This window comes from Photobacterium sp. HL06 (assembly GCF_059552575.1).
Map to the genome: position 1 here is coordinate 3980687 of NZ_CM183914.1, position 115343 is coordinate 4096029.

104 protein-coding genes, 5 tRNA genes, 6 rRNA genes, 2 pseudogenes and 2 riboswitches (2 of these 119 running past the window's edge) are annotated in these 115343 nt (G+C 49.1%); of the genes and pseudogenes, 34 read left to right on the plus strand and 83 right to left on the minus strand.

Going from position 1 to position 115343, the window contains the following annotated elements:
* The 6 genes in view from yigB to lptM are tightly spaced (at most 50 nt apart) and all read right to left on the minus strand, a layout consistent with a single transcriptional unit that may run on beyond the window.
* On the minus strand, positions 1-496 hold the 5' portion of the coding sequence (gene yigB / locus AC51G0_RS17980) for a 5-amino-6-(5-phospho-D-ribitylamino)uracil phosphatase YigB (RefSeq protein WP_496300055.1). Its footprint begins 221 nt before the window's first position; 496 of the gene's 717 nt are visible here — the first part of the coding sequence; its start codon is at positions 494-496; its stop codon lies off the left edge, out of view.
* A 50-nt stretch (positions 497-546) separates the two neighbouring features.
* On the minus strand, positions 547-1461 hold the full coding sequence (xerC, locus tag AC51G0_RS17985; protein WP_496300056.1) for a tyrosine recombinase XerC: 915 nt from the start codon (positions 1459-1461) through the stop codon (positions 547-549).
* Positions 1458-2159: a DUF484 family protein gene (locus AC51G0_RS17990; RefSeq protein WP_496300057.1), complete on the minus strand. Its 702-nt coding sequence runs from the start codon at positions 2157-2159 to the stop codon at positions 1458-1460. The genes xerC and AC51G0_RS17990 overlap by 4 nt, the downstream gene beginning before the upstream one ends.
* Positions 2156-2986 (minus strand): diaminopimelate epimerase, encoded by an 831-nt coding sequence (gene dapF / locus AC51G0_RS17995; protein ID WP_496300058.1) that lies wholly within the window; start codon positions 2984-2986, stop codon positions 2156-2158. The genes AC51G0_RS17990 and dapF overlap by 4 nt, the downstream gene beginning before the upstream one ends.
* Before the next feature lie 14 nt (positions 2987-3000).
* A complete protein-coding gene (gene lysA / locus AC51G0_RS18000; protein ID WP_496300059.1) occupies positions 3001-4254 on the minus strand; it encodes a diaminopimelate decarboxylase in 1254 nt (417 codons plus the stop codon).
* A 30-nt stretch (positions 4255-4284) separates the two neighbouring features.
* Entirely contained in the window at positions 4285-4401 is a 117-nt protein-coding gene (lptM, locus tag AC51G0_RS18005; RefSeq protein WP_496300060.1) for an LPS translocon maturation chaperone LptM, read from the minus strand.
* A 78-nt stretch (positions 4402-4479) separates the two neighbouring features.
* Here lptM and cyaY point away from each other — a divergent pair, with 78 nt between their 5' ends.
* The gene (cyaY, locus tag AC51G0_RS18010) at positions 4480-4794 is read left to right on the plus strand and encodes an iron donor protein CyaY (RefSeq protein ID WP_496300061.1); all 315 of its coding nucleotides are present in this window, start codon (positions 4480-4482) and stop codon (positions 4792-4794) included.
* A 126-nt stretch (positions 4795-4920) separates the two neighbouring features.
* Here the strand turns inward: cyaY and AC51G0_RS18015 are convergent, their stop codons facing one another.
* Positions 4921-7485: a class I adenylate cyclase gene (locus AC51G0_RS18015; RefSeq protein WP_496300062.1), complete on the minus strand. Its 2565-nt coding sequence runs from the start codon at positions 7483-7485 to the stop codon at positions 4921-4923.
* A gap of 414 nt (positions 7486-7899) precedes the next feature.
* On the opposite strand from AC51G0_RS18015, the gene hemC reads away from it, so the two are divergent.
* From hemC to AC51G0_RS18035, 4 genes are read left to right on the plus strand one after another with little or no spacing between them, the layout of a single operon-like run.
* The gene (gene hemC, locus AC51G0_RS18020) at positions 7900-8832 is read left to right on the plus strand and encodes a hydroxymethylbilane synthase (RefSeq protein WP_496300063.1); all 933 of its coding nucleotides are present in this window, start codon (positions 7900-7902) and stop codon (positions 8830-8832) included.
* Positions 8832-9593: a uroporphyrinogen-III synthase gene (locus AC51G0_RS18025; protein ID WP_496300064.1), complete on the plus strand. Its 762-nt coding sequence runs from the start codon at positions 8832-8834 to the stop codon at positions 9591-9593. Before hemC ends, AC51G0_RS18025 begins: the two co-directional genes overlap by 1 nt.
* Before the next feature lie 4 nt (positions 9594-9597).
* Positions 9598-10821 (plus strand): uroporphyrinogen-III C-methyltransferase, encoded by a 1224-nt coding sequence (gene hemX / locus AC51G0_RS18030; RefSeq protein ID WP_496300065.1) that lies wholly within the window; start codon positions 9598-9600, stop codon positions 10819-10821.
* Positions 10818-12002: a heme biosynthesis HemY N-terminal domain-containing protein gene (locus AC51G0_RS18035; protein WP_496300066.1), complete on the plus strand. Its 1185-nt coding sequence runs from the start codon at positions 10818-10820 to the stop codon at positions 12000-12002. Before hemX ends, AC51G0_RS18035 begins: the two co-directional genes overlap by 4 nt.
* Before the next feature lie 366 nt (positions 12003-12368).
* Here AC51G0_RS18035 and AC51G0_RS18040 read toward each other — a convergent pair whose 3' ends face one another.
* From AC51G0_RS18040 to AC51G0_RS18050, 3 genes are all read right to left on the minus strand, one after another.
* Positions 12369-12806 carry a hypothetical protein gene (locus tag AC51G0_RS18040; RefSeq protein ID WP_496300067.1) on the minus strand — a complete coding sequence of 146 codons (438 nt, stop codon included), beginning with the start codon at positions 12804-12806 and terminating at the stop codon, positions 12369-12371.
* Between the two features lie 103 nt (positions 12807-12909).
* The gene (locus AC51G0_RS18045; protein ID WP_496300068.1) at positions 12910-13680 is read right to left on the minus strand and encodes a class I SAM-dependent methyltransferase; all 771 of its coding nucleotides are present in this window, start codon (positions 13678-13680) and stop codon (positions 12910-12912) included.
* A gap of 77 nt (positions 13681-13757) precedes the next feature.
* Positions 13758-16931 (minus strand): ABC transporter substrate binding protein, encoded by a 3174-nt coding sequence (locus AC51G0_RS18050; RefSeq protein ID WP_496300069.1) that lies wholly within the window; start codon positions 16929-16931, stop codon positions 13758-13760.
* 139 nt (positions 16932-17070) lie between these two features.
* On the opposite strand from AC51G0_RS18050, the gene asnC reads away from it, so the two are divergent.
* The gene (asnC, locus tag AC51G0_RS18055; RefSeq protein WP_496300070.1) at positions 17071-17532 is read left to right on the plus strand and encodes a transcriptional regulator AsnC; all 462 of its coding nucleotides are present in this window, start codon (positions 17071-17073) and stop codon (positions 17530-17532) included.
* 283 nt (positions 17533-17815) lie between these two features.
* Here asnC and hemB read toward each other — a convergent pair whose 3' ends face one another.
* The 10 genes from hemB to AC51G0_RS18105 form a co-directional block, all read right to left on the minus strand.
* The gene (gene hemB, locus AC51G0_RS18060; protein ID WP_496300071.1) at positions 17816-18865 is read right to left on the minus strand and encodes a porphobilinogen synthase; all 1050 of its coding nucleotides are present in this window, start codon (positions 18863-18865) and stop codon (positions 17816-17818) included.
* A 52-nt stretch (positions 18866-18917) separates the two neighbouring features.
* On the minus strand, positions 18918-19712 hold the full coding sequence (gene tatD, locus AC51G0_RS18065) for a 3'-5' ssDNA/RNA exonuclease TatD (RefSeq protein WP_496302013.1): 795 nt from the start codon (positions 19710-19712) through the stop codon (positions 18918-18920).
* Between the two features lie 75 nt (positions 19713-19787).
* Positions 19788-20543: a Sec-independent protein translocase subunit TatC gene (gene tatC / locus AC51G0_RS18070; protein ID WP_496300072.1), complete on the minus strand. Its 756-nt coding sequence runs from the start codon at positions 20541-20543 to the stop codon at positions 19788-19790.
* An 11-nt stretch (positions 20544-20554) separates the two neighbouring features.
* Positions 20555-20893 (minus strand): Sec-independent protein translocase protein TatB, encoded by a 339-nt coding sequence (gene tatB / locus AC51G0_RS18075; protein WP_496300073.1) that lies wholly within the window; start codon positions 20891-20893, stop codon positions 20555-20557.
* A 3-nt stretch (positions 20894-20896) separates the two neighbouring features.
* Complete coding sequence (tatA, locus tag AC51G0_RS18080; RefSeq protein ID WP_496300074.1) at positions 20897-21145, minus strand: Sec-independent protein translocase subunit TatA; 249 nt, start codon at positions 21143-21145, stop codon at positions 20897-20899.
* Between the two features lie 68 nt (positions 21146-21213).
* A complete protein-coding gene (gene ubiB / locus AC51G0_RS18085) occupies positions 21214-22851 on the minus strand; it encodes a ubiquinone biosynthesis regulatory protein kinase UbiB (RefSeq protein ID WP_496300075.1) in 1638 nt (545 codons plus the stop codon).
* Positions 22852-22854: 3 nt separating this feature from the next.
* Positions 22855-23460, minus strand: coding sequence for a ubiquinone biosynthesis accessory factor UbiJ (locus AC51G0_RS18090; protein WP_496300076.1), 606 nt, complete (start codon positions 23458-23460; stop codon positions 22855-22857).
* A gap of 7 nt (positions 23461-23467) precedes the next feature.
* Positions 23468-24223, minus strand: a complete 756-nt coding sequence (gene ubiE / locus AC51G0_RS18095) for a bifunctional demethylmenaquinone methyltransferase/2-methoxy-6-polyprenyl-1,4-benzoquinol methylase UbiE (RefSeq protein WP_496300077.1) — start codon at positions 24221-24223, stop codon at positions 23468-23470.
* Positions 24224-24296: 73 nt separating this feature from the next.
* A complete protein-coding gene (gene rmuC / locus AC51G0_RS18100) occupies positions 24297-25847 on the minus strand; it encodes a DNA recombination protein RmuC (protein ID WP_496300078.1) in 1551 nt (516 codons plus the stop codon).
* 117 nt (positions 25848-25964) lie between these two features.
* Complete coding sequence (locus tag AC51G0_RS18105) at positions 25965-26099, minus strand: hypothetical protein (protein ID WP_496300079.1); 135 nt, start codon at positions 26097-26099, stop codon at positions 25965-25967.
* Between the two features lie 309 nt (positions 26100-26408).
* On the opposite strand from AC51G0_RS18105, the gene AC51G0_RS18110 reads away from it, so the two are divergent.
* The gene (locus AC51G0_RS18110; RefSeq protein ID WP_496302015.1) at positions 26409-27311 is read left to right on the plus strand and encodes a DMT family transporter; all 903 of its coding nucleotides are present in this window, start codon (positions 26409-26411) and stop codon (positions 27309-27311) included.
* A 148-nt stretch (positions 27312-27459) separates the two neighbouring features.
* On the opposite strand, the gene AC51G0_RS18115 is transcribed toward AC51G0_RS18110, so the two are convergent.
* Complete coding sequence (locus tag AC51G0_RS18115) at positions 27460-28662, minus strand: multidrug effflux MFS transporter (RefSeq protein WP_496300080.1); 1203 nt, start codon at positions 28660-28662, stop codon at positions 27460-27462.
* Positions 28663-28779: 117 nt separating this feature from the next.
* On the opposite strand from AC51G0_RS18115, the gene AC51G0_RS18120 reads away from it, so the two are divergent.
* On the plus strand, positions 28780-29736 hold the full coding sequence (locus AC51G0_RS18120) for a LysR substrate-binding domain-containing protein (protein ID WP_496300081.1): 957 nt from the start codon (positions 28780-28782) through the stop codon (positions 29734-29736).
* 156 nt (positions 29737-29892) lie between these two features.
* Complete coding sequence (locus tag AC51G0_RS18125; RefSeq protein ID WP_496300082.1) at positions 29893-31680, plus strand: aminopeptidase P family protein; 1788 nt, start codon at positions 29893-29895, stop codon at positions 31678-31680.
* Positions 31681-31855: 175 nt separating this feature from the next.
* On the opposite strand, the gene thiH is transcribed toward AC51G0_RS18125, so the two are convergent.
* The 18 genes from thiH to AC51G0_RS18215 form a co-directional block, all read right to left on the minus strand.
* Entirely contained in the window at positions 31856-32968 is a 1113-nt protein-coding gene (gene thiH / locus AC51G0_RS18130) for a 2-iminoacetate synthase ThiH (RefSeq protein ID WP_496300083.1), read from the minus strand.
* Between the two features lie 10 nt (positions 32969-32978).
* Positions 32979-33749: a thiazole synthase gene (locus tag AC51G0_RS18135; protein ID WP_496300084.1), complete on the minus strand. Its 771-nt coding sequence runs from the start codon at positions 33747-33749 to the stop codon at positions 32979-32981.
* A complete protein-coding gene (gene thiS / locus AC51G0_RS18140) occupies positions 33750-33971 on the minus strand; it encodes a sulfur carrier protein ThiS (protein WP_496300085.1) in 222 nt (73 codons plus the stop codon).
* Between the two features lie 5 nt (positions 33972-33976).
* Complete coding sequence (locus tag AC51G0_RS18145; RefSeq protein ID WP_496302017.1) at positions 33977-34738, minus strand: HesA/MoeB/ThiF family protein; 762 nt, start codon at positions 34736-34738, stop codon at positions 33977-33979.
* Complete coding sequence (locus tag AC51G0_RS18150) at positions 34728-35975, minus strand: thiamine phosphate synthase (protein WP_496300086.1); 1248 nt, start codon at positions 35973-35975, stop codon at positions 34728-34730. The genes AC51G0_RS18145 and AC51G0_RS18150 overlap by 11 nt, the downstream gene beginning before the upstream one ends.
* The gene (thiC, locus tag AC51G0_RS18155; RefSeq protein WP_496300087.1) at positions 35975-37897 is read right to left on the minus strand and encodes a phosphomethylpyrimidine synthase ThiC; all 1923 of its coding nucleotides are present in this window, start codon (positions 37895-37897) and stop codon (positions 35975-35977) included. Before thiC ends, AC51G0_RS18150 begins: the two co-directional genes overlap by 1 nt.
* A gap of 136 nt (positions 37898-38033) precedes the next feature.
* A riboswitch (TPP riboswitch) is annotated at positions 38034-38131 on the minus strand.
* Between the two features lie 103 nt (positions 38132-38234).
* On the minus strand, positions 38235-39605 hold the full coding sequence (locus tag AC51G0_RS18160) for a voltage-gated chloride channel family protein (RefSeq protein ID WP_496300088.1): 1371 nt from the start codon (positions 39603-39605) through the stop codon (positions 38235-38237).
* 84 nt (positions 39606-39689) lie between these two features.
* Positions 39690-39753: riboswitch (Fluoride riboswitch) on the minus strand.
* A gap of 261 nt (positions 39754-40014) precedes the next feature.
* Positions 40015-40091 (minus strand) — tRNA-Trp (locus AC51G0_RS18165).
* A gap of 244 nt (positions 40092-40335) precedes the next feature.
* Positions 40336-40412: transfer RNA gene (locus tag AC51G0_RS18170), tRNA-Trp, on the minus strand.
* A 36-nt stretch (positions 40413-40448) separates the two neighbouring features.
* Positions 40449-40525, minus strand: a tRNA-Asp gene (locus AC51G0_RS18175).
* Positions 40526-40568: 43 nt separating this feature from the next.
* Positions 40569-40684 (minus strand): 5S ribosomal RNA (gene rrf, locus AC51G0_RS18180).
* A 183-nt stretch (positions 40685-40867) separates the two neighbouring features.
* A 23S ribosomal RNA gene (locus AC51G0_RS18185) occupies positions 40868-43759 on the minus strand.
* 292 nt (positions 43760-44051) lie between these two features.
* Positions 44052-44127: transfer RNA gene (locus AC51G0_RS18190), tRNA-Ala, on the minus strand.
* Between the two features lie 43 nt (positions 44128-44170).
* A tRNA-Ile gene (locus AC51G0_RS18195) sits at positions 44171-44247 on the minus strand.
* Positions 44248-44322: 75 nt separating this feature from the next.
* Positions 44323-45875 (minus strand): 16S ribosomal RNA (locus AC51G0_RS18200).
* A 485-nt stretch (positions 45876-46360) separates the two neighbouring features.
* A 5S ribosomal RNA gene (rrf, locus tag AC51G0_RS18205) occupies positions 46361-46476 on the minus strand.
* Positions 46477-46659: 183 nt separating this feature from the next.
* Positions 46660-49551: ribosomal RNA gene (locus tag AC51G0_RS18210) — 23S ribosomal RNA — on the minus strand.
* 347 nt (positions 49552-49898) lie between these two features.
* Positions 49899-51451: ribosomal RNA gene (locus tag AC51G0_RS18215) — 16S ribosomal RNA — on the minus strand.
* The 16S, 23S and 5S rRNA genes sit together here with 5 tRNA genes alongside, the layout of an rRNA operon.
* A 453-nt stretch (positions 51452-51904) precedes the next feature.
* Between AC51G0_RS18215 and AC51G0_RS18220 the strand changes: the two genes are divergently transcribed.
* A complete protein-coding gene (locus AC51G0_RS18220; RefSeq protein WP_496300089.1) occupies positions 51905-52444 on the plus strand; it encodes a gamma carbonic anhydrase family protein in 540 nt (179 codons plus the stop codon).
* A gap of 7 nt (positions 52445-52451) precedes the next feature.
* Here AC51G0_RS18220 and AC51G0_RS18225 read toward each other — a convergent pair whose 3' ends face one another.
* From AC51G0_RS18225 to tsaC, 4 genes are all read right to left on the minus strand, one after another.
* Positions 52452-52715: a DUF1488 family protein gene (locus AC51G0_RS18225; protein WP_496300090.1), complete on the minus strand. Its 264-nt coding sequence runs from the start codon at positions 52713-52715 to the stop codon at positions 52452-52454.
* A gap of 2 nt (positions 52716-52717) precedes the next feature.
* A complete protein-coding gene (gene aroE, locus AC51G0_RS18230) occupies positions 52718-53539 on the minus strand; it encodes a shikimate dehydrogenase (RefSeq protein WP_496300091.1) in 822 nt (273 codons plus the stop codon).
* An 85-nt stretch (positions 53540-53624) separates the two neighbouring features.
* Positions 53625-54530 carry an oxygen-dependent coproporphyrinogen oxidase gene (gene hemF, locus AC51G0_RS18235; RefSeq protein WP_496300092.1) on the minus strand — a complete coding sequence of 302 codons (906 nt, stop codon included), beginning with the start codon at positions 54528-54530 and terminating at the stop codon, positions 53625-53627.
* A gap of 7 nt (positions 54531-54537) precedes the next feature.
* Positions 54538-55095 (minus strand): L-threonylcarbamoyladenylate synthase type 1 TsaC, encoded by a 558-nt coding sequence (gene tsaC, locus AC51G0_RS18240; RefSeq protein WP_496300093.1) that lies wholly within the window; start codon positions 55093-55095, stop codon positions 54538-54540.
* A gap of 207 nt (positions 55096-55302) precedes the next feature.
* On the opposite strand from tsaC, the gene purE reads away from it, so the two are divergent.
* Together purE and AC51G0_RS18250 are read left to right on the plus strand one after the other, a co-directional pair.
* The gene (purE, locus tag AC51G0_RS18245; protein ID WP_496300094.1) at positions 55303-55791 is read left to right on the plus strand and encodes a 5-(carboxyamino)imidazole ribonucleotide mutase; all 489 of its coding nucleotides are present in this window, start codon (positions 55303-55305) and stop codon (positions 55789-55791) included.
* Positions 55791-56906, plus strand: a complete 1116-nt coding sequence (locus AC51G0_RS18250) for a 5-(carboxyamino)imidazole ribonucleotide synthase (RefSeq protein ID WP_496300095.1) — start codon at positions 55791-55793, stop codon at positions 56904-56906. The genes purE and AC51G0_RS18250 overlap by 1 nt, the downstream gene beginning before the upstream one ends.
* A 75-nt stretch (positions 56907-56981) precedes the next feature.
* Here AC51G0_RS18250 and AC51G0_RS18255 read toward each other — a convergent pair whose 3' ends face one another.
* The 4 genes from AC51G0_RS18255 to AC51G0_RS18270 are packed head-to-tail and all read right to left on the minus strand — an operon-like array spanning position 56982 to position 60229.
* The gene (locus AC51G0_RS18255) at positions 56982-57539 is read right to left on the minus strand and encodes a DNA topoisomerase family protein (RefSeq protein ID WP_496300096.1); all 558 of its coding nucleotides are present in this window, start codon (positions 57537-57539) and stop codon (positions 56982-56984) included.
* Positions 57540-57573: 34 nt separating this feature from the next.
* Positions 57574-58047: a DUF494 family protein gene (locus AC51G0_RS18260; protein WP_496300097.1), complete on the minus strand. Its 474-nt coding sequence runs from the start codon at positions 58045-58047 to the stop codon at positions 57574-57576.
* Between the two features lie 2 nt (positions 58048-58049).
* Positions 58050-59144 carry a DNA-processing protein DprA gene (gene dprA, locus AC51G0_RS18265; protein WP_496300098.1) on the minus strand — a complete coding sequence of 365 codons (1095 nt, stop codon included), beginning with the start codon at positions 59142-59144 and terminating at the stop codon, positions 58050-58052.
* Positions 59141-60229 (minus strand): LysM peptidoglycan-binding domain-containing protein, encoded by a 1089-nt coding sequence (locus tag AC51G0_RS18270; protein WP_496300099.1) that lies wholly within the window; start codon positions 60227-60229, stop codon positions 59141-59143. The genes dprA and AC51G0_RS18270 overlap by 4 nt, the downstream gene beginning before the upstream one ends.
* Positions 60230-60624: 395 nt before the next feature.
* Here AC51G0_RS18270 and def point away from each other — a divergent pair, with 395 nt between their 5' ends.
* From def to AC51G0_RS18295, 5 genes are all read left to right on the plus strand, one after another.
* Entirely contained in the window at positions 60625-61134 is a 510-nt protein-coding gene (def, locus tag AC51G0_RS18275) for a peptide deformylase (protein ID WP_496300100.1), read from the plus strand.
* 14 nt (positions 61135-61148) lie between these two features.
* On the plus strand, positions 61149-62093 hold the full coding sequence (gene fmt, locus AC51G0_RS18280) for a methionyl-tRNA formyltransferase (RefSeq protein ID WP_496300101.1): 945 nt from the start codon (positions 61149-61151) through the stop codon (positions 62091-62093).
* A gap of 120 nt (positions 62094-62213) precedes the next feature.
* Positions 62214-63494: a 16S rRNA (cytosine(967)-C(5))-methyltransferase RsmB gene (rsmB, locus tag AC51G0_RS18285; RefSeq protein WP_496300102.1), complete on the plus strand. Its 1281-nt coding sequence runs from the start codon at positions 62214-62216 to the stop codon at positions 63492-63494.
* Between the two features lie 93 nt (positions 63495-63587).
* Complete coding sequence (trkA, locus tag AC51G0_RS18290; RefSeq protein ID WP_496300103.1) at positions 63588-64964, plus strand: Trk system potassium transporter TrkA; 1377 nt, start codon at positions 63588-63590, stop codon at positions 64962-64964.
* A gap of 6 nt (positions 64965-64970) precedes the next feature.
* Positions 64971-66416 (plus strand): TrkH family potassium uptake protein, encoded by a 1446-nt coding sequence (locus AC51G0_RS18295; RefSeq protein WP_496300104.1) that lies wholly within the window; start codon positions 64971-64973, stop codon positions 66414-66416.
* Positions 66417-66479: 63 nt separating this feature from the next.
* Here the strand turns inward: AC51G0_RS18295 and trhA are convergent, their stop codons facing one another.
* The 3 genes from trhA to AC51G0_RS18310 form a co-directional block, all read right to left on the minus strand.
* A complete protein-coding gene (gene trhA / locus AC51G0_RS18300; protein ID WP_496300105.1) occupies positions 66480-67139 on the minus strand; it encodes a PAQR family membrane homeostasis protein TrhA in 660 nt (219 codons plus the stop codon).
* Positions 67140-67275: 136 nt separating this feature from the next.
* Positions 67276-68064, minus strand: a complete 789-nt coding sequence (locus AC51G0_RS18305; protein ID WP_496300106.1) for a sporulation protein — start codon at positions 68062-68064, stop codon at positions 67276-67278.
* Positions 68065-68201: 137 nt separating this feature from the next.
* A complete protein-coding gene (locus AC51G0_RS18310) occupies positions 68202-68879 on the minus strand; it encodes a FadR/GntR family transcriptional regulator (RefSeq protein WP_496300107.1) in 678 nt (225 codons plus the stop codon).
* Positions 68880-69199: 320 nt separating this feature from the next.
* On the opposite strand from AC51G0_RS18310, the gene AC51G0_RS18315 reads away from it, so the two are divergent.
* From AC51G0_RS18315 to AC51G0_RS18340, 6 genes are all read left to right on the plus strand, one after another.
* A complete protein-coding gene (locus AC51G0_RS18315) occupies positions 69200-69385 on the plus strand; it encodes a hypothetical protein (protein ID WP_496300108.1) in 186 nt (61 codons plus the stop codon).
* A gap of 168 nt (positions 69386-69553) precedes the next feature.
* Positions 69554-69820, plus strand: coding sequence for a YihD family protein (locus AC51G0_RS18320; protein ID WP_496300109.1), 267 nt, complete (start codon positions 69554-69556; stop codon positions 69818-69820).
* A gap of 254 nt (positions 69821-70074) precedes the next feature.
* Positions 70075-71505 (plus strand): cytochrome c oxidase accessory protein CcoG, encoded by a 1431-nt coding sequence (gene ccoG, locus AC51G0_RS18325; RefSeq protein ID WP_496300110.1) that lies wholly within the window; start codon positions 70075-70077, stop codon positions 71503-71505.
* A 372-nt stretch (positions 71506-71877) separates the two neighbouring features.
* Positions 71878-72867, plus strand: a complete 990-nt coding sequence (locus AC51G0_RS18330) for a serine/threonine protein kinase (protein WP_496300111.1) — start codon at positions 71878-71880, stop codon at positions 72865-72867.
* A 71-nt stretch (positions 72868-72938) separates the two neighbouring features.
* Positions 72939-73541: a thiol:disulfide interchange protein DsbA/DsbL gene (locus AC51G0_RS18335; RefSeq protein WP_496300112.1), complete on the plus strand. Its 603-nt coding sequence runs from the start codon at positions 72939-72941 to the stop codon at positions 73539-73541.
* Between the two features lie 84 nt (positions 73542-73625).
* Positions 73626-74090, plus strand: coding sequence for a 2-thiouracil desulfurase family protein (locus AC51G0_RS18340; protein ID WP_496300113.1), 465 nt, complete (start codon positions 73626-73628; stop codon positions 74088-74090).
* A gap of 46 nt (positions 74091-74136) precedes the next feature.
* On the opposite strand, the pseudogene AC51G0_RS18345 reads toward AC51G0_RS18340, so the two are convergent.
* A pseudogene (locus AC51G0_RS18345) lies at positions 74137-75480 on the minus strand (YifB family Mg chelatase-like AAA ATPase); the annotation flags it as partial.
* 59 nt (positions 75481-75539) lie between these two features.
* Here AC51G0_RS18345 and AC51G0_RS18350 point away from each other — a divergent pair.
* A complete protein-coding gene (locus tag AC51G0_RS18350; protein ID WP_496300114.1) occupies positions 75540-77231 on the plus strand; it encodes a recombinase family protein in 1692 nt (563 codons plus the stop codon).
* A 67-nt stretch (positions 77232-77298) separates the two neighbouring features.
* On the opposite strand, the gene AC51G0_RS18355 is transcribed toward AC51G0_RS18350, so the two are convergent.
* A complete protein-coding gene (locus AC51G0_RS18355; protein ID WP_496300115.1) occupies positions 77299-77730 on the minus strand; it encodes a hypothetical protein in 432 nt (143 codons plus the stop codon).
* Positions 77731-77745: 15 nt separating this feature from the next.
* Positions 77746-78039, minus strand: coding sequence for a MarR family transcriptional regulator (locus AC51G0_RS18360; protein ID WP_496300116.1), 294 nt, complete (start codon positions 78037-78039; stop codon positions 77746-77748).
* Positions 78040-78375: 336 nt separating this feature from the next.
* On the opposite strand from AC51G0_RS18360, the gene AC51G0_RS18365 reads away from it, so the two are divergent.
* From AC51G0_RS18365 to AC51G0_RS18375, 3 genes are read left to right on the plus strand one after another with little or no spacing between them, the layout of a single operon-like run.
* The gene (locus AC51G0_RS18365) at positions 78376-78540 is read left to right on the plus strand and encodes a hypothetical protein (protein WP_496300117.1); all 165 of its coding nucleotides are present in this window, start codon (positions 78376-78378) and stop codon (positions 78538-78540) included.
* Positions 78512-78901: a plasmid mobilization relaxosome protein MobC gene (mobC, locus tag AC51G0_RS18370; RefSeq protein WP_496300118.1), complete on the plus strand. Its 390-nt coding sequence runs from the start codon at positions 78512-78514 to the stop codon at positions 78899-78901. Before AC51G0_RS18365 ends, mobC begins: the two co-directional genes overlap by 29 nt.
* Positions 78901-80919: a relaxase/mobilization nuclease domain-containing protein gene (locus AC51G0_RS18375; protein WP_496300119.1), complete on the plus strand. Its 2019-nt coding sequence runs from the start codon at positions 78901-78903 to the stop codon at positions 80917-80919. Before mobC ends, AC51G0_RS18375 begins: the two co-directional genes overlap by 1 nt.
* 15 nt (positions 80920-80934) lie before the next feature.
* Here the strand turns inward: AC51G0_RS18375 and AC51G0_RS18380 are convergent, their stop codons facing one another.
* The 3 genes from AC51G0_RS18380 to AC51G0_RS18390 form a co-directional block, all read right to left on the minus strand.
* Positions 80935-81675: a hypothetical protein gene (locus AC51G0_RS18380; RefSeq protein WP_496300120.1), complete on the minus strand. Its 741-nt coding sequence runs from the start codon at positions 81673-81675 to the stop codon at positions 80935-80937.
* Positions 81676-82247: 572 nt separating this feature from the next.
* Positions 82248-82484 carry a hypothetical protein gene (locus AC51G0_RS18385; protein WP_496300121.1) on the minus strand — a complete coding sequence of 79 codons (237 nt, stop codon included), beginning with the start codon at positions 82482-82484 and terminating at the stop codon, positions 82248-82250.
* Positions 82481-83233: an ion transporter gene (locus tag AC51G0_RS18390; protein ID WP_496300122.1), complete on the minus strand. Its 753-nt coding sequence runs from the start codon at positions 83231-83233 to the stop codon at positions 82481-82483. The genes AC51G0_RS18385 and AC51G0_RS18390 overlap by 4 nt, the downstream gene beginning before the upstream one ends.
* A gap of 147 nt (positions 83234-83380) precedes the next feature.
* Between AC51G0_RS18390 and AC51G0_RS18395 the strand changes: the two genes are divergently transcribed.
* Both AC51G0_RS18395 and AC51G0_RS18400 read left to right on the plus strand, forming a co-directional pair.
* Positions 83381-83785 carry a hypothetical protein gene (locus tag AC51G0_RS18395; protein WP_496300123.1) on the plus strand — a complete coding sequence of 135 codons (405 nt, stop codon included), beginning with the start codon at positions 83381-83383 and terminating at the stop codon, positions 83783-83785.
* A 21-nt stretch (positions 83786-83806) separates the two neighbouring features.
* Positions 83807-83998 carry a hypothetical protein gene (locus AC51G0_RS18400; protein ID WP_496300124.1) on the plus strand — a complete coding sequence of 64 codons (192 nt, stop codon included), beginning with the start codon at positions 83807-83809 and terminating at the stop codon, positions 83996-83998.
* 40 nt (positions 83999-84038) lie between these two features.
* On the opposite strand, the gene AC51G0_RS18405 is transcribed toward AC51G0_RS18400, so the two are convergent.
* Positions 84039-85136 (minus strand): type I restriction endonuclease, encoded by a 1098-nt coding sequence (locus tag AC51G0_RS18405; RefSeq protein ID WP_496300125.1) that lies wholly within the window; start codon positions 85134-85136, stop codon positions 84039-84041.
* Positions 85137-85309: 173 nt separating this feature from the next.
* A pseudogene (locus AC51G0_RS18410) lies at positions 85310-85510 on the minus strand (magnesium chelatase domain-containing protein); the annotation flags it as partial.
* A 414-nt stretch (positions 85511-85924) separates the two neighbouring features.
* Here AC51G0_RS18410 and ilvG point away from each other — a divergent pair.
* The 5 genes from ilvG to ilvA are packed head-to-tail and all read left to right on the plus strand — an operon-like array spanning position 85925 to position 92242.
* Positions 85925-87571: an acetolactate synthase 2 catalytic subunit gene (ilvG, locus tag AC51G0_RS18415; RefSeq protein WP_496300126.1), complete on the plus strand. Its 1647-nt coding sequence runs from the start codon at positions 85925-85927 to the stop codon at positions 87569-87571.
* Positions 87571-87819 (plus strand): acetolactate synthase 2 small subunit, encoded by a 249-nt coding sequence (gene ilvM / locus AC51G0_RS18420; RefSeq protein ID WP_496300127.1) that lies wholly within the window; start codon positions 87571-87573, stop codon positions 87817-87819. Before ilvG ends, ilvM begins: the two co-directional genes overlap by 1 nt.
* A gap of 21 nt (positions 87820-87840) precedes the next feature.
* Positions 87841-88782, plus strand: a complete 942-nt coding sequence (locus AC51G0_RS18425) for a branched-chain amino acid transaminase (RefSeq protein WP_496300128.1) — start codon at positions 87841-87843, stop codon at positions 88780-88782.
* A 60-nt stretch (positions 88783-88842) separates the two neighbouring features.
* Positions 88843-90684 (plus strand): dihydroxy-acid dehydratase, encoded by a 1842-nt coding sequence (gene ilvD / locus AC51G0_RS18430; RefSeq protein ID WP_496300129.1) that lies wholly within the window; start codon positions 88843-88845, stop codon positions 90682-90684.
* 4 nt (positions 90685-90688) lie between these two features.
* Positions 90689-92242 (plus strand): threonine ammonia-lyase, biosynthetic, encoded by a 1554-nt coding sequence (gene ilvA, locus AC51G0_RS18435; protein ID WP_496302019.1) that lies wholly within the window; start codon positions 90689-90691, stop codon positions 92240-92242.
* A 53-nt stretch (positions 92243-92295) separates the two neighbouring features.
* Here ilvA and AC51G0_RS18440 read toward each other — a convergent pair whose 3' ends face one another.
* The 25 genes from AC51G0_RS18440 to AC51G0_RS18560 form a co-directional block, all read right to left on the minus strand.
* A complete protein-coding gene (locus AC51G0_RS18440; RefSeq protein WP_496300130.1) occupies positions 92296-92667 on the minus strand; it encodes a helix-turn-helix transcriptional regulator in 372 nt (123 codons plus the stop codon).
* A 252-nt stretch (positions 92668-92919) separates the two neighbouring features.
* Positions 92920-93297: a helix-turn-helix transcriptional regulator gene (locus tag AC51G0_RS18445; RefSeq protein ID WP_496300131.1), complete on the minus strand. Its 378-nt coding sequence runs from the start codon at positions 93295-93297 to the stop codon at positions 92920-92922.
* A 295-nt stretch (positions 93298-93592) separates the two neighbouring features.
* Positions 93593-95428: a glutamine--fructose-6-phosphate transaminase (isomerizing) gene (gene glmS / locus AC51G0_RS18450; protein WP_496300132.1), complete on the minus strand. Its 1836-nt coding sequence runs from the start codon at positions 95426-95428 to the stop codon at positions 93593-93595.
* A gap of 20 nt (positions 95429-95448) precedes the next feature.
* Positions 95449-96216, minus strand: a complete 768-nt coding sequence (locus AC51G0_RS18455; protein ID WP_496300133.1) for a DeoR/GlpR family DNA-binding transcription regulator — start codon at positions 96214-96216, stop codon at positions 95449-95451.
* Positions 96217-96395: 179 nt separating this feature from the next.
* The gene (glmU, locus tag AC51G0_RS18460; protein WP_496300134.1) at positions 96396-97757 is read right to left on the minus strand and encodes a bifunctional UDP-N-acetylglucosamine diphosphorylase/glucosamine-1-phosphate N-acetyltransferase GlmU; all 1362 of its coding nucleotides are present in this window, start codon (positions 97755-97757) and stop codon (positions 96396-96398) included.
* Positions 97758-97966: 209 nt separating this feature from the next.
* Positions 97967-98389 carry a F0F1 ATP synthase subunit epsilon gene (locus tag AC51G0_RS18465; protein WP_496300135.1) on the minus strand — a complete coding sequence of 141 codons (423 nt, stop codon included), beginning with the start codon at positions 98387-98389 and terminating at the stop codon, positions 97967-97969.
* A gap of 17 nt (positions 98390-98406) precedes the next feature.
* The gene (atpD, locus tag AC51G0_RS18470) at positions 98407-99813 is read right to left on the minus strand and encodes a F0F1 ATP synthase subunit beta (protein WP_496300136.1); all 1407 of its coding nucleotides are present in this window, start codon (positions 99811-99813) and stop codon (positions 98407-98409) included.
* Between the two features lie 32 nt (positions 99814-99845).
* Complete coding sequence (gene atpG, locus AC51G0_RS18475) at positions 99846-100712, minus strand: F0F1 ATP synthase subunit gamma (protein ID WP_496300137.1); 867 nt, start codon at positions 100710-100712, stop codon at positions 99846-99848.
* Between the two features lie 44 nt (positions 100713-100756).
* Complete coding sequence (gene atpA, locus AC51G0_RS18480) at positions 100757-102298, minus strand: F0F1 ATP synthase subunit alpha (RefSeq protein WP_496300138.1); 1542 nt, start codon at positions 102296-102298, stop codon at positions 100757-100759.
* 16 nt (positions 102299-102314) lie between these two features.
* Positions 102315-102848 (minus strand): F0F1 ATP synthase subunit delta, encoded by a 534-nt coding sequence (gene atpH, locus AC51G0_RS18485; protein WP_496300139.1) that lies wholly within the window; start codon positions 102846-102848, stop codon positions 102315-102317.
* A gap of 16 nt (positions 102849-102864) precedes the next feature.
* On the minus strand, positions 102865-103335 hold the full coding sequence (gene atpF, locus AC51G0_RS18490) for a F0F1 ATP synthase subunit B (RefSeq protein WP_496300140.1): 471 nt from the start codon (positions 103333-103335) through the stop codon (positions 102865-102867).
* Positions 103336-103403: 68 nt separating this feature from the next.
* A complete protein-coding gene (atpE, locus tag AC51G0_RS18495) occupies positions 103404-103661 on the minus strand; it encodes a F0F1 ATP synthase subunit C (protein WP_496300141.1) in 258 nt (85 codons plus the stop codon).
* A gap of 66 nt (positions 103662-103727) precedes the next feature.
* Positions 103728-104516 carry a F0F1 ATP synthase subunit A gene (gene atpB / locus AC51G0_RS18500; protein ID WP_496300142.1) on the minus strand — a complete coding sequence of 263 codons (789 nt, stop codon included), beginning with the start codon at positions 104514-104516 and terminating at the stop codon, positions 103728-103730.
* An 8-nt stretch (positions 104517-104524) separates the two neighbouring features.
* Positions 104525-104914: a F0F1 ATP synthase subunit I gene (locus AC51G0_RS18505; protein WP_496300143.1), complete on the minus strand. Its 390-nt coding sequence runs from the start codon at positions 104912-104914 to the stop codon at positions 104525-104527.
* A gap of 187 nt (positions 104915-105101) precedes the next feature.
* The gene (locus AC51G0_RS18510; protein ID WP_496302021.1) at positions 105102-105980 is read right to left on the minus strand and encodes a ParB/RepB/Spo0J family partition protein; all 879 of its coding nucleotides are present in this window, start codon (positions 105978-105980) and stop codon (positions 105102-105104) included.
* 15 nt (positions 105981-105995) lie between these two features.
* Entirely contained in the window at positions 105996-106790 is a 795-nt protein-coding gene (locus AC51G0_RS18515) for a ParA family protein (RefSeq protein ID WP_496300144.1), read from the minus strand.
* A 16-nt stretch (positions 106791-106806) separates the two neighbouring features.
* The gene (rsmG, locus tag AC51G0_RS18520) at positions 106807-107427 is read right to left on the minus strand and encodes a 16S rRNA (guanine(527)-N(7))-methyltransferase RsmG (RefSeq protein ID WP_496300145.1); all 621 of its coding nucleotides are present in this window, start codon (positions 107425-107427) and stop codon (positions 106807-106809) included.
* A 9-nt stretch (positions 107428-107436) separates the two neighbouring features.
* The gene (gene mnmG / locus AC51G0_RS18525; protein ID WP_496300146.1) at positions 107437-109326 is read right to left on the minus strand and encodes a tRNA uridine-5-carboxymethylaminomethyl(34) synthesis enzyme MnmG; all 1890 of its coding nucleotides are present in this window, start codon (positions 109324-109326) and stop codon (positions 107437-107439) included.
* Positions 109327-109754: 428 nt separating this feature from the next.
* Positions 109755-110201 carry an FMN-binding protein MioC gene (mioC, locus tag AC51G0_RS18530; protein ID WP_496300147.1) on the minus strand — a complete coding sequence of 149 codons (447 nt, stop codon included), beginning with the start codon at positions 110199-110201 and terminating at the stop codon, positions 109755-109757.
* 325 nt (positions 110202-110526) lie between these two features.
* The gene (gene mnmE, locus AC51G0_RS18535) at positions 110527-111894 is read right to left on the minus strand and encodes a tRNA uridine-5-carboxymethylaminomethyl(34) synthesis GTPase MnmE (RefSeq protein WP_496300148.1); all 1368 of its coding nucleotides are present in this window, start codon (positions 111892-111894) and stop codon (positions 110527-110529) included.
* Between the two features lie 183 nt (positions 111895-112077).
* Positions 112078-113697 (minus strand): membrane protein insertase YidC, encoded by a 1620-nt coding sequence (yidC, locus tag AC51G0_RS18540; protein ID WP_496300149.1) that lies wholly within the window; start codon positions 113695-113697, stop codon positions 112078-112080.
* A gap of 2 nt (positions 113698-113699) precedes the next feature.
* Positions 113700-113957, minus strand: coding sequence for a membrane protein insertion efficiency factor YidD (yidD, locus tag AC51G0_RS18545; protein WP_496300150.1), 258 nt, complete (start codon positions 113955-113957; stop codon positions 113700-113702).
* Positions 113924-114280 (minus strand): ribonuclease P protein component, encoded by a 357-nt coding sequence (rnpA, locus tag AC51G0_RS18550; protein ID WP_496300151.1) that lies wholly within the window; start codon positions 114278-114280, stop codon positions 113924-113926. The genes yidD and rnpA overlap by 34 nt, the downstream gene beginning before the upstream one ends.
* Positions 114281-114292: 12 nt before the next feature.
* On the minus strand, positions 114293-114427 hold the full coding sequence (gene rpmH, locus AC51G0_RS18555) for a 50S ribosomal protein L34 (protein WP_006233350.1): 135 nt from the start codon (positions 114425-114427) through the stop codon (positions 114293-114295).
* A 151-nt stretch (positions 114428-114578) separates the two neighbouring features.
* A protein-coding gene (locus AC51G0_RS18560; RefSeq protein ID WP_496300152.1) for an amino acid ABC transporter ATP-binding protein crosses the window boundary here: on the minus strand, positions 114579-115343 show its 3' portion. 6 nt of this gene lie beyond the right edge of the window; 765 of the gene's 771 nt are visible here — the last part of the coding sequence; its start codon lies off the right edge, out of view — the gene reads right to left on this strand; it ends in the stop codon at positions 114579-114581.

The window sequence follows — 115343 nt, forward strand, 5'->3', positions numbered from 1 at the left end:
GCTCAGGTTTTGCTAGGCCATCTCGGCCGGCAACCAGCACCCGCGAAAAATACTGACCGAGGCCAATCTTATCGGCATCGACATTGCCATTGGTGATCGCCAGCAAAGGCATTTTCTTACCGAGCTCGGCCAACACCCGATGCGTTTCTTCCGGAATATCAACTTGGTTACGAACTACCAGCACCCGCTCCAGCCCTTCTTGTGCTGCTTGCTCAGCCCTTGGCTGTGAGTACCCTAGCTGCATCAAGCCAATTTTCAACACCTCATAACGCCATAGGCTCACATCATGGCGCAGGTAAGGATCTTGCGTAACCAAACGCATTTTCAATCGTAGCCAGTCTTCCCGCGCCACGTTGTGGCTGCACGGGTGGTGCTCTGCCAGCCAGTCATGCATCGCCTGCTCAGCCCGCCGGATCACCGGTCGGTTATCATACAAGGTGTCGTCTAAATCAAAAGTCAGCGCCTTCGGCGGCTGGAGGTTGCGATAAAACTGCATGGCTACCCTCTGTAGAGCATCAACGGGAGAGTGATATATGGTATCACGAGTTAGCGTTTGCCTCGTTTAGCCCTTGGATGGGCCTCATCATACACCTGTGCCAGGTGCTGAAAGTCGAGGTGGGTATAAATTTGGGTTGTCGATAAATTGGCATGGCCCAATAATTCCTGCACAGCCCGCAAATCACCGCTGGATTCGAGCATATGGGTCGCAAAGCTATGGCGCAGCTTATGCGGATTAATATGGCTCGAGACCGCCTGCTTCTGGCCCCACTCCGCCATCCGCTTCTGGACATTGCGGTTGGAAATCCGCTGCCCCAGTTTAGAGACAAACAGGCCGGGTTCACCACTGGCAGCCAACTGGCCCCTGACCTTAAGCCAATGACCAACCCACTCCCGGGCCAAGCCGGCAAAAGGGACAATACGCTCCTTGTCCCCTTTACCAATCACCCGGATATCACCCTTGCTCAAGCTAATATCTCGGACGTCCAGGTTAACCAGTTCCGACAATCGCAACCCGGCACCGTACATCAGCTCCATCATCGCCCTGTCCCGAATCGACAACGGATCGTCTTCATCAACACTGAGCAACTGATCCATCTCGTCAACATCAAGGTTCTTGGGCAATGGTCTGGCTTTGCGTGGCGCGGACACCCCTTTCGCCGGGTTGGCTTTCAACACCCCTTGGCGCACCAGGTAATCCAAGAAACTTCGCAGTGCCGATAGGCGCATCGACAAACTGCTGGCTTTCAAACCATCACGCATGCCCTTGCTGGCTAGTTGGCGCACCCAGCCAGCATCTACAACCCGCCAGTCAGTGACCTCCAGCTCCACCAGCTGTTCGGCCATTGTTGTCAGCTGACGTTTGTAATTCTGCTGGGTATGCAGGCTCAGCTCTCGTTCACTACGGAGGTATTCGTAAAAGCGCTGTAGTGGCTTTTCCAGCCCGGAAGGCAACTGGCTCAATCAATGACCTCGCGGGTATATTCCCAATGATGGATCAAGCGGGTCAGCACCAAGGCCAGCTGTTCAACAAACAAAGTATCCATCGCGGGCTGAAAATGGCCCCCGTCAGCACTGGCAAAACTTAATACACCGATTGGGTGCTCTATACCCAATGGCAGTACCACATAAGAGCCTAGATGCGGCGGCTGGCTAAATAGCAGCCCACTTTCTTGCTTACGTAACCGACCCATATACACCGACCGCTGTGACAAATGGGCAACGCGGAAACTCTCGAAGGCTTTGCGGTCAAGGAACAGGTTGTCATCAAAGCTATCAAACAGCCGCAGGCTGAAATCCAGCCGTAACTGACTGCTGAGCTCTTCCAGGATCACCAGCGCCTGATAAATATTATGGGTCTGAAACAGCTGTTGCTGGGCCCGGGCAAATATTTCAAACAGCTCGCTGTTTTTCCCTGCAGCAGAAACCAGGGTATTAATTTCACCTTCCAGATCACGCACCCGGTGGCGCAGTCTTTCCAGTTGGATTTCAACCAATGACACAACACCACGCTCACTATGAGTAACATGCAACTGCGTCAGTAATTCAGGTTGGCGGGTAAAAAAGTCAGGATTGCTGAACAAGAACTCGGCCACATCCTGATCGGTCAACGGGGTGTCTGCAACCAGCGCCAGCTCACCCAGTTGGGATACATCTGTCATAATACTATTTGTCCATCAAAGACATGTGCTACAGGGCCAGTCATATACAATGGCTTGCCTTCTCCGGCCCAGCGAATATGGAGATCGCCACCCGGAAGACTCACTTTCACATTTTCATCAAGCAGTCCCTGTTGCCGCCCAACCGCGACAGCTGCGCAGGCACCACTTCCACAAGCCTGGGTTTCACCGGCACCACGTTCGAAGACCCGCAATTTCACTTCGCTGCGAGTCAGTACCTGCATAAAACCCGCGTTGACCCGCTCAGGGAAACGCTCATGAGATTCCAACAACGGACCCAAGGTTTCCACGCCAGCCGTGTCGACATCGTCCACTACGGTGACACAATGCGGATTACCCATGCTCACCGCGCCACAGAATACCGTTTTATCACCCGCACGCAAAATATAGGTTTTTTCACTCTGCTTGGCACGAAACGGGATTTTGCCCGGCTCGAACTCCGGCACACCCATATTCACGGTCACCTGGTTATCATTTTCCAGCTTCAGCATCATTTTTCCGCCCTTGGTACTGACAGAAATATGATATTTATTGGTGAGCCCTTTCATCCAGACGAAACGGGCAAAGCAGCGCGCGCCATTGCCGCATTGCTCCACCTCGCTACCGTCGGCATTGAAAATCCGGTAATGAAAATCAGTTTCCGGATCATAAGGCGGCTCTACGACTAACAGCTGGTCAAAACCGATCCCCCGGTGGCGATCGGCTAGCCGTCTGATGGCGTCAGGCGAAAAAAACACATTCTGTGTCACGCAATCCACCACCATGAAATCATTGCCTAAGCCATGCATTTTAGAAAAATTGATCTGCATGATGTCCCTTCTCATTATTCTGGCAACAGGTGCTCAGACTGCCATAATTGCTCCAGCGTTTCACGCTCACGGACAACATGGGCACTCTGGCCATCCACCATGATCTCAGCTGCCCGCCCACGGGTATTATAGTTAGATGCCATCACGAAACCATAGGCACCAGCAGAACGTACTGCCAACAAATCTCCCGGCTCAAGGCACAATGCGCGATCCTTACCGATAAAGTCACCTGTTTCACAGATCGGGCCGACAAAATCATAGGTCTGCGCCTCACCCTCGCGCGGGCTTACCGGCACAATTTCCTGCCACGCTTGGTAGAGGGTCGGGCGGATCAAATCGTTCATCGCCGCATCGACAATGGCAAAGTTCTTATGTTCAGTATGCTTAAGGTACTCAACCCGTGTCAGCATCACGCCGGCATTGGCTGCAATCGCCCGGCCCGGTTCAAAAATCAGCTCCAGATCGGAATGGTCCTTCAGGCGGGCAAGCAGCTCGGTGGCATAATCAGAAGGCTGAGGTGGCTGTTCATCGCTATAGGTCACACCTAGGCCGCCACCCACATCCAAATGGTCAATCTCAATGCCTTCGGCTTTGAGGGTATCAATCAATGCCAGCAGGCGATCGGTGGCATCAATGAACGGCTCGATATCGGTCAGCTGAGAGCCGATATGGCAATCCATCCCCGTCACTTTCAAGTTTGGCAGACTCTGCGCCAAACGGTATACCTCCGGGGCGCGGTCGAAAACGATACCAAACTTATTGTCGCGCAGGCCGGTAGAAATATACGGATGGGTCTTGGCATCAACATCCGGGTTGATCCGTAGCGAAATCGGCGCCACTTTGCCTAGCTCGGCGGCAACCTCATTCAGGCGAGCCAATTCAGGTTCAGATTCAACATTGAAGCATTTGATACCCAGCTCCAACGCCCGCTTCATTTCTGCTGCCGTTTTACCGACACCAGAGAATACGACTTTAGCCGGATCACCGCCTGCGGCAATCACGCGCTCCAGCTCGCCTTGTGACACTATGTCAAATCCCGAACCCAATCGGGCCAGTACATTGAGCACCCCGATATTCGAATTCGCCTTCACCGCATAACAAATCAGGTGTGGATGATTGGCCACCGCCTGGTCAAACGCGTTCCAGTGGCGCTCCAGCGTGGCTCGCGAGTACACATACAAAGGGGTACCATAGCGCTCAGCGAGTTCGGTAAGTGCAATATCTTCGGCCCATAACTGGCCATCTTGCTGGTAATTAAAATAATCCAATGTTGTCTCTTCCCTGTCTGATCGCTGTAGTTACGGTTGCTGTTGTTGCTGCTCTGAGTCATCCGGCATGTATAACGGTCCGCTCTGACCACAACCGGTAAGCGCCAATACACTCAGTACTAAAATTGCCAATAAACCTTTACGCATTTTTCAAAGCCAGTGATTATCATTTCATTGCCCTCTATAATCGCACCAACAATAGGAAAAGCAATAGGACGCAATGGGATGAATGATACAGAATTTCATAAGTTAGCCGATGAGGTTCTTATGAGCATCGAAGAAGGCATCGACGAATCCGGTGCAGACATCGAATATGAGACCAGCGGTAACGTACTGACACTGGAGTTCGAGAACCGTAGCCAAATTGTGATTAACCGTCAGGAGCCATTGCATGAGATCTGGCTGGCTTCAAAATCAGGTGGTTACCACTTCAAGTATAAAGACGGTGAGTGGCACTGTACCCGTAGCGGTGCCGAACTGATTTCGCTGGTGAAGCAGGAATGCTCGCTACATGCACAAGAGCCCGTGGATTGGTCATAACACGTGAGAGCGTGGAAGATAATAAAAACAAAAAAGCGAGAGCCAATAGACTCTCGCTTTTTTTTGTTTCTCGAAACGTGATACTCATGAATCAAAGCGCCCCACCTCCTCGGTGAAGCCTATTCACTAACGCGCTGGCATTGTCATCATGTTGGGGGCGGCTCCTGCCGCCGGGCGTCGCGGGATCTGCTGGCCACTCTTAAATGGGATCACCTGCGGCTCGCCACCGTCGGTATGAACGATGTCATAGAATTGCGGCAAATTGAAATTGATAAAGTTGGCACTGTAGCTGAAGCGGTCCTGCGCCGAGGTATAGAAACGGTTGACCCCGTGGACCATTTCATCTTTGTCACCGCTGCACTGGCGATAGACTTCAACCCGGTTTGCTTCATCAAGAATATAAATATTGTATCCGGTATCACAGTCTTCAAAAAAGAACTGGATCAAGCCTTCGCTGGCATAGGAATCGACAATTTCCGGCGGATGCGGCTCATCGGCTTTACCCATCACCAAATTCGCTGAGCCAATCAGCTTGTTGGTGGAAATACAGCTATAAAAATCGACTGAATTTTCCAGCTTCTGCACCGAGACGCCACGACGTTCAAAGAACAAGCCATGGGTCTGATCGCCAATACGGATCGCTTTAAAGCGACGGCGTTTTTCCTGTTCAACCGGCTTCAGCCGCATTTCGATACACTCGGCGACCAACTGGTAAACCAAGTTACGGATCAGGCCACGCATATGCTTGCTATAACAGAAAACATCGACAGACTCTGGCGGAATCGCATCCTGGTGCATCTTGCCCAATACCGTTTTCAGGGCATCTAGCATCGCGTTTTCGCCACTGAAGTTCAGGGTACGGACTTCATTCCAGGAGTTGCGGTAGACCAAGTCCACACTGCCAACCAGGCAAGTCTGCTCAGCACCGTAACTGAAAATATCGGTATTTTTGAAATCAAACCGGACCGAGCGGTTCTTCAGCTCGGTTGTCGGATCATTTTCCAGGTTAACAAACAGCCCCAGCTGGCGAATTTCACATGGGCTGGACAGGGCCTGCAAGCCTGGCTGCGGACGGCGGATCGGGAACGTATTGCGGATATCGCTGACCAGCTGGTACAGCTTGTCGATATCCATCGCTGCATCACGCACCACGTTATGCAGGCAGGTCGACTCTGTCAGTAGGCCATTGAAATACGCCCAGGCAACCAGTTTGCTCAGGTAACGGTTATGTTCCAGTGATGGCCGGCCCAAAATGGCATAAGGGTCAAGCGGTTGTTTATACAGATACCAACCCGCGGCGTTGGTACGCCCGGCTGGCACCTGGATCAGGGTTAAATCCGGCTCGTGCAGGTCAGGAGAGATCTGCGGGTTTAGCAAGGTAACCTTGCCTGGCAGCACCTCAAACGCGGCATACAGCTTACGCGCCAGAATACTGATATCTTCTGGGCTGATCGCCGAGGTAATGTTATTACGGCGGGCAAAGCGGATCAGGTTACGGTAGCTCAGCATCAGGGCATCGAGCAGCTCATTGTGCGCCCTCTTGACCTGTTCAACCTTCCAGTCCCGACGGTTATCCAGCTCAAGCAGAACTTCATCTGACCACTGCCAGTCAGCCGTCAGTTTCTGCAACACCTTACGCCGCCACGTCACAGATCCTGAAGCCGGTTCTCGGGTCAGCTTCTCATGGGTCTTGAGGTAGAAACAGCGACGCACCAGATCCAAACGGCGGTGATCATCAATACGTTCCAGGTAACGCGTTACCTTTTCCAGCATCAGGTAATACGCATCCATACAAAATTCAGTGCGGTCTTCGGAGAAGAAACGGCGCTTGCCGTCAACACTGAGCAGCTGGGTATGCGGGTACTCCCACGAGTAGGCCTCAAGCAGAATAGCTTTCAGCACCGATTTATACGGCGAGTCGATACTCTTGTACAACTGCCATAGGCTGGAGCCGAAATATTCTTCGGCCGGGATCCGGGTAAGACCGCCGAAATCTATCCACTCATTACGATGGATATACCCATTCATATCAAGGTAATCGATATATTCGTCGTAACACTCTTCCATTTCCGGTGGCACCATAAACCACAGCAGGCGCTGACCGGCGAGCTGGACAGCCGAGCGGTAAAACTCGTCAAGCAGCAAGAGATGCTGGCTCGAGCCGCAGTTATCCCCGGTCATCTGTTCAGAAAAGTTATCGCGGAAACGATTTTCGTCAATCAGGAAAAAGTTGGCCTCGACACCTTGTGCCATTGCCCAGTCGGAAATCAGCGAACATTTGCTCTCAAGTGCCTTGCGTGCATCTGCTGCCATATCGGTACGGATACAGACCCAGATATCGAGATCACTGGTCAGGCTCTGGCCCAAAGAAGAGGTGCTTCCCATGGCATAAAGGCCAAGGATTGGACATTCGGTGTCGGCAAGCTGAGGTGGGATAACAGTCGATTGACTAGTCAAACCACAATCATCAATGAACTGCTGTTGCTGGTCAGAAACAGCAAATGCCGCAATGCCCACGGGCACGGTCTGATCCAGGTAGCCTGGTACCGCCGGATGATTGTAGTGAAGTAATACTGTTAGCAGGTTGAAGACCTGCTCAGACTGCGCATTCATGGCTGCGCGGGCACGCTCCAGCCTAAGCTGATTGTGCTGATCCAGTCTACTTTTAAGCGTCTCGATATAATTATGCAAATTACTCTTCCAAGAGCTACCAGCTAGAGAGCGGCCCAAATCTTGTCATTAATAGTGTAGTTATTGTTCTACACGCGAGCAAAAACGTGATCAATGTAACAGTTTTTGCTTTAACCGTAAAGTTAGTGACGATTTATGACAGCTTATGAATGGCTCGCATTATCGCTAAACTGCTGCACGGCCCATCCTTAGTCCTATTCCCCCTCAAGCTAGTACAAACTCAATAAACCGCCAGCTGCGGTATTGTAATGAATTCTTCACTTAAAGGTTATGTGAGAAATATCACATTAATTACAACACATATCAAGACAATACTGATTCACCGCACTGAGGACAACAAGTGAATTACCATCGCGGCGCAGGAGTGATACGATTGTCGTGTATAAATGCAAGCGATTTTATGGACCCGATTCTATGACCGATAAACCGATCCGCATTGCTACCCGCAAAAGCCCGCTGGCAATGTGGCAAGCAGAATTTGTAAAAGATGCACTGGAGCAGGCCCATCCAGGCCTGATTGTCGAGCTGGTACCTATGGTCACCAAAGGCGACATCATTCTGGATACCCCTCTGGCCAAAGTCGGTGGTAAAGGTCTGTTCGTGAAAGAGCTCGAAGTAGCTATGCTCGAAGACCGTGCAGACATCGCTGTTCACTCAATGAAAGATGTACCCGTCGAATTCCCGGAAGGGCTGGGCCTGGTAACCATCTGCGAGCGTGAAGACCCGCGTGATGCGTTTGTCTCCAACACTTACAACACCATTGACGAGCTACCGGCCGGTGCCGTTGTCGGCACTTCCAGCCTGCGTCGCCAATGCCAGCTGCGCGCCATGCGCCCAGACTTAATCGTCAAAGACCTTCGCGGTAACGTCAACACCCGCCTGCGCAAGCTCGATGATGGTGAGTATGATGCCATTATCCTAGCCTGTGCCGGACTTAAGCGCCTTAAGATGGAAGACCGTATCCGTGATGCCATCACACCGGAAACCAGCCTTCCGGCCGTTGGCCAAGGAGCCGTAGGTATCGAATGCCGCCTGGATGACGAACGCGTCCGCACGCTGCTTGATGCCCTGAACCATGAAGAAACCGCCACCCGTGTACTGTGTGAGCGCGCCATGAACAACCGCCTGCAGGGCGGTTGCCAGGTGCCTATTGGCAGCTACTCGGAGCTCAAGGGCGATCAAATCTGGCTACGCGCCCTCGTCGGTGAGCCTGACGGCAGCAAAATTGTCAGTGGTGAGATCAGCGGCCCGGCTGCCGATGCAGAAGCATTAGGTACCCAGCTGGCTGAGCAATTGCTTGATGAGGGTGCCAAAGTCATCTTGGATAAGCTATACGGCAACGACTAATGACGATACTGATCACCCGCCCGGCTCCAGAATGCCATCAGCTTGCTCGGCAGCTCAATGCGGCGGGGATCAGCGCTATTGCCCAACCACTGCTGGATATTCAGCCAGGAACGCAGATCCCTACCCTGATTTCCCAGCTAAATCGGCTGCAACCAGATGATTTTCTGATTGCGGTCAGTGTTCATGCAGTGAACCTAGCGCACAATTACTTAACAACACAAGGTGTCAGCTGGCCAAAAAACGTGCATTATATGGCTGTTGGGCATAAAACTGCTACAGCACTCGCTGAATGCTGCGGTTGTGATGTGCTGTCACCCCAGTCACGCTGTGACAGTGAAGGATTACTGGAATTATCAGCACTGGCTCAAGCACAGGTACAAAACCGCCGGGTACTGATATTACGCGGCAATGGTGGCCGTGAGCTGATCTACCAAACCTTGCAGCAACGCGGGGCGAAGGTCAGCTACTGTGAAACATACTTGCGCAGCTGGATCCCGCTAGACGGCACCCAGCAGTGCCAGGAGTGGAAGTCGAGGCACGTTTCGGCACTAGTTATTACCAGTGGTGAACAGCTGGCACATCTGAGCAGTTTAATACCTGATGACAATAAGGCTTGGTTTCTTCAATGCCACCTTTTCGTACCAAGCCAACGAATCGCAGACCAGGCTCGCATGCTTGGTTTTTGTACTATTTCCACCGTGGGAAGTGCGGCCAATAACCACCTTTTCACAACCCTAAGCAAGATAGGCACGATGGGATAATCGGATGACTGACAAAAAAACCAATAACGAAACCTCTGCAGATAACAAACAATCGGCAGTGTCAAAAGCAACGGATAAGCCAGGTCAATCAAGTGCCAAAGCTCAAGCACCTGAAACCTCTACGCCCAAAAAAGAGTCGGCAGCCAAAGCTGATAGCAGCCAGCCAGCGCAAGCTCCAGCGCCTCAGCCAGCCGAAAATAAAGGCGGCAGTAAAACTGGTGCCATTGCTATTGCGCTCGTCATTGCTCTCGGTGCTGGCCTGTACTATCACGGCCACCAGCAAACCTTGGCCCAAGAAGCCAAAATGGCTGAGCTTCAACAACAGCTTGCGGGCGTGCAAAATAATTTGCAAAACAGCATAGCAGCAACCAAACAAGAAACGCTCAGCCAGGTAGAGAAGAGCCTGCAGAGTACTGACGTTTCGCTTTCCCAGCAGGGCAAATCAATCACCGGTCTACAGATGGCACTGTCTGAGATGAAGGGACGCCGTCCAAACGACTGGTTGCTGGCAGAAGCCGATTACCTGGTAAAAATGGCTGGCCGCAAACTATGGCTAGAGCATGACACCGCCAGTGCAACCATTTTGCTCGAGTCTGCTGATCACCGTGTTGCCGAGCTTAATGATCCAAACATGACACCGATCCGCGAAGCGATGCACAGTGATATTACCGCGCTGAAAGCCGTCGCCCGTGTCGATCGCGACGGACTGGTACTGCGCCTGACCAGCCTGCAAGAAGCGGTGGCGAAACTGCCACTGGCCAATGCCATTGTGCCTGAAGCTGCAGAAGCCAGTGATGCAACGGTCTCAACCTCTGTTGATGACTGGAAAGAAAACCTGAAGACCTCCCTGAAGAATTTCAGCGAACACTTTGTGACCTACCGTACCCGTGACGGCAGTGTGATCCCGTTGCTATCACCAAAACAAGATTTCTACCTGCAGGAAAATATCAAGTCCAAGCTGGAAACCGCCATCAAGTCGGTTTACCGCGAGCAGGGCGAGCTATACACCAAATCACTGCTGATGGCCAAAGAGTGGGCTGAGCAGTTTTATGATATGGAAGATCCTGCAGCGCAAAGCTTTATCAATACCCTGGATAAACTTGCGCAAGAGAATGTAGAAGCAAGCTATCCAAGCAAGCTGAAATCACAGCCTCTGATCACCAATGCCGTCAGCGAGCGTATTCGCCAGCAGGTGAAACCACTTAGCACAGAGGAGAACCCAGCATGATCAAACTTTTATTGCTGGTTGCTGCGCTGATCGCCGGTATCGTTGTCGGTCCGATGCTAGCGGGCAACCAGGGCTATGTACTGATCTCCGTTGCCAACCAGACCCTGGAAATGAGCCTGACTACCCTGCTCCTGCTGATCGTGGTCTTGTTCGGGTCTTTCTTCCTGCTGGAAACGATCATCAAGCGCATTCTGTCAGCAGGTAGCTCTACCCGCGGCTGGCTATCTGGCCGCAAAGCACGCAAGGCTCGCCAGCAAACCTCTACCGGCCTAATGAAAGTCATTGAAGGTGACTGGAAGCAAGCTGAAAAACTGGTTGTCAAAGCCGCCAAGCACAGCGATGCGCCGCTGCTTAACTACCTGGCAGCTGCCGAAGCTGCACAGAGCCAGGGCGATGCCAACCAGCGTGACGAGTACCTGAAACTGGCCGCCGATATTGATAGCCAAAACCTGGCTGTGGCACTGACTCGTGCCAAGCTGCAGTTCCGCCAACAGCAGTTTGAGCAAGCTGTTGCCACCCTGCAGGACATCAAGCACGCGCACAGCCGCAACCCGGTTCTGCTTGCGCTGCTAAAAGATTGTTACCTGAAGCTGGAAGACTGGAAACCACTGCTTGCGTTGTTGCCTCAGCTTGAGAAACTCAGTGTGATTTCGGCAGAAGAAGCCACTGAGCTTCACGTAAAAGCCGAATGTGGCCTGATGACCTATATCACCCAGCAAAACGGCAGCGAAGGCCTGATGGGTCATTGGAATAGCCTAAGCCGTAAAGCCAAGCAGCGTCCTGAGCTGATCGCTTGCTTTGTTAGGCTGATGAGCAGCCACAGTGCCGACAGCGAAGCTTACACTGTGCTGCGTGATGCGCTGAAGAAAAACAATGATGAAGACCTGATTGAGCTGATACCCGCCCTTAACCTGGCAGACTATCATCCGGCCATTGTCCGCCTCCAGGATCTTCTGCGTTTTGATAGCAGCAACCCAAGCACCTACAGTGCCCTGGGGCAGCTGTTCATGCGTGAAGAGAAGTGGGAAGAAGCCAAGCAACACTTCGAGAAAGCCATTGAGCTACGCCCGAATGTGGCAGACTATGCCCACTTGGTCGATGTGATGGAAAAGCTGAATGACAGCGAGGCCGCTGCCGATCTGTCCCGTCAGGCTCTGACACTGGCACTACCCGCCAAATAGTAACAACTTGGCAACATAACATTTTGAGACAAAAAGCACCCAACTGGGTGCTTTTTTATTCTTAATAGCATGGGCTTATGTGCCAAAATCCGATCTTTTGTTTCTAAGTGTTAACAGCCATTTCATCTTATATCCATCCCATTGCTAGCAGAATGTAAAAGTTATTCAATACAGTTTCTAGTCGCTAACAGATGGATAACTAACTATGGATATGCTTCCTTGGTTAATTGTTTCTGGCATTGTTGTATCTGTGATCACTTGTTTGATGACAGCGGTTTTGATCAAAGAATCTTAATCGGCCGGAAATAAAAAAGCCTCCCAACGTGGAGGCTTTTTTAATGGAATTATCAACATGGTTCAATCTTGCTAAAGCTGCAGGGCCTTTTTCGCCTTCTGCAATGCCTTGTCGTAACGCTGCACTGCCTTTGCTGCTTTTTTCAGCCGCTTATTCTTCTTCTTGGCCAGTTTCTTCAGTTTATTGGCCTGCTTCTTGGTTACTGTTGGCTGGGCTACTGCATCTTCATGTTCAATCACGGCAACCGCTGCCAACTGCATCTGAGCTGCTGGTGAGGTCGGTAATTCACTCACCTTAGCCTTTTCCCTAGTCAGTTCAGGCACAACTGTTGATACGGCTACCAGTGGCCTTGCCCTTTTCAGTGCACTGGGTTTGCACAGGTAGGCTTTATCACTGGCAGAGCGGGCACAGCTGCTGCAAACAAACTTTGGCTCGCTGACAATCTTGCTGATTGTTGCAAATTGATCGACGATCTCAACCCGACGGTATTTACATAAAGACTTTGCCATTTACCACTCCTTCAGCAAAAGCCAATTATAATCATTGCTCTTAAGAGTATCACTGCATAGCTGCAAGCAAAAGGCGAGGATGAGTGGCAAGAGAAGCGCCCTGCTATTTCATCGCAGCAATTACATAGACATCAAAACGGTTCTTCTTGGTTTCAATCACTGTCGAGGGTTTCTGATCGGCCAAAAACTCTGCATAGTCCGGGCGCTTTACCACAACCCGCTTGGTCGCCAGTGCCATCGCCGGTGCCAGCAAACTGTCAGCATCATTATCGGCCCCGACCAAGGTCTGGAATACCCGCATCTCTTTTTTCACCAGCGCCGACTTTTTTTTGTGCGGATACATCGGGTCGAGGTAGACCACATCCGGCGCGGTAAAACTAGGATCCGCCGCCAGCTTATCCAGTGCATCATGGCTCGATGCATGCAGCAGGGTAAGGCGTTCACTGATCCAACCGCCGATTTCGGGATCCTGCTGGGCCCGGCGCAGTCCATCATCAAGCAGTGCTGCCACGACAGGGTGACGCTCCACCATCTGCACTTTGCAGCCCAGCGAGGCCAGGACAAATGCATCACGGCCCAACCCGGCGGTACCATCTACAACAGTAGGGGTAACTCCCCCTTTGAGGCCAACCGCTTTGGCTATCGCCTGGCCACGGCCGCCACCAAACTTGCGTCGGTGGGACGCCGCCCCGCCCACTAAATCAACATAGACCGCGCCGAGCTTAGGCTCATCACGTTTGTGCAGCTCTAACCTTTCGGCCGTCAGCACCAGGGCAAAAGTGCTGTCTTCGTCATGACTCAGCCCCCAGCAAAGGGCTAACTCATCCAGTTCATGCTGACGGTCGGGCGTGTCACAAATTAAAGCGAGTTGCACAGAATTCTCCGGTAATCAATCAATAAGCCCTGGCTATATTGCTCTCATTGAGCAGCCTGGACATATAAGGAGCAGGATTATACCACTGCCTCTGAGTGTTGGCGCAACTCTGTCACCAGCTCAGCCAGAGGCTGAGGCTTGCCAAACAGGTATCCCTGAGCATAGTCGACCCCGAGATCGTCGAGACGGGTCAAGATAGCTTCATTTTCAACAAATTCAGCGACGGTCTGCTTGCCCATTTTTTTCGCCAGCTCATTAATGGCTTTCACCATCGCAAAATCCATTTCATCTTCATCGATATCACGAACAAACATCCCGTCAATCTTAATAATATCGACCGGCATTCTTTTCAGGTAGCCAAACGAAGACAACCCAGAGCCAAAGTCATCCAGCGAGATCAAACAGCCTAATGACTTCAATTGGGTAAAGAGCAAAATCGCCTCACTCATATTACCGATGGCAGCCGTTTCGGTAATTTCCAGGCACAGTTTATTGGTAGGCAAACCGGATGTGTGAATTTTCTCGACCAGAAAGTGGACAAAATCGCGGTTGCCCATCGACTGGCCTGACAGGTTTATCGCACACAACTCCAGTTGCTCGACGGCCTCAGGGTGGGCCACCAACCAGTCAATAACGGCATTAACCACATAACGATCAATCAGGTGAGCCAGGTTATAGCGCTCCGCTGCAGGCATGAACAACCCGGGAGAGACCATTGAACCATCACTATCACGGATCCTGACCAAAATTTCATAATGCTGCTTCTGGCTCATTGAGGTCCGCGGAGCAATTTGCTGGGCATGCAACTCCAGCCGCTTCTCTGCCAGCGCCTTGCGGATCAGGCTCACACATTCCATTTCCAGCTCACGGCGTTTCAGCTCTTCATCGTCCGGGTGATAAAGGTGCAAGCGGTTTCGCCCCTCATCTTTAGCGGCGTAACAGGCGGTATCAGCCTGGGCATGAACCTGCTGGGTCGAGCCTGCCGTTTCGTCGATAAGCCGAACCCCTATCGAGCCACTGAAACTAAACCGGGTATTCTGCCAATAGAACTCAGCCTCTTCCAACAGGAGCAGTATTTCATTGCCAAATTTCACCGCCTCGTCCGGGCTGCAATTGCGCAGGATAATCGCAAACTCATCACCGCCCAAACGGGACAATGTCGCTTTATCCGGGGTGATCCCCTGAAGCAGCAAGGCGACCTGCTTCAACGCTTCATCACCGGCTTCATGGCCTGCGGTATCATTAATCACCTTGAACTGATCGAGGTCGATGTAGAACATCGCATGGCGCGCCCCTTTGTCCCTGGCTTCAAGCAACACCTCATCAAGCTGTTGCTCAAAGTAGTTCCGGTTATACAAATCTGTCAGGTAATCATGGCATGCCTGGTATTCCAGCTTGGCTTCCAGCTCTCGGGTAGAGGTAATATCTTCCCCTACCAGCAAAAGCTGCAGCTTTGACTGGGTCGGGCGAATCGTCTCACGGATCCAGACAGTATTGCCATCGGCGCACTTGTACCTTAGCTGGCGGCGCCAGACTTTCTGTTCATTGCTCTCACGAACACCCGAGATGTACTTCTGCGGCAATGGCACATCATCATAATAAAAATCAGTGACCTTATGCCCCAGCAGCTGCCGCTTACTGTAACCGAGCAGATCGGCGGCAAACTGGTTAACCGACTGAATACGGGCCTGGCTATCGACAGCCAGCAAAATAACCGGCTGCTGCTCGTACAGTAGACGGTAGCTGACCTCCCGCTCACGCAGTTTCTCTTCCATCTGATGACGGGAAGTGACATCACGGGCTTCAAATAATAGCTGCTCTGTCTCGCCCACCGACTCTGGCATGCGCTTCATGGCAATATCCAGTACCCGCCGGCCATCATCGTTACTTTGTACTTCGACCTCAAAACGGACCCGTTGATCCTGCCAGGCGGCATGGAAAGCCTTGCTCAGCCGAACTACCGTTTCCTGATCCCAGCAATGCCAGCGCCACATCGGGCGATCATATTTGATAATTGCACGACCGACCAAGCCCTGCAGGGCAAGGTTGCCCGAGATCAGCATGCCGCTATCATCCAAGATCCCGATATACTGGAAACTTTGATCGAAAACCCCCTCGAACAGCGCCTGACTCTGTTGCAACTTTTGTTCACTCTTACGTAAACGGCGGATAATCAAACTCAGGAACACAATAATCGCAGCCATAATCACGACAGCAACAGTCATCGCACGCAGCTCTTTGTTATAACGTTCAAACCAGCTCTGCGGCTTATTCATTACCACCACGTCCTCTGGCACAGTCAACCCCCAGCGCAGCAACGCCTGATGGCTAAACATCTCTTTGCCCGGACTGCGGACAAAAGCCGGATATTGGGTGATCTCCCCATTAAGAATTGCTACCAGCAACCCGCCGGCCTGTTGCCCCTTGGTATAGCCGCTGGTCATCACACCACCGACAACGCCATGTTCGAGCAGATACTGGGAAGGGGCATACACCGGGGCAGAAGCACCTCTAGTTAAGGCCTCGACAAATGGGCGGCTGGCCATATAGCTGCCACTGCTATCGAGAAAGTAGCTCAGAAAAATAATGGCCGATTGATCCGGCAGCAGAGCGGTCTGAGAAAAAATATCGCTAAACTTTCCCTGTGATAAGCGATGCACGATCAGATCGGTAGGGTTTGCCGCCAGGTAATTTTCGATTCCATGCCACATCGCCTGTCCAGTATCAGTCTCATCAGCAATCACATAGATCTGCTTTAGGTCAGGCTGTACCGACAAGGCCAGGGATATAATGTCCGAAGGATCACTGACATCCAGCACCCCAGCCACCTTCGATAACCGGCCATGCTTTACGGGAGAATAATCATTGATCCCCGCCATCACCACGGGGGTATCACCCACTTCCTCTGACAGCTGGTTTACCAGCCACAAGGCATGATCATCGGTGACCACGATCGCCCGGTATTTCTCATGGGTCAGTTTAGTACGGTAAATATCGAGCAGTTCATTGAGGTAGCTTTCTGACTGGTAGCGCTTACTATCCATATAGCTGACATGCAGTGGAATATCATAAGGCTGCGATGCCGATTCCAGCCCGGCCTGCAGCGAATCGGTCCAGCTCATTCCCTGATGATAAGAATGAATAACCAAGGTATCTTTCACCTGTGCATAAACAGGTGCTACCAGCAATGCCAGAAATAAAGCAAGAAAGCGCATAAAACGTCTAAAGATCCTGTCGTTAAGAAAGTCCATGTACCACGCTGGCCTGGCAGCCAACGATGCTGTGTATTTACAGCACGAGTAGGTCAAATTAATCGTTATATTTAGATACTGAAGCTAGCTCAGTATAAGATATGAGCTGTATTGGATAAACAAGGGATTACACAAAACCATGACCCAACCACCCCGGATTGACGATTTAGACCGCGACATCCTGAATGCCCTGATGAATGATGCCCGGATCCCTTATGCCGAAATGGCCAAACGGTTCAATGTCAGCCCCGCCACCGTGCATGTCCGGGTTGAAAAAATGCGGGCAGCAGAAATCATTACCGGCACCGAAGTGGTGGTGAACCCGAAATTGCTCGGCTATGACGTATGCTGCTTTATCGGTATCAACCTCAATGCGGCCCGTGATTACCACTCGGCACTGGCCAAGCTCAATGAGCTCGATGAGGTGGTCGAGGCCTATTACACCACCGGGGCGTATAATATCTTCGTCAAGCTGATGTGTAAGTCGATTGAAGAATTACAGTATGTACTGATCGACAAGCTGCAGGCTATTGATGAGGTGCAATCCACCGAGACGCTAATTTCCTTGCAGAATCCGATCAACCGAAATGTGAGGCCGTAAAGCGAGAAGCGAGAAGCGAGAAGCGAGAAGCGAGAAGCGAGAAGCGAGAAGCGAGAAGCGAGAAGCGAGAAGCGAGAAGCGAGAAGCGAGAAGCGAGAAGCGAGAAGCGAGAAGCGAGAAGCGAGAAGCGAGAAGCGAGAAGCGAGAAGCGAGAAGCGAGAAGCGAGAAGCGAGAAGCGAGAAGCGAGAAGCGAGAAGCGAGAAGCGAGAAGCGAGAAGCGAGAAGCGAGAAGCGAGGATAGCATTTCCTCGCTTCATTCGTATCACAAGCTGAACTGCTAGATTATTCTGCTAGATTATCAAGCTCAGTCTGACGAGCCGCAGCATCTTCGGCCAGCCACTCAGCAACGGGCTTGGCAAAGTAGGTCAAAATGCCATCGGCACCGGCACGCTTGAAGCACAGCAGGGATTCCAGCACGGTCTCGCGCTCTTTCAACCAGCCGTTTTGGATCGCCGCCATGTGCATCGCATATTCACCTGATACCTGATAAGCAAATGTAGGCACCTTAAGCTCAGTCTTCACCCGGCGTACCACATCCAGATATGGCATACCCGGCTTCACCATCACCATATCAGCCCCTTCATTGACGTCCATTGCCACCTCGTGCAACGCCTCGTCGCTATTGGCCGGATCCATCTGATAGGTTTTCTTGTCACCACCTTTAAGGTTACCCGCAGAGCCGACAGCATCACGGAACGGACCATAATAATTCGAGGCATACTTGGCTGAATAGGCCATGATCTGAGTATGAATGTGACCTGCTTCTTCCAACGCTTCACGGATCGCACCAATACGGCCGTCCATCATGTCAGATGGCGCTACCACATCGGCACCGGCTTCAGCATGGGACAATGCCTGCTTGATCAATACCTCAGTAGTGACATCATTCACTACATAGCCGGTCTCATCGATGATGCCGTCCTGACCATGGGTGGTAAACGGATCCAGTGCAACATCGGTGATCACGCCCATCTGCGGCACATGCTCTTTCAGCAAGCGAACGGCGCGTTGCACCAGGCCTTCAGGGTTATGTGCTTCGGCAGCACAGATACTCTTGAAGTCTTGCGAAATTACCGGAAACAGGGCAATAGCGGGTACGCCAAGCTTCGACAGGTACTCCGCTTCAAGCAGCATCAGATCAATAGACAGGCGTTCAACACCAGGCATTGATTCAACCGTTTCGCGGCGGTTTTTACCCATAAGGATAAACATCGGGTAGATCAGATCATTCACAGAAATCTGGTTTTCTGCCATTAAACGACGGCTAAAGTCATGCTTACGCATGCGACGCATACGGCGGGCCGGAAACGCGCCCTGGATAGATACAGACACTGCATACTCCTTGTATGGGTTGATTCGCTTTTTGCTGATGATACCACTCTCATCAAGCTTCGGGAGATCCGATTAGAAAAAATGCCTGGGTAGTAGTATAGGAATTGGCAATCACTTCAGCCGCTTCCTGGTTGCGACACTGCGCAATCACTTGAGCAATGTGCGGCAGGAACTTAGGCTCATTGCGGCTGGATTTAGGTTTCGGCCGGTAATCACGCGGCAGCAGGTACGGGCAATCCGTTTCCACCATCAGTCGGTTATCCGGTATATAACGGACAATCTCACGCAGCTCCGTTCCACGGCGCTCATCACAAACCCAGCCAGTAATGCCGATATGCAGGTCGAGCGCGAGGCATTGTTTCAACTCGGTCTCTGTCCCGGTAAAACAGTGCAAGACGGCTGCAGGTAACTTGTCACGCCAGGGTTTAAGGATGGCCAAAAACCGTTCATGGGCATCCCGACAATGCATGAACACAGGCATATTGAGATCTGCGGCCAGCGCCAGCTGGGCCTCAAACACGGCTTCCTGCTGGGGCCGCGGCGAGAAATCGCGGTTGAAATCCAGCCCGCATTCACCAATCGCGACCACTTCCGGCTCTCTGGCCAGCTGACGAATAGCAGGCAGAGCCAGATCAGAGACAGTTTTGGCATCATGCGGGTGTACCCCAGCCGTACTGTAGCAATACTGCGGCCATTGGCGGGCCATTGCCTGTGCCTGGCGACTCTCTTCAATACAGGTTCCAGTAAGGATAAGTCCTTTTACGCCGGCCTCTTTCGCCCGCGCAATCACCTCATCACGATCCTTATCAAAGCGACTGTTGGTTAGATTAACCCCGATATCTATCATTTTGTTATTTGTCTCTATGATCTTTCTGTTATAAAAAAACCGGCCATAGGCCGGTTCTTCTGTCATGCATACCGTTTACTGCTCGTCATTGTCAGCAGTCTCGTCCTCTTCATCACGAATATAGAAACGCGAGAAGAACAACCCGACTTCAAACAGCAAACACATAGGGATTGCCAACAGTGTCTGCGAAATGATGTCCGGCGGCGTCAGCATCATACCCACCACAAATGCGGCCACAACAATGTATGGTCGCTTCTGCTTCAGGCTTTGCGGATCAGTAGCCCCGGTCCAGCACAACAGAATAATGGCAACCGGGATCTCAAACGCGATACCGAAGGCCATAAACAATGCCAGCACAAAGTCGAGATAACTGGCGATATCTGTGGCTACCTGTACCCCTTCCGGCGCGATGTTGGTAAAAAAACCAAACACCAGCGGGAAAACCACAAAGTAGGCAAAAGACACACCGGCGTAGAACAGCAGCGAGCTGGAAAACAGCAACGGCATGATCAGCTTACGTTCGTGCTTGTACAGCCCCGGCGCGATAAAGCCCCAAACCTGATACAAAATCATCGGTACAGCAACAAACACTGAGGTAACCAAAGTGAGTTTTATTGGTGTAAAGAAAGGCGATGCCACATCCGTTGCAATCATCGTCGCTCCCTCCGGTAAACGCTCTACCAGGGGTGCCGACATGAAGGCATAAATGTCATTGGCAAACCAAACCAGACCAAGAAAAACCACTAATACACTCAAAATGGAACGCAGCAGCCGATTACGCAGCTCTACCAAATGGCTGAATAACGGTTGCGTTTCTTCGACTGTAGACATAGTGATGTAATTTAATCCTGCTTTTGAGAAGTCGTTGCTGAGGTGTGCTCGTTTTTCTCAGCATAGGGACGCTGCACATCCGCGGCGGCTTGTTTCAGCTCTTCCACAGAATCACGCAATTCAGGCGATAAGTCCTTCATTCCCATTTGCTCGGCCTTTTTCAGATTCTCCTGCAATTCCTGAATTTTCAGCTCTTGCGACAGTTCATCTTTGACCGAGGTAGCCATATTACGAGCAGCGCCTACCCAACGCGAAACCGAACGGATCGCGACGGGAAGGCGTTCCGGCCCCAGTACTACTAATCCCACCACCGAGATCAGTATTAACTCCCAGAACCCGATATCAAACACGCGTTAAACCTGCTCTTTGTCTTTCTGGCTCTTTTGAGCCTGCTCACCTTGCTGGTCATCAGCAAGTTTCTTTTGCTCGAAATCCGCGTCTGCTTCTTTCTTGGCTGCTGAGTCTTCGTCACCGATCGCTTTCTTAAAGCCCTTCACGGCAGAACCTAGATCACCGCCCATCGAGCGAAGTTTCTTGGTTCCGAACAGAAGCACAATGATCAGTGCAATGATAAGCAATTGCCAGATACTAATACCACCCATGCTTGTTTTACCTCAGCTAATTGTGGTTGATAACAAAAAAGATATATTTAGGCTGCATATTTTACCTGCTATTTACGGCAAGCACGCCACCCAAGTAACCAAAACGTGACCCCCGTAACGGCAGAAACCGCCGGATAAGTTTCAATATGATTACTAAAAAGTATGGCAGAACATACAAACAGAGTTGCACCAATGCCAAAATAGAACCTTGCCTGGCCCTGATAACGCCGACTTTCCATGAAATTGTCGTACAGTGTATCAATTCGCTGGTTCAGCACATTGCCCTGGCGCAAACTGTCGTAAAGTAATTCCGGCAATTCTGGCAGTTTTTCGGCCCAGAACGGTGCCCTACTTTTAACACCATCAATCACCGCCTGTGGTCCGACCTGACGTGACATCCAGTCTTCCAGGAATGGCTTGGCGGTATCCCACAGATCCAGTTGCGGGTAGAGCTGACGTCCCAACCCTTCGACATATAACAAGGTTTTCTGCAGTAATACCAGCTGCGGCTGTACTTCCATATTGAAGCGGCGCGCGGTATTAAATAAATTCAGCAGCACATGGCCAAAGGATATTTCAGCCAGTGGTTTTTCAAAAATGGGCTCGCACACTGTGCGGATCGCAAATTCAAAATCATCAATGTTGGTATCTTTCGGTACCCAGCCCGAATCCACATGCAACTCGGCGACTTTCCGGTAGTCACGGTTGAAAAATGCCAGCAGGTTTTCGGCCAGGTAACGCTTGTCTTCCCGGTTAAGGGTGCCGACAATACCACAATCAAGTGCAATCCACTGCGGATTTTCCGGGTTCTCACGGGCCACAAAAATATTGCCGGGATGCATGTCGGCATGGAAGAAACTGTCACGGAATACCTGGGTAAAAAAGATATTCACCGCATTTTCCGACAGCAGCTTCAGATCTGTGCCATTGGCAACCAGGGCATCAATGTCAGACACTTGAATACCGTAGATGCGCTCCATTACCAGCAGCCGTTCACTGCTAAGATCGGTATACACTTCTGGTACATACAGCATGTCGCTGTCTTCGAAGTTACGCCGCAGCTGGATGCCATTGGCCGCTTCGCGCATCAGGTCCAACTCATCGAGCAAGGTTTTTTCGTACTCTCGTACTACTTCAACCGGACGTAGACGACGCGCTTCCGGCAAGATACGCGACAAGATACGCGCCATCCGGTACATCAGTTTAATGTCGGCCTGAATGACCGGGAGAATATCCGGGCGGATCACTTTGAGCACAATCTTGCGACCATCCGCTTTCAGCGTCGCGGTGTGTACCTGGGCAATGGATGCCGAGGCCAACGGGGTTTCGTCAAAATCATCAAACCAGGTTTCCAGCGGACCACCCAGCGACTGTTCCATCTGCTGTTTCGCCAGCTTACCGTCAAACGGGGCGACCTGATCCTGCAGCATCGCCAGCTGGTCGGCGATATGCGGCGGAAACAGATCCCGGCGAGTCGACATCATCTGGCCAAATTTGATCCATACCGGGCCCAGCTCCTGCAAAGCCAGCCTCAAACGCGCGCCTAGCGGCTTGTCAGCATGCTGGTTCTTAATCCAGAACAGCGATTTACGCGCCATTTTTGGCACTTTAACCCGCGGATCTTCAGGCAGGAACTCATCCAGCCCATAACGCAGTTTAACCGTGGTAATTTGATAGAGACGCTTAAATTCCGAATAGGTCATCATGGTTTAACGCAACCCCAACAACTGGTTCAAGCGGGATTCAAAGCGTGCCACATCTGATTTCAAATCATCAACCTGATCAGCAAAATGCGCAACTTCCAGAGCCTGCGGGGCAAGCTTCCATTCTTCGGTGATCACTTCCGCTAAATCTCGCTGGCGTCGCTTGGCCCCCTGGCGGATCATTTGCGCGCCACTTTTCAGGCCACCTACCAAGGTATGGGCAACAATATCACCAGTATATTGCGACAGTTTCTCTTCAATATCTGGCTTTAGCCCGCTCAGCAACGCCGAGAACTGCTGAGCCAGCTGAATATCACCTTCCAGAGCCAGTTTATCGGCCTTGATCAGCTGAGTCAGGTTGGCTTGCTGGCGCAACTCCGGCAGTACGCTCAGGTTTAGCGCCAGATCGCAATCCACTTCACCTTCATAAGCACCCAGCACATCAATCTGCTGGCTGAAAATGAAAATGAGTTTCTTACCAAATTCATTGATGGTTACGCTAATGACTTTACCGCGCAAGCGCCCAAGGCGGCGTTGACTTTCCGCGTCGTCTTTCAATAGCGTGTTGAGCGAGGTTTCTACCGCGCCGGTCACAAAAGCATCGAATGGCATAATGTCCTCAGAACTTGTAGCCGCGGTGCAGGGCAACAATACCCCCTGTCAGGTTGTAGTACTGGGTCTGCTCAAAGCCGGCATCCTTCATCATGCCTTCCAGCGTATCCTGATCCGGATGCATGCGAATAGATTCAGCCAGATAGCGGTAGCTTTCTGCATCATTGGCGATCAGCTCACCCATTTTAGGCAACAGGTGGAAAGAATAAGCGTCATAGACTTTCGACAGCGGCTCAAGCAACGGCTTGGAAAACTCCAGCACCAACAGACGGCCACCAGGTTTTAGCACCCGGAACATCGAGCGCAACGCCTTATTCTTGTCGGTTACATTACGCAGGCAGAAGCTGATAGTAATGCAATCAAAATAATCATCCGGGAAAGGCAGCTCTTCGGCATTGGCCTGGACGTAACCCACGTTGCCGACAATACCGATATCGCGCAGTTTGCTGCGGCCGACTTTCAGCATTGAATTATTGATATCCGCCAGCACAACTTGTCCGTCTTCACCGACAATGCGGGAAAACTTAGCGGTCAGATCGCCCGTACCACCACCTAAGTCCAGCACACGCTGGCCACGGCGAACACCACTGCAATCAATGGTAAAGCGCTTCCATACCCGATGGATACCCAACGACATCATATCGTTCATGATGTCGTATTTTGCTGCTACGGAATGAAATACTTCCGCGACCAGATCCGCTTTTTCTTCCTTGGCTACAGTACGATAGCCAAAATGGGTCGTATCTTGTGTGGTGTCCGTCATGCTATATCCGTCATGCTATATGTGTTTAATTATCCGGCTTAGTGTACTTGATGGTCGTGGTTTGCTCAAAGCACTACGGTAAATCATTTGCAACAGAGGCAGCAGGCGGTAATACCGTGTGTTCTCTTTCTCCCGTTTCCGCTACCGTCGTTTGTGCCTGCTCAACCAGGTTGGGACTAATATCCCGCTTCACTTCAACCCCCAGCAACTTAAAGCTTTCAGCCTGGCGGATCACATTGCCACGCCCCGTTGCCAGCTTGTTCATCGCGCCCTGATAGCTCAGGTTGGCTTTATCAAGCGATGCCCCTACCGCTTCCATATCGGTGACAAATAGGCGCAGCTTGTCGTAAAGCTTGCCGGCCCGCTCAGCAATCTGCTTGGCATTTTGGTTCTGGCGTTCGTTGCGCCACAGGTTATTAATAGTTCGCAGGGCCACCAGCAAGGTCGTCGGGCTGACCAGCATGATATTCTGATCCATGGCATCGCGGATCAGGCTCGGATCGGCCTCGATAGCAGCCTGAAATGCAGGTTCTACCGGAATAAACATCAGCACGTAATCCAGGCTGTGAATCCCATGCAGCTGATGATAGTCCTTGCGGCTCAGGCCTCGGATATGGCTACGCACTGAAGCAACATGCTCACTCAGCGCCAGCTCCTGCTCGGCAATAGTTTCAGCATTAAAGAAACGCTCGTAGGCGATCAGCGACATCTTGGCATCAATCACCACTTCTTTTTCCTGTGGCAGGTGCACAACCACATCTGGCTGATAACGCTTGCCCTCATCATTTTCCAGGCTTATTTGGGTCTTGTACTCATGCCCTTCCCGTAGTCCGGATTCACTCAGTACCCGGGCCAGCACCACCTCGCCCCAGTTACCCTGCGCTTTATTATCCCCTTTTAGGGCCTGGGTCAGGTTAACGGCTTCACGGGCCATTTGCTCATTGAGCTGTTTCAGGTTATTGATTTCATGAACAAGGGTATGCCGCTCACGAGCTTCCTGGCTGAAATTATCACTGACTTGTTTCTTAAAGCCTTCCAGCTGTTCTTTGAGTGGACTGAGCAAATTTTCCAGGCTCAGCTTGTTCTGCTCATCGACGGTACGGGTTTTATGTTCGAACAACCGGTTGGCTAGGCTCTCAAACTGCACCCGCAATCGCTCTTCGGCATTTTCTAGCAGAGCAATCTTTTCATCCGCCGCTTTTTGCTCTTCAAAATGGCGGGCTTCTTGCTCGCGCAGATCCGCTTCAAGTCCGGCATTGGCCATACGGGCATTTTCCAGCTGCTCGGTTAGATACTGTTTCTCATTTTTCAGCGCTTCAAAGTGACGCATTTTCTCTAGCGCCGCCGCCAGCCGGGCATGCATCTGGCGCAATTCAGAGGTGAGCCGATCGCGCTCGACATCCAGCTCATCGAGATCCTGGTTTCGCTCAGCCAACTGAGCAAGGTAGTGCTGTTCCTGGCTTTGTGCCAGGCGTACATCCGCTTCTGCCTGCTGGCGAAGTAGCTGCTCTTGTTGCTGCCAGCTGCCTCTCATCCACAATGCAGTGATCACACTGGCTACGGTTGCTCCGGACAAAGCCGTGACGACAGCCAGCTCCGCTCCTGTGAGCCACTCAGTTATCATGATTTACACACCCTAAATAATAGAAAGAATGATGATTACCTGACGGATTCATTCTTAACGTGTTCTGCCGCTAAAGGCTAAGTGGATACTGGATAAATGTCCAGCCATTCTAACAAGCTAGCCAGGCATCATCCGTTGTGGCTGCCCGTCTGCCATTATGATTGGGCTTGCTGTCACAGCCTGGGATCCGGTGATCTGGCCGGGCTTACAACAATCGAATAGACTGCGAGCTAGGGCCTGTTGACCTTTCATCGCCTTTCCTGCTGGAAGAGCTTTTTTCTGATAACAAGGCGAAGGGGTTTAATCATAGCCATCTATATTGATATTCCGACAACGCAGTTAGCAGGAAAAATAGCCCCAGCCTTTTGGGTAGAGGCTAAAAAGACTTCATTCTGCGTTACTCAGAACTCAATTAGCTGACTAATCTTCATTCTTCGTTCCTTGCCTGAAGACTTTTTTAGTCTCTACAGGCTTGGCGCTGAAAGGCCAACAGGCCCTATATATGACGAATAACCCGTGCTGCGTCTCTATCGTGGCAGCCAACATGATTATGGATGAATGATGAACGAACGTTACGCTCTCGGATACGGATTAGCGGCTGTCTTGTTATGGTCGACAGTCGCCACGGCATTTAAGATCACCCTAGACTTCTTCAGCCCGATCCAGATGATGGTTGCCGCCAGTATTGTTTCTGCCATCGCACTGATCATCATTGCTTTCTTTCAGGGTAAGCTACACCTGCTTGGCCGTACATTCATGGCCCGCCCTTTCTACTATTTACTGCTTGGGCTGATTAACCCCTTTGCCTATTACCTGATCCTATTCAAGGCGTATGATCTGCTACCGGCCTCACAGGCCCAGCCTCTCAACTACAGCTGGGCAATTACGCTCACCCTGATGGCCGCCGTATTTCTCGGCCAGAAAATTCGCAAACAAGACTGGGCAGCCTGTGGCTTAGGTTATTTAGGGGTCGTCGTTATTGCCACCAAAGGCGATGTCATGGCATTGCAGTTTGATAATCCTGCCGGCGTTGCCCTGGCACTACTGTCCACCTTATTGTGGGCCATGTACTGGATCTTAAATACCAAGAACCAGGCTGATCCCGTGCTGGGCGTACTGCTCGGATTCTTGCTATCCCTACCTTTTTCTATCGGGCTTAGCCTCTATTTAGGCGCTTGGCCAACTGTGCCTTGGCAGGGCTGGGCAGCCGTCAGCTATGTCGGATTGTTTGAAATGGGGGTGACCTTCGTGCTCTGGCTCAACGCAATGCGGCTAACCCGCAATACTGCCCGGATCAGTAACCTGATCTTCATTTCTCCGTTTATCTCGCTGATATTGCTGGCAACGATTATCGGCGAAGAGATCCATGCATCGACCCTTGCCGGGCTGGTATTGATTGTCTGCGGCTTGCTGGTACAGCAATGGAAAGGCAAGAAAGCCCAGCCTGCCGACTCTTCGTGCTAATAAAAAACGTATAAAGGGAAGCTGATAAGGCTTCCCCTTTTCAATGAGCAAAAAAAAAGCCTGCCACAGCGTGACAGGCAAATCATGTTAGGGTTGTCGAGACCCAGCGCCCTGCAGGGAAAGGCGTCTAGTTATAAATTCAACATCGTTAGCTGCTTGCCGCTACCGCATGCCAACGGCGGCCCAGTTTTGACCACAAGATCAGCAGGCCAGGTACCAGTAGCCACATCTGCAGCGTCAGTAGCATCGGCGGTGTCAGATCCAGGCGCTGAGTCAAACTCACCATCATGCCGGCACCACTCATCTGGAATAGCCCCAGCAGTGCCGCAGCAGTTCCCGCTCGGTCACCAAACGGGGCCAATGCTTTACCGGCCGCCGAGCCCAGAACAAAGGCAAAACCGAAAGAAGACATAAAGATAGGCACCATAAAGGCCCATGCCTGGTGGATGCTGCTCAGTACCAGCATCGCTGCACCGGAACCCACCAGCATCAGCAGGCCAAGGTTTAAGGTATTACGGGTGCCAAATTTATCCATGTATTTCGGCGCCACCATGCAGGCCAGAATATTCAACGCCGCATTCACACCAAACCACATTGTGAATTGGCCCATATCCTGGCCTAGCTCCATCATCAGCCATACCGGCGCCGAAGTGACATAAGCCAAAATCACGGCCATCGCCAGCATACAAAGAGTGGCATGGAACAAAAATACCGGTTCGCGCAGCACCGACATATAGCGGTCGACACTGATCAGTGCGCCATCGGTATTCGTGTCTGCCGGGCGTGTCTCTTTGAAAAAGACAGCAAGGAAAGTACCGGCAACCAATGCAAAACCGGCCATGAAGCTAAAGTTTGAACGCCAGCCAAATTCATGGGTCAGCCATGAGCCGAGCAGAGGAGCCAGGGCAGGAATAAAACAGATAGCCCCGTTCAGATAGCTGATCATCCGACCGCTACGCTCAGGCCCGAAGCTGTCACGAACCGCAGCAAAGGCCGCCACTGATGTCGCACAAGCACCGAAGCCTTGTAATAATCGCGCCACCAGCAATAAATCTAATGTCTGTGCCCAGTACGCCATTGCCGCACTCAAAGCATAAATAGCGACACCACCCAGCGCGATTGGTCGACGGCCAAAACGATCAGCCAATGGCCCGGCCAATAGCTGTCCCAATCCCAGGCTGAACATAAACCAAGTAACAGTATCCTGTACCCGGGTTGTTTCAACGGCAAACGTCTCCGCCATCGCTGGCAGAGCGGGTAGGTAGATATCAATAGCCAGCGGGCTAAACAGAACAAGGATGACCATCAGGGCGACCAATCTTGTTCCAGAGTGAATTGTTTCAGACTTCATATGACTTTCCTTTCTCGTTATGGCGGCAGTCTAAGCCCTTAGAGATATGAATAGAAATGGTTTATATTCAAATCAGAATTTCCTTTTGGGAATATCACTCTGCATGAGGTTTTTTTTGTGTCTTTTGAGAAGCTTGCTCGACTCGATCTTAATTTATTAGTGTGCCTACACGTCTTGCTCGAAGAGTGCAGCGTGACCCATGCCGCCAGGCGATTGCATTTGAGCCAATCCGCTGTCAGTAAGTCTCTTACGCGACTGCGCGAGCAGTTTGGTGATCCGCTGTTCATTCGTTCTGCCCACGGTCTAAAACCGACATCGCGTGCTTTGGCATTATTGCCAATGCTAGAGCAACTGTTACGTGATGTTGAAAACCTGACGGCCCCCGCTGTGTTTGAACCACAAAGCAGTGACCGCCACTTTAAGATGGCCCTTGTCGAAAGCGCCTACCCGCTTTTCCTCCCGCAGTTTCTGGGAGATATTTTTTCCAAAGGGCCGAATATCATCCTCGATACCCAATCCTGGGAGCCCAATACCTTTGATCGGCTTCAGCGAGGCGAAATTGATTTCGGTATTACGGGTAAAGATCTCAATCCCAAGGATGCCATGCTGACCCTCATGCCGCCGAAAGGGATTGTTTTCCAAGAGCTGTGCCGTGATACCCAGCGTTGCATTGTCCGCAGGGACCACCCGATATTGTGCCAACCCGACAGGGCATGGGATCAAGACTACTACCTCGAACAACGCCATATTCAGGTGCGCTGCGGGCAAGATGACCGTTGGCTGCTGGACTATAAACTGGCAGAAAAAGGCTTGCAGCGTGATATCGCAATGTACGTCCCCGATTTCAACAGTGCAGCAAGCCTGTGTACCCATACTGATCTCGTGTTTACCGCACCTAGCCACTTTGCCCATTATATTGCCGCCCAACTTAATTTGGTCGTGCTGCCATTACCGCCAGAACTTCCTGCTATGGCCTACACCCTTTTCTGGCATCAGCATCAAGAAAAAGACCTCGGACACAGTTGGTTAAGGGAGTTAATCATCAGTCGGTGTCGTGATTTGTCTGCCACTTAATTGCAGCCTGCCAGCAAAAGCGCTAACGTAATGAGCCCAGCCTGAACAACTCAGTGCAAGGCAATTAATATCTGTAATACCAGCCTTGCTTTGAATTATTCAGGTTGGCATTCATTCCGTCGCACAGGCGGTGGCATAAACAAGGAACCTCAAAACATGCAAGCAGTTATCTCACAACGTGTTGAGCAGATCCGCCAATGGCTGGCTGACAACCAGCTCGACGCTTTGCTTATTCCCCATGAAGATGAATACCTCGGCGAATATATCCCGGCCCATAACGAACGTTTGCTATGGACGACAGGCTTCACGGGATCAGCAGGCATGGCAGTGATCACGCGTGATAAAGCCGCTGTATTTGTTGACGGCCGCTACGTCGTTCAAGTTCGCAAGCAAGTTCCTGGTGACGTCTTTGAATACCGCCACCTGATTGATGAACCACCGGTTCAGTGGACTCAGGATAACCTTGCTGCTGGCAGCAAAGTGGCGATTGATGCCCGTCTTCATAGCGGTGCATGGCTAGCACGCACAACCGAAAGCTTAACCGGAGCCCTGGAGCTCGTTTGCATTGATGCAAACCCTATCGACACACTCTGGCATGATCGCCCGGCAGCAACGCTATCCAATGCTAAACTGATGGGCTTGGATTTCGTTGGCCAAAGCAGCGCAGACAAGCGCACCGAAATTGCGGCTGAATTGAAAAAGCAAAATGCCGAAGCGACACTGCTAACCCAGGTTGACAGCATTGCCTGGCTGTTGAATGTACGCGGCAGCGATGTACCAAGCCTGCCGGTGTTGCTATCTACCGCCATTATCCATACTGACGAAAGTGTTGATTTCTACATTGATGCCACCCGCCTTCCTGCAGAGTTTATAACGCACGTCGGTGAGGGTGTTCGTATCCACCAACCGCAAGCACTAGAAGCCGGGTTGCAGGCACTCAGCGGTAAACAGGTGCTGATTGATCCGGCAACCAGCAATGCATGGGCAGGTCAGGTACTGAGCGCAGCTGGTGCCAGCTTGATTGAAGCCGCCGATCCTTGCCTGCTACCAAAAGCGGCCAAGAACCCAACAGAAATTGCCGGAATGAAAGCCTGCCACATCCGTGATGGTGTGGCAGTATCTAAATTCCTGGCGTGGGTTGATGCTCAAGTTGCTGCGGGTAACCTACTGGATGAAGGAACGCTGTCTGATAAGTTGTGGCAGTTCCGTATTCAAGATAGCAGCTGCAGTGATGTTAGCTTTGATACCATTTCTGCCGCTGGCGGTAACGCCGCAATGTGCCACTACAATCACCTAAACCAGCCAGAGCCAAGTGTTCTGGAAATGGATAATGTCTACCTGGTCGATTCAGGTGGCCAGTATCCTGATGGCACCACCGATATTACCCGTACAATTGCGGTTGGCCAGCCAGGCGACGAAGTGAAACAAACCTTCACGCTAGTACTGAAAGGCCATATTGCCCTGGCGTCGGCTCGTTTTCCGAAAGGCACAACTGGCTCTCAGCTTGATGCGCTTGCTCGCCAGCACTTATGGGCACATGGCTTTGACTATGACCATGGGACCGGCCACGGTGTCGGCCACTTCCTGAGTGTCCATGAAGGTCCGCAGCGTATCGCGAAAGTGTACAACCCAACGGCATTGCTGCCGGGTATGGTGCTGTCTAACGAGCCGGGATACTACCGTGCCGATGCCTTTGGTATCCGCATTGAGAACCTGGAACTGGTTGTTGAAATCGAAACCGCGGGTGATATGACCGTAATGGGTTTTGAATCGCTGACTCGTGCCCCAATTGACCGCCGCCTGATCGATATTAGCTTGCTGACGGATGTCGAGCTGGCATGGCTTAACAACTACCACCAGACAGTGTTTGAGGTGATCAGCCCATCGCTTGAAGGTGATGATCTTGCCTGGCTTGCACAAGCAACCACACCGCTTAAGCGCTAATAATAAGTCTTAAGCTGTAGATACCATAACGCCCGCATTCATGCGGGCGTTATCACATTCACGACTAAAAATACTACTGTTCGGGATTTGGCTCTAGAGCAAAGAGAAAGCGCTGAGTTTATAAGTATAAATGAGCACTTTCGATGCCGATATAGAGCCAAATAACAACAGTCTGTTACCCAGAGTAAGCGTGGTGCCAGTCCTTCCAGACCACCTCAAAACCATGGCTTTTGACAGCATTAGCCACTGCAGCCGCTGAACGCTCATCGCTGATCGAGAACTGCTCCAGCTCAGGCTCATCATCGGCATAACCGCCTGGCTGGGTTTTGGATCCTGCCGACATACTGGTGATGCCAAGCGGCAGGACATTATCACGAAACTGTGGCGACTCTCGGGTCGACAACGATAACTCGACTTCCGGATTCAGTAGGCGATAAGCGCAGATCAGCTGAACCAGCTGGCGATCATTCATCACCGACTTTGGCTGCAACCCACCTTCGCATGGCCTCAGGCGAGGGAACGAGATAGAGTAGCGAGTCTGCCAGTAAGTACGCTCCAGGTAATCAAGATGGCTTGCAACAAAGAAGCAGTCCGTACGCCATTCTTCCAATCCGATCAGGGCACCTATCCCTATCTTATCAATCCCGGCTTTCGCTAGGCGATCCGGCGTTTCCAGGCGGTACTCAAAGTCCATTTTATTGCCACGCAGATGGTGCTCGGCATACGTAGATGCACTATAGGTCTCCTGGTATACCATCACAGCATCAAGACCTAAGGTTTTCAGCTCGGCATACTCGCCCTGATCCAGCGGCTGGACTTCCATCGCCAGATAGCTGAACTGCTCTTTGACCGCCGGAACGGCATGACGGAAATATTCCATGCCGACCTTGCGCTCATGCTCACCGGTCACCAGCAGTACACTGTCAAAGTTCATCGTCTTGATGGCTTGACACTCACGTTCAATCTCTGGCGCAGTCAGCGTACGGCGCTTGATCCGGTTTTCCATCGAAAAGCCGCAATAAGTACAGGCATTGGCGCAAAGGTTCGACAGATACAGCGGCACATAAAATGAAATCGTATGGCCAAACCGCTTGCGGGTAAGTGCCGCTGACTGTTGGGCCATCTGCTCTAGGTATGGCTCAGCCGCAGGTGAAATCAGCGCTTTAAAATCTTCCAGATCCCGCTTGGGCTTACGCAGTGCACGCTCGACATCCGTGGCGGTTTTGCTATAGATAGACAGCCGAATATCATCCCACTCAAGCTGCTTCCAGACATCAACGTAACTCATACCGAGCCCCTTATGCGGTTTGATCCAAGAATGCAGTCAGCGGGCTTGAGGCAATGGCATGGTTCACCGTCCCCGCCAGGCCTGCTTCATACGCCATCCGGCCACTTTCAACCGCAAGTTTAAAAGCTTTGCCCATCGCAATAGGATCGGCGGCGGCGGCAATCGCGGTATTCACCAGCACAGCATCGGCCCCCATCTCCATTGCTTCGGCAGCATGAGAAGGCGCTCCGATACCCGCATCAACAATCACTGGCACCCGTGCCTGATCGATAATAATTTCGAGAAAATCACGCGATGCCAGACCTTTATTGGAGCCGATCGGCGCACCTAACGGCATCACAGCGGCACAGCCGACTGCTTCCAACCGTTTACACAGTACCGGATCGGCATGGCAATAAGGCAGTACGATAAAGCCTTCACGCACTAGCTCTTCTGCCGCCGCCAAGGTTTCAATCGGATCAGGCATCAGGTATTTAGGATCGGGGTGGATTTCCAACTTCAGCCAATTGGTACCCAGTGCCTCACGCGCTAACTTGGCAGCAAACACAGCTTCTTTGGCATTTTTCGCCCCAGAAGTATTGGGGAGCAGATTAACTCCGGCAGCCAATAACGGGGCCAGAATATCATCGTCACGATTTTCGATATCGACCCGTTTCAGTGCCATGGTGACCAGCTCTGACTTAGAGGCAATAATCGATTCAGCCATCGTCTGGCTGTTGGCATATTTACCGGTACCGGTAAACAGGCGGGATGAAAAAGTCTTGTCTGCAATAGTGAGCATTTAGCCTCCGGCAATAGCTTGGAATAAGGCAATACGATCGCCAGTGTTGAGTAATGTGCTGTCCCATTCGCTTCGGGCAACAATATCGTCATTCAAAGCCACTGCGGTTGCCTGCAATGGCATCTCCAATGTGGTAAGCAGCGCAGTCAGGCTTTGCCCTTCAGGGCACTCGACAGGCTTTTCATTAACCTGAACCTGAATCACTGACGTCGTGACTGTCATAATTTTTATTCTCCTGTGCCGCACACCGGGCACCGTTTGTCTTGAGCAAGGCTAAATCTGTGCCATGCCATCGTCAGGCCGTCAAACTGCTGCAGCGCACCAAAGGCGACCTCACCGGCTCCGGTTATGAGCTTGATCGCCTCCAGCGCCTGCATCGTCCCCATCATGCCAACCACTGGACCGACAATACCTGAATTGCTGCAATTCAGTGGCTCTTGCGGCGCGTCCGGCTGCCATGGAAACAGGCAGTGATAGCAAGGACCATGGCCCTGGCGGAAATCAAAGGCCATCAATTGCCCTTGCCAGCGAATTGCTGCACCTGAAATCAATGGCTTGTTGGCATCAAAGCAAGCCCGATTGACAGCATGCCGGGTTTCCAGGTTGTCCGAGCAATCCAGCACCACATCCGCCAGGGCAACTTCCATCGCCAGTCTCTGATCGGCCAACCGAGCCTGTACCGGACGGACGCGGATATGGGGATTCAACGCCTTGAGCTGCTCGGCAGCCGCCTGCACCTTGCTCTGTCCCTGGTGGTTATCGCGGTAAATCACCTGGCGCTGGAGGTTCGAGCTATCGACCTCATCATCATCAGCGATAATGAGATTGCCGACACCAGCCCCAGCTAAATACAGCGCCGCTGCCGAACCCAACCCGCCAGCACCGACCAGCAGCACCTGAGCCTGGCTCAATAACTGCTGACCTTGCTCCCCGATCTCGGGCAGCATGATCTGGCGGTTATAGCGCATAAACGCCTGATCACTGAGCATCATCACAATCCTTATGATCATGTCGAACCAGCAGCTGGTTGAATGCCTCAACGGCCATTCGGGTATCTTCTGCCTGGGTGACAGCCCGCACGACAGCGACACTGCTAACCCCGGTACGCCAAACTTTTTCGGCCCTCGCCAGATCGATACCACCAATGGCAACAGTCGGGAAAGCATCACCAACCAGCTTCTGATACAGCGCCAGACGGTTAAGCCCCTGTGGCTTTGATGGCATCTCTTTGGTTGTGGTCGGGAATATATGTCCCAGCGCAATATAGCTCGGGCCAAATTCTGCCGCCCGCAGGATTTCATAGTAACCATGGGTCGACAGGCCCAGGCGCAAGCCTGCTTGTTGGATCGCAGCCAAATCAGCCGTTTCCAGATCTTCCTGGCCAAGGTGGACACCATAAGCCTGGTGCCTAATAGCCAACTGCCAGTAATCGTTCACATAGACCTGGGCCTGATGCTTTTCTCCAGCAGCAATGATCTGCTTAACCTGAGCGTCTAGGGTTGGGTCTGCGGGATCTTTGATCCGTAACTGGGTGGTCGTAACGCCCAAGGTAAGCAAGCGTTCAACCCATTCTGCCGAATCTACTACCGGATACAGTGCCAGCTTGGTTGCATCGGTTGTGGCAAAAGACGCCACCGCCACTTCTTTGCTTGCCCAGCCCAATTCATTAACTTCAGGGTGGTTGGCCGTCAGCGGTCGCGGAAATAGCTCACGCCCCATTGGCCAGCCCGTTTCCCCATAGCCATCAGCATGAGTTTCAACATAGCCGCGGGCATGAGCACGCGACAGTGTTACGGCATCTTCCAGTGGATAATCCAAAGCCAACGCTGCCAACAACATCGCGCGTTGTGGCTCGCTGGCACCAGCATGGTGGCAGTACACCGCTCTGGCTTCGCCATTATGGTGCCAAATATCAACACAGCCTTTTTCGGTCGGCAATCCACAGACAACCAGGGATGGATCCTGTGCAACCTGCCGTTGCAATTCGCTTAGCTCTGGATAAGGTGCGATCCATTGGTCCAACACCTTATAGCCCGCAATATCAGCCTCAGCCTGGTTAAACACCAGGCTGAACTGACGCTCTTCGATCTGAATATCGACAGTACCCGACTCGCTCCACTCAACGCTCACCTGCTCGCCAAGCTGATACTTATCAGCCGTGGCCAGCAAAGGTTCCACATGCATCAGCAGTGGCGCTAGACTATCGGGTAAACATAAAGAGCTCATTAACTATCCTCTTGAACAGGGTGATATAACTCACTACCTCTAGCTCGGAATTCATCGGCTTTCTGCTGCATGCCTTCGAGAGGATCATCAAGTAGCTTGATCGCCAGCCCCTCATTTTTCTCTAGGTTACTGGCGTATTCCCGCACCTCTTGCGAGATCTTCATCGAGCAGAATTTTGGCCCGCACATCGAACAGAAGTGAGCCACTTTGCCAGACTCCTGAGGCAGCGTTTCATCATGATAGGCTCGCGCCGTATCCGGGTCTAAACCTAGGTTAAATTGGTCTTCCCAGCGAAATTCAAAGCGCGCTTTTGACAAGGCATTATCACGTACTTGGGCGCCCGGGTGACCTTTTGCCAAGTCTGCCGCATGAGCACATAGCTTGTACGTGATCAGTCCCACTTTTACATCGTCTTTATTGGGTAATCCCAGGTGTTCTTTCGGTGTGACATAACAAAGCATGGCGCAGCCATACCAGCCAATCATTGCTGCACCAATGCCTGAGGTTATATGGTCATAGCCAGGGGCAATATCAGTTGTCAGCGGGCCAAGGGTATAGAAAGGCGCTTCGTGGCAATGCTTCAGCTGCTCTTCCATATTTTCTTTGATCATATGCATTGGCACATGGCCCGGGCCTTCAATCATGACCTGGACATCGTATTCCCATGCGATCTTGGTCAGCTCACCGAGAGTTCGTAGCTCACTGAACTGAGCTTCATCATTGGCATCAGCAACGGATCCAGGGCGCAGGCCATCGCCCAATGACAAGGCAATATCATATTGGGCACAAATTTCACAAATTTCTCGGAAGTGCTCATACAAGAAACTTTCCTGGTGGTGAGCCAAGCACCACTTCGCCATTATCGAACCACCACGAGACACGATGCCAGTGACGCGCTTTGCTGTCATCGGCACATAGCGCAGCAATACACCAGCATGGATAGTAAAGTAGTCGACACCCTGCTCTGCCTGCTCTAACAACGTATCTCGGAAAACTTCCCAGTTCAGGTTCTCAGCAATCCCATTGACCTTCTCCAGAGCCTGATACATTGGCACCGTACCAATCGGCACAGGGCTATTGCGGATGATCCATTCACGAGTTTCGTGAATATTGCGACCGGTAGACAAATCCATCACCGTATCGCCCCCCCAGCGGGTCGACCACACCAATTTTTCGACTTCTTCTTCAATGGATGAGCTGACAGCAGAGTTACCAATATTGGCATTCACTTTCACCAAAAAGTTGCGGCCAATGATCATCGGTTCTGTTTCAGAGTGGTTAATGTTGGCCGGAATAATTGCTCGGCCTTCAGCCACTTCTTTGCGGACAAATTCAGGGGTGATTTCTTCAGGTAGATTGGCACCAAAGCTGATCCCAGGATGCTGCTGGTTAAGTACCTCGTCGCGATACTTTGCCCGACCCATATTTTCGCGGATCGCGATAAACTCCATCTCAGGAGTAATAATACCTTGGCGGGCATAATGCAGCTGGGTCACACATTGACCCGCTTTAGCCCGGCGAATACGGTTAGCTTCACCAAAACGCAGATCATCTAACGTATCATCGGCCAGACGCTCTTTCGAATAGGCAGAACTTAACTCATCAAGCAGCTCGGTATCAGCTCGCTCAGTGATCCAATTTTCACGCACTTTTGGCAAACCGGCATAAATATCTACCGCCTGCTCCGGATCGGTGTAATAGCCTGACGTATCATAGACTCGTACCGATTCATTCGGCTCAAAAATAGGATCTGTTTTCGTGCCGCCGACGAGGCTGTCTGACAGCGTAATTTCACGCATTGGTACCTGTAGATCAGGGCGACTACCTTGAACATACACTTTTTGAGAGTTGGGGTAAGGTTGGGCTGTTAGTGAATCAATAAATTGTTTAGCTTCCAGTCTCGCTTGTTTGCGACTCGACATAGCAATTTCCTTTAAATTCCATAATAGGGGAAGTTGCTTGACGGATTGGTGCTTAAACAAGAGGCATACACGTAGGGTGTGCAGCGTCATCTGATACCGCAGCTACAGCATATCGGTGATGATAGTGCAGCTAAACAGAAGATTGTCTCTTGTTCCCTTCGCAGGTATTAGCCCGATCAGGTTCTACGGATCCCGCAATGCGGTCTCAGCCAGTTGGCACTCCGACAAGTTGAGTGAAGAGTATAGGTAAGCAAGCAATCAGCAGCAAGCGCAATCGACAGAAAATGATGAACTGATGTAAAAACAACTCAGGCCGCACTTTCATACGGCCTGAAGATTATTTTGTGTATTTTTTCACCACATTTTTAAGCAAAGACGAGTGAGTATCCCGAAGCTCTCCGAGCTTATGGGTGATTTTAGGTGCGCCATCCAAGTCGAACAACTTAGGCACAGCCACTCTTTGTGAAGAATAAATACCTGTGTGACCACTAAAGTAATAGGCCGTATAACAAGCAATGGCAAAGTACAGCATGTGCTCGGCACCAAATAGTTCTACCCCCATAATGGTACAGGCCAGTGGTGTATTGGTTGCCGCCGCAAATACAGCCAAAAAGCCCAAAGCTGCAAACAGATCAACCGGGGCGCCCAGCACCCAAGCCATAGTATTACCCAGCGTCGCACCGACAAAAAACAGTGGCGTCACCTCGCCACCTTTATAGCCAGCAGCCAAGGTAATTGCCGTCAACAGCAGCTTTAATAACCAGCTGTACCATTCAGCGCCACCTTCCGTAAACGCACTGAGAATGCTGACACCGCCTTCCCGGCTCGAGTAGACCCCAAGGCCAATGTAGTCATAGTTACCAATTAATTGAACGGCTGCAATTACAATCAAACCGCCAACAACCACGATCAGATAAGGGTTCTTCAATGTTGCCTTGAAAATATCTTTAAACGCATGGGTTAGCTCACCAAATAAATACCCAGCAAGACCAAAAGCAATGGCTGCCAGCATAATCTTCGCAACCATCACGATATCGACTTTAACTGCATGTTCAAACAGGGTAATAGTCTCAAGGAAATCAATTCGGTAATGGGTATGGTGAGCCCCCCAGGCACTACAGACAACATCAGCCAAAATGGCAGCAAACAAAGCAGGAATGATGGCATCATAACGCAAGCGGCCAATCGCCAGCACTTCGAGTGCAAAAATGGCACCAGTCAGAGGCGTGCCGAAGACAGCACCAAAGCCAGCTGCCACACCAGCAATCAATATCAACCGGGTATCTGCTTCATTAAGCTTAAACAACCGGGCCAGCCAATGGGTTGTCGCCCCACCTATCTGCACCGCAGTACCTTCACGTCCGGCTGAGCCACCGAACAGGTGGGTAATAACCGTCGTGATCAACACCAGTGGTCCCATGCGTGTCGGGATACCGGCTCCGGGTTCATGGATTTCATCCATGATCAGGTTATTACCCCCCTCAGAGTTCTTACCAAGGTTACGGTAACAATACACAATGGCAATGCCAGCCAATGGCAAAAGATAAATCAGCCAAGAGTTATCGATGCGAGTTTCAGTAGCAAGGTTCAGGATCCACAGGAAGAAAGCATTCAAAGAGCCGACAATCACGGCAACAGGAATTATTAGAAGTGCCCATCTCAGTATCTGGACAAAAATTTTAGGATTAGCGCTTAATGGGTGTGCCATACCGGGTATCTATCTTAATCAGGATAATATTCAGGATAGATGTTATGGCAAATGACCGGGCCCCACCATAGACGGATCTATCCTACTACAGCAGGAGTCATCATCTCGGTTGAGCGGTTAAAGGTGGAACTCCATCACCCGTCACCAACATGGCTGCTAGTGACAACTGTTGTATGCTATCGGTAATCATCATTAGCAACAAGTTCAAAATACGTGTTTGCGCTTTTGTGTTGACCTTGAACAATTTTCTCAAAGCCCAGATACAGCAAAGCCCCAACATTTCAGTCGAGGCTTTTGAGTGTGGCAGGGGGAAGAGATTCGACCGGGCTGGCGATCCAGTTCCCAACATTGCTTCGTAGAAGCAACAAATGTAAAAAGGCCCCGACATTGCAGTCGAGGCCTTCGAATGTGGCAGGGGTGGAGAGATTCGAACTCCCAACACGCGGATTTGGAATCCGCTGCTCTGCCAATTGGAGCTACACCCCTAATACGTATGAAAGTTATTCTACTGGGTACTCACCGAAAATCAAACCGATTTTCCTTCGGCCAGTCACATTATTAGTAAGAATAAATAGATAGTTACAATCAAGTTAACCCGCAAGGCTTTGAAAAGCAAAGCACGGTAATACAGTAGCACTTACCATCAAGAAGCGAAATATTCTGCGCTCACATTGCTTTAATAAGCAGAAAACACAAAAAAGCCCCAGTCTTTCGACTGAGGCTTCGTATATGGCAGGGGTAGAGAGATTCGAACTCCCAACACGCGGATTTGGAATCCGCTGCTCTGCCAATTGGAGCTATACCCCTGTAGTTATTTTAAAGACTTAACTCTGTCTGAATAAGTGGCGGAGCGGACGGGACTCGAACCCGCGACCCCCGGCGTGACAGGCCGGTATTCTAACCAACTGAACTACCGCTCCACTCAGGACTAACGTTCGTTCATAACGCTAACCTAAATTGGGAGCCTGGCGATGTCCTACTCTCACATGGGGAGACCCCACACTACCATCGGCGCTATTACGTTTCACTACTGAGTTCGGCATGGGATCAGGTGGGTCCATAATGCTATGGTCGCCAAGCAAATTCTGTTTTATCTACCGCCCAAAGGCGATAAATAGCAATCTGGGAAAGTTAACTAGCTGTTCTCAGCACCATTCAAGTGCTTCGTGGAGTCCATACCTACATGGATGTAGGCAATACTGATAATCGTCTTGGTCCGGCATTCCGGGAACGATTTCAGTGAAAAACCCCTTGGGTGTTGTATGGTTAAGCCTCACGGGCAATTAGTACAGGTTAGCTCAATGCCTCGCAGCACTTACACACCCTGCCTATCTACGTCGTAGTCTCCAACAACCCTTTAGGATACTTAAAGTATCAGGGATGACTCATCTCAGGGCTCGCTTCGCGCTTAGATGCTTTCAGCGCTTATCGATTCCGAACTTAGCTACCGGGCAATGCCACTGGCGTGACAACCCGAACACCAGAGGTTCGTCCACTCCGGTCCTCTCGTACTAGGAGCAGCCCCCTTCAATCATCCAACGCCCACGGCAGATAGGGACCGAACTGTCTCACGACGTTCTAAACCCAGCTCGCGTACCACTTTAAATGGCGAACAGCCATACCCTTGGGACCGACTTCAGCCCCAGGATGTGATGAGCCGACATCGAGGTGCCAAACACCGCCGTCGATATGAACTCTTGGGCGGTATCAGCCTGTTATCCCCGGAGTACCTTTTATCCGTTGAGCGATGGCCCTTCCATTCAGAACCACCGGATCACTATGACCTGCTTTCGCACCTGCTCGAATTGTCATTCTCGCAGTCAAGCGGGCTTATGCCATTGCACTAACCTCACGATGTCCGACCGTGATTAGCCCACCTTCGTGCTCCTCCGTTACTCTTTGGGAGGAGACCGCCCCAGTCAAACTACCCACCAGGCACTGTCCGCACCCCCGATAAGGGGGCGACGTTAGAACATCAACACTACAAGGGTGGTATTTCAAGGACGGCTCCACCATATCTAGCGACATGGTTTCAAAGCCTCCCACCTATCCTACACATGTAGGGTCAATGTTCAGTGCCAAGCTGTAGTAAAGGTTCACGGGGTCTTTCCGTCTAGCCGCGGGTACACAGCATCTTCACTGCGATTTCAATTTCACTGAGTCTCGGGTGGAGACAGCGTGGCCATCATTACGCCATTCGTGCAGGTCGGAACTTACCCGACAAGGAATTTCGCTACCTTAGGACCGTTATAGTTACGGCCGCCGTTTACCGGGGCTTCGATCAAGAGCTTCGACCGAAGTCTAACCCCATCAATTAACCTTCCGGCACCGGGCAGGCGTCACACCGTATACGTCATCTTTCGATTTTGCACAGTGCTGTGTTTTTAATAAACAGTTGCAGCCACCTGGTATCTGCGACTCCCAGTAGCTCCATCCGCAAGGGACTTCACCGCCAGGAGCGTACCTTCTCCCGAAGTTACGGTACCATTTTGCCTAGTTCCTTCACCCGAGTTCTCTCAAGCGCCTTGGTATTCTCTACCTGATCACCTGTGTCGGTTTGGGGTACGATTGCTTACAACCTATCGCTTAGAGGCTTTTCCCGGAAGCATGGCATCAATGACTTCATCACCGTAGTGACTCGACATCGGGTCTCAGCCTTAAGTATTCCCGGATTTACCTAAGAATACAGCCTACACCCTTGAACCAGGACAACCGTCGCCTGGCCCACCTAGCCTTCTCCGTCCCCCCATCGCAGTTATAAGCAGTACAGGAATATTAACCTGTTTCCCATCGACTACGCCTTTCGGCCTCGCCTTAGGGGTCGACTTACCCTGCCCCGATTAACGTTGGACAGGAACCCTTGATCTTCCGGCGAGGGAGTTTTTCACTCCCTTTATCGTTACTCATGTCAGCATTCGCACTTCTGATACCTCCAGCAAACCTTACGATTCACCTTCAACGGCTTACAGAACGCTCCCCTACCCAATGCAGTAAACTGCATTGCCGCAGCTTCGGTGTATAGCTTAGCCCCGTTAAATCTTCCGCGCAGGCCGACTCGACCAGTGAGCTATTACGCTTTCTTTAAATGATGGCTGCTTCTAAGCCAACATCCTGGCTGTCTGAGCCTTCCCACATCGTTTCCCACTTAGCTATAACTTTGGGACCTTAGCTGGCGGTCTGGGTTGTTTCCCTCTCCACGACGGACGTTAGCACCCGCCGTGTGTCTCCCGGATAGTACTTACTGGTATTCGGAGTTTGCAAAGGGTTGGTAAGTCGGGATGACCCCCTAGCCTTAACAGTGCTCTACCCCCAGTAGTATTCGTCCGAGGCGCTACCTAAATAGCTTTCGGGGAGAACCAGCTATCTCCAGGTTTGATTGGCCTTTCACCCCTAGCCACAAGTCATCCGCTAATTTTTCAACATTAGTCGGTTCGGTCCTCCAGTAAGTGTTACCTCACCTTCAACCTGCCCATGGCTAGATCACCTGGTTTCGGGTCTAATCCTAGCAACTTATGCGCCCAGTTAAGACTCGGTTTCCCTACGGCTCCCCTATACGGTTAACCTTGCTACTAAAATTAAGTCGCTGACCCATTATACAAAAGGTACGCAGTCACACCACGAAGGTGCTCCTACTGCTTGTACGTACACGGTTTCAGGTTCTATTTCACTCCCCTCACAGGGGTTCTTTTCGCCTTTCCCTCACGGTACTGGTTCACTATCGGTCAGTCAGGAGTATTTAGCCTTGGAGGATGGTCCCCCCATGTTCAGACAGGATATCACGTGTCCCGTCCTACTCGATTTCACTAAAAGCGCGCTGTCGGCTACGGGGCTATCACCCTTTACTGCTGTGCTTTCCAGCACATTCGCCTAACATGCAACTAGCTTAAGGGCTAATCCGGTTTCGCTCGCCGCTACTGCCGGAATCTCGGTTGATTTCTATTCCTCGGGGTACTTAGATGTTTCAGTTCCCCCGGTTCGCCTCGCTACGCTATGTATTCACGTAGCGATACTGGCTTATGCCAGTGGGTTTCCCCATTCGGAAATCCCAGTCTCAAGTGGCTTTTACTGCCTAAACTGGGCTTATCGCAAGTTAATACGTCCTTCATCGCCTCTGACTGCCAAGGCATCCACCGTGTACGCTTAGTCACTTAACCATACAACCCCAAGAGGTTTCGTATGGTCAACAACCAAGGTTTGTGTCTCTCCTTCTCTACATGAAAGAGCAGGGAGACATTGGTTTTTCGCCGGACTCTACACAAGACACTTGAATGTGTTTGCTTGAGAACTCGTTCTTCATAAAGAAGAACATTTTAATTCAATTGTAAAAATTGAATTTACTAGTCAGCTTTCCAGATTGTTAAAGAACATGTGTTGACCTTCGAAAAGGTGTCCACTTTTTAAAAGTACTATATATCTCTGTCTTTCAAGAGAAGTACGTTTAAAGAGTGGTGGAGCTATGCGGGATCGAACCGCAGACCTCCTGCGTGCAAGGCAGGCGCTCTCCCAGCTGAGCTATAGCCCCAACGTATTAAAAAGACTGTCACACACTTTCTTTGGGAAGAAAGTGGTGGGTCTGAGTGGACTTGAACCACCGACCTCACCCTTATCAGGGGTGCGCTCTAACCACCTGAGCTACAGACCCAAGTCTTTTCACGTTCTTTTACATTTCGACCAGGCAATCTGTGTGGACACTGCATAAAACAGTTAAGTCTTTAGGTAAGGAGGTGATCCAGCCCCAGGTTCCCCTAGGGCTACCTTGTTACGACTTCACCCCAGTCATGAACCACACCGTGGTAAACGCCCTCCCGAAGGTTAAGCTATCTACTTCTGGTGCAGCCCACTCCCATGGTGTGACGGGCGGTGTGTACAAGGCCCGGGAACGTATTCACCGTAGCATTCTGATCTACGATTACTAGCGATTCCGACTTCATGGAGTCGAGTTGCAGACTCCAATCCGGACTACGACGTACTTTGTGGGATTCGCTCACCATCGCTGGTTGGCAGCCCTCTGTATACGCCATTGTAGCACGTGTGTAGCCCTACTCGTAAGGGCCATGATGACTTGACGTCGTCCCCACCTTCCTCCGGTTTATCACCGGCAGTCTCCCTGGAGTTCCCGCCATTACGCGCTGGCAAACAAGGATAGGGGTTGCGCTCGTTGCGGGACTTAACCCAACATTTCACAACACGAGCTGACGACAGCCATGCAGCACCTGTCTCAGAGTTCCCGAAGGCACGAAACCATCTCTGGTAACTTCTCTGGATGTCAAGAGTAGGTAAGGTTCTTCGCGTTGCATCGAATTAAACCACATGCTCCACCGCTTGTGCGGGCCCCCGTCAATTCATTTGAGTTTTAATCTTGCGACCGTACTCCCCAGGCGGTCTACTTAACGCGTTAGCTCCGAAAGCCACGGCTCAAGGCCACAACCTCCAAGTAGACATCGTTTACGGCGTGGACTACCAGGGTATCTAATCCTGTTTGCTCCCCACGCTTTCGCATCTGAGCGTCAGTCTTTGTCCAGGGGGCCGCCTTCGCCACCGGTATTCCTTCAGATCTCTACGCATTTCACCGCTACACCTGAAATTCTACCCCCCTCTACAAGACTCTAGTCTGCCAGTTCAAAATGCTGTTCCGAGGTTGAGCCCCGGGCTTTCACATCTTGCTTAACAGACCGCCTGCATGCGCTTTACGCCCAGTAATTCCGATTAACGCTCGCACCCTCCGTATTACCGCGGCTGCTGGCACGGAGTTAGCCGGTGCTTCTTCTGTCGCTAACGTCAAGGCATGCAGCTATTAACTACACACCCTTCCTCACGACTGAAAGTACTTTACAACCCGAAGGCCTTCTTCATACACGCGGCATGGCTGCATCAGGGTTTCCCCCATTGTGCAATATTCCCCACTGCTGCCTCCCGTAGGAGTCTGGACCGTGTCTCAGTTCCAGTGTGGCTGATCATCCTCTCAGACCAGCTAGGGATCGTTGCCTTGGTGAGCCGTTACCCCACCAACAAGCTAATCCCACCTGGGCTAATCTTAGCGCGAGAGGCCCGAAGGTCCCCCTCTTTGGCCCGTAGGCATTATGCGGTATTAGCTATCGTTTCCAATAGTTATCCCCCACACTAAGGCATATTCCCAGGCATTACTCACCCGTCCGCCGCTCGCCGCCCTTAGCGTCCCCCGAAGGTTCAGCTAAGTCGCTGCCGCTCGACTTGCATGTGTTAGGCCTGCCGCCAGCGTTCAATCTGAGCCATGATCAAACTCTTCAATTAAAGTTTTGTTGTTCCTTTCGGAACGGCTCAATGAATACTGACTTCAAAACTGTTTCTTACCGAAGCAAGAAAGTAATTTTAAAGCTATTACCATTATTCTTTTCATATAGAGAAGAGAATGGTAATGAATTGACTGTGCCAAATAACCGTAGTTATTTGTATTGGTCACTCAGTTCATTGATAAATCTTTCGACTTAACTTTTTCACGAGTGCCCACACAGATTGCATGGTCAAATTGTTAAAGAACGTTGACTTTCAATGCCTTGGCGCGTTGCGCTTCAGCAAGTCAGGACGCGTATAATACGCTTCTCTGTTTTTAAGTCAAGATAAAATTTTCATCTTTTTAATCATTCGATTAAAGAGCAAAAACCTTATATTGACTCCGCTCACACCGGGTTCGGTAAGAGCGAAATAAAAGCCCGTTGTTGCCAACGGGCTCTCGTTTTCTGTCATTCACTTTTAAAAAAGTGAAATCAAAATTTGGAGCCTGGCGATGTCCTACTCTCACATGGGGAGACCCCACACTACCATCGGCGCTATTACGTTTCACTACTGAGTTCGGCATGGGATCAGGTGGGTCCATAATGCTATGGTCGCCAAGCAAATTCTGTTTTATTCACCGCCCAAAGGCGATAAATAGCAATCTGGGAAAGTTAACTAGTTGTTCTCAGCACCATTCAAGTGCTTCGTGGAGTCCATACCTACATGGATGTAGGCAATACTGATAATCGTCTTGGTCCGGCATTCCGGGAACGATTTCAGTGAAAAACCCCTTGGGTGTTGTATGGTTAAGCCTCACGGGCAATTAGTACAGGTTAGCTCAATGCCTCGCAGCACTTACACACCCTGCCTATCTACGTCGTAGTCTCCAACAACCCTTTAGGATACTTAAAGTATCAGGGATGACTCATCTCAGGGCTCGCTTCGCGCTTAGATGCTTTCAGCGCTTATCGATTCCGAACTTAGCTACCGGGCAATGCCACTGGCGTGACAACCCGAACACCAGAGGTTCGTCCACTCCGGTCCTCTCGTACTAGGAGCAGCCCCCTTCAATCATCCAACGCCCACGGCAGATAGGGACCGAACTGTCTCACGACGTTCTAAACCCAGCTCGCGTACCACTTTAAATGGCGAACAGCCATACCCTTGGGACCGACTTCAGCCCCAGGATGTGATGAGCCGACATCGAGGTGCCAAACACCGCCGTCGATATGAACTCTTGGGCGGTATCAGCCTGTTATCCCCGGAGTACCTTTTATCCGTTGAGCGATGGCCCTTCCATTCAGAACCACCGGATCACTATGACCTGCTTTCGCACCTGCTCGAATTGTCATTCTCGCAGTCAAGCGGGCTTATGCCATTGCACTAACCTCACGATGTCCGACCGTGATTAGCCCACCTTCGTGCTCCTCCGTTACTCTTTGGGAGGAGACCGCCCCAGTCAAACTACCCACCAGGCACTGTCCGCACCCCCGATAAGGGGGCGACGTTAGAACATCAACACTACAAGGGTGGTATTTCAAGGACGGCTCCACCATATCTAGCGACATGGTTTCAAAGCCTCCCACCTATCCTACACATGTAGGGTCAATGTTCAGTGCCAAGCTGTAGTAAAGGTTCACGGGGTCTTTCCGTCTAGCCGCGGGTACACAGCATCTTCACTGCGATTTCAATTTCACTGAGTCTCGGGTGGAGACAGCGTGGCCATCATTACGCCATTCGTGCAGGTCGGAACTTACCCGACAAGGAATTTCGCTACCTTAGGACCGTTATAGTTACGGCCGCCGTTTACCGGGGCTTCGATCAAGAGCTTCGACCGAAGTCTAACCCCATCAATTAACCTTCCGGCACCGGGCAGGCGTCACACCGTATACGTCATCTTTCGATTTTGCACAGTGCTGTGTTTTTAATAAACAGTTGCAGCCACCTGGTATCTGCGACTCCCAGTAGCTCCATCCGCAAGGGACTTCACCGCCAGGAGCGTACCTTCTCCCGAAGTTACGGTACCATTTTGCCTAGTTCCTTCACCCGAGTTCTCTCAAGCGCCTTGGTATTCTCTACCTGATCACCTGTGTCGGTTTGGGGTACGATTGCTTACAACCTATCGCTTAGAGGCTTTTCCCGGAAGCATGGCATCAATGACTTCACCGCCGTAGCGGCTCGACATCGGGTCTCAGCCTTAAGATGGTCCGGATTTACCTAAACCATCAGCCTACACCCTTGAACCAGGACAACCGTCGCCTGGCCCACCTAGCCTTCTCCGTCCCCCCATCGCAGTTATAAGCAGTACAGGAATATTAACCTGTTTCCCATCGACTACGCCTTTCGGCCTCGCCTTAGGGGTCGACTTACCCTGCCCCGATTAACGTTGGACAGGAACCCTTGATCTTCCGGCGAGGGAGTTTTTCACTCCCTTTATCGTTACTCATGTCAGCATTCGCACTTCTGATACCTCCAGCAAACCTTACGATTCACCTTCAACGGCTTACAGAACGCTCCCCTACCCAATGCAGTAAACTGCATTGCCGCAGCTTCGGTGTATAGCTTAGCCCCGTTAAATCTTCCGCGCAGGCCGACTCGACCAGTGAGCTATTACGCTTTCTTTAAATGATGGCTGCTTCTAAGCCAACATCCTGGCTGTCTGAGCCTTCCCACATCGTTTCCCACTTAGCTATAACTTTGGGACCTTAGCTGGCGGTCTGGGTTGTTTCCCTCTCCACGACGGACGTTAGCACCCGCCGTGTGTCTCCCGGATAGTACTTACTGGTATTCGGAGTTTGCAAAGGGTTGGTAAGTCGGGATGACCCCCTAGCCTTAACAGTGCTCTACCCCCAGTAGTATTCGTCCGAGGCGCTACCTAAATAGCTTTCGGGGAGAACCAGCTATCTCCAGGTTTGATTGGCCTTTCACCCCTAGCCACAAGTCATCCGCTAATTTTTCAACATTAGTCGGTTCGGTCCTCCAGTAAGTGTTACCTCACCTTCAACCTGCCCATGGCTAGATCACCTGGTTTCGGGTCTAATCCTAGCAACTTATACGCCCAGTTAAGACTCGGTTTCCCTACGGCTCCCCTATACGGTTAACCTTGCTACTAAAATTAAGTCGCTGACCCATTATACAAAAGGTACGCAGTCACACCACGAAGGTGCTCCTACTGCTTGTACGTACACGGTTTCAGGTTCTATTTCACTCCCCTCACAGGGGTTCTTTTCGCCTTTCCCTCACGGTACTGGTTCACTATCGGTCAGTCAGGAGTATTTAGCCTTGGAGGATGGTCCCCCCATGTTCAGACAGGATATCACGTGTCCCGTCCTACTCGATTTCACTAAAAGCGCGCTGTCGGCTACGGGGCTATCACCCTTTACTGCTGTGCTTTCCAGCACATTCGCCTAACATGCAACTAGCTTAAGGGCTAATCCGGTTTCGCTCGCCGCTACTGCCGGAATCTCGGTTGATTTCTGTTCCTCGGGGTACTTAGATGTTTCAGTTCCCCCGGTTCGCCTCGCTACGCTATGTATTCACGTAGCGATACTGGCTTATGCCAGTGGGTTTCCCCATTCGGAAATCCCAGTCTCAAGTGGCTTTTACTGCCTAAACTGGGCTTATCGCAAGTTAATACGTCCTTCATCGCCTCTGACTGCCAAGGCATCCACCGTGTACGCTTAGTCACTTAACCATACAACCCCAAGGAGTTTTTTATTTTCACTTTTCAAAAAAGTGAAGACAAAAGCGTATGTTCAAACAACCAAGGTTTGTGTGCCTGATAAGGACACAATTGGTTTTTCGCCGGACTCTACACAAGACACTTGAATGTGTTTGCTTGAGAACTCGTTCTTCATAAAGAAGAACATTTTAATTCAATTGTAAAAATTGAATTTACTAGTCAGCTTTCCAGATTGTTAAAGAGCATAACGCAAAAAGCGTTAATCAATAACCGGAGTCATTCATTAGCGCTTTCGCTGTTCTTTCACATATTAACCAAGCAATCTGTGTGGACACTGCATAAAACAGCAAGTCTTTAGGTAAGGAGGTGATCCAGCCCCAGGTTCCCCTAGGGCTACCTTGTTACGACTTCACCCCAGTCATGAACCACACCGTGGTAAACGCCCTCCCGAAGGTTAAGCTATCTACTTCTGGTGCAGCCCACTCCCATGGTGTGACGGGCGGTGTGTACAAGGCCCGGGAACGTATTCACCGTAGCATTCTGATCTACGATTACTAGCGATTCCGACTTCATGGAGTCGAGTTGCAGACTCCAATCCGGACTACGACGTACTTTGTGGGATTCGCTCACCATCGCTGGTTGGCAGCCCTCTGTATACGCCATTGTAGCACGTGTGTAGCCCTACTCGTAAGGGCCATGATGACTTGACGTCGTCCCCACCTTCCTCCGGTTTATCACCGGCAGTCTCCCTGGAGTTCCCGCCATTACGCGCTGGCAAACAAGGATAGGGGTTGCGCTCGTTGCGGGACTTAACCCAACATTTCACAACACGAGCTGACGACAGCCATGCAGCACCTGTCTCAGAGTTCCCGAAGGCACGAAACCATCTCTGGTAACTTCTCTGGATGTCAAGAGTAGGTAAGGTTCTTCGCGTTGCATCGAATTAAACCACATGCTCCACCGCTTGTGCGGGCCCCCGTCAATTCATTTGAGTTTTAATCTTGCGACCGTACTCCCCAGGCGGTCTACTTAACGCGTTAGCTCCGAAAGCCACGGCTCAAGGCCACAACCTCCAAGTAGACATCGTTTACGGCGTGGACTACCAGGGTATCTAATCCTGTTTGCTCCCCACGCTTTCGCATCTGAGCGTCAGTCTTTGTCCAGGGGGCCGCCTTCGCCACCGGTATTCCTTCAGATCTCTACGCATTTCACCGCTACACCTGAAATTCTACCCCCCTCTACAAGACTCTAGTCTGCCAGTTCAAAATGCTGTTCCGAGGTTGAGCCCCGGGCTTTCACATCTTGCTTAACAGACCGCCTGCATGCGCTTTACGCCCAGTAATTCCGATTAACGCTCGCACCCTCCGTATTACCGCGGCTGCTGGCACGGAGTTAGCCGGTGCTTCTTCTGTCGCTAACGTCAAGGCATGCAGCTATTAACTACACACCCTTCCTCACGACTGAAAGTACTTTACAACCCGAAGGCCTTCTTCATACACGCGGCATGGCTGCATCAGGGTTTCCCCCATTGTGCAATATTCCCCACTGCTGCCTCCCGTAGGAGTCTGGACCGTGTCTCAGTTCCAGTGTGGCTGATCATCCTCTCAGACCAGCTAGGGATCGTTGCCTTGGTGAGCCGTTACCCCACCAACAAGCTAATCCCACCTGGGCTAATCTTAGCGCGAGAGGCCCGAAGGTCCCCCTCTTTGGCCCGTAGGCATTATGCGGTATTAGCTATCGTTTCCAATAGTTATCCCCCACACTAAGGCATATTCCCAGGCATTACTCACCCGTCCGCCGCTCGCCGCCCAACAAATCCCCCGAAGGGTCAATGTTGTCGCTGCCGCTCGACTTGCATGTGTTAGGCCTGCCGCCAGCGTTCAATCTGAGCCATGATCAAACTCTTCAATTAAAGTTTTGTTGTTCCTTTCGGAACGGCTCAATGAATACTGATTGAGTTTCCATTACTAGAAGCTAGCAACGGGAACTCGAATTGACTGTGCCGCTTTCTTATTTTCACTTTTTAATAAAAAGTAAATCAAAAAAAGCAATCGAACTATTTCTAGCTCTTGGTCACTCAGTTCATTGATAAATCTTTCGACTTAACTTTTTCACGAGTGCCCACACAGATTGCATGGTCAAATTGTTAAAGAACAAACTGATTCGTCACCGGCTAAGTTGCCGTGCTCCGTGTCAGTGAGGTCGCATTATAGAGACTTCGATCACATTGGCAAGGGGCATTTTGAAATAAAACCGTCACCTCCGCTCAAGCGCGCAATTAACGAACAATCACAGCTTTTTTGATGTTATTCACATCACCACTTGGCTATTCTCACAAGATAAACACGCAAAGAGAGGCTTCCCAATGACTTCACCACTACGTTCATATAAAGGTATTCGACCTTCACTGGGTGATAATGTTTATATTGATAACTCGTCTGTCCTTGTCGGTGACATTACCCTGGCTCAGGATGCGAGTATCTGGCCTCTGGTTGCTGCACGTGGCGATGTAAACCAAATCCACATTGGCGCACGCACCAATGTTCAAGACGGTACGGTATTACATGTCACTCGCAAAACAGCTGACAACCCTAAGGGCCATCCTTTAATTATAGGTGATGATGTGACGATTGGTCACAAGGCTATGTTGCATGGCTGCCAAGTCGGGGACCGAGTCTTAGTGGGAATGGGGGCTATCTTACTCGATGGCGCCATTATAGAGGATGATGTCATCATTGGTGCCGGGAGCTTAATTCCACCAGGGAAACGCCTGGAAGGGGGATATCTGTATGTCGGTAGCCCAGTAAAGCAAGCCCGTCCATTAACCGACAAGGAGCGGGCTTTTTTACCGGCTTCAGCAGATAACTATGTTCGGCTAAAAAACGAATACCTGGCCGAGCTGTAAATTATTGCTAGCCGATCTCGATATCACCATCGCGATTGAATTCTTCTTCCTCGATCATTTCTTCTGCCAACTCTTCTAAATCGAAGCGGTTGGCAGCAAAGGTACTGAGAATATCCACCTCTTCAATCAGTGGGTGTTCGGTTTTCTGTTGTAACCAAGAAAGACTCACCCAGCAGGTGATCAGGGCTCCGGCTTGCTGAGCTGGGAAATTAACCGCCTGCTTCTCACTATCCCATAGCTGGATATCAGCAAATAATATGTCTTGATTCATGTTTATTCCTGCATTGCTCGACGTAGCTCACTTTGAACCTGCTTGGCTCCTGGACGAATACCTCGCCATAGCATAAAGCTTTCTGCTGCCTGGCCCACCAGCATCCCTAACCCGTCTAAGGTCTTTCCGGCACCCAAATCACGCGCCCACCGGTTGAAAGCTGTCAGTTCCGAGCTATATACCATGTCATAACAGGTGGCAGCTGGTTTAATGATCTTCTCTGAAACATTAGGTAATTGGCCACTTAACCCCGCAGAGGTTGAATTAATGATCACATCAAACTCAGGTTGTTCAAGTGTATTGAGCGCCACAGCTCGAATGTTGCCATAAGATGAAAATAACTCTGCCAGCAGCTCGGCTTTCTCTAACGTTCGATTCGTGATCACCAGCTTTTCGGGCTGTTGAGCCAATAAAGGTAATATGACGCCCCGCGCAGCACCACCAGCACCAATAAGCAGAATGCGCTTACCCGCTAGCTCAACCTGATTCTGCAATAGATCCTGAACCAAGCCTTCACCGTCAGTGTTATCACCGAGAATGTCACCGTCATCCAATTTTTTCAGCGTATTCACCGCACCAGCCAGCTTTGCCCGCTCAGTCAGTTTAGAAGCATATTGATAGGCATCTTCTTTAAAAGGAACAGTGATGTTACAACCACGGCCACCAGCAGCAAAAAAATTATCCGCGGCCAATTTAAAACCATCGATAGGTGCCAGCTCTGCAGTATAAGTCATCTGTTGAGCGGTCTGGCGGGCAAACAAAGTATGAATTAATGGCGATTTACTCTGGGCAATCGGATTGCCGAAAACAACGTACTTATCCATGTGGCTATACATTCCAAATAAAGCAGGGTCGATAAATCGACCCTACCATTGCATGAATACAAGCTCAAACCTTTCGTGGCCGATGTTACCAGTCGCGCGGTTTGAGGTAATTCTCATACAGATCCGCTTCAGGTGAACCTAACTCTGGCTCATAACAATACTCCCAGCGGGCCAGAGGCGGCATCGACATCAGGATTGATTCTGTCCGCCCACCACTTTGCAAACCAAACAAGGTGCCACGGTCATAAACCAAATTAAACTCAACATAGCGACCACGGCGATATAGCTGAAATTCACGTTCACGCTCGCCATAAGGGGTAGGGTGGCGCTTCTCTACAATCGGTAGGTAAGCGTCTATATAACCATTACCCACGGCTTGCATATAGTTGAAGCTCTTTTCAAAACCCCACTCATTGAGGTCATCAAAGAACAAACCACCCACACCGCGAGTTTCATTGCGGTGAGGCAAAAAGAAATACTTATCGCACCAGTCTTTGTGCTGCTGGTACACCTCCTCACCGTAGGGAGCACAAAGTGCCTTCGCAGTATTGTGCCAATGCTGGCAGTCTTCAGCAAACGGGTAGAAAGGGGTCAAGTCAAAACCACCGCCAAACCACCAGACCGGAGCCTCTCCTTCTTTTTCGGCAATAAAGAAACGTACATTGGCATGTGAAGTAGGCACATACGGGTTGTTCGGGTGGATCACCAGAGAAACCCCCATTGCCTCAAAGCTACGACCCGCCAATTCAGGACGGTGCGCCGTAGCCGATGCTGGCATTTTGGTGCCAAACACATGAGAGAAGTTAACCCCGGCCTGCTCAAAGACTCGGCCCTGGCGTAATACCCGGCTGCGGCCACCGCCGCCTTGCTCCCGCTCCCATTGGTCTTGTTCAAACACTGCCTTGCCGTCTTGTTGTTCGAGCGCCTGACAAATACGATCTTGAAGATCTAATAGAAACGCTTTTACCGCTTGTTTGCTGACTTCTTGCATAGTGATTTTATCCTTGGCGGAAAACTTTCCCTGTAATGGCATCACGGATTTCAGAAGGGTTGTCACGGCCTCCTGTCTCCCCTTGTAAAATAGCAGGTAAATATTGGCCTAGCTGCTCTTTGACTTCTTCAGCGCTACGCCCTGGCTCCTGACCAGTAAGGTTGGCACTGGTTGAGGTCAGCGGTTTGCCGAACTGACGGCATAACTGTTGCACTAATGGATGATCAGTGACACGTACTGCAATGGTTGTAAACTGACCAGTTAAAAAGCTCGGCACCCCAGCTTTGGTTGGCATGACCCAGGTAACAGGGCCCGGCCAGCTAGCCTGAATGCGTGCAATCTGCTCAGCAGTTAACTGGCTATCATCAATATAGGGCGTCAACTGCTCATAATCGGCAGCAATCAAGATCAACCCTTTTTCTACCGGGCGCTGTTTTAATGCCAAGAGTTTCTGCACAGCTTGCTCATTATCAGGATCGCACCCCACACCAAAAACAGCCTCGGTCGGGTAGGCCACAACCTCACCTTGCTGCAATGCAGCAACGACTTGCGCTAAATTCTCCACATTATCCTCATCATCGATATCAGCTGACGCTAGATTTAACCATTTGTTTACCTATTTTACCCACTCCCACCACGCAACTCCATGTTAGTAATAGAATGAGACAAAATCACCGACGCAAACGTTTTCCTTCTCAAAAAATCACCGTATAATGCGCGCAAAAGAATACATATACATGCCTTCATTTTATGCAACCCAAAGGAGATCGGGATGAAAGTTGGGATTATCATGGGCTCAAAGTCAGATTGGCCAACCATGCAGCATGCAGCTGAAATGCTAGACCGCTTCAACGTGCCTTATGAAACCAAAGTGGTTTCTGCTCACCGTACTCCACATCTACTTACTGAGTATGCAGAAAGTGCCCACGAACGCGGCATCAAAGTCATCATTGCTGGTGCTGGCGGTGCAGCGCATCTTCCTGGCATGACAGCGGCCTTTACCAGCGTACCGGTACTGGGTGTACCCGTTCAGTCCCGCGCGCTCAAAGGCATGGATTCACTACTTTCTATTGTCCAGATGCCAAAAGGCGTCGCGGTAGGCACCTTGGCAATTGGTGATGCCGGTGCGGCCAATGCCGGCTTACTGGCCGCTCAAATCATTGGCACCCAGGACACTACTGTCATGGCGGCCATTGATGCCTTTCGCAAAGAGCAAACCGATACAGTGCTGAGTAACCCCAACCCAGCAGAGGATGCATAATGAAGGTCTTGGTGCTTGGAGCAGGACAGCTGGCACGAATGATGGCACTGGCCGGGGCTCCTTTAAATATTGAAGTATTCGCTTATGACGTGGGTACCGGGCATGTGGTCCATCCGCTGACTCAACAGCTAATGATGAAAGGGCTGAATACGGCAATCACCTACGCCAATGTGATCACCGCAGAATTTGAGCATATCCCCCACGATATCCTCGATGCCTGTGCAGCCAGCGGTAAATTCCGGCCAACTACCGAAGCCATCAAGGCTGGCGGCGACCGCCGTTTGGAAAAGATCCTGCTCGATCGCGCCAGGGTTGCCAATGCAAAGTACCAAATCATCAATACCCGCGATGATCTTGATCACGCCATTGAAACCGTCGGCATTCCCATGGTGCTAAAAAGTGCCTTGGGTGGCTATGATGGGAAAGGACAATGGCGACTGAAGTCCCATGAAGACACTGAGCAGATCTGGCAGGAAATTAGCACCTTTCTCACGACTACGCCTGATCAGGCCATTGTGGCTGAAGAATTTGTGTCTTTTGACCGTGAAGTGTCCTTAATCGGTGCCCGAGGCAAAGATGGCAGTATCGCTATCTATCCGCTTACTGAAAATATCCACTGCAACGGGGTACTTAGCCTCTCTGTGGCACAGGAAGGAAACTGTGAACTGCAAGCCCAGGCTGAAACCATGTTCCGGGCACTGGCAGAGTCTCTGGATTACATCGGTGTATTGGCTATCGAGTTTTTTGATGTCGATGGCAAGCTGCTGGTCAATGAAATTGCACCGCGGGTACACAATTCCGGCCACTGGACCCAGCAAGGAGCCGAAACCTGCCAGTTTGAAAACCACCTACGCGCCGTATGTGGCATGCCGTTAGGCAATACGTCGCTGCTGCGCCCAACGGCCATGGTCAACATTCTCGGCGAAGATACCCTCGATGATGCCGTGATGGCCCTGCCACAGTGCCATATTCACTGGTACGGCAAAGAAAAGCGCCCTGGACGTAAAATGGGCCATATCAATGTATGTGCCAATTCTCAGGCTGGTCTGAAAGACACGTTAAATGAGCTAGCAGACCACCTAGATCCAGCTGCATTTCCGGCCATTAGCCAGTAGAAAGCCTGGTGCCTAAAACCCAAAAAGCCAGCTTCTGCTGGCTTTTTTTATCATGACATTGTGAAGGCGGGGCCATTACTCTTGATAGGCATGGCACTTTCTATCAGCACACTGGTGTTTAATGCCACTCGCTAATTTCTTCTCGATCAGCAAACCGAACCCACACCGCTGGCACTGACCGGCAACCGGCTTATTATTGACTGCAAAACGACAGCCAGGGTACTGATCACAGGCATAAAAAACCTTACCATAGCGAGACTTACGCTCCATCAAATGCCCCTTACCACATAACGGGCAAGCCAGATGGGTATCTTCGGCTTTTTTCTCAGGCGATTCGATATGGTGGCATGCCGGATAACCAGCACAACCAATAAACATGCCATATCGGCCTTGTCGAAGTAACAGCTCATCCCCACAGTCCGGGCAGGGCTTGCCTAAATACTTCACGACATGGCCATCATTGTGATTCAACGGTTTGATGTAATCACAATCAGGGTACGCGGCGCAGCCCAAAAAAGGCCCTCGCTTGCTGTTACGAATGACCAATTCGGCACCACAATGGGGGCAGCTTTGTTCCTGCTCCAAGGCATGTTCATGAGCCGAAAACAATTGATCGTTAATTTTACCAGACATACAACTCTTTCATTCGCCAGCCAGGGAGATTCAATTAATGAAGATAGCCATCTTCTACACCGTACAGTAGCTCTTCCATCTGGCTATAGGCACTTTCGTTGCCTGGCGCATTAAATAGCACCATTAGGATAATCCACTTCAGATCATCAAGCACAAACTCAGGGGCTTCCAGCTCCATCACCCGGTCAATCACCATTTCACGGGTATCACCGCTGAGTACATGGACCTGCTCAAGATAAGTTAAAAAGCCACGGCAGGTGGTATCAAGCCGCGCCATTTCCTGCGCGGTATATACACGAATAGAAGTGACTGCACTGTTATTCATGTAAGGGGTGTTCTCGGTATCTTGCAATGCAGCAAGCTTCTCTAACCATGTCAGAGCTTTATAGATATCTTCCTGATGAAAACCGGCACGCAGCAGCTCATCTGAAAGTTCGTCCTGATCAACCAGCAACTCCACATCGCTGTGGATATAGGTTTCAAACAGGTACATAAGGATATCCATCATAACTAGCCCCTCCTCGTTCTGATATAGCCACCGGGCACTGTAGTGACAACACCTTGCAATTCTAATTCCAACAATTGCATCATAACTTCATGTACGGGTTGTTCACAGCGTTCAGCAACTACATCTACGGGTGTTGCTTCATTGCCTACGTTAGCCAACACCGATGAAAATGGCAATTCCTCATTTTCAGGTTGTGGTAACGACAAGTCTAACTGGTTACTTTTCACACACTCCGTAAGGGTACCCACCTCTTCAAAGATATCGACCGGGCTTTCTACCAATTTAGCACCGGATTTAATTAATGCATTACTTCCTCGGCTCCCGGGGTAATGAATGGAGCCGGGTAGGGCAAAAACTTCCCGGCCTTGCTCCAACGCATAACGAGCGGTGATCAAGGAACCGCTTTTCTCTGCAGCCTCTATCACTAATACGCCAACAGACAGTCCGCTGATCACTCTGTTGCGCCGTGGAAAATTCTGCGGCCGCGGTTTTTCATCGGGCCAGAACTCCGATACCAACGCACCTTGCTCGACAATTTGATGGGCCAACTTGCGGTGACGGGCAGGGTAAACCTGATCCAACCCCGAACCCAGTACCGCTATTGTAGCTCCGCCATTTTTCAAGGCCCCGTAATGTGCCTGGCCATCCACGCCCAGTGCCAGGCCGCTGGTAACAACATAATCAGCAGCTACCAACGAGGCCGAAAATTCATAGGCCGATTCACGGCCATCAATACTTGCCGATCGGCTACCAACCACCGCAATCTGCGGTTCATGTAACCAATGCGCTTCTCCATGGACAAACAACAAGGGAGGGGCCGAGGCAATCTCTTTCAATAATGGCGGATAACCAGGCGAATCGAGAGTTAATATAGTATGTTGCTCACGCTCAGCCCACTGCAGGCAACGATCTATGCGTTGGTATTGCGGTTGTAGCAAACATGATATTTGCTGGGGTTTAAGCCCAATAGCCTGAAGCTGCTCGGCAGACATCCGGCAAAGCTGCCGAGGAGTGGCATATTGCAATAACTGGCTGATACGGTTACCGCCCAGAGACGGCACAGCGGCCAACGTGAGCCAACTTTCTAATTCACTCATCGTTCAGCAGCATTGGGGATAGGGTGTTGCGGCGGCAAGGCCATGACTCCCGCCCTAAAAGGTTCCGTCGCCCTCGTCACAACCGCTAAACTGAAATACTCGTAGGGCCGGATCACCATCACTTCACCGAGTACTATCTCGCTTAGCTGATGCTGATCGTTGGCATAACCGCTACTTTGATACCGATAGTCGCCTTTTTCGCCTTCAACCTTGGCACCTGACCGATACAACTGGAAGATATTGCCTGCTGAGACACGATCCAAATGACCCCGGTCAAGCACCACGACTTCCGAGGTCGCTATATAATTTTGGCCATTCAGGGGCCCCAATACCGTAGCCTGTACGTCTACAGGCGGTGCGGACGGTGCAAAGCTGAGTGCCATCTCCGATCCAGGCAAAGGAGCCGGCAATAGCACATCATTCTGGCGGATCTCCTGCCGGAAGGATTGAACACTAACCCTGCTAACATTTCCCTTTATCCCATCGATTTTGACTCTGGCAACTTCTTTCAGCGCCATCACCTGAGCAAGCCCAACATCCTCGCCAAGCCCTTGGTTACGGCTAAATTCAACATCCGGCCTGTACACCCGCCACAATTCACCGCTCTCCAAAGCGGTATCGACCCATACCGTATCATTAAGAGACATGTAACCTTTTTCATTGCTATCTCCCAACACCCTTGGCAAGCGCTCCAGATGGGCAGGAGTCAATAGTTTATGTTCGACCAGATAGGGTAAGAGCAGTGATTCCTGCAACGTGGTAATGGGCGCTCGCTTGATCCGGATTTTGGGTGACAGCTTGACTAATTTTTTCCGCTGAAGTGTCGGCTGCCCCTCAACCCAGACTAAATGCAACTGATCCCCGGGGTAGATCAAATGGGGGTTATCAATATAGGAATTAGCCTGCCATAACTGAGGCCATAGCCAGGGGGTCGAAAAAAAATGTGCAGAGATATCCCACAAGGTATCTCCTTCCTTCACGGTATATACCGATGGAATACCGTCTTTTACAAGAGGCTGGGAAAAACTGGCCCAAGCAAGCGACGGAAACACAACAAGTGCCAAGTAAAAGACAAGCGGCCTCATGTTATGTCCTCCCTGAGCATACCTAAATATAATAGTCGCAAGGCCAGCTCTGCACTGACCCAGTATCCTTTGGGCCTGCCCCCTGAGCAGCGTTAAGACTGGCAGATTGGCACTACTCCTTGCCGGTGTCTATGGTCACCCAAATTAACATCGACATTTTTCGGCACACTTCACTGTCACTCCACCAGCTTTGCATCATGGATAATGCTTTTTGGCTCCAGGCTAGCAATTTAGCAGGAGCAAAAAAGTGGCTAACAGTGCAAAGATTCGTTGCCAATCAGCTTGGATGGTGTCATCTAACTCCCCTCAGGTCTGTTATTTGATCTTTAAAATGACTAGAATTAGAGCAAATAAGCTACGTTAGTTTTCAGCACTGTCTATTTTTACGAGTACCTATGTCTGTATTGCAAGTATTAACATTCCCTGATGAGCGCCTGCGTACCGTTGCAAAACCGGTAGAAGCAGTAACACCAGAAATCCAGAAAATCGTCGATGACATGCTGGAAACCATGTACGACGAGGAAGGTATTGGCCTAGCCGCAACCCAGGTAGATATCCATCAGCGTATCGTTGTGATCGATCTTTCTGAAGAACGCAATCAGCCAATGGTGCTTATCAACCCGGAAATCACCGAAAAGCGCGGTGAAGACGGTATTGAAGAAGGTTGCCTGTCAGTACCTGGCGCACGAGCACTGGTGCCTCGTGCAGCAGAAGTCAGCGTCAAGGCACTTGACCGCGACGGTAACGAGTTCGCTTTTGAAGCCGATGATCTGCTCGCTATCTGTGTCCAGCACGAGTTGGATCACCTGGCAGGCAAGCTATTTGTTGATTACCTATCGCCACTGAAGCGCCAGCGTATTAAGCAAAAGCTAGAGAAAATTAAGCGTTTTAACGACAAAAACTGATAATCGAGGCTACCTTGAGCAAACCATTACGTATTGTATTTGCTGGTACCCCAGACTTCGCCGCCCGTCACCTGGCGGCGTTGTTGTCTTCACAGCATGATGTTATAGCCGTTTACACCCAGCCGGATCGCCCGGCGGGTCGCGGCAAAAAGTTAACCGCCAGCCCGGTAAAGAATATTGCCCTTGAGCATGATATTCCGGTCTACCAACCCGCCTCGCTGCGCAACGAAGAAGCCCAGCAGGAGCTGGCTGCCCTCAATGCCGATATCATGGTGGTTGTGGCCTATGGCCTGCTGCTGCCAACTGAGGTACTGGAAACGCCGAAACTGGGTTGCATCAATGTACACGGCTCAATTTTGCCACGCTGGCGTGGTGCCGCACCGATCCAACGCGCTATCTGGGCTGGCGATCAGGAAACTGGCGTTACCATCATGCAGATGGACGAAGGCTTGGATACCGGCGATATGCTAAAAATTGCCTCCTTGCCAATCGAAGCGAGCGATACCAGCGCCACTATGTATGAAAAACTGGCCGGCCTGGGTCCGGATGCGCTAATTGACTGCCTGGCTGATATCGCAACAGGTACAGCGGTACCGGAAAAGCAAAATGACGAGCTGGCCAACTACGCCAAAAAGCTCAGCAAGGAAGAAGCCAAAATCGACTGGTCGATGGACGCTGCGGCTATCGAGCGCTGTATCCGCGCTTTCAACCCATGGCCGATGAGCTACTTTGCCGTTGCCGAGCAAAATATCAAAGTGTGGCAAGCAGAGGTCGAAACGGATAACCAGGGCAAAGCACCTGGAACCATCCTAGCGGCTGATAAACAAGGCATCCTGGTCGCAGCAGGCGAGGGCGCACTACGCCTGATCGAGCTGCAGCCTCCTGGCAAAAAAGCCATGAAGGCCCAAGATTTGTTAAATTCGCGCCGTGACTGGTTCGAACCCGGTACCGTATTGTAATAACTAAGCCAGTGCTTGCACTGGCTTTTCTTTTCCGCCTCACGGAAACGCAATATTCTGTCGTTAACGGATTTGGCCACTGCCATAGCCCATTAACGGAAATAACTTCAGGAAATCCGAATGAATGTAAGAGCCGCTGCAGCCAAGGTGGTCTATCAGGTTGTTGATCAGGGCCAATCCCTTTCTAACGCCCTGCCTGCTGCCCAGCAAGATATCAGAGAACGTGACCAGGCACTGCTACAGGAAATCTGTTATGGCGTACTGCGCTGGCTGCCTCGACTGGAATCGGTCACCAACCAGTTGATGGATAAACCGCTAAAAGGCAAGCAACGGGTTTTCCACCACCTGATCCTTGTCGGTCTGTATCAGCTCGGTTACATGCGTATTCCGGCTCATGCTGCGGTTGCTGAAACCGTCAATGCCACCAAAAACCTGAAAAAGCCCCAGCTTCGTGGCCTGATCAATGCTGTACTGCGTAACTACCAGCGCCAGCAGGAGAGTCTTGATGAGCAGGCACTCAGCCATGATGCAGGCCGATACGGCCACCCTGGCTGGCTGCTTAAGCTGTTAAAGCAGAGCTACCCAGAGCAATTCGAATCAGTGGTTGATGCCAATAACACCAAGGCCCCAATGTGGCTGCGGGTTAACCGCCGTCATCACAACCGTGACGAATACCGCGAGCTACTGAATGCCGAGGGTATCGAAACCGACCTTCACCCTGAAGCTCAGGATGCCCTGCGCCTGCACACCCCTTGTGATGTCAGCAAGCTACCAGGCTTTGCCGACGGCTGGGTATCGGTTCAAGATGCCGCCGCGCAGCTTTCGGTAGAATACCTTGCCCCGCAAGCCGGTGAACTGATCCTTGACTGTTGTGCCGCACCGGGTGGTAAAACCGCTCATATCATGGAACGCCAGCCAGATACCCAAGTCGTCGCGATTGACTGTGACGAACAGCGTCTGGCCCGCGTACACGATAACCTGCAGCGCCTAAATCTGAATGCACAGGTTCTGTGTGCCGATGCCCGTTATCCGGACAAGTGGTGGCAGGGCGAGCAATTTGATCGCATTTTATTGGATGCACCGTGCTCGGCCACCGGCGTGATCCGCCGTCACCCTGATATTAAATGGCTCCGCCGTGCCGACGATATTGACGCTCTGGCTCAACTGCAGGCAGAAATCGTCGATGCCATGTGGCAACAGCTTAAGCCTGGCGGTACCTTGGTTTACGCAACATGTTCTATCACGCCACAGGAAAATAGCGAGCAGGTTAAAGCCTTCCTCGGCCGCACTTCCGATGCCGAGTTGATTGGCAGTGATGTTGCACAGCCTGGTCGTCAGATCTTACCTGGTGAGCACGACATGGACGGCTTTTACTACGCAGTCTTACGTAAAGCCCAATAAAAAGCTAAATCCTTCTAAATCAGAGGCTATTCATATAGCCTCTAGCCGGAAGCGTAGTAATCTTAGGCAGAAAAGAATCATCAGGCATATGCTATGAAAATTATCATCCTCGGTGCAGGTCAGGTCGGTGGCACACTGGCCGAAAACCTGGTCGGTGAAAACAACGATATAACCATCGTCGATAAAGATCCCGAGCGTCTGCGCGAGTTGCAGGACAAATACGATCTACGTGTGGTACAAGGTTTTGCCAGCCACCCCCGCACATTGCGGGAGGCCGGCGCACAGGATGCCGACATGCTGGTTTCAGTCACCAACTCTGACGAAACCAATATGATTGCCTGCCAGATTGCCTTTACCCTGTTTAACACCCCAAACCGGGTCGCACGTATTCGTTCACCGGAATACCTGATAGAAAAAGAGCACCTGTTCCAGTCCGATGCGGTTCCCGTCGATCACCTGATCGCCCCGGAAGAGCTGGTAACCGGCTATATCCAACGTCTGATCGAATACCCGGGTGCCTTGCAGGTGGTCGGTTTTGCCGAAGACAAAGTCGGCCTGGTGGCCGTAAAAGCCTATTATGGTGGCCCGCTAGTCGGTAATGCACTGTCAGCCCTGCGCGAGCATATGCCGCATGTCGATACCCGGGTTGCGGCGATTTTCCGCCAGGGGCGGCCAATCCGCCCGCGCGGCACCACCATTATCGAAGCCGATGACGAAGTCTTCTTCGTGGCAGCCAGCAATCATATCCGTTCGGTTATGAGTGAGCTGCAGCGACTGGAAAAACCCTATAAGCGGCTGATGATTGTCGGCGGGGGTAACATCGGTGCCGGCCTGGCCCGCCGCCTCGAGCAAAGCTACAGCGTAAAACTGATAGAACGCAATCCAGAGCGGGCAGAAAACCTGTCAGAAATGCTGGAAAATACCATCGTCTTCTGTGGTGATGCCTCCGATCAGGAGCTGCTGAGCGAAGAGCATATCGAGCAAATTGATGTGTTTATTGCGGTGACCAACGACGATGAAGCCAATATCATGTCAGCAATGCTGGCCAAACGGATGGGTGCCAAGAAAGTGATGGTGCTGATCCAGCGTGGTGCCTATGTCGACCTGGTACAGGGCGGTACCATCGATATTGCGATTTCCCCACAACAGGCCACCATTTCAGCACTACTGACCCATGTGCGCAAAGCTGATATCGTCAACGTATCTTCACTGCGCCGCGGCGCGGCAGAAGCCATCGAGGCGATTGCCCATGGTGACTCCAGCACCTCAAAAGTCGTCGGCAAGGCGATTGGTGATATCAAGCTACCACCAGGGACCACCATTGGTGCCGTCGTACGTGGCGATGAAGTACTGATCGCCCATGACCGTACCGTTATCGAGCAAGACGATCACGTTGTGATGTTCCTGGTCGACAAGAAATATATCCCAGACGTAGAACGCCTGTTCCAACCTAGCCCGTTCTTCCTGTAAAGAGTTATGGTCAATTACCGTCCCATTTTATTTGTCATAGGGCTGGTCTTATCCAAGATAGCCCTATTTATGTACGTGCCCACTCTAGTGGCTTTTTTCACCGGAACTGGGGGCTTCATTGATTTTGCCACCGCCGTGCTGATCACTCACTCGGTGGCCTTCCTCTGCCTGACCTTTGGCCGGACAACTGAGTTCAAACTGGGGGTGCGGGATATGTTCCTGATCACCACCCTGGTGTGGACCATCGCCAGTGCCTTTGCCGCACTGCCGTTTGTGTTTATCAACCATATCAGCTTTACCGATGCCTATTTCGAGACGATGTCGGGGATCACCACCACCGGCTCCACCGTGCTCAGCGGGCTAGATGACATGGCTCCAAGTATTCTGCTGTGGCGTTCCACCCTGCAGTGGCTCGGCGGGATCGGGTTCATCGTGATGGGGGTGGCAATCTTGCCGATGCTGAATGTCGGTGGTATGCGGCTGTTCCAGACCGAGTCATCCGACTGGTCAGAGAAAAGCTCGCCGCGTACCAAAAGCGTGGCCAAAAACATTGTCAATGTCTACCTGACCCTGACCGGGCTATGTGTTATCGGCTACCAGCTGACTGGCATGAATACCTTTGATGCCATCAACCATGCCTTTACCACCCTGTCGACCGGTGGCTATTCGACCTCTGACGGCTCGATGAACCACTTTTCCAACAGTGCCCACTGGGTGGCAATAGCCTTTATGTTTGCCGGCGGCTTGCCGTTTTTGCTGTTTGTCCAAGCACTGCGAAAGAAAGAGGCGACGGCCTTATTCAGTGATGCCCAGGTTCGCGGGTTCACCCTACTGGTTTTCTCCGCCGGGCTGGCTGTAGCCCTATGGCTGACCTGGCAGCTGGACTACCGCTTTATCGATGCCTTCCGGGTCTCGCTGTTCAATATTATCTCGGTGGTCACCACCACTGGCTTCGGGCTGGAAGATTTTAGCGCCTGGGGCCCGTTCCCGACCATAGTCTTTGCCTTCATCATGCTGGTTGGCGGCTGCTCCGGCTCAACCGCCGGTGGGGTGAAAATCTTCCGTTTCCAGGTGGCCTTTGCCCTGCTGCGCAAACAGATGATGCAGCTGATCCACCCATCAGGGGTCTTTATCCAGCGCTATAACGGCCGCCCGGTGACCGATGGTATTGTCCGCTCGGTCGTTGCCTTCGCCCTGACTTTTATTATCACCATTGTAATTGTGGCTGCGGTTTTGGGAATGATGGGGCTAGATGCCATCACTAGCATCACCGGTGCTGTCACCGCTGTGGCTAATGTCGGCCCTGGAATGGGGGAGGTGATCGGTCCAACCGGTAACTTTGCCACCTTACCAGACTTAGCCAAGTGGACACTGAGCTTTGGCATGTTGATGGGAAGGCTGGAAATCCTCACCGTACTGGTGGTCTTCTTTCCGGCTTTCTGGCGTAACTAACCACCAGAGGCCAAGATCCAAAAGAGAGCCAACGGCTCTCTTTTTTCATTCTGCTGTTCAGGCTTAAATCGGGATGACGTAGTAGTAGATTGCCAAGAAGTGACAAACCGTCCCGCCCAATACAAATACATGCCAAATCGCATGGTTATAGGGCAGCCGCTTATTGACATAAAACACCACCCCTAGCGAATAGATAACCCCGCCAACAGCCAGCAACACTAACCCGCCAGCCGATAACGACAGAGCAAGCTGGTACACCGCAATCAAGGACAGCCAACCCATGGTCAGGTAGGTCGCCAGTGACAGGCGCTTGAACCGGTAGACAAATACAATTTTCAGTATAATACCAACCAGTGCCAATCCCCATATCACCGTCATCAGGGTTATTGCCAGCGGGGTTCGCAGTGAAATCAGCAGAAAAGGCGTATAGGTACCAGCAATCAGCAAATAGATTGCACAGTGATCGAATGTCTTGAGTGCCCGCTTGGCCCGTTCAAAAGGGATGGCATGATACAAGGTTGACGCAAGGTACAGCAAAATCATGCTGCCGCCATAGATACTCAAGCTGGTGATGCTCAGTACATCCGCATTGGCATCGATAGCCTGGTCCAGCAGCAACACCAAACCCACGATACCGAAAATCATTCCCAACCCATGGCTAACACTGTTTGCCACTTCTTCTGCCACAGAATACCCGGGTTCTGACGCCATACTCTTAGCCATTGTTTGCCGCCCCAAAATAGAGTTAAAGCTCAATAGGTAAGCAGTATGGCACACTTTGGCTTACAAGTGTAAGCTGAAATTATTATTTAAATGTTACCCGTTATGATTAATTGCCTCGACACCGAGTGGTTGTCTATCAGGTCGCCTGATCCAGGTAGGCAAGCACCTGCTCTCCCGCCTGCTGCGGACCGGTCGCTGCGGAAATATTGCAATGGCGTTTGAGCTCACCACGGCCGAGCAAACCTGACAACATACCGGACAACCCATTTAGGCGCCTATCAATCTCGAACCATAGCTTCAGGCCATCACTATCACGGTAAGCCACGACCTCGAGCTCTCGCCAGCGGCCATGAAAAGGGCCTGACACCGGCACAAATTCAAACTCCTGAACAAAGGGCAGGGCAAAACCATCGGCGGCTTCACATTCCACTTGGAGGATCCGTAATCCAGCATGCTCCAATGCCGTAAACACTCCATCCATCAAAGGATCAGGGCGAACAGTCAACATATCTTTGTCTTGGGGATCAAACGCGAGCGGAATATCAAGATGGGTTTCTAGCCATACCTTGGCATCACCAATAGTGATCGGGGTATTGAACGGCAGCGCTAGCTCTGCATCGAACTGACGCACTTCACCGGCTTCAATGGTAAACGCCTCCGGTAGCGACCAGGTTGCCAGGGTACAGGTTTGGCTCACTTTTTCAGTACGGTGCTCGCTTTCCTCCTGACTCGATACCACCTCTTCCTCATAGCGACAGCAAAGGAACAAATGAATATTATCGACCGCCTGTGCCGTTTTGCCTCCCTGGACATTGATAACAACAGGCAAACTTTCCCCAGGGATCAAAACATCACGCTGCAACACGGTATCCACTTTCGCCGCACCAATGCCGAGGCTAGCAAGACTTTTTCGAAACAAAGACATAATGACTCCTCAATCAAGAACCAAGATATGAAACTAGTTTATAGTGCAGCGAATGGCAGCTTGCTGCAAGGAATTAGCGGGGAAGAAAGGCAGAAACAAAAAACGGAGCCTTGCTCCGTTTCGTAAAGTGACACAATTTATTTCAGCAAATCGATGGTTGCCTGACGGGCGGCCTCTGGATCCCGGGCCAAAATACCATCAACAATCCGCTGATGGATATCAAGCTTAAGCACACGATCTCGGGTAATGATCCTGAAGTAGCTTTCAAACACAGCTTTAAACAGGTTTCCGAATGGGCTAATAAAATGATTGCCAGAGGCAAAATAAATCAATTGGTGGTAGCGGGTATCGACTTCGATCCATTTGTCCTGGTCAAACACCTCGCCGAGCTTGTACATCTCTTCCATCAACGATTGCAGTTCAGCACGGTCTTCTTCACTGGCATTGATTGCCGTCAATGCCGCCGCTTCCGGTTCCAGGGTCATCCGTACCTGCTGGAACTCATTCACCAGCTCGGTATGCTGATCGAAATTCAGCCAGGCCAGCAAGTCCTGATCCAGATAATTCCAGTTGCGCTTTGGCAATACCCGGGTACCAATGCGAGGACGGGGTAGTACCATCCCTTTTGCCGCCAGCATTTTGATCGCTTCACGCACAGCTGTTCGGCTAACACCGTACATCTCACCCAGTTCAACTTCACCCGGCAAGATATCGCCTGGTATCGTTTCACCGCGTAGGATCCGCTGGCCAATCGACTCTGCCAGTTTATAAGATAGATTGCGGTTGGTGACTAACCGCTGCTGTTCCCGTTCCATTCATTCCCTCCCAGGCTATTTTTATAATAGTTGCCAGCTACGCGCATTAGACCATAAAGCTCTCGCCGAGAAACGGCTTATCTTCACAGTTGCCGATTCGGCTAACATTTTATTGCTTTTAACCCGCCAAATGGAGTCTGAAACGCACTACTTTATGGTTACTTTTCACTCGACTTAATAATAACTTACTGCTATTCTCGCGGCGAAAAATATTCAAATAGTCCAATATTACCGCACAGGATCGGTTTTGCCAGCAAATAAATAATGGCGGTAATATTTCATTAATTTTGGCCACGGATGCGCCTGACAATAGGTGAACCATGCGCCCAACATCTCCCGTCAGGTATGTAAGTACCCCTCGTAGTCCATCTCGCCTGCGTGCGACCTCTCATGCGCCGACTTTCAAAACCAAGAAAGCACCGCAACACGTTGCCGATGTTCATACGATAACAACCCCAGAGCAAGCTATTGCGAACCTGCACTCAGACAACGAGCAAGCCGCTTAATATCTCGCTCCGGTTTACTATCAAAGGCAGCCTCCTCGGCTGCTTTTTTCTGCCTTCTCACTCACCCCTGCGTTTGTATCACTACCCGGTTTGGGGTAATTTACCCGCATTAAAACTATGACTATAGAATCACCTGCGATTCGCCCAGCCTTTATTGTGGAGTTAATAATGAAGACCCATCGTGTCAATGAACTGATTGAGCTACTGCATCCGGAATGGCAAAAAGAGCCGGAGCTCAACCTGGTAGAGTTTCTACTGAAACTAGCAGAAGAGGCAAAATACCAAGGAAAGCTGGAAGAGCTAACCGATGATGTCCTGATCTACCACCTGAAAATGCGCAATAGCGACAAACAGGAAATGATCCCGGGGATTGCCAAAGACTGCGAGGATGACTTCAAAACAGCTATCCTACGCGCACGCGGTATCATCAAGTAACCGCGCATAACCCGTTGGCTGGGCCCTCTGCTCACGAGCTCAGCCATTGCTTTTCCCTCTGTTATACCCAGCCTACATCCCATCTGTATCTGTTATTCAAACTATGACCTTGTTAGAGTTATAACAAAATCGTCTGTAATATAATCAGCTGATAACATCTGTTCGCTAATTACAACATTATCGGTCAGGCAATGTACCGGCCGACACCCCCTAGCTATATTTATAAATGGGGGTAACCCAAGGAAAGTAATGTCATGAGCCAAGAGAAAATCAAAATAAAGGATGTCACACCGCAACAGTTCAACCCCAAGACCCACAAAGGCACTTCCGATCGCTTTAATCCCAGCAATCGAATTTATGTCCGGGCCGTAAAAGGTATCTATCAAAAGTTACGACAGAAGATGGGCTGGTTGCTGATGATCCTGTTTATGGGGATCCCCTGGATCCCCTATGGTGATCGCCAGGCTATTTTGCTGGATATCGGCCAGCAGCAGTTCAACTTTTTCGGCACCACACTGTGGCCACAGGATCTCACCCTGCTGGCGACCTTGTTTATGATCGCGGCCTTTGCCCTGTTTTTTATTACCACGTTTCTAGGCCGGGTCTGGTGCGGCTACTTCTGCCCGCAAACCGTATGGACGTTTATCTACATCTGGTTTGAGGAAAAACTCGAGGGATCAGCCAATAAGCGGCGCAAGCAAGATAGCATGAAGCCAACTGGCAAGTTGCTCGGCAGGAAAATCCTTAAGCATGCCGCCTGGTTGGCCGTAGCCCTTGCCACTGGCCTGACTTTCGTCGGCTATTTCTTCCCGGTCAAGGAGCTAGTGGTTGACTTCTTTACCTTCAATGCCAGCTTCTGGGCCGGTTTCTGGGTACTATTTTTCACTGTCTGTACCTATGCCAATGCGGGCTGGATGCGCTCGATTGTCTGCATTCATATGTGCCCTTACGCCCGTTTCCAGTCAGCAATGTTTGATAAAGATACCTATATTGTTGGTTATGATGTTGAGCGCGGCGAAGCCCGTGGTCCACGTCCGCGCAAAAAAGATCCCAAAGAACTTGGCCTTGGAGACTGCATCGACTGTAACTTATGTGTCCAGGTCTGTCCGACCGGTATCGATATCCGTGACGGGCTGCAATACGAATGCATCAACTGCGGTGCTTGCGTCGATGCCTGTGATGAAACGATGGATCGCATGGGATATGAAAGGCGCCTGATCAGCTATACGACTGAACACAAGCTCGAAGGCCACAACACCCATGTCATGCGACCGAAGCTGCTCGGCTACGGTGCCGTTATGGTCGCGATGATCGGGTTATTCTTCTTCCTACTGGCCTCGGTGCAACCAATGGGGCTGGATGTGATCCGCGATCGTAACCAGTTGTTTAGGGTGAACACAGAAGGTCTGATCGAAAATACCTATACCCTGAAAATCCTCAACAAGACCCAGCAACAAGCGGTCTATACCCTGAAGGTCGAAGGTCTTGAAGAGATTGAATGGTACGGCCAGCAGCAAGTTACTGTTGCTGCGGGTGAAGTCTTTACCCTGCCTGTTAGTCTGGGCGTTGACCCTTACCTGCTGCAATCCCCGATTGCCGATATCACCTTTATAATGGAAAGGGGTGAGGACAGCGAAAAGATAGAGCTTCGGACAGAAAGCCGCTTCATCGGCGAGCTGCGCTAACTGGTTAGTTAAATTAAGCAAAGTAATGTAAAGAAGGGCCGGTAACGGCCCTTTTTTATTATGATGCTATACCCAAGCTACCTCAAGATGCAGGATTCAGAGTGAGGCCAGCGGGCTCAGTTCAAGGAAAATAACGGTAGGAATGGCTATTCCCTTTCAACGTTATTTGACGCAGAAATGGGATTGCTGCCTCACTCCCAAAGGGCGAGTTTACTTGTCTTCTATGCGTTGTTACCGATTATTAATTTAGAGCCACTAGATCTTCAAATCGGTGCCTAGCCTAGTAGCCAAGTAATTCTCGCTGAAACGAGCATCTTGAGGTAGCTTGAGTATATACTGACAGGCTCTCATTACAGGCTGCGGAATGTTCATATGACACAACAAGATGGTTTTAGTTTTTCTGATCTGACTCCCGATCTGCTGCTCGATGCCCTCGACAGTGTCGGGGTACGGGCCGAGTCAGGATTGCTTCCCCTTAATAGCTATGAAAACCGGGTCTACCAGTTCAGCGCCGAAGACGGTGCACGCTATGTCGCCAAGTTCTACCGCCCCCAGCGTTGGAGCAATGAGCAGATCCAGGAAGAGCACGACTTTACCCATGAGCTGCTTGAACAGGATATTCCGGTTGCAGCCCCGATAGCCTATGACGGCCGTACCCTGCAACACTTCCAGGAGCACCGTTTTGCCCTGTTTCCCAGCCTAGGCGGGCGCCAATTTGAAGTCGATAACTTTGACCAGCTTGAATGGGTCGGCCGCTTCCTCGGGCGCATCCACCAGGTCGGTCAGCGCCAGCCGTTTCAGCATCGCCCGACCATCAGCCTGGATGAATACCTTCACCAGCCTCGGCAGATCCTGGAAGAGGCTGACTTTATCCCCGACCATCTAAAAAATGTCTTCTTTGCCGATCTCGATCTGCTCATTCGCGAGCTTGCCCAGCACTGGCAAAGCGACTGGCAATCTCTGCGCCTGCACGGCGACTGTCACCCGGGCAATATCCTATGGCGCGACGGCCCGCTGTTTGTCGATCTGGACGATGCCCGCAACGGTCCTGCAGTACAGGATCTGTGGATGCTGCTAAACGGTGAGCGCCACGATCAGCTTGCCCAGCTCGATACCGTTCTGGAAGCGTATGGTGAATTTGCTGACTTCAACCACAAAGAGTTGCAACTAATTGAGCCTTTGCGCGGTCTTAGAATGGTGCACTACATGGCCTGGCTGGCCAAGCGCTGGCAGGATCCGGCTTTTCCGCGCGCCTTCCCCTGGTTTGCCGATAACAAATACTGGGAGGGGCAGGTCTTGGCGTTCAAAGAACAGCTGGCCGCTTTAAATGAACCGCCCCTGCAGCTGATGCCGCAGTGGTAAAGATACTAAAAACACTAATGGAACAATAACCTTGGTTATTTCAGTCCTTTTATCAGGGAGTACCTCGCAACATGTTTAAGAAACTACTCGCGCTGGCAAGCGTTGCTTTACTGTCTTTCTCTGTTCAGGCAGCTAAATTTACAGAAGGTGATTATTACAAGGTGTTGGATCTGCCACAGTCCAGCAATCCGGTTGTCACTGAGTATTTTTCGTTTTTCTGTCCGCACTGTAATAGCTTCGAGCCGATGATCCAGCAGCTGAAGAAAACACTGCCAGACAATGCCAAGCTACAGAAAAACCATGTCTCTTTCATGGGTGGCTCAATGGGTCCATCAATGAGCAAGGCCTATGCAACTTCGGTTGTCCTCAATGTCGAAGACAAAATGGTGCCGGTACTGTTCAACCGTGTCCACGGTATGCAAAAGCCACCACGTAATGACAACGAGCTACGCCAGATCTTCATCGACGAAGGGGTCAAGGCTGAGGACTTTGATGGTGCTTTCAACAGCTTTGCCGTCAACTCTATGGTTAACCGTTCCAACAAAGCCTTCCAAGACAGCGGCCTGACAGGGGTACCTGCAGTTATCGTGAATAACAAATACCTGGTACAAACGGGCAAAATCAAATCGGCCGATGAATACTTCGAACTGGTTAACTTCCTGCTGAAAAAGTAAGTTGCTAAGCTTTATCAATAAGGGCCTTTGAGGCCCTTATTTTTTATCAGTACCAACTACCAACTCAACACAGGGGTGCCCATAATGGAAAAAATTCTGATTAGCGCCTGCCTGTATGGCGAGGCTGTACGCTACGACGGCCGGGACAACCTTATCGATTGCCCACAGCTTAAAACATGGAAAGCGCAGGGACGCCTCATTGTCCTTTGCCCTGAAGTCAGTGGCGGCCTGCCGACACCACGGCCACCAGCCGAGCTTCAAACGGATGGCGAAGTGATCACCGCAGAGGGGGGGGATGTGACCCGAGCTTTCCAATTAGGGGCTCAACAGGCTATCGAGCTGTGCCGCCAGCACCAGATCAAGCTAGCATTGCTAAAAGAAAACAGCCCCTCCTGTGGCAGCCATTTTATCTATAACGGCCAATTCAGCGGCACTAAAATACCAGGGCAAGGGCTCACCGCGGCCACTCTACAAGCCAATGGAGTGACCGTTTTCAGTGAATATCAACTCGACGAACTGGCTGCCGCACTGACAGCGTTAGAATCCTAGCTCCTAGAACCAGGAACCAGGAACCAGGAACCAGGAACATTTTCCCCTAAATCACCTGTGACGTAAGCTGCTTCATCAGCCTGTCCATCGCCCGGTAGCCTAGCGCCTCTGCCAGGTGTCCCCGCTCAATCCGCTCTATACCAGCCAGATCGGCAATCGTCCGTGCCACCTTGATGATCCGGTGGTAGGCGCGGATAGACAGCCCCAGCTGGTGCAACGCAGCCTCAAGGAACTCCGCATCAGCCTTGGCAAGCTCACAGTGTGTATCCAGCTCCCGGGTCGACAATAGGGCATTCACCTTTCCTGAACGCGCCAGCATGTCGTTTCTGGCTCGCCATACCCGCGCTTTGATGTCTGCCGTCGGCTCTCCCCGTTCACCGCCTTCAGCCAGCGTACCGCGCGGCAGAGCAGGTATTTCGATGGACATATCAAAACGATCGAGCAACGGGCCTGATAGCCGCCCCAAATAACGCAATATTGCCTGTGGATTAGTACGGGCCTGGTTACCTTCGTAGTACCCCGTCGGACTGGGGTTCAGTGCCCCTATTAGCTGAAAACGAGCCGGAAAACAGGTTTTGCTGGTGGCACGGGAGATCACAATTTCGCCGGATTCCAGCGGCTCACGCAATGAATCCAGCACCTTGCGTTCAAACTCCGGCATTTCGTCCAGAAATAGGATCCCGTTATGGGCCAGTGATATTTCTCCCGGCCGCGGTACCGAGCCACCACCGACCAGCGCCGCCATCGAACTGGAGTGATGTGGGGTACGAAATGGCCTTTTCCGCCAGTTGCCCTCATGCAGTGCCTGCTGGGTTAGCGAGGCGACCGCGGCCGTTTCCAGCGCCTCTTCCACACCCATTTCAGGCAATAAGTCACGCAGCCGGGAAGCCAGCATCGTCTTACCAGTACCAGGAGGGCCAAGAAACAGCAGGTTATGCCCACCAGCGGCGGCAATCTCTAGTGCCCGCTTACCCTGTTGCTGGCCGATAATATCTTGCATGTCACGGCTAGCAACAGGCGGATCTACGGCTATCTGCGTTTCGCTACGCACATGCAGGTCCAGCTGCCGCTGGCCAGACAGCTGGCTGCAAACAGCCAGTAGATCCGGTGCCGACTTATGGATCGCTTTGCCGACCAGGGCAACTTGGTCCCCATTACGATCGGGCACAATCAGGCAACGGCCAGCCCGTTTCGCGGCCAGGGCGGCAGGGAGCGCCCCCTTGACTGGGCGCAGCTCACCTGAGAGGGCCAACTCCCCTAAAAATTCATAATTTTTCAGGGTATCTGCTGGTATTTGTTCGGAAGCTGCCAGAATACCTAGTGCAATCGGCAAGTCAAAACGACCACCTTCTTTCGGTAAATCGGCCGGAGCCAAATTCACCGTAATCTTAAATATGATTAACAGGAAAGTATTTATGTTAAGATTTGCATAGTCTAGGGAGTCTATCAATGCAAAAAATCATATACCCATATGTTCGATTTAGTACCGAACAACAGTCTGGCGGTAGCTCATACCGTAGACAACTTGGCGACATATTAAAGTATGCAAAGGAACACGGCTATACGGTCAATGACAACCTTGAATTGAGAGACTTAGGCTTATCAGCATACAAGGCTGACCATATCAAAAAAGGCTCATTAGGCGACTTCTTTGAAGCTATAGAGGCAGGGATTATTGAAACTGATGGTTCTGCTTATCTATGTGTTGAGCAGATTGATAGACTCTCACGACAAAGCTTAGACGATGCTTCAAATGTATTAAGAACGATACTAAGAGCCAACGTTAACGTAATCACGTTGATGGACAAAAAGATCTACACAAAAGAAAGCCTCAATGACTTAATGAGCGTAATGTATTCGTCAATGCTTATGGCTCAGGCAAATGAAGAAAGCGCAAAAAAATCAGAACGTATTTTAAAAAGTTTTGACGCTAGATTAGACGCTTTAAACGATGGTAAGCCTATACAATACGTTGGTATATTTCCTGGTTGGATTGACAATAAAGGCACTAAACAACAAACAAATTTTGTTATAAACAAAAAAGCTAAAATCGTTCAAAGAATCTTTGAAATGTATATAAATGGCACTTCTTTCAATGAGATAGCAAGAACTCTCAACGCTGAAAAAGTCCCACAGGTAGCCAAGCGCAGACATAAGAATTTTACTAACTTATGGAGTTCAGCAAAGATCAATCATTTGCTAAAAAACCGATGTGTTTTAGGCGATCTATACATAAGAAAAACAGGCGATACCTTTAAAAACTACTACCCACAAATCATTTCAAATGATGATTGGGATGTAGTTCAATCTATGACTAAAACAAAAAAAACAACAAAGGTTTCTGGTAGAAAATCCATCAATATCTTTACTGGTAAAATGTTTTGTTCTGGCTGTGGTCAAAAGTATTATTTTGAAACTGATGATAAAAAACTAAAATCAGGAATCAAATATTATCATATGCTTAAATGTGCGGGTAGACGAGGCTTAAAATGTTCTAGCAAGTCAATTAAATATGATGATTTTCTAGAATCTACTCCAAATATGTTTGGTATGCTCACAAGTAGTAAAAAAGATAATAGTGGCAAAATCAACGAAATAAAATCAAAAATAAAAGAGATAACAGAACAGACTAAAAAATTAGAATCTAAAATTTTAATCATTGAAGGTCTAAATAGCACAGAAGAATTGGACTTTACTACCTATCTAAAAGAAAGTTCAAAACTTCAAAAGAAAATTAGAGAAAACGATGCTCGAATTGCTAGTTTTAAATTAAATATATCTAGGCTTTCAAGTGATAATAAACTTGAGAATTTTGATAAAAACGACCCTATATCAGTGAGCAAAGCAAGAAAATTCATAAACGACAATTTCGCAGGGTTTATTATTTCAAGTGATTCAAGAGCTTGCATTGCGTTATATAATGATGGTCAAATAATCCAGTTTAGAATTAAGAATAGTAAAATTGAAAAAAGACCCGATATTATTGATCCTGCAAATGGCTTTGGAGAGTTCTACAAACTAAAAGAGGAAGTTATAGAGGCTTACAAGAAAGGGACGATGGATGGTAGGTTTATGGAAATACTTAGAGCTACTAACCATTGGGGTGTGGAAACTCCAGAAAAAGACTATAATTTAGAATAGAGCAGTGTAGACAAAAAGAAAGAGAAGATAAAAACCCATCTTCTCTTTTTTTCGCCAGAATTTAAAATCAATATTGTTCAATATCATCACTTTCATAATAGAGTTCATTTTCAAAGTCTAATACTAATTCTTCATCAATTATGTTCAGAAAAACATCATAACCATTTCTTAATCTTCTATCTTCATTCAAAAAATCATCTCTATATCTTTCGATATTTTCGTGTTCGCATTCAGTATTATCATAGCAAATACAACCATTGAATACAGCGTAAAAAACACCATAATCTTTTAATTTAAAACAATCATAATAAAAATCAGATTCGTCATAAAAAACTTTTGACAATCCACCAATGTATAACTCTTCGAATTGTTTAAAGTAACTTAATTCGAATTCATCATAAAAAGCATCAATCTCAAATTCATCACATACTTTTTTAAATAACTCTTTTGCAGATTCTTTAAAAGAATACTGTTTAACGATAATTTTCTTTTTTTTCATTTTTATCTCCTATTTTTAAAATGGTATTTGTGCAATAAGTTTAAAGTTGTTATCAGTTTTTTCTATAAAGCCAGAAGCAACTAATCTTTTTATACTTCGAGAAAATGAACTCTTATCAAGTTTAAAAATATAAGATACATCAGAATACTCATCAAAAGAGAAATAGTTGTATTTGTCAGAATAGCAATACATTTCGTAAAAAACTCTCAAATCAGTTTTTGACAACTTTGTTTCTTTTTCACAAAATTGAAAAATCATTCCCATCAAGAAATGAATATCAATATCTTTTACATCTTTAATTTCAATCATAAAAATCTCCTATTATTTTTTGAACTTAATATTTATTTATCATATAAATTGTCGTTGTCAAATCTGCAAACTTTAAACAAATATAATTAAAATACATTTTGAATACCATTTTCATATAATTGACACCCAGACGTTTTATGTTAAAAAGAATATAAGAGCAAAAGAGATGCAAGTAGGAGGTATGGCGTCAAGACTCCCATACCAACTTGATTTTTCTAAAGAAAAATATTTAAAACTTTGTATATACAAAGTTCAAATTAAATAATCTAACAACGCATTATCATTTGTTGATTAGAAAATTTAATTTTAAAAACCGCATTACCATTTGGAGGAATTATGAAAGAAACAATGTATGAAAAAGTATTCTTGAAAGAACGACTAGAAGTTTTAAATGAAATTAAAACTTTATTAGATTCCGAAGATTCTCACTCAGAAAATAATATGAAAAACAATTTAGAAAAGGATAACAGAAATGAGCAAAGAAATAGAAAAGAAAAATAAATCAGACAGAACAGAAAGAATAACTGTAAGGCTTTCACCAGAGAACAAAAGACTTTTGAACAAGTTGAAAGTTCTTAATGAGTTTGAAAATTACGAAGATCTAATTATGAGTTTCGTTAATGAACAGTATGAGTTGATTGAAAAAGAAATTAAATACATTGATGAAGGTGGTCATTGTTTAAATCTTCTTACTCAATTAAATAAATATTCTAGTAATTTAAATCAAATTGCCAAAGCAGCTAACACGTATGGAAGTATAACCAAAGAAGAACTGAAAGAATTCAAGAAACACCAAACAAGGTTAATCAACGCAAAAAGAATCCTTTCTGAAAAAGTAACAATATTAAAAGGAAAATTATAATGATATTTAGAATATTACACGAAGGAGGAACTAATTCAGATTTAAGAAATATAGTAAGATATAATTCAAAAAATAAAAAAGGTCTTAACAATGAAAATAATCCACGTTTGATTGGTGTTGAATCAAATTGTGGTTTTTGTTCAGATGTTCAAGATGAAGATGATTATAAGCAACTTGTCGAAAATTTTATTATGACAGTTGAAACTAATTCAAACCTTTCAAAGAACAAAAAGCAAACTAAGCTATATGAGCATACACTAATATCATTTTCTAAAGATGATGATGATTTAGGACTTGAAGAACTACAGAAACTAGCTCTTGAAGCTTGTGGTATATACGATAAGAACTTTCAAGACACGCCTTATATGCTATGGCCTCAGCGTGATTCTGGCAAGTTACACTTTCATATAGTTCGAGGATTTCACGATGAAAATGGTAAGTATCATCGTCAATTTCGTAGCGGAAAGAAAATGGAATCCGTAGCGCAGAAACTAGAAAAAAAATACAAACTAACACTTACAGGAAAAAATAATCCTGATAACTGGTTTATGATCGATGGTAAAAAAACTTATATTCCACAACATAAAAAGGACAAGTTGAAGTTTGTAAAAAATAAGAATAAAGAATTTTCTAATGAAATCGGTTCGCAAAATAAAAAGTTGAATGGTAATAAATTAGAAAAGAAAAAAGAAAATGACGATATAACAAGCATTAGAACAGATTCAATTAATAAAACTGATGAAATCAATCAGTTGAAAAGTGATAATAGTTCAACAATTTCAAGTATAGAATTAGAAAATCAAAATCTTAGTTTATTTACCAGAATATTTTTAAATACGAAAAAGTTTAATGAAGATGAAATTAAAAGACTAAACATTGAGAATCAAAGTTTAATTAGATATCTTAAATCATACACTGACATTAACAATAGCCATATAGAAAATAAGCAATCATATATTAAACATTTAGATAAAGAGACCGATGAAGTTTTGGAAGAACAAAAAAAGGTTATGAGTAAAAGAAAAGCTTTCAATTCAACCTACAATGAAATTGATGCTTTAAAAGAAAAAATCAATACTCTATATAGAGAATGCGATAAACCTATTGAGTTTTTAGAAAGACTAAATGAAGCAGGAATCCAAATCACCTATACAAAAAGAAAGAACGGTTTAGGCGGTATAACTTTTCAAAGTGATGATCTTTCTATCTCAGGCGGAAAGGTAAATTCTCAATTAACATTTGGTAAGTTAAAAAATAACAACCCAAAGCTATTAGCGTTAATCACTGGTGAAGATAATTATGGTGTTGAATCTTCAAACACTCCTGTTCCAGAAATATTCAAAATAGAATCTATCAATAAGTTCTATAAGCAATCCACTCTTAAAACAGGTGAAACATACATTTATTTCAATAAGAAAGATAATAAGAAGTATCCACATAATTTCAATTTGAAAGTATCACAAGACAAAAGCAGAATTACATTTAGTAATATTGAAAACGATCACGATATAAAATTAGCTTTTAAGACTGCTAAAAAGTTAGGTTGGGAACACGGAACATCTAGTTCTAAAAAACTTGTCCTAAACAGCATGAGAGTTCTTTATCAAGACAATCCAGATGATCTATTCTTTTATACAACCAAAGAGCCAAGCTTGACCATTGATGAGCTTAAAAACGCTACTAACAACGAAACACTTTCAGATAAAAATTTAATTGAGCTTTATGATTGGAACATTGTTGCAGTTTCCGAAAAAGAAAACTTGAAAAGCTACCTTCAAGAACAATTTGACGATAAGGGCTATGATTCTGAAAGGATTCTTGAAAGTTTAGAAAAAGGTATGAGTTTAAAAGAAGTGTTAGAAGATGATAAATACAAAGGTTCTGGTGGTAATACTACTAACAAAATGACTATGCCAAGCAACAACAACACACAGAAGAAAACTACTAAGCAAAGTCAAAATAAGACAAGTAATACACCTCGATATACTTATAAACCAGATAGACCAAGACCATATTAATTAAAAGCTGATTCGTCAGCTTTTTAATGAGTTATCAACTAATTCATCTAAATCAAAATCATCAATTGAAAACACCTCATTTATATTATATTCGCTGAAAATATCAATTTCTTTTCCATTATCAGATTCTAAATCAATTTTACTATAAAAGAATTTGTAATGTTCTTCCTCCCTTTTTTCATTCTGATTTTTGGGATGTTTATACTCAAATTCAACTTCAATACTTTTAAATGCTTTCTTTATTTTTGCAATTTTATTATCTCTTCTTTTTATTCCATTAAGATCTAAAACTTTGCATAAATAATAATAGTCAAAATAACCCTCTTTTTTCATTTCAGTAAGAACTAACAATTTTGAAGATCGAATGTCAGAAATGGGTTTTAAATCAATTATATTGATTTTTTCAAATCCATTATTTTTTAAATCTCTCTTGTATTTACTTGAAAGTTTAAAGTGTATTTCATTAGCAATTACTTCAATATTATCAAAGAATGGACTTTCTAACTTATTAACAAATATTATTATTTTCTTTGCTGTCATATTATTTCTAGTGATAATACTATTTTCACCAAGAAAACCTTTCACTGAAAAATTATGTTCACTTTCTTTTTTTGTTGTTCTGTAGATCATAGTTGAGTATGCAAGTATTGTAATAAACAATTTAAACTCAGCATTGTTTTTAAAATCAAATAAAGCGTAATGTAAAGGGTTTTTTCTGTTCATAATTTCGTTAGGTATCGTTAAGTATTTAATCATTTATATTTCCTTTTTGTAAGTTGTACAACTTCCGAAATATTAATGATTATAATATTATTTGTGATGCAATATTGACTATTTTGCATTTTGATATATATTAAAAAGTAATACTTCTGTGGGGGAAGTTTAATTTTAAAAGTCGCAACTTATTTTGCGGCTTTTTTTATGCCTTAAATCTAGTAAATCACAATTCAATTCTTTGTCAAACTGTAATCAAGTGTAGGAGGCAAATGTAATTAAGTGTAGGGAGCAAATGTCACCAAGTGTAGTCCTATTAATAAATTAATAATACAGATCTAAATAATACAGATTTTTTAAATAGGTGAAATTGGAATTGATTTTTTATCTTTATGACGCAGTGGCGAAATTGTTTCTGATTTGCGAAATGGAGCTTGCGGAATGAAGCATTTAAATATGAAAATTAAGGTAATTAATAAAAAAGCCTATCATTTGGATAGACTTTTAAAAATAACAACTAATAATAGTATTTAAAGATGTATTTTAGATATTATCCTTTATCTAGTTCATTCTCTATTTTTACTTTAATATTCCTAATTATAAATATCTTAGTTTTATTTCGAAACTTTCATCTCAATAGCTTTGTTAATACAAATCTGTTTAAATGTTTTTTTCTGGTTTACTTCTAAAATATCGACTATAGATTCAAGTATCAATTGATGTTCATCATTTCCAAAAGATACATCTACAGTTTCACCAAACGGAGTTTCAAGGCTTGCAGTTTCAGGCAGTTCTTTAGCTGTTTTTTCAATATACTTTATCAAAGTGGTATAATCCAAGTTCATCTTCATTCTCTATCTTTCCTTAATAAATCTTTGATTTCGTTTAGTTCATTTTTTAAATCTGCTATCTCTTCCATAAGAGAATCATTGTTATCACTTGCCATTTCATCAACAAAAATTGCATTGGCAAGAGATAAAGCGATAAATCCACCTAAGACTAAAACCGTGATAACAAAAGCATTTACAGCATAATACGCATAAGGTTGATTTAGTGCTTTTGCTGCTTCTGGAACTGCTCCCCAGTTTTCTACCGTAAAAATCCCAAAGATGGTATTCATTGAACGTAATGGATCACCAAAATACTCAGGTATAACATTAGAAAACAACGTAAAGCCTAGCAAAGAGAAGAACGTTAACTGGATAGCTAAAAGTATCAGCACAGCTTTAGATGCCTTGATAGCTCTGATAAGACCTTTAACTATATGCTCCGTATTTGGCATCAACCTAATGATCTTGATTAGAGAGATTATCCTAAAAATTCTCAGGTAAATCACACTTCCAAGAGCTTCATTCGGTAGGAACAAAAAAATTAAACTGATGATAACAATGGAAAAGTCAAACTTATTACCAAAGCTTGGAATGTAACCTTTCCAACCCTGTTCTTTGATTTTAAAGAGTGCTTCAAGCACGAAATATAAGATCACAAGCCAATTTAAAGTGTGTATAAGAGCTGTATTACTATATCCACTAAAGAAAGCAAGTATAACAGCTATAACAATGGCAATAGCGTTGTTTCTTGGTAAGATAAAAATTTTCATTATTTATTCTTTTTTGTTATATGGTTCACAATTGGGTTTATTAGAACTACTTCAAATATTATGTGAATCATATAATAAACTAATTGCCCATAAGACATAAACTTCTATTGGCTTTAATATTTTTTGACATAATTATCGGAGATTTTGATGTTTCTAAACGCACTTAACACACAAGAAAAAGAGACATTTCTTAACCTTATAATCAATCTAGCGCATATTGATGGTGATTTTAGTGAAGTTGAGAAAGCACAACTTTCTGCCTATGTTGCAGAAATGACCCTAGAGCTAAAAGAGCTAGAAGCTTACAACGTTCCTAGCTCTGATCTTATTGCTTCTCTTGAAAAATCATCTCAGACAGCGAAGAAAATTATCTTTATGGAGCTATATGCCCTTGCTTTAGCAGATGGTCTAAATGTGGAAGAAAAGGAGCTTCTAGACTCTATTCAGCAAGCGTTTGGATTTAGCGATGATTTCGCAGCAGAAGTATATGAGTGGTACACAAAACTTCTACCAATGTACAAAAAAGGCTACGAGTTAGCAGGCTTAGTATAAATATCTTAAAAGGAGAATAATATGAGTTGGTTTGGCACAATCGGCAAAGCTGTTGCTGGTACTGCCGCTGTAGCTGCGGCAATCACAGCTGCTCCAGTTTTAGGTGCGGCAGGGGCAATATCAACTGTTGGCTATGGCGTTGCGGCTGCCGTTGGCACAGGAGCAGCAATCGCTGATAAAATGGATGATGACAACAGAAATAATGATGATTGAGATCTATTAGTAAGAGGGAGGCTTCAAGCCTCCCTTTTTACTACTCAAATCTAGCAGCATTTTCTAGCAGCTTGTCAGACAGACCATAGATATCATCTAAGCCCTCAATTGGGTAACGAGTCTCTTTTCTATCTTCACCAATAACACCAACATATTTCTGTTTAGCGTTGAAGTGTAAACGGCACAGTGGCTTACGGTTGTTATCGTCAAGAAGAATACCAAAGTAGCTTTGTGTATCTCTGGCTGTAATGCGTGATACATCAAATTTGGCACGTAGAATTGCCTTAACAATGTTAAAACCGTCAGTTTCTTCTTCAGTTGTAACTACTTTTGGCTTTTCATCATCAACAATTTCGACTGGCGTTTCTTCAACGGTCGCTACCGCTTGTGGTTGTGCTTGTGCCTTAAGAGCAATATCTTCATTAGTGCCAATAGCAGACTTTAAACGGTCATTGATACTGTCATTCAAAAACTGTTTAAGCGCTTTTGTAGTGATTTCTAGGAATTGGGCTTTAACTTTTGCAGTTTGAACACCGTCATAAACTTTTGACGTGAAGAATTTTACAAAATCTTCTTCTGGATTCTTAAATTGTTCTTGTAAAACTTTCTTAATCTGGTTTAGATACTTAAGCTCACCAGCAGCATCTACAACTGAATCTACATCAAAAGATGATTTAGTTAGTTTCTTCACTTCTGGAACAATATGCTCATCAAGATCAGACATATTCAGCGTTAAGAACGGCTTTTCGTCCATCTTGTTTGGTGCATCTAGATCCGTATAAAACTCGTATACTTCTCCATTCGTTAGAATAGCGATACGTGCATTAGTCACCGAGAAGTAGCGGAACAATTGGCTTGCATGCTTTGTAGATAGTTTTTCACCAAACTTTTTACATTCGATAAGGATTTGAACTTCACCATCTTTAAGTAAAGCGTAATCAACTTTTTCGCCTTTCTTCGTTCCTGTATCAGCATTGAACTCTGGAACAACTTCCGTTGGGTCAAAAACATCATAACCAAGCACTGAATGTAAAAACGGCATAATCAATGCGTTTTTAGTTGCTTCTTCTGTTTCTAGTGTTGAGCCAACTTGAGCAATTTTTTTTGAAAGCCCCTGTAGTCGTTCGATGAAATCCATAGCCTTACCTTTTCTTCTTTTTGATGATGATTAGCACATCATACCAAATGAAAAAAAATCTTCTATTAACCACCTAAAAAATCGTCAATTTGTGTGGATTTGGCACGATTACTTCAACACTTCCCTCTATATATAGAAGAAAGCATAATTTTATTCCTGTAAACCTTTCGTAATATTGTGATCCGTCGGGAAGGAAATTCAAAATTAGCATTAACGATAGCACTGCGTACCCGATCCCTGGCTTCCTTGACGGTTGTTTCTGGCAGCCCGACCAAGGTTAGTGCCGGCATTCCATTGCTGATATGCACCTCAACCGTTACGGGTGGTGCATCAACACCGACACAGGCCCGGCTGTGAACAATAGCGAGAGTCATGATCCCTTTCCCTGGTGAAATTTCACCCAATTAAGTTAATAAAAGTAAGTCATTGCGTTTCACAAATAGCCTATTTATGCACAAAGGTTGCAAATTAATTTTCACTTTTTACTTGTCATGCGACAGATGTCTGTGTTACCACTTAGGAAGAGCAACAAATAAACAATAAAACTGGACAGACAGTAGATGCCATTTAACGCCAAAGCTATCGCACTCATTATTAACGTCATCGTGGTGATTATTTCACCGCGAGAGGGGCTGGCAGGCGTAAAGTAGCGACAAACACAACAAACGCAGAAAAGCCCCCGCACCGAACGGTCCGGGGGCTTTTTTTTAAACACTGGATGTAAATATGCTGGAAAAACCATCGAGACAGATTTCAGCAACTCGCAAGCAAGGAAAAGGGGAGCAGCGATGACAGGAGCAGAGTTAGTTGTTAAAGCGCTGCAGCAACAGGGGATAGCCACGGTATTTGGCTATCCGGGCGGCGCTATCATGCCAATCTATGACGCGCTCTATGATGGCGGTGTCGAGCATATTCTTTGCCGTCACGAACAAGGGGCGGCTATGGCGGCCATCGGTATGGCTAGGGCAACACAAGATGTCGCCGTCTGCATGGCAACTTCCGGTCCGGGTGCGACCAACCTGGTGACAGGCCTGGCCGATGCGTTTCTTGACTCAGTCCCGCTAGTTGCAATCACGGGGCAAGTTGCCAGTTCGCATATCGGTACCGATGCCTTCCAGGAAATGGATGTGATAGGCATGTCACTGTCATGCACCAAGCATAGCTATCTCGTCACGGATATCGACGACCTTGCGCCAACCTTGGCGGAGGCATTCGAAGTCGCCAAAACAGGCCGGCCAGGTCCGGTTATTGTGGATATCGCCAAAGATGTCCAGCTCGCCCAGGCACCTGTTGAAACACTGCCTTTTTTTGAGCCACCAGCCATACCCGTTGCAACGGCAGAGTCTATCGCTACTGCCCAGCGTCTTTTGTCTGAAAGCCATCGCCCCGTACTCTACGTTGGCGGCGGGGTTCAACTGGCCAAAGCCACCCAGACAGTACGCACCTTCCTGAAAATGAACCCGATGCCTTCGGTCAGTACGCTTAAGGGGCTGGGGACCATAGAGCGCCATGACCCGCACTACCTGGGGATGCTCGGCATGCACGGCACCAAAGCCGCGAACCTAGTGGTACAGGAATCCGATCTGCTGATTGTTGTCGGTGCCCGCTTTGATGATCGGGTAACAGGCAAGCTTGATACCTTTGCCCCGCATGCCAAAGTCATTCATCTCGACATTGATGCCGCCGAATTCAGCAAGCTGCGTCACGCCCATGCTCCGCTACGCGGTGATATCAATGTCATCCTGCCGCAACTGGAGCTATCGCATGACATCACCCCATGGGTGCAGCACAGCGAAAGCGTACGTTCTGATTTCAAATGGCGCTACGACCATCCTGGCGATCTTATCTATGCACCGCTGTTGCTGAAGCAACTGTCAGACATGATGCCCGATAGTGCCGTGATCTCCACCGATGTCGGCCAGCACCAGATGTGGGCCGCACAGCATATCCAGCCGCGCGAGCCACAAAATTACATCACCTCTGCCGGCCTGGGGACGATGGGCTTTGGGTTGCCGGCGGCTATGGGCGCCAAAGTCGCACGGCCTGATGATGAATCGGTCCTGATCTCCGGGGATGGCTCGTTCATGATGAACGTACAGGAACTTGGCACCCTAAAGCGCAAGCAAATTCCGGTGAAGATGGTACTGATCAATAACCAGCGCCTGGGCATGGTAAGGCAGTGGCAGTCCCTGTTCTTTGATGGCCGCCACAGTGAGACTATCTTGGATGACAATCCCGATTTCGTCACCTTGGCTAGTGCTTTCGGTATACCGGGTAAAACCATTACCTCAAAAGAAGAAGTGGAGCCAGCCTTAAAAGAGATGCTAGCCAGTAAGACGGCGTACTTGCTCCATGTTCTGATCTCCGAAGAAGAAAATGTGTGGCCTTTAGTTCCGCCCGGTGCAGCAAACCAAGATATGCTGGAGAATACTTAATGGAAAGATATTTACTCGACATCAAAGCGGATGATAAGCCAGTATTATTAGAGCGCGTTCTACGCGTCATTCGTCACCGTGGGTTTATTATTAAAAAAGTCACGGCAACACAAAATCATGAAAGTAAGATAGCCAGTGTCGAAATAATCGTCGACAGCGATCGCCCCATCAGCACGCTTATCAACCAAATCGAAAAGCTTTGGGATATTCGAACTGTCGAAACAACAATATTGGAACAACGAGATTAGCGCATAAGGAAGGTACACAACATGGCAAACACAGCAGATTATATTTGGTTCAATGGTGAGCTCGTTCCATGGCAGGATGCCAAAGTACACGTACTGACGCACGCAATGCATTACGGTACCTCGGTTTTTGAGGGGATCCGCTGCTACGATACCCCTAACGGTCCGATCGTGTTCCGCCACAAGGAACACATGCAACGCCTGAAGGACTCAGCCAAAATCTACCGCTTTCCGATCCCCTATTCAGTCGACGAGCTCATGGCAGCCTGCCGTCAGACCCTACGCGAGAACAAACTGACCTCAGCTTATATTCGCCCGCTCGGCTATGTACCCAATGTCGGCCTCGGTGTCTGCCCGCCGCCGGAAACTGAGATGGATCTGATCATCGCCGCTTTCTCCTGGGGAACATACCTGGGTGAAGACGCGCTGGCCAATGGTGTCGATGCCATGATTTCCAGCTGGAACCGCGCCGCGCCGAACACCATCCCGACCGCCGCCAAAGCCGGTGGTAACTACCTGTCGTCACTGCTAGTCGGTGGCGAGGCGCGTCGCCATGGTTACGCGGAAGGCATCGCACTGAGTGTTGACGGTTACCTGTCCGAAGGTGCCGGCGAGAATATCTTTGTTGTCCGCAACGGTGTGATTTCCACCCCGCCTGCGACCAGTGCGATCCTGCCGGGTATTACCCGCGATTCCATCATGACCCTGGCCAAAGAGCTGGGTTATGAAATCCGCGAGGAAAATATTGCCCGAGAAGCGCTATACCTGGCTGACGAAGTATTCATGACCGGTACCGCTGCCGAAATCGTACCGGTACGCAGCGTAGACCAGATCACCGTCGGTGAAGGCCGACGCGGCCCGGTAACCGAGAAAATCCAGTCGACCTTCTTTGGCCTGTTCAGCGGGCAAACCGAAGACAAATGGGGCTGGTTGGATCCGGTCTATCCAGAATCAGCAGATAAGTAAATTAACTCATATAGCTGCCCGGTCCTTCCTCTGGGCAGCTAGAAAAAGGAATTTGTAGTTATGCCTAAGTACCGTTCAGCCACTACCACTCATGGCCGCAATATGGCCGGTGCCCGCGCACTATGGCGCGCCACTGGTGTCAAAGATGAAGATTTCGGTAAACCAATCATCGCAGTGGTGAACTCATTTACCCAGTTTGTACCTGGCCACGTTCATTTAAAAGATATGGGGCAGCTGGTAGCGGGTGAAATTGAAAAAGCCGGCGGTATCGCCAAAGAATTTAATACTATCGCCGTTGATGATGGGATCGCGATGGGCCACGGCGGGATGCTGTATTCCCTTCCGTCCCGTGAACTGATTGCCGACTCTGTCGAATACATGGTCAATGCCCACTGTGCTGATGCAATGGTATGTATCTCCAACTGTGACAAAATCACCCCGGGAATGCTGATGGCCTCGCTGCGCCTGAACATCCCTGTGATCTTCGTATCGGGCGGCCCAATGGAAGCGGGGAAAACCAAGCTGTCCGATCAGATCCTCAAACTCGATCTGGTTGATGCGATGATCCAAGGTGCGGATCCGACGGTTTCCGACGAGCAGAGCGAGCAAATCGAACGCTCGGCCTGCCCAACCTGTGGATCGTGTTCTGGTATGTTCACCGCCAACTCGATGAACTGCTTAACAGAAGCACTCGGTTTAAGCCAGCCGGGCAACGGTTCGATGCTGGCCACTCACGCTGATCGTGAACAACTATTCGTCAATGCCGGTAAACGTATCGTCGAACTGACCAAACGCTACTACCAAAACGATGACGAAACCGCACTGCCACGTAATATCGCCAGCAAAAAGGCCTTCGAGAATGCGATGGCCCTCGATATTGCGATGGGTGGTTCAACCAATACGGTATTGCACCTTTTAGCATCAGCCCAAGAAGGTGGCATTGATTTCACCATGGAAGACATCGACCGTATGTCTCGACGAGTACCGCACCTGTGTAAAGTGGCACCGTCTACCCAACAATACCATATGGAAGATGTGCATCGTGCGGGAGGCGTCTACGGCATCTTAGGTGAACTCGACCGTGCCGGCTTATTCCACAACGATTGCCATAACGTATTGGGGCAAACATTCGCAGAGTCTTTGGCGCAGTTTGATATTGCCGTAACAGATTCGCAAGAAGTCAGAGATTTTTACCGCGCAGGCCCTGCAGGGATCCGTACCACCAAGGCCTTCTCGCAAGATTGTCGCTGGGACAGCGTCGATGACGACCGTGAAAATGGTTGTATCCGCAGCAAAGAACACGCCTTCAGCCAAGATGGCGGCCTAGCAGTGCTATCGGGCAACATGGCGCTTAATGGTTGCATCGTTAAAACCGCCGGTGTTGATGAAAGTTGCCTAACGTTCCGTGGCCCAGCCGTCGTGTTCGAAAGCCAAGATACCGCTGTTGAAGGGATCCTTTCTGGCAAAGTAAAAGCAGGCGATGTGGTTGTTATTCGCTATGAAGGCCCTAAAGGCGGCCCGGGTATGCAGGAAATGCTGTACCCGACCACTTACCTTAAATCGATGGGGCTAGGCAAAGAGTGTGCGCTGATCACCGATGGTCGCTTCTCTGGCGGTACCAGCGGCTTGTCTATCGGCCATGTTTCTCCTGAAGCGGCCAGTGGCGGTACCATTGGCTTGATTAAAGATGGCGATATCGTCGATATCGACATTCCAAACCGAAGCATTGATCTACAAGTTGACGAGCAGGAGCTAGCACAGCGCCGTGATGTGAACAATCAACAAGGCTGGCTTCCAACCGATCGCCACCGTGACGTTTCTTACGCACTGCGAGCGTATGCACTGCTTGCCACCAGCGCCGATAAAGGGGCTGTCCGTGATAAAACCAAGCTGGAAGGATAAAATGATGAGCGAAGTGAAACAGGCCGAGGATGTAGCGCTACCAAGCGGAGCCGACTACCTTCGCAATATTCTTCGGGCACCGGTCTACGAGGTGGCGCAAGTCACCCCGTTGCAAGCTATGGATCGCCTAGCGGCAAGGATCGGTAATGGCGTCCAGCTGAAAAGGGAAGACCGCCAGCCCGTCCACTCCTTCAAGTTGCGTGGTGCCTACACCATGATGGCGCAGCTGACCGAGACGCAACGACAGGCCGGCGTCATTGCTGCTTCGGCGGGCAACCATGCCCAGGGCCTGGCACTGTCAGGCAAACACCTCGGTGTCAGCACCACCATCGTGATGCCGCGTACCACGCCGGATATCAAGGTCGACGCGGTACGTAGTTTTGGCGGCAACGTGGTATTGCATGGTGGAAACTTTGACGAAGCCAAAGCCCATGCCGAAGCTCTAGCCTCGCAGCATGGCTATACCTTTATCCCACCTTTTGACCATCCTGCTGTCATTGCCGGGCAGGGCACTATCGGCATCGAGCTAGTACAGCAAAATGGTCATCTTGACTATGTGTTCGTACCGGTTGGCGGGGGTGGTTTGGCTGCTGGGGTCTCGGTACTGCTCAAGCAACTCATGCCCGAGATCAAAGTCATTGGGGTAGAGGCTGAAGATTCGGCCTGCTTGCGCGCCGCGTTAGATGCCGGCGAGCCGGTTACCCTGGACCAAGTGGGCATGTTTGCCGATGGTGTAGCAGTAAAACGGATCGGAGAAGAGACTTTCCGTTTATGCCAACAATATCTCGATGATGTGATCACCGTAACCAGTGATGAGATTTGCTCAGCGGTCAAAGATATTTTTGAAGATACCCGTGCCATTGCCGAGCCTTCCGGGGCACTGTCTTTGGCTGGACTGAAAAAATATGCCGAAGTGAACCAGTTACAAGACCAACAGCTAGCCGCCATCTTATCGGGGGCCAACCTTAACTTTCACGGTTTGCGCTATGTCTCCGAACGCTGCGAGCTGGGTGAAAAACGGGAAGGGTTGCTGGCCGTCACGATCCCTGAACGCCCGGGCGCGTTCCTGGATTTCTGTCATATCCTCGGAGGGCGGGCTGTCACGGAGTTTAACTACCGCTACAACGACGATACCCTGGCCAATGTCTTTGTCGGCGTACGATTGATGCAGGGGCAGGAGGAGCTGGAAGGAATTATCCACGACCTTCGCAAGGGCGGCTATCCGGTAGTGGATCTATCGGATGATGAGATGGCCAAGGTCCACGTCCGCTATATGATTGGCGGCCGACCTTCGAAACCACTGAAAGAAAGGCTATACAGTTTTGAATTCCCGGAATACCCGGGTGCCTTGCTGAAGTTTCTGAGCACACTCGGTGCTCACTGGAACATCAGCTTGTTTAACTACCGTAACCACGGCGCTGACTATGGCCGGGTATTATGTGGATTTGAGCTGGAAGACCATGATTTGCTGTCTTTCACCAGCCACTTGCGAGAACTGGGTTACCAGTGGAAAGATGAAACGGATAATCCTGCCTATAAGTTTTTCCTCGCCCAGTAAATATCACCTGCACAACAGAAGAAACAGCAGCCTTCGGGCTGCTTTTTTGTCGCTTAAGGCTGTTGCCCTTTCACGGTATTCAGATGTTCGATATAGCAACTGATCATTCCAATATAATGTGCTATCAGCTTAGTTTTCAGCGGCTCTGGCACTTTAGCCAATAGCTCAACCAGCTGCTTACTTTGATCACATTGATCAATAGACTGCGAGATCGTCTCCTCATCAATAAACCAGGTCAATGGTCGCCCGGTGATCTCCGCAATCTTCATCAGGGTTGTTACCCTCGGCTCGGTTTTCCCTGACTCCAGGTCAAGGTAGGTTTGCCTTGCGATATCTAGGCGCTTAGCCATTGCGACTTGCGAAATCTCTTTCCACTCTCTGGCATCCCGAACTCTCGCCGCAATGTGTGGTTTTGAGCTTTGCATTTACCCACCATCTGTTAATGATTCCCCTAACAAGCCTCCCTCTCAGGCAATCGCAAAATGTTGTAATTGCAGGGAAAAAGACTCAAATAACAGGAAATTATCCAACACAATGGCATAAGTTCACTACAGATCGCGTAAAAATGTGATGCAATACACTCAATGTCGAGCAAGGCAGACAAATCGAAAACACAAATGTGAATGATTGCGTACACACGAAAGGCACATCAATCAATTGTCTATCAGTGATCGACATTACTTGTCTTTCTGGGTCAATGCCCTGGTGTATTCCGCCATAAAGCCAGCCAAGTTAATACTTTGCTGCAAAATGACATTTCTGGCCGAATGGGGCAGGCGGCTGAAATACTGCAACAACCGATCGATTTCCTCTTTGTATTCGCTTTCTAATATTTCTATCCCTTCGTCACCATAGACAAACCAAGTCAGGGGACGCTCTGTGATCTCTGAGATCTCAGACAGCAGTCTGACTTTAGGTTCGGTCTTACCGGTTTCTAAATCCAGGTAGGTTTGCCGAGCCACCTTGAGCTGCTGCGCCATATGAACCTGAGTAAGCCCTTTCCACTCTCGCGCCTCCTTAATGCGCGCCGCAATTTTTGCTTTGGGATCTGTCATGTCTAACCTCCAATACAGATTTAAATGAAGACTGCCTAGCTTTCAATCCTAGGGGTGCATAACATAAGCCAACTTTGCAACTTAGTGTGAAGACATTAAAAATCAAAAGGTTAAAAACATTGCTATTGATAGCATTCTTATTTTGAGTCGCAGTTAGTGACGACCCTGAACATTTTTCCTATTTCGCAATAAACACGTCATTTATGTCTAGAGAGTAGCTTCTCTCCTGCTCTAAAACGACAAAAGGCGCCATAGTTGGCGCCTTTTCTCATAATTGAGAATCTCAGGAGATTAATTACTCAACGGTTACAGCCTTAGCTAGGTTACGAGGCTGATCAACATCGGTTCCCTTGATTAAAGCAACGTGGTACGACAGCAACTGCATCGGTACGGTATAGAAAATTGGCGCAATAATGTCATCAACACGTGGCATGGTAATGATCTTCATCCCTTCACATGCTTCAAAACCCGCTTCGCTATCAGCAAACACATACAGCAGGCCACCACGAGCACGCACTTCTTCAATGTTTGACTTCAGCTTCTCTAGCAGATCGTTAGTTGGCGCCACCACGATAACCGGCATATCGGCATCAATCAGTGCCAATGGGCCATGTTTCAGCTCACCCGCTGCATAGGCTTCTGCATGAATGTAAGAAATCTCTTTCAGCTTCAGCGAGGCTTCCATCGCAATCGGGTAGAACTCACCACGACCAAGGAATAGTGCATGATGCTTGTCTGCAAAATCTTCCGCTAGCTGTTCGATAGGTTTGTCGAATGCCAGTGCCTTCTCGACTTGTGTCGGTAGCTGGTGGAGAGAATCAACGATTTCTTGCTCTTTCGCCGCGTCAATCAGGCCTTTTTCTTTGCCCAGCGCCGTCACGAACATTAGCAGAGTGACCAGCTGAGTGGTAAATGCCTTAGTAGATGCAACACCGATTTCAGTACCAGCACGGGTCATAAAGGCTAGATCCGATTCACGAACCAAAGACGAACCGGCCACGTTACAAATGGTCATTGCCGACATGTAACCTTTTTCTTTAGCAAGACGAAGAGCAGCCAAAGTATCGGCAGTCTCGCCAGACTGGGAAAGGGTGATCAGCAAGCTGTTAGGGCGCGTGACAAATTTGCGGTAGCGGAATTCCGACGCAATTTCGACATCACAGCTCACGCCTGCCATTGCTTCAAACCAGTAACGGGCAACCATACCTGCATTGTAAGAGGTACCACAGGCAACAATCTGTACGTGTTCGACATTTTCCAGAATATCAGTGGCGCCATTGCCGATACTTTCAACAATCACAGAATCGCTGCTGATGCGGCCTTCCATGGTATTGATCAGGGCACTAGGCTGCTCATAGATCTCTTTTTGCATGTAATGGCGGTACTGGCCTTTGTCTGCGGCATCTTGCTGCAGGTTAGACTCGTGCACTTCACGGGTTACCGGCTGGCCATCAATATCAAAGATATTCACTTCGCGACGGGTAATTTCGGCCACATCGCCTTCTTCCAGGAACATGAAACGACGGGTCACATTCAATAGTGCCAGCTGATCCGATGCCAGGAAGTTTTCACCTACACCCAAACCAATAACCAGCGGGCTGCCAGAACGGGCGACAACAACACGCTCAGGGTCTCGGCGATCCATCACTACAGTACCGTAGGCGCCTTCCAGCTGAACCGCTGTTTTCTGTACCGCTTCCAGCAGGGTCGCTGCCGTGCGCAGTTCCCACTCCACCAAGTGAGCGATCACTTCGGTGTCAGTCTGCGATAAAAAGGTATAGCCACGTTCCGTCAGCAGTTCGCGCAATTCTTCATGGTTTTCGATAATACCGTTGTGAACCAGGGCAATATTGTCACCAGACATGTGCGGGTGGGCATTGGTTTCAGATGGCTCGCCATGGGTTGCCCAGCGAGTATGGGCAATACCGGTTCCGCCTGTGATTGATGAACTGTCAACGGCATCGGCCAGCGCCTGAACTTTACCCAGGCGACGAACGCGCTGCAGATTTGACTCTGAATCAACAACGGCAACGCCAGCAGAGTCATAACCGCGATACTCAAGACGGCGCAAGCCTTCAACCAAAATCTCTGCCACATCGCGCTGGGCTACAGCACCTACAATCCCACACATAGTCGTATCTCTCCTAATTTTTATTCAGCCGATGCGCAGATCACCTGCACACCATGATGTTCTATCTGTTGCTTCGCTTCGGGGCTTAAGCCGTCATCGGTGATCAGCGTGCTGATATTGCTCCACGGCAGCTCAAGGTTGGGGATCTTTCGTCCCACCTTGCTGGACTCGACCATCACCACGACTTCGCGTGATACCTCGGCCATCACCCGGCTCAGCCCGATCAGTTCGTTGAATGTTGTTGTACCACGCGCAATATCAATGCCGTCGGCACCGATAAACAATTGGTCAAAGTCGTAAGAGCGCAGCACCGATTCTGCCACCTGGCCCTGAAATGCTTCTGAATGCGGATCCCAAGTGCCGCCAGTCATCAGTAGCGTCGGCTCATCTTCAAGCTCATTGAGGGCATTGGCGACATTGAGCGAGTTGGTCATCACTATCAGCCCCTGCTTTTCACCCAGCAGTCTGATCAGACTGGCGGTAGTACTGCCGCTGTCAATGATGATCCGGTTATGGTCGCGGATCCGATCCGCCGCCGCTTTGGCAATGGCTAACTTACGAACCGAAACATGTTCTTCAGTTTCAGTGACCATTTCAGATGGCATCGCAATCGCTCCGCCATAGCGGCGCAGCAATAAGCCGTTCTTTTCCAGGGCAGCGAGATCTTTTCGGATGGTCACTTCAGAAGTGGCAAAAAACTTAGCCAGCTGATCAACGCTGACTTCGCCTTTGTCATTCACCATCGACACAATGGTATGACGGCGTTGTTGGGTGTTTCGCTTCGACATTAGTTACGAACTGATACTTTAAAGTTTCGAATTGAAAGAAATAGTAGCAGATCAGAACTTTTCTGATCAAGATTGTGCAATTAATTTTTTATAAAAAAGAAGCGAGAGGCGACAATAATGATGTGGGAACAAAAAAGGCAAGGGAAGCCCTTGCCTTTCATATTTCGCCGTGATTATGGTTACTTTTGTTTCACCGGGCGTTTCCAGCCTTTAATCGTACGGGCTGGCGCACGAGTGATCACTAACTCACCCTCGCCGATATCACGGTTGATGGTTGCACCGGCACCGATTGTTGCGCCCTTGGCCACTTTAACCGGGGCAATCAGCTGGGTATCCGAGCCGATAAATACATCGTCTTCAATCTCGGTCTTGAACTTGTTGGCACCGTCATAGTTACAGGTAATCGTACCGGCACCGATGTTCACGCGGTCACCAATTTCAGCATCACCCAGGTAAGTCAGGTGGTTTGCTTTTGAACCTTTGCCCAGACGCGCCTTCTTCATTTCAACGAAGTTGCCCACGTGTGAGTCGCCAACCAGTTCCGCACCTGGACGCAGGCGGGTAAATGGGCCGACGGTACAGTCTTCACCGACTGTCGCCCCTTCAATAACACTGTAAGGGCGAATAATCGTATTGTCGTCAATCTCACAGTCCTTCAGTACCGAGCCGGCACCAATGACCACGTTATCACCCAGGGAAACAGAGCCTTCGATGATGACATTGACGTCAATTTCAACGTCTGTGCCACACTGAAGTTCACCGCGTAGGTCGAAGCGTGCCGGATCACGCAGCATGACACCTTGCTCTAGCAGGCGCTCGGCCTGCATGGCCTGGAAAGCACGCTCAAGCTTCGCCAGCTGAACACGGTTGTTCACCCCTTCAACTTCAATCGCCTTCACCGGGTGCACCGCTTCAACAGCACGGCCTTCATTGTGGGCAATTTCGATAATATCCGTCAGGTAATATTCACCCTGGGCGTTATCGTTTTTCAGCTCAGCAAGCCAGCGCTTCAGATCGCCGCCGTTGGCAACCATCACCCCGGTATTAATCTCATTGATCAGCTTCTGCTCTTCCGTCGCATCTTTCTGCTCGACAATCGCCACTACCGGGCCGTTACGGCGAACAATACGGCCATAGCCTGTTGGGTCATCAAGTACCACAGTCAACAGCGCAATACCGCCTTCTGGCTGAGCATCAAGAAGGTTGTCTAGCGTTTGAGAACTGATTAGCGGCACGTCACCATATAGGATCAATACTTTCTCATCATCGGCAAGATCCGGGCAAGCCTGGTTCACGGCATGGCCGGTACCTAGCTGCTCAGCCTGCAGCACCCAGTTCACTGGCTCTTGTGCCAAAGCAGCCTTCATTTGCTCACCACCGTGGCCATAGACCAGGTGAATATTCTTCGCCCCAAGTCCGCCACAGGTGTCAATCACATGCTTGGCCATCGGCTTGCCTGCCAGCGTATGAAGCACCTTTGGTAAATGAGAGTACATGCGGGTTCCTTTGCCCGCTGCCAGGATCACAGCACTAAAGCTCATGATGGATTATCCTTCTTGATGCATATTTGAAATTACAACTTGTCGCATTGTATCGGTTCAGCCCCTCAGGTTTAAGGGAAATAGATTTTTTTTTGCGAGTAATAACATTATCGCGCTTGTAGGCAATCCGCCCCATATCATTCAGCTCATTGATATTAACGGGCATAAAAAAAGCGACCCGAGGGTCGCTTTTTGCGTCATGCGCCTGATTATCGCGCTTTTCTCGTCAGCTCAATAACACGAAGCTGAGCGATCGCTTTAGCCAGGTCACTGGCCGCTTGAGCAAAGTCGATATCGCCATGCTGATTCTGGATATGCTCCTCAGCCTGACGTTTCGCCTCTTCCGCCTTTGCAGCATCCAAATCTTCACCACGGATCGCGGTGTCAGCGAGTACAGTGGCTGTACCTGGCTGAACTTCAAGCATACCACCAGAAAGGTAGATAACTTCATGCTCGCCATTTTGCTTAGTGATTCGAACCATACCCGGCGTAATAGCGGTCAGCAGCGGTGCGTGTCCTGCGTGAATACCCAGTTCACCTTCGCTACCGGTCACCTGAATGTTTTCAGCTCGGCCAGAGAACAGTTTCTTCTCTGCGCTTACTACGTCCAGATGGAAGGTTATCGCTGCCATGTCGCCTCCTACTCAGCTTAAAGCTTCTTCGCGTTTTCCAACACGTCTTCAATCGCGCCGCAGTACATGAATGCCTGCTCTGGGATATCGTCGTATTCACCCGCAAGAAGACCGCTGAAGCTACGTAGCGTATCTTTAAGTGATACGTAGATACCAGGGTCACCAGTAAAGACTTCAGCAACGTGGTAAGGCTGAGTTAGGAAACGCTCAATCTTACGTGCACGAGATACGGCTTGCTTATCTTCTTCAGATAGCTCATCCATACCTAGGATTGCGATGATGTCTTTTAGCTCTTTATAACGCTGCAGAAGACTCTGAACACCACGTGCAATATCGTAGTGCTCTTGGCCAACAACCAATGGGTCTAGCATACGTGATGTAGAATCCAATGGGTCGATCGCTGGGTATAGACCCAGAGAAGCGATCTGGCGAGAAAGTACAACTGTCGCATCCAAGTGAGCAAACGTTGTTGCTGGTGATGGATCCGTCAAATCATCCGCAGGTACGTATACCGCCTGAACAGATGTGATAGAACCTGACTTCGTTGACGTGATACGCTCCTGAAGTACACCCATCTCTTCAGCCAGTGTTGGCTGGTAACCTACCGCAGATGGCATACGGCCCAATAGTGCCGATACCTCTGTACCCGCAAGGGTATAACGGTAGATGTTATCGATGAACAGTAGTACGTCACGGCCTTCGTCACGGAAACGCTCAGCCATAGTCAGACCAGTCAGGGCAACACGTAGACGGTTTCCTGGTGGCTCGTTCATCTGGCCGTAAACCATTGCTACTTTAGATTCTTCAGGGTTTTCGACGTTAACAACACCGGCTTCCTGCATCTCATAGTAGAAATCGTTACCTTCACGAGTACGCTCACCAACACCGGCAAATACTGACAGGCCTGAGTGTTGTAGGGCGATGTTGTTGATAAGCTCCATCATGTTGACGGTTTTACCAACACCCGCACCACCGAACAGACCGATTTTACCACCCTTAGCGAATGGGCAAATCAGGTCGATAACTTTTACGCCGGTTTCTAGCAGCTCAGTCACATTTGACTGGTCTTCATAGCTTGGTGCTTCACGGTGAATCGCATAACGCTCTTCTTCACCGATGTCACCACACTCATCAATCGGCTGACCTAGAACGTTCATGATACGTCCTAGTGTTGCAGTACCAACTGGAACTTCAATTGGGCGGCCTGTATTTTCAACAGACAAACCACGACGTAAGCCATCAGAAGTACCCATTGCGATACCACGAACAACACCGCCACCAAGCTGCTGCTGAACTTCAAGAACTAGCGTACCGTTCTCTTTCGCATCAACGTGTAGGGCATCGTATACTTTTGGCACAGAGTCCTGCGGAAACTCTACGTCGACTACCGCACCGATGATCTGTACGATCTTACCTGTAGCCATCGTTAATCCTCTAAACTTATTAATTCTTCGCCTTAAACAGCAGACGCACCAGAAACGATTTCTGACAGCTCTTGGGTAATCGCAGCCTGACGGGCTTTGTTATACACCAACTGTAGATCGTTAATTAAATCTCCGGCGTTATCTGTTGCAGCTTTCATCGCAACCATTCGAGCCGCTTGCTCACTGGCAAGGTTCTCGACCACACCCTGGTAAACTTGTGATTCGGCATAGCGAACCAGCAAAGTATCTAGCAGGGCTTTTGGCTCAGGCTCATAAATGTAGTCCCAAGAGTGGTTGCGCTGCATCTCTTCGTCTTCTGATTTAGGCAAAGGTAGCAATTGATCAATCACTGGTTCCTGGACCATGGTGTTTACAAATTGGTTGTAAACCAGGTACAGGCGATCCAATTGGCCTTCATCATATTTCTTCAGCATCACGCCGACAGTACCGATTAGCTCGTCAACCGTAGGGGTATCACCCAAACCGGAAACCTGAGCAACCACGTTACCGCCGTAGCTGTTAAAGAATGCTGTTGCTTTAGCGCCAATGAGCGCCAGATCAACCTCAGCACCTTGTTCTGACCAACCTTGCATGTCTGTCATCGCTTGTTTGAACAAGTTAATGTTCAAACCGCCACACAAACCACGGTCAGAAGAAACAATGATGTAACCTACACGCTTGGCTTCACGCTCCTCAAGATAAGGATGCTTATACTCGAGGTTACCAAGGGCGATATGACCGATCACTTTACGCATAGTTTGTGCATATGGACGGGATGATTCCATCGCATCTTGCGTTTTACGCATTTTTGATGCGGCAACCATTTCCATCGCTTTTGTGATCTTTTGTGTGTTTTGCACACTACCGATCTTGTTACGAATCTCTTTTGCGCTGGCCATCGTTACTCTCCGTTAGTAGGTGACCGCAAGCGATCACCAACCAATTACCAAGTCTGGGTAGCTTTGAAATCGTCAACCAGTTTTACAAACTGAGCTTCAATTTCACCGTTCCACGCACCCGTTTCATCAACCTGAGATACAAGCTCAGCAAATTGACCTTTGGCATATGAAAGCAACGCAGCTTCGAAATCAGCAAGCTTAGTTAGCTCAACGTCAATCAAATAGCCTCTTTCAGCAGCAAAAATAACCATCGCCTGCTCAAAGACAGACATCGGCGCATACTGCTTTTGCTTCATCAGTTCAGTTACTTTCTGACCGTGATCAAGCTGCTTTTTAGTTGCTTCATCAAGATCAGACGAGAACTGGGCAAACGCCGCAAGTTCACGGTACTGTGCAAGCGCGGTACGAATACCACCAGACAGTTTCTTGATGATCTTGGTCTGAGCAGAACCACCTACACGCGATACAGAGATACCTGGATCAACGGCTGGACGAATACCGGCGTTGAACAGCTCTGTCTGCAGGAAGATCTGGCCATCAGTGATGGAGATTACGTTAGTCGGTACGAATGCCGATACGTCACCTGCTTGCGTTTCGATAATCGGAAGCGCAGTTAGGGAACCGGTACGACCTTTAACTTCACCGTTAGTGAACTTTTCTACATAAGCCTCGCTTACACGAGATGCACGCTCTAGAAGACGAGAGTGTAAGTAGAAAACGTCACCAGGGAATGCTTCACGGCCCGGTGGACGCTTAAGCAGTAGTGAGATCTGACGGTAAGCAACAGCTTGCTTTGACAAGTCATCGTATACAATCAGTGCATCTTCGCCGCGATCACGGAAGTATTCACCCATTGCACAACCTGCGTATGGCGCAAGGTACTGCAGTGCCGCTGCTTCAGAAGCAGATGCAACAACAACAATGGTGTTTTCCAGTGCACCGTGCTCTTCAAGCTTACGAACAACGTTCGCAATTGTTGACGCTTTCTGGCCGATAGCAACATATACAGAGTAAATACCAGAGTTCTTCTGGTTAATGATCGCATCGATCGCCATCGCTGTTTTACCAGTCTGACGGTCACCGATGATCAGCTCACGCTGGCCACGGCCGATTGGGATCATTGAGTCAACCGCTTTATAACCAGTTTGTACTGGTTGGTCGACTGATTTACGATCGATAACGCCCGGTGCAATCACTTCAACTGGAGAGAATGTCTCCGTTTCGATTGGACCTTTACCATCGATAGGCTCACCTAGCGTGTTCACAACACGGCCAAGTAGCGCAGGACCGACAGGTACTTCAAGAATACGACCAGTACCGGTTACTTTCATGCCTTCCTGTAGGTTGGCATAAGAGCCCATTACAACCGCACCAACCGAGTCACGCTCAAGGTTAAGTGCTAGTGCAAAACGGCCACCAGGTAGTTCAATCATTTCACCTTGCATTACGTCAGCAAGGCCATGGATACGAATGATACCGTCGCTTACAGAAACGATAGTACCTTCGTTACGCGCTTCACTTACAACGTTGAATTTTTCAATTCGTTGTTTGATCAGTGCGCTAATTTCCGTGGAATTAAGTTGCATGCTCCAATTCCCCAAATCAAGACTGCAAGGTATCGCTCAGGCGGCTTAGTTTACCGCGTACTGAGTTATCGATGACCAAGTCTCCAGCTCTAATCACGACCCCGGCAATCAGGGTCTCGTCTACACTGCAATTCAGCTTAACTTTACGTTCAAGACGCAGCTCTAGCTTCTCGCTGATAGCGGCAAGTTGACTATCATCTAAAGTCACAGCAGAAATTACGCTGGCTTCGATAGTTTTTTCATGTTCATTTTTCAAGAACAAGAACTCGTCACATACATCAGGGAGCGCTTCAAGGCGTCCGTTCTCAGCCATTACTTTCAAAAAGTTCAGGCCGAACTCGTTGAGTTGCTCGCCGCATACTGAAACAAAGATTTCAGTGAGCTTGTCAGCAGCAAAACCACTGTGCAAGATATCTTGCATAGTTTCATTTTTTACTACTTCGCTTGCAAAGGTCAGCATTTCCGCCCATTGGGCTAGCTCACCGTTCTCAACCGCAAAATCAAATGCTGCTTTAGCGTAGGGGCGTGCGATGGTAGTCATATCCGACATGTGCTTGCCCCTTTAATTACAGTTCTGCAGTGACTTTGTTAAGAAGATCTGCATGAGCGTCTTTATCAATCGAACGCTCAAGGATTCTCTCAGCACCAATCACAGCTAGAGTTGCAACTTGTTGTCTTAACTCATCACGAGCACGGTTGCGCTCGGATTCGATTTCAGCAAGGCCTTGCGCAAGAATTTTCTCACGTTCAGCTTGCGCTTCCGCTTTTGCTTCATCGACGATCTGAGCTTTACGCTTGTTCGCTTGCTCAATGAGCTCGCTCGCAGCATGTTTTGCTTCTTTCAATTGTTCAGAAGCATTAGCTTGAGCTAGGTTCAGGTCTTTAGCAGCGCGATCTGCAGCCGCCAAACCGTCGGCAATTTTCGCCTGACGTTCTTCAATCGCTTCCATCAGTGGTGGCCATACATATTTCATGCAGAACACCACAAATAGGAAAAACGCGATAGCCTGACCCAGCAAAGTTGCATTCATATTCACAACGCATCTCCTTAAAAAGGGTTGCTATGGGTCCATTTGCTATTGTTTATTAAAGCAACTAGGGGTTATTAACCAGCTAGTTGACCAACAAATGGGTTTGCAAATGTGAATAGTAGTGCGATTACGATACCGATCATTGGAACCGCATCAAGCAGACCTGCAATGATGAACATCTTAACTTGCAGCATTGGTGCCATTTCAGGTTGGCGTGCAGCAGATTCAAGGAATTTACCACCAAGAAGTGCGAAGCCGATCGCTGTACCAAGGGCAGCAAGACCTACAATGATGCCCACGGCAATTGCAGAAAAGCTTAGTAAAGTTTCCATCACTATCTCCAGTTTATAGTTGTCGGCTAAAGTGCCAGTAAAAAATTAAAAATTTACGAATAATCGTTAATGATTGTCTTCATGTGCCTGAGACAGGTACACAATAGTCAACATCATAAACACAAATGCTTGAATCGTAATGATCAGAATGTGGAAAATTGCCCACGGTACTGAACCTAGCCATTGTGCCCACCACGGCATTAGTGCCGCGATTAGAATAAACACCACCTCACCAGCAAACATGTTACCGAACAGACGCATACCCAGTGAAATAGGCTTCGCAAGTAGCGATACCACTTCAAGAAGAAGGTTGAACGGAATCATCACTGGGTGATTGAACGGGTGCAGAGCCAGTTCTTTAGCAAAGCCACCAAGGCCTTTCACTTTGATGCTGTAGTAGATCATCAACGCAAATACACCTAGTGCCATTGCCATGGTGATGTTGACATCAGCTGTCGGTACAACCTTAAGATAAGGAATACCTAACCAGTGCTCTGCTGGGTACGGAAGAAAATCAATTGGAATTAAATCCATGATATTCATCAGCATGATCCAACAGAAAATGGTCAGAGCCAACGGAGCTATCAGCTTATTGCGGCCATGAAAAGTCTCTTTTACGCTGTTATCAACGAATTCGACCATTATTTCCACAAAACACTGTAGTTTTCCAGGAACTCCTGATGTCGCTGTTTTCGCCGCCTTGCGGAATAGCCCAAGAAAGAGCAGTCCCGTCAGGACAGAGAAAAACAGGCTATCTATATGAACCGTCCAGAAGCCACCATCACCCACTGTCAAATTAGTCAGGTGGTGAGTAATGTAGCCTGACGGCGTTAGCGCTTCACCTGGCGCAGCCATAACTCATCCTATTTGTTGTTGTTAATGAATAAAACCGGCCCAAAGATATTAATACCTAGAACCAGCAAATAGGTCAGTTTGAGGGGAACGAGTTCCACCTCGACATACAGGTAAACAATGGCAAACAGGATGACTGTTATCAGGATTTTCAGCACTTCTCCGCCATAAATGGATGCCATGACCAGTCGCGCCCGACGGGCTCCACTGAACAGAAAGGCACACTTAGCAAAGACAGCATTGGCAATCACAAAGATGCCGCCACCGATTAATGCGGAGATTCCCCAGTCAACACTAACAGCAAACACTGCCAGTAATGCCGTTGTTAATACGACGCCAGATTGTAGCAACAGTAACCGTTTCGCCAATTGGCGTCCCGGTCGAACTAGCGCCGATACCATGTATTCGTTCCTCGAGTCCATTCCACTACACAAACGTCGTGCTGGGAAAACTGCGAAAATTATACGGCTCATTAGATTGAATGCAATCTAATAGCAGCAAAAAAAAGAGTTGGATTTTACAACACAATAACTTGATCACGTAGTTGCAAATTTTGCAACAAAACAGACACGTTCCAAGTCACAGTTTTTAACTGAACATTGCGACAATTTGCTGAAGCTTTTGATCTTCATCAAAGCTAATAACAATCTTGCCTTTACCGCTTTTCAGCTGGCTGATCGCCACCTGGGTACCAAAGTGTTCGCTAAGCTGATTCTCAACCGCTTCAAGCTCTTGATTTACAGGCACCACTTTGGGCTCAGTTATCGGTTCAAGCAGTTTTTTAACCAGCCTTTCAGTGTCACGAACCGTTAACATTTTCGCCACAACCACCTGTGCCGCCTCCAGCTGTGAGTCTGTCTCAAGCGAAAGCAGGGCACGGGCATGGCCCATTTCGAGCTGTTTTTGCTCGACCATACGCTTTACAGGCTCAGCCAGCTGATTTAGTCGTAGCAGGTTGGATACTGTCGCCCGCGACTTGCCGACCGCTTCTGCGACCTGCTGGTGGGTAAGTGAAAACTCACTCTGCAACCGCTCCAGCGCCTGAGCCTCTTCAATGGCATTGAGATCTTCACGCTGGATATTCTCAATCAGCGCTATCGCCACCGTGGCACGATCATTGACATCCTTAATGATACAAGGGACTTTCTGAAGCCCAGCTTGACGAGCAGCCCGCCAGCGCCGTTCACCGGCAATGATCTCATACAGCTGCGGGGCCACTTCGCGAACCACGATAGGCTGGATCACGCCCTGTGCACGAATGGAATCTGACAACTCGGCCAACGCTTCATCCGACATATCTTTGCGTGGCTGGAACTGACCAGGCTGGAGCATCTGTACCGATAAATCTTTCAGTGTACCGTCAGCTGACAGCGACTGGGCCTGGTCGGCACTCTTCTGTTTCGCCTGGGCCACCGAGCTGGTTGCCAGCAACGCATCAAGGCCCTTTCCCAGGCCTCGCTTATTCATGTTCATTGTTTACCCTTATGCATCCACAGTACCGGCACTGCGCTCAACTTCATCACGGCGGATAATTTCACCAGCCAGTGCCAGGTAAGCCTTGGCACCGCTTGAATACTTGTCGTAGTACATTGCCGGACGACCATGGCTCGGCGCCTCGGCCAAGCGGACATTACGTGGGATCACGGTACGATAGACTTTCTCACCGAAATGCTTTTTCAGCTGCTGTGAAACTTCGTTTGCCAACCGGTTACGTGGGTCATACATGGTCCGAAGCAACCCTTCAATTTTCAGGTCGGCATTCACCACGGCGGTCAATTTGCTGATGGTATCCATCAATGCGGTCAGGCCTTCCAGCGCAAAGTATTCACACTGCATAGGGACAAGCACAGAATCTGCTGCTGTCATTGCGTTGATTGTAAGAAGGTTTAAGGCCGGAGGACAATCGATAAAGATGAAATCATAGTTATCACGAACTACCTCCAAAGCATTACGCAAGCGTACTTCGCGGGCAAACACTTCCATCAGCTTGATTTCAGCAGCGGTCACATCACCGTTAGCGGCTATCAGGTGATAGCCACCAGTCGTCTCGGTGATCGCCACCTCGTTAAACGGGGTTTCTTCAACCAGAAGATCATAGGCTGTTGCATCAACCTGGTACTTATCGACACCGCTAGCCATGGTGGCATTTCCCTGCGGATCCAGATCAATGACTAGAACTTTACGTTGTGTCGCGGCCAATGAAGCCGCTAAATTGACGCAAGTGGTGGTTTTACCCACGCCTCCTTTCTGGTTGGCTACAGCTATGACTCTTCCCACGAAAAAACCTCATCAATTAGTCCTTTGCCGTCAAGATTACTAGATGGCGCTCGCCATCTAACTCTGGGACTTGCAAAGATTTGACTTCAGTCACAGAACACCACTCCGGCAGCTCTGTCACCTCTTGTTGATTAAATTGCCCTTTCAGCGCCATAAAACACCCTTCCTTGGTCGGTAGGTGGTGGCACCAGGACACCATATCGTTCATTGATGCAAACGCCCGGCTCAGTACCGCATCAAAACCCACTTCCGGCTGAAATTCCTCAACCCGGCTCTGGACTGGCGTGACATTGGTGATCCCCAGCTCATGGATCACCTGGCGAATAAAGCGAATACGCTTACCCAGGCTATCTAGCAGGGTAAATGCTTTATCCGGATTCATGATCGCCAACGGAATACCCGGCAAGCCAGGTCCCGTGCCGACATCAATAAAGCGCTCACCACGAAGGTGAGTACTTACAACAATGCTATCCATGATATGTTTCACTAACATCTCATGGGGATCGCGAACAGAGGTCAGATTATACGCTTTGTTCCACTTGTGCAGCAGGGCAACATAACCAACCAGTTGCTCTGCTTGCTGATCTGTGACCTCAAGGTCAGTTTGCGCGATTAATTGCGCTAAACGTTGTTTCACGGGTGACTCCTATTCGCCTTTCTTTAGCATGCCTTGTTTTTTCAGGTACACCAGCAGCAAAGAAATAGCGGCCGGCGTGATGCCTGAAATTCGCGAAGCCATACCAATGGTTTCAGGCTTCGCGTCATTGAGTTTGGCTATCACTTCATTAGACAGCCCTTTCACCACGCTGTAATCCAATTCAAATGGCAGTTTGGTTTTTTCATGACGCAGTGATTTTTCCACTTCGTCTTTCTGGCGATCGATATACCCCTGATACTTCACTTGGATCTCAACCTGTTCGCTCGCTTCCACATCTTCATGAGCGGGAGCGAAAACATCAATGGCCGTCAGTTGTTTATAAGTGACTTCAGGGCGACGCAGAAGATCCTCACCACTCGCTTCACGGGCGATCGGGGTTTTAAGGATCTTATTGACATCACCAGCCTGATCCGACGTCGGATTGATCCAGATGTCTTTCAGACGCTGGCGTTCCTGTTCCATATTGTTGATCTTCTGATTGAAACGCGCCCAGCGCTCATCATCAACCAAACCGAATTCGCGGCCAATCTCGGTCAGACGCAAATCGGCATTATCTTCACGCAGTAGCAGACGGTATTCGGCACGGGACGTGAACATACGGTAGGGTTCTTTGGTCCCCATGGTCGACAGGTCATCGATCAAGACCCCCATATAGGCCTGATCACGACGCGGGCTCCAGCCCTCTTTGTCCTGGGCCAGTAGTGCTGCGTTCATACCGGCCAGCAAACCTTGTGCCGCCGCTTCCTCATAGCCTGTTGTGCCGTTAATTTGGCCGGCAAAGAACAGGCCTTGGATAAACTTGGTTTCAAAGGTTTGCTTCAAGTCACGAGGATCGAAGAAATCATACTCGATAGCATAACCTGGGCGGATAATCGCTGCATTTTCGAAGCCTTGCATCGAACGGACGATCTGCATTTGCACATCAAACGGCAAACTGGTTGAAATGCCGTTCGGATACAGCTCGTGAGTTGTCAGGCCTTCCGGTTCGATAAAGATCTGATGGCTGTTCTTATCGGAAAAACGCATCACCTTGTCTTCAATCGACGGGCAGTAACGCGGGCCAATACCTTCGATCACCCCTGAATACATCGGGCTACGATCCAAATTATTGCGGATCACCTCATGAGTCTGCTCATTGGTATGAGTGATGAAGCACGGGATCTGGCGAGGATGATCCGAGGCTTTCCCCATAAACGAGAACAACGGCGTTGGATTATCGCCGTGTTGTGCCTGTAGTTGGCTGAAATCAACGGTACGGGCATCAATACGAGGTGGGGTACCTGTTTTTAGGCGATCCACCCGGAACGGTAGCTCACGCAAACGCGAAGCCAGCGCGATCGATGGTGGATCCCCGGCACGGCCACCGCTGTAGTTTTCTAAACCGATGTGGATCTTGCCACCAAGGAAGGTACCAACCGTCAGGACAACCGCTTTACCACGGAACTTCAGTCCCATTTCGGTGACAACACCGACTACACGATCATTTTCGACGATCAGATCATCAACCGATTGCTGGAACAGCATTAAATTAGGTTGATTTTCCAGTTTCTCACGAACTGCAGCCTTGTACAGCGCACGATCCGCTTGAGCTCGGGTAGCACGTACAGCTGGGCCCTTTGATGAATTTAGCGTTCTGAACTGGATCCCGCCTTTGTCGATCGCCTGGGCCATTAAGCCCCCCAAAGCATCAACTTCTTTAACCAGGTGTCCTTTCCCGATCCCGCCAATGGCTGGGTTACAAGACATTTGTCCCAGCGTATCGATGTTATGCGTCAAAAGTAAGGTTTTTTGTCCCATCCGGGCAGCTGCTAATGCGGCTTCGGTGCCGGCATGACCACCACCAACCACGATGACATCAAAATTGTCCTGGTAAAACATGAAACTACCTCAGGTATTCAAAATCGCGAGTGAGTTATCTACGAGCAAGGGTGGATCATTCTATCCTTTTTCGATGGAAGAGAGAATCTTTAGTGAAGATCATTTGATCAAGAAGAAAGGGCTTCTTAAATATATATAAGATCTTTTAAAGAGATCTTCTATTAGATCTATTATATAGATCCCCCGATCGTGTGGATAACCGATAAATGATCCTAATGATCATGACGTTAGAGAGGATCATTAGCTGTGGAGCAGCTTGGATCTTCATAAGGATTAGCTGGGATCAAAATGGGCACTTATCAACAGGGGGGGAGAGGGTATAAACTTATTCAATGGATAACTATGGGTTGATCACCGTTTAGATCTATAGTTATCCACAGAAAAAAGTTTAAAAATAGCTGAAAAGTTGAGTTATTTTTACCGGAATTTTATTCACAGAAGGCGTTTTTCCATGTTTCCAGCCATTGTTCAGCGGGATCTTCAGGTACTGGATCCTGGGAAACATCGATATCAAGACGTTCTCCTAGGCGTATTGCACCGAGTGAATGGAGCTGTTGATCGAGGTTTTTTGCTGCAGCGCAGAAGGTGTCATAGCTGCTGTCACCGAGCCCGATGATCGCATATTTTAGTGATGACAAATCCGGTTGTTGGTCGATAAGCTGCTGGGCAAACGGCTTGATATTGTCTGGTAACTCCCCTGCACCATGGGTAGAACAAACCACCAGCCAAATTGAGTTCAGGTTAAGTTCGGCGTAATTGGCCTTGTTGACGATATCAGTTTGATGGCCTTGCTGCTCCAGCAGATCAGCCAGGTGGTCGGCAACGTACTCGGCACCGCCCAGGGTGCTGCCGGTGATAAGGGTGATATGACTCATAGTATCCTCAGGGTAAACAGAGTAGTTTTCCCCTGATTGTACTGGCTCTAATACCAATCAGCATCAGTATTTGTTCATTCTTGCTTGTTAAAATCACCTATTACGGCGTCAGAATTTTTGCAATTAGAGCCACTAGTTACTGCAAATTCTTCCTTGTTCTAGGCGATTTTTCCTGTGCAATTTTCTGAACAAACACTTATCCCGATTGGTATAAAGCAAGGTTAAAGAGACAAACAGTAGGTTTATTCACAGGTTAGAAAAACGACAAGGCCGGGCAGGGAATGATCCCAGCCCGGCCTTGTGTTGTGATCGCCGATGGATCCGGTTACTTACCGATACAGAAGGAGGTAAAGATCCGGCCGAGAAGATCATCGGAGGTGAACTCGCCGGTGATCTCGCTCAGATGCTGCTGGGCAAGACGTAGCTCTTCGGCGAGGATTTCCCCAGCCATGAACCCTTCAAGCTGGTCTTTGCCTGTCTCCAGGTGCTCTGCAGCGCGTTCTAACGCTTCTAGATGACGACGGCGGGCCATAAACCCCCCTTCCGTGGTACCTGCAAAGCCCATGCACTCTTTCAGGTGCTCGCGCAGGCTCTCGACGCCAGCCCCTGTACGGGCCGACAGGCGGATCAGGGTAGGGTTGTTGACGTGGCAGATCCCGGCCTCTTCGCCACTGAGCTCGACCTTGTTACGGATCACTGTCAGCCCCATGCTCTCAGGCAGGCGCTCAATAAAGTCGGGCCAGATTTCCTTGGGATCGGTCGCTTCTGTTGTTGTGCCGTCGACCATGAACAGCACACGGTCAGCCTGCTGGATTTCATCCCATGCCCGTTCGATGCCAATGCGCTCGACTTCGTCAGTGGCTTCACGCAGGCCTGCGGTATCGATGATATGCAGTGGCATGCCATCAATGTGGATATGTTCGCGCAGGACATCACGGGTGGTACCGGCAATGTCGGTGACAATGGCAGAATCTTTGCCTGACAGGGCATTTAGCAGGCTTGATTTACCGGCATTTGGACGGCCGGCAATCACCACCTTCATTCCTTCGCGCATGATGGCGCCCTGGTTGGCTTCACGGCGGACTGCATCAAGGCGTTCGATGATGCCGTAGAGATCACCGCTGACCTTGCCGTCTGACAGGAAGTCGATTTCTTCTTCAGGGAAATCAATCGCCGCCTCGACGTAGATGCGCAGATGAATGAGTGCTTCCACCAGCTCGTTGACCCGGGTCGAAAAGGCGCCCTGAAGGGATTTGAAGGCGCTTTTGGCTGCTTCCTCGGAACTGGCATCAATCAGGTCGGCAATCGCCTCTGCTTGGGCCAGGTCGAGTTTGTCGTTCATGAATGCTCGCTCAGAAAACTCGCCTGGGCGTGCTGGGCGGATCCCCTCGATTTGCAGGATACGCTTAATCATCATATCCATCAGTACAGGGCCACCATGGCCCTGTAGCTCCAGCACATCTTCCCCGGTGAAGGAATTAGGGCCTTTAAAGAATAAAGCGATGCCCTGATCCAGTGCGCTCCCGTCTTCATTTTTAAAAGGGAGGTATTCTGCGTAACGGGGTTTCAGTTCACGGCCTGCGACGGCTTGTGCTACCTCAGTAGCCTTAGGGCCCGAGACGCGAATAATGCCAACGCCGCCACGGCCTGGAGGGGTAGCTTGCGCAACAATGGTATCAGTATGTTCGATCATAATTTTGGCTTTGCTTGGTAAATTCGCTGCAATTGTAAACAGAGAGAGAGGGAAAACCTAGTAATAGCTTAGATGCTTGTGTGTGGCTGGATAACTTGGTTTTCACTCAGATAGTTTCTCTCGAATAGATAGTAAAAAGGCGGCCATCGGCCGCCTTTGGATAGCTTAATCGGTCACATTACACTATGACTTGCTATGCAGACCTTTCTTTTCCAGTGAGCGGTAAATCAGCGTTTGCTGGATCAGCGTCACTACGTTCGATACTAGCCAGTATAGGACTAGACCTGACGGGAAGAACAGGAAGAAGAAGGTGAACATCACCGGCATGAATGTCATGATCTTCTGCTGCATTGGATCGGTAACCGTGGTCGGGCTCATTTTCTGGATCATGAACATCGACGCACCCATTAGGATCGGTAGGATATAGTATGGGTCCTGTGCTGACAGGTCATGGATCCAGCCGAAGAATGGCGTATGGCGTAGCTCAACCGATTCCATCAGAGACCAGTACAGGGCAATGAAGATAGGCATCTGTAGCAAGATTGGCAGACAGCCACCCAGCGGGTTCACTTTCTCTTTCTTGTACAGCTCCATCATTTCCTGGCTCATACGCTGGCGGTCATCGCCCAGGCGCTCACGCATTGCCTGCAGTTTTGGTTGCAGCATACGCATTTTGGCCATCGAGGTGTACTGCGCTTTCGTTAGCGGGTACATCGCACCACGAACGATAAAGGTCAGCATCATAATCGCCACACCCCAGTTAGAAACCAGGCTCTGGATCAGTGATAGCAGGCTATGTAGCGGGCTGGCGATGAACCATAGCCAGCCGTAGTCGACAGTCAGGTTCAGGTTGGCTGCGGTTGCTTCCATCTGGTCCTGCAGCTTAGGGCCGACCCATAGCGTTGCAGTTAGTGTCTGCTCACTACCTGGTGCAACATTAGCGGCTGGCATACGCACACCAATATAACCCTGGCCATTGCTGGTGCGGGTATACAGGTTAGTTGTTTCCTCGGTACGCGGGATCCAAGCTGATACGAAGTAGTGCTGCATCATTGCCGCCCAGCCCTGGTTGGAGATAGTCAGGTTCAGGTTCTTGTCCTGCATATCTTCAAAGCTGTACTTCTTGTATTTAGTGTCGTCAGCCGAGTAAGCACCACCACGGTAGGTAGGCATAGTCAGGCTGCCGCCGTCATCCATCAGGTTCTGCTTCAGCTGAGCATACATCTGCACGCTTGCTGGGGCTTCTGACTGGTTGTTCACGGTGTATTCAACATCGACGGCGTAGCTACCGCGCTTAAGCACGAAAGTTTTGGTGTACTGGATGCCGTCTTTTTCAAACGTCATCGGTACACGTAGCTCGTCCTGGCCGTCAGTAATCGTGAAGCTATCTGCAGCGACAACAAGTTGGGCACGGCCGGCAGTCGTATCGATACCGTTGGCACCGATAAGTCCTGATTGTGCTGTAAAACTATGGCCCGGTTCGTTACGAAGAAGCACGAACGGGTCTTCGGAATTAAGTTCGTTATCGTAAGCCAGGAGTTTGGCTTCGATCACATCGCCACCAAGCGTATCGACAGAAAGCGCCAGTACATCTGTAGTGATGGTGATTAGGTTATTGGATGTGCTTTGGTCTGGGATCGGCTGGCCGTCCACAGAATGTGAAGGAACATCACCACTGTTATTGACTTGTTGCTCTACACCCTGTCCTTGTGGCTGAGGGGCGTTGTCCATATTCCACTGCTGGAACAGCAGGAACGAGACAAACAGTAGGGCAATTAACAGAATATTGCGTTGGGAATCCATCGTTATTTATCTCTGTCGTTATGCTTGGTTGGCGGAACGGGGTCATAACCACCGTCGTTTAAAGGATGACATCTTAATAGACGTTTCGCTGCGAACCAACAACCTTTTATCGCTCCATGCGCTTTTATTGCTTCAATTGCGTACTGAGAACATGTAGGGGTAAAGCGACAGCGTGGTCCAATGAGTGGACTTATTGCCAGTTGGTAAAAGCGGACTAGTCCGACGACTAGCCACGCGAAGGGCGAGACAGGCGATGCCATAATTTATCTAACAACTTAAAGAGCTCTTCGTTGCTCAGCTCACTGGCACTTTTCTTGGCGATGACGACAAAATCTTTGGCTGGCAGATCAGCTTGTTTCAGGCGAAAGCTTTCACGTACGACACGCTTGAACTTATTTCTGCCGACAGCAGTTTTGATCTGTTTTTTGGGAACAGCCAAGCCGAGGCGAGGATGATTGAGGTCGTTAGAGCGGGCAAGAATAGTTAAATGGGGAGAGCCAGCACGATGAGCTTGCTGGAAGACTTTTTTATAATGTTCGGGAGTTAACAAACGTAACTCCCGAGCGAAAGCGAGCTTATTCAAAATAATCAAAGATTACTTAGAAAGACGCTTACGGCCTTTAGCGCGACGTGCGTTGATTGTTGCGCGACCGTTCTTAGTTGCCATGCGAGCACGGAAGCCGTGGCTACGCTTGCGCTTTAGAACTGAAGGTTGAAAAGTGCGTTTCATGGTATTACCTTAAATTAACTGATCAGTTTTTAAGTTTGTTTCTGAGTTTCCGACTGCGAACAACCGGTACCTCTAAACAAAGAGGCGGAATTGTAATCACTGGCCTTTAAATAGTCAATAATTATACCCGCAGTGAACTACGGGCGCTGAATTATACTTCTTGTGGCGCTGAGTGCAAGGATCCTTCGCGGATCCCAACCTTATTCAGGAACTTTTGCAGCCGAGGATCCTGTGGATTGGTGAAGATCTGCTCGGGCGGTCCTTGTTCGACGAACTCGCCATCGGCCATAAAGATCACTCTATCAGCCACTTCGCGGGCAAATTGCATCTCGTGCGTGACTACCAGCATGGTTTGGTGGCGGGTGGCCAGTTTCTGCATTAAGGTTAGCACCTCGCCGACCCATTCGGGATCCAGCGCCGATGTCGGCTCATCAAACAACAGAAGATCGGCTTCCAGTGCCATGGCCCGGCCTATACCGACCCGCTGCTGCTGACCACCGGACAGGGCGGCAGGGTAGTGCTCTCCCTTGTCACCCAGGCCGATATCATCAAGGATTTGCTGCGAGCGCTGATAGGCGTCTTCTTTTTTCCAGCCTTTGACTGTAACCAGGCCTTCGGCAACATTTTGCTTTGCTGTTAGGTGGGCAAACAGGGCATAGTTCTGAAATACAAAACCTGTTTTGCGGCGTAGCGCCAGAATATCGCTTTTTTTCGCCTGCTGACTGTCAATGGTTACATCCCCGATGGTGATGTGGCCGCGATTGGCGGTTTCGAGGAAATTAATACAGCGCAGCAAGGTTGATTTTCCCGTTCCCGACGGGCCGATAACCACCACGATTTCGCCTTTTTCGATGGTCAGATCAATACCGGAGAAGATGGTGGCATCGCCGAAGCGCTTGGCTAGGTTATTAATGTT

Bases quoted from the DNA above. Each gene is read 5' to 3' on its own strand.
- atpD (WP_496300136.1), bottom strand. From the start codon at position 99,813: ATGGCTACAGGTAAGATCGTACAGATCATCGGTGCGGTAGTCGACGTA.
- AC51G0_RS18385 (WP_496300121.1), bottom strand. From the start codon at position 82,484: ATGAAGATGAACTTGGATTATACCACTTTGATAAAGTATATTGAAAAA.
- AC51G0_RS18335 (WP_496300112.1), top strand. From the start codon at position 72,939: ATGTTTAAGAAACTACTCGCGCTGGCAAGCGTTGCTTTACTGTCTTTC.
- purE (WP_496300094.1), top strand. From the start codon at position 55,303: ATGAAAGTTGGGATTATCATGGGCTCAAAGTCAGATTGGCCAACCATG.
- aroE (WP_496300091.1), bottom strand. From the start codon at position 53,539: ATGGATAAGTACGTTGTTTTCGGCAATCCGATTGCCCAGAGTAAATCG.
- AC51G0_RS18025 (WP_496300064.1), top strand. From the start codon at position 8,832: ATGACGATACTGATCACCCGCCCGGCTCCAGAATGCCATCAGCTTGCT.
- AC51G0_RS18425 (WP_496300128.1), top strand. From the start codon at position 87,841: ATGGCAAACACAGCAGATTATATTTGGTTCAATGGTGAGCTCGTTCCA.
- glmU (WP_496300134.1), bottom strand. From the start codon at position 97,757: ATGAGCTTTAGTGCTGTGATCCTGGCAGCGGGCAAAGGAACCCGCATG.
- rpmH (WP_006233350.1), bottom strand. From the start codon at position 114,427: ATGAAACGCACTTTTCAACCTTCAGTTCTAAAGCGCAAGCGTAGCCAC.
- ilvD (WP_496300129.1), top strand. From the start codon at position 88,843: ATGCCTAAGTACCGTTCAGCCACTACCACTCATGGCCGCAATATGGCC.
- AC51G0_RS18340 (WP_496300113.1), top strand. From the start codon at position 73,626: ATGGAAAAAATTCTGATTAGCGCCTGCCTGTATGGCGAGGCTGTACGC.
- AC51G0_RS18110 (WP_496302015.1), top strand. From the start codon at position 26,409: ATGAACGAACGTTACGCTCTCGGATACGGATTAGCGGCTGTCTTGTTA.
- AC51G0_RS18405 (WP_496300125.1), bottom strand. From the start codon at position 85,136: ATGGATTTCATCGAACGACTACAGGGGCTTTCAAAAAAAATTGCTCAA.
- AC51G0_RS18125 (WP_496300082.1), top strand. From the start codon at position 29,893: ATGCAAGCAGTTATCTCACAACGTGTTGAGCAGATCCGCCAATGGCTG.
- atpH (WP_496300139.1), bottom strand. From the start codon at position 102,848: ATGTCGGATATGACTACCATCGCACGCCCCTACGCTAAAGCAGCATTT.
- AC51G0_RS18375 (WP_496300119.1), top strand. From the start codon at position 78,901: ATGATATTTAGAATATTACACGAAGGAGGAACTAATTCAGATTTAAGA.
- AC51G0_RS18040 (WP_496300067.1), bottom strand. From the start codon at position 12,806: ATGGCAAAGTCTTTATGTAAATACCGTCGGGTTGAGATCGTCGATCAA.
- atpG (WP_496300137.1), bottom strand. From the start codon at position 100,712: ATGGCCAGCGCAAAAGAGATTCGTAACAAGATCGGTAGTGTGCAAAAC.
- AC51G0_RS18115 (WP_496300080.1), bottom strand. From the start codon at position 28,662: ATGAAGTCTGAAACAATTCACTCTGGAACAAGATTGGTCGCCCTGATG.
- glmS (WP_496300132.1), bottom strand. From the start codon at position 95,428: ATGTGTGGGATTGTAGGTGCTGTAGCCCAGCGCGATGTGGCAGAGATT.
- AC51G0_RS17990 (WP_496300057.1), bottom strand. From the start codon at position 2,159: ATGACAGATGTATCCCAACTGGGTGAGCTGGCGCTGGTTGCAGACACC.
- hemF (WP_496300092.1), bottom strand. From the start codon at position 54,530: ATGCAAGAAGTCAGCAAACAAGCGGTAAAAGCGTTTCTATTAGATCTT.
- AC51G0_RS18225 (WP_496300090.1), bottom strand. From the start codon at position 52,715: ATGAATCAAGACATATTATTTGCTGATATCCAGCTATGGGATAGTGAG.
- hemC (WP_496300063.1), top strand. From the start codon at position 7,900: ATGACCGATAAACCGATCCGCATTGCTACCCGCAAAAGCCCGCTGGCA.
- AC51G0_RS18365 (WP_496300117.1), top strand. From the start codon at position 78,376: ATGAAAGAAACAATGTATGAAAAAGTATTCTTGAAAGAACGACTAGAA.
- ilvM (WP_496300127.1), top strand. From the start codon at position 87,571: ATGGAAAGATATTTACTCGACATCAAAGCGGATGATAAGCCAGTATTA.
- ubiE (WP_496300077.1), bottom strand. From the start codon at position 24,223: ATGACGGACACCACACAAGATACGACCCATTTTGGCTATCGTACTGTA.
- AC51G0_RS18400 (WP_496300124.1), top strand. From the start codon at position 83,807: ATGAGTTGGTTTGGCACAATCGGCAAAGCTGTTGCTGGTACTGCCGCT.
- AC51G0_RS18455 (WP_496300133.1), bottom strand. From the start codon at position 96,216: ATGTCGAAGCGAAACACCCAACAACGCCGTCATACCATTGTGTCGATG.
- AC51G0_RS18105 (WP_496300079.1), bottom strand. From the start codon at position 26,099: ATGAAAGGTCAACAGGCCCTAGCTCGCAGTCTATTCGATTGTTGTAAG.
- ilvA (WP_496302019.1), top strand. From the start codon at position 90,689: ATGAGCGAAGTGAAACAGGCCGAGGATGTAGCGCTACCAAGCGGAGCC.
- AC51G0_RS18440 (WP_496300130.1), bottom strand. From the start codon at position 92,667: ATGCAAAGCTCAAAACCACACATTGCGGCGAGAGTTCGGGATGCCAGA.
- trkA (WP_496300103.1), top strand. From the start codon at position 63,588: ATGAAAATTATCATCCTCGGTGCAGGTCAGGTCGGTGGCACACTGGCC.
- dprA (WP_496300098.1), bottom strand. From the start codon at position 59,144: ATGAGTGAATTAGAAAGTTGGCTCACGTTGGCCGCTGTGCCGTCTCTG.
- AC51G0_RS18505 (WP_496300143.1), bottom strand. From the start codon at position 104,914: ATGGTATCGGCGCTAGTTCGACCGGGACGCCAATTGGCGAAACGGTTA.
- AC51G0_RS18310 (WP_496300107.1), bottom strand. From the start codon at position 68,879: ATGGAACGGGAACAGCAGCGGTTAGTCACCAACCGCAATCTATCTTAT.
- AC51G0_RS18315 (WP_496300108.1), top strand. From the start codon at position 69,200: ATGCGCCCAACATCTCCCGTCAGGTATGTAAGTACCCCTCGTAGTCCA.
- thiS (WP_496300085.1), bottom strand. From the start codon at position 33,971: ATGACAGTCACGACGTCAGTGATTCAGGTTCAGGTTAATGAAAAGCCT.
- AC51G0_RS18305 (WP_496300106.1), bottom strand. From the start codon at position 68,064: ATGTCTTTGTTTCGAAAAAGTCTTGCTAGCCTCGGCATTGGTGCGGCG.
- mobC (WP_496300118.1), top strand. From the start codon at position 78,512: ATGAGCAAAGAAATAGAAAAGAAAAATAAATCAGACAGAACAGAAAGA.
- AC51G0_RS18465 (WP_496300135.1), bottom strand. From the start codon at position 98,389: ATGGCAGCGATAACCTTCCATCTGGACGTAGTAAGCGCAGAGAAGAAA.
- thiC (WP_496300087.1), bottom strand. From the start codon at position 37,897: ATGTCGAGTCGCAAACAAGCGAGACTGGAAGCTAAACAATTTATTGAT.
- ccoG (WP_496300110.1), top strand. From the start codon at position 70,075: ATGAGCCAAGAGAAAATCAAAATAAAGGATGTCACACCGCAACAGTTC.
- AC51G0_RS18380 (WP_496300120.1), bottom strand. From the start codon at position 81,675: ATGATTAAATACTTAACGATACCTAACGAAATTATGAACAGAAAAAAC.
- cyaY (WP_496300061.1), top strand. From the start codon at position 4,480: ATGAATGATACAGAATTTCATAAGTTAGCCGATGAGGTTCTTATGAGC.
- AC51G0_RS18395 (WP_496300123.1), top strand. From the start codon at position 83,381: ATGTTTCTAAACGCACTTAACACACAAGAAAAAGAGACATTTCTTAAC.
- def (WP_496300100.1), top strand. From the start codon at position 60,625: ATGTCTGTATTGCAAGTATTAACATTCCCTGATGAGCGCCTGCGTACC.
- dapF (WP_496300058.1), bottom strand. From the start codon at position 2,986: ATGCAGATCAATTTTTCTAAAATGCATGGCTTAGGCAATGATTTCATG.
- ubiB (WP_496300075.1), bottom strand. From the start codon at position 22,851: ATGATGACCTATTCGGAATTTAAGCGTCTCTATCAAATTACCACGGTT.
- lptM (WP_496300060.1), bottom strand. From the start codon at position 4,401: ATGCGTAAAGGTTTATTGGCAATTTTAGTACTGAGTGTATTGGCGCTT.
- trhA (WP_496300105.1), bottom strand. From the start codon at position 67,139: ATGGCTAAGAGTATGGCGTCAGAACCCGGGTATTCTGTGGCAGAAGAA.
- AC51G0_RS18255 (WP_496300096.1), bottom strand. From the start codon at position 57,539: ATGTCTGGTAAAATTAACGATCAATTGTTTTCGGCTCATGAACATGCC.
- AC51G0_RS18390 (WP_496300122.1), bottom strand. From the start codon at position 83,233: ATGAAAATTTTTATCTTACCAAGAAACAACGCTATTGCCATTGTTATA.
- AC51G0_RS18270 (WP_496300099.1), bottom strand. From the start codon at position 60,229: ATGAGGCCGCTTGTCTTTTACTTGGCACTTGTTGTGTTTCCGTCGCTT.
- AC51G0_RS18145 (WP_496302017.1), bottom strand. From the start codon at position 34,738: ATGCTCAGTGATCAGGCGTTTATGCGCTATAACCGCCAGATCATGCTG.
- AC51G0_RS18320 (WP_496300109.1), top strand. From the start codon at position 69,554: ATGAAGACCCATCGTGTCAATGAACTGATTGAGCTACTGCATCCGGAA.
- tatD (WP_496302013.1), bottom strand. From the start codon at position 19,712: ATGATAGATATCGGGGTTAATCTAACCAACAGTCGCTTTGATAAGGAT.
- atpA (WP_496300138.1), bottom strand. From the start codon at position 102,298: ATGCAACTTAATTCCACGGAAATTAGCGCACTGATCAAACAACGAATT.
- atpB (WP_496300142.1), bottom strand. From the start codon at position 104,516: ATGGCTGCGCCAGGTGAAGCGCTAACGCCGTCAGGCTACATTACTCAC.
- ilvG (WP_496300126.1), top strand. From the start codon at position 85,925: ATGACAGGAGCAGAGTTAGTTGTTAAAGCGCTGCAGCAACAGGGGATA.
- AC51G0_RS18355 (WP_496300115.1), bottom strand. From the start codon at position 77,730: ATGAAAAAAAAGAAAATTATCGTTAAACAGTATTCTTTTAAAGAATCT.
- mioC (WP_496300147.1), bottom strand. From the start codon at position 110,201: ATGAGTCATATCACCCTTATCACCGGCAGCACCCTGGGCGGTGCCGAG.
- thiH (WP_496300083.1), bottom strand. From the start codon at position 32,968: ATGAGTTACGTTGATGTCTGGAAGCAGCTTGAGTGGGATGATATTCGG.
- AC51G0_RS18220 (WP_496300089.1), top strand. From the start codon at position 51,905: ATGACTTCACCACTACGTTCATATAAAGGTATTCGACCTTCACTGGGT.
- AC51G0_RS18160 (WP_496300088.1), bottom strand. From the start codon at position 39,605: ATGGCACACCCATTAAGCGCTAATCCTAAAATTTTTGTCCAGATACTG.
- AC51G0_RS18350 (WP_496300114.1), top strand. From the start codon at position 75,540: ATGCAAAAAATCATATACCCATATGTTCGATTTAGTACCGAACAACAG.
- AC51G0_RS18050 (WP_496300069.1), bottom strand. From the start codon at position 16,931: ATGGACTTTCTTAACGACAGGATCTTTAGACGTTTTATGCGCTTTCTT.
- AC51G0_RS18330 (WP_496300111.1), top strand. From the start codon at position 71,878: ATGACACAACAAGATGGTTTTAGTTTTTCTGATCTGACTCCCGATCTG.
- AC51G0_RS18445 (WP_496300131.1), bottom strand. From the start codon at position 93,297: ATGACAGATCCCAAAGCAAAAATTGCGGCGCGCATTAAGGAGGCGCGA.
- asnC (WP_496300070.1), top strand. From the start codon at position 17,071: ATGACCCAACCACCCCGGATTGACGATTTAGACCGCGACATCCTGAAT.
- tatC (WP_496300072.1), bottom strand. From the start codon at position 20,543: ATGTCTACAGTCGAAGAAACGCAACCGTTATTCAGCCATTTGGTAGAG.
- AC51G0_RS18035 (WP_496300066.1), top strand. From the start codon at position 10,818: ATGATCAAACTTTTATTGCTGGTTGCTGCGCTGATCGCCGGTATCGTT.
- AC51G0_RS18510 (WP_496302021.1), bottom strand. From the start codon at position 105,980: ATGAATAAGCGAGGCCTGGGAAAGGGCCTTGATGCGTTGCTGGCAACC.
- yidC (WP_496300149.1), bottom strand. From the start codon at position 113,697: ATGGATTCCCAACGCAATATTCTGTTAATTGCCCTACTGTTTGTCTCG.
- AC51G0_RS18260 (WP_496300097.1), bottom strand. From the start codon at position 58,047: ATGATGGATATCCTTATGTACCTGTTTGAAACCTATATCCACAGCGAT.
- AC51G0_RS18360 (WP_496300116.1), bottom strand. From the start codon at position 78,039: ATGATTGAAATTAAAGATGTAAAAGATATTGATATTCATTTCTTGATG.
- AC51G0_RS18250 (WP_496300095.1), top strand. From the start codon at position 55,791: ATGAAGGTCTTGGTGCTTGGAGCAGGACAGCTGGCACGAATGATGGCA.
- hemX (WP_496300065.1), top strand. From the start codon at position 9,598: ATGACTGACAAAAAAACCAATAACGAAACCTCTGCAGATAACAAACAA.
- AC51G0_RS18150 (WP_496300086.1), bottom strand. From the start codon at position 35,975: ATGAGCTCTTTATGTTTACCCGATAGTCTAGCGCCACTGCTGATGCAT.
- AC51G0_RS18295 (WP_496300104.1), top strand. From the start codon at position 64,971: ATGGTCAATTACCGTCCCATTTTATTTGTCATAGGGCTGGTCTTATCC.
- AC51G0_RS18135 (WP_496300084.1), bottom strand. From the start codon at position 33,749: ATGCTCACTATTGCAGACAAGACTTTTTCATCCCGCCTGTTTACCGGT.
- AC51G0_RS18090 (WP_496300076.1), bottom strand. From the start codon at position 23,460: ATGCCATTCGATGCTTTTGTGACCGGCGCGGTAGAAACCTCGCTCAAC.
- rmuC (WP_496300078.1), bottom strand. From the start codon at position 25,847: ATGATAACTGAGTGGCTCACAGGAGCGGAGCTGGCTGTCGTCACGGCT.
- yidD (WP_496300150.1), bottom strand. From the start codon at position 113,957: ATGGCATCGCCTGTCTCGCCCTTCGCGTGGCTAGTCGTCGGACTAGTC.
- rsmB (WP_496300102.1), top strand. From the start codon at position 62,214: ATGAATGTAAGAGCCGCTGCAGCCAAGGTGGTCTATCAGGTTGTTGAT.
- atpE (WP_496300141.1), bottom strand. From the start codon at position 103,661: ATGGAAACTTTACTAAGCTTTTCTGCAATTGCCGTGGGCATCATTGTA.
- tatA (WP_496300074.1), bottom strand. From the start codon at position 21,145: ATGGGTGGTATTAGTATCTGGCAATTGCTTATCATTGCACTGATCATT.
- mnmE (WP_496300148.1), bottom strand. From the start codon at position 111,894: ATGATCGAACATACTGATACCATTGTTGCGCAAGCTACCCCTCCAGGC.
- mnmG (WP_496300146.1), bottom strand. From the start codon at position 109,326: ATGTTTTACCAGGACAATTTTGATGTCATCGTGGTTGGTGGTGGTCAT.